The organism is Acinetobacter sp. YH12155 (genome assembly GCF_013418255.1).
In the GTDB taxonomy this organism is placed as follows: domain Bacteria; phylum Pseudomonadota; class Gammaproteobacteria; order Pseudomonadales; family Moraxellaceae; genus Acinetobacter; species Acinetobacter indicus.
In genome coordinates, this window is record NZ_VPCK01000002.1 from 1 (window position 1) to 115343 (window position 115343).

Annotated in this window: 103 protein-coding genes and 1 pseudogene (1 of these 104 running past the window's edge); 49 read left to right on the plus strand and 55 right to left on the minus strand. The window is 46.2% G+C overall.

The genetic code is table 11. The features are described 5' to 3' along the window. Positions 1 to 344 precede the first annotated feature (344 nt). Positions 345 to 668, plus strand: coding sequence for an ankyrin repeat domain-containing protein (locus tag FTU86_RS01445; RefSeq protein WP_075166981.1), 324 nt, complete (start codon positions 345 to 347; stop codon positions 666 to 668). Between the two features lie 68 nt (positions 669 to 736). On the opposite strand, the gene FTU86_RS01450 is transcribed toward FTU86_RS01445, so the two are convergent. Both FTU86_RS01450 and FTU86_RS01455 read right to left on the minus strand, forming a co-directional pair. Continuing rightward, on the minus strand, positions 737 to 1285 hold the full coding sequence (locus tag FTU86_RS01450; RefSeq protein ID WP_104471402.1) for a type 1 glutamine amidotransferase domain-containing protein: 549 nt from the start codon (positions 1283 to 1285) through the stop codon (positions 737 to 739). A 149-nt stretch (positions 1286 to 1434) separates the two neighbouring features. After that, on the minus strand, positions 1435 to 1977 hold the full coding sequence (locus FTU86_RS01455) for a lytic transglycosylase domain-containing protein (RefSeq protein ID WP_005178276.1): 543 nt from the start codon (positions 1975 to 1977) through the stop codon (positions 1435 to 1437). A gap of 312 nt (positions 1978 to 2289) precedes the next feature. On the opposite strand from FTU86_RS01455, the gene FTU86_RS01460 reads away from it, so the two are divergent. Further along, positions 2290 to 3915: a Na/Pi cotransporter family protein gene (locus FTU86_RS01460; RefSeq protein ID WP_180036925.1), complete on the plus strand. Its 1626-nt coding sequence runs from the start codon at positions 2290 to 2292 to the stop codon at positions 3913 to 3915. Positions 3916 to 3990: 75 nt separating this feature from the next. Continuing rightward, a complete protein-coding gene (gene ybaK / locus FTU86_RS01465) occupies positions 3991 to 4461 on the plus strand; it encodes a Cys-tRNA(Pro) deacylase (RefSeq protein ID WP_005178272.1) in 471 nt (156 codons plus the stop codon). 33 nt (positions 4462 to 4494) lie between these two features. Here the strand turns inward: ybaK and FTU86_RS01470 are convergent, their stop codons facing one another. Together FTU86_RS01470 and FTU86_RS01475 are read right to left on the minus strand one after the other, a co-directional pair. Continuing rightward, entirely contained in the window at positions 4495 to 5187 is a 693-nt protein-coding gene (locus FTU86_RS01470) for an LrgB family protein (RefSeq protein WP_104470148.1), read from the minus strand. A gap of 1 nt (position 5188) precedes the next feature. Next, positions 5189 to 5602 (minus strand): CidA/LrgA family protein, encoded by a 414-nt coding sequence (locus FTU86_RS01475; protein ID WP_005178267.1) that lies wholly within the window; start codon positions 5600 to 5602, stop codon positions 5189 to 5191. Positions 5603 to 5703: 101 nt separating this feature from the next. Between FTU86_RS01475 and FTU86_RS01480 the strand changes: the two genes are divergently transcribed. Continuing rightward, complete coding sequence (locus FTU86_RS01480) at positions 5704 to 6603, plus strand: LysR family transcriptional regulator (protein ID WP_034597704.1); 900 nt, start codon at positions 5704 to 5706, stop codon at positions 6601 to 6603. A gap of 79 nt (positions 6604 to 6682) precedes the next feature. Here the strand turns inward: FTU86_RS01480 and FTU86_RS01485 are convergent, their stop codons facing one another. From FTU86_RS01485 to tusD, 4 genes are read right to left on the minus strand one after another with little or no spacing between them, the layout of a single operon-like run. Further along, complete coding sequence (locus FTU86_RS01485) at positions 6683 to 6994, minus strand: TusE/DsrC/DsvC family sulfur relay protein (protein ID WP_005178263.1); 312 nt, start codon at positions 6992 to 6994, stop codon at positions 6683 to 6685. An 18-nt stretch (positions 6995 to 7012) separates the two neighbouring features. Beyond that, positions 7013 to 7297, minus strand: coding sequence for a DsrH/TusB family sulfur metabolism protein (locus tag FTU86_RS01490; protein ID WP_016658053.1), 285 nt, complete (start codon positions 7295 to 7297; stop codon positions 7013 to 7015). A gap of 17 nt (positions 7298 to 7314) precedes the next feature. After that, a complete protein-coding gene (locus FTU86_RS01495; RefSeq protein WP_005178260.1) occupies positions 7315 to 7665 on the minus strand; it encodes a hypothetical protein in 351 nt (116 codons plus the stop codon). A gap of 43 nt (positions 7666 to 7708) precedes the next feature. Then, on the minus strand, positions 7709 to 8077 hold the full coding sequence (gene tusD, locus FTU86_RS01500) for a sulfurtransferase complex subunit TusD (protein ID WP_005178259.1): 369 nt from the start codon (positions 8075 to 8077) through the stop codon (positions 7709 to 7711). Between the two features lie 71 nt (positions 8078 to 8148). Between tusD and FTU86_RS01505 the strand changes: the two genes are divergently transcribed. From FTU86_RS01505 to FTU86_RS01520, 4 genes are all read left to right on the plus strand, one after another. Continuing rightward, complete coding sequence (locus FTU86_RS01505) at positions 8149 to 9156, plus strand: SDR family NAD(P)-dependent oxidoreductase (protein WP_168390759.1); 1008 nt, start codon at positions 8149 to 8151, stop codon at positions 9154 to 9156. 135 nt (positions 9157 to 9291) lie between these two features. Continuing rightward, entirely contained in the window at positions 9292 to 10686 is a 1395-nt protein-coding gene (gene fumC, locus FTU86_RS01510) for a class II fumarate hydratase (protein WP_180036387.1), read from the plus strand. 419 nt (positions 10687 to 11105) lie between these two features. Continuing rightward, a complete protein-coding gene (locus tag FTU86_RS01515) occupies positions 11106 to 11558 on the plus strand; it encodes a DUF2147 domain-containing protein (RefSeq protein ID WP_180036386.1) in 453 nt (150 codons plus the stop codon). Between the two features lie 222 nt (positions 11559 to 11780). Continuing rightward, the gene (locus FTU86_RS01520) at positions 11781 to 14141 is read left to right on the plus strand and encodes a TonB-dependent receptor (protein WP_180036385.1); all 2361 of its coding nucleotides are present in this window, start codon (positions 11781 to 11783) and stop codon (positions 14139 to 14141) included. Between the two features lie 139 nt (positions 14142 to 14280). Here FTU86_RS01520 and FTU86_RS01525 read toward each other — a convergent pair whose 3' ends face one another. Continuing rightward, positions 14281 to 14964 (minus strand): hypothetical protein, encoded by a 684-nt coding sequence (locus FTU86_RS01525; protein WP_168381814.1) that lies wholly within the window; start codon positions 14962 to 14964, stop codon positions 14281 to 14283. Between the two features lie 2087 nt (positions 14965 to 17051). Between FTU86_RS01525 and FTU86_RS01530 the strand changes: the two genes are divergently transcribed. Then, a complete protein-coding gene (locus tag FTU86_RS01530; RefSeq protein WP_104471392.1) occupies positions 17052 to 17543 on the plus strand; it encodes a hypothetical protein in 492 nt (163 codons plus the stop codon). Positions 17544 to 17649: 106 nt separating this feature from the next. Here FTU86_RS01530 and FTU86_RS01535 read toward each other — a convergent pair whose 3' ends face one another. Beyond that, a complete protein-coding gene (locus FTU86_RS01535; protein WP_168384542.1) occupies positions 17650 to 19437 on the minus strand; it encodes an acyl-CoA dehydrogenase in 1788 nt (595 codons plus the stop codon). 114 nt (positions 19438 to 19551) lie between these two features. Here FTU86_RS01535 and FTU86_RS01540 point away from each other — a divergent pair, with 114 nt between their 5' ends. After that, positions 19552 to 20532, plus strand: a complete 981-nt coding sequence (locus FTU86_RS01540) for a GlxA family transcriptional regulator (RefSeq protein ID WP_180048399.1) — start codon at positions 19552 to 19554, stop codon at positions 20530 to 20532. Between the two features lie 14 nt (positions 20533 to 20546). Here the strand turns inward: FTU86_RS01540 and FTU86_RS01545 are convergent, their stop codons facing one another. Next, on the minus strand, positions 20547 to 21755 hold the full coding sequence (locus FTU86_RS01545; protein WP_180036383.1) for an MFS transporter: 1209 nt from the start codon (positions 21753 to 21755) through the stop codon (positions 20547 to 20549). Continuing rightward, on the minus strand, positions 21752 to 22195 hold the full coding sequence (locus FTU86_RS01550; RefSeq protein ID WP_016658066.1) for a MarR family winged helix-turn-helix transcriptional regulator: 444 nt from the start codon (positions 22193 to 22195) through the stop codon (positions 21752 to 21754). Before FTU86_RS01550 ends, FTU86_RS01545 begins: the two co-directional genes overlap by 4 nt. A gap of 417 nt (positions 22196 to 22612) precedes the next feature. Here FTU86_RS01550 and FTU86_RS01555 point away from each other — a divergent pair, with 417 nt between their 5' ends. The 3 genes from FTU86_RS01555 to FTU86_RS01565 all read left to right on the plus strand — a co-directional run bounded on the left by FTU86_RS01555 (position 22613) and on the right by FTU86_RS01565 (position 25227). Beyond that, entirely contained in the window at positions 22613 to 24055 is a 1443-nt protein-coding gene (locus FTU86_RS01555) for a cytochrome ubiquinol oxidase subunit I (protein ID WP_180036382.1), read from the plus strand. Then, positions 24052 to 25056: a cytochrome d ubiquinol oxidase subunit II gene (gene cydB, locus FTU86_RS01560; protein ID WP_180036381.1), complete on the plus strand. Its 1005-nt coding sequence runs from the start codon at positions 24052 to 24054 to the stop codon at positions 25054 to 25056. The genes FTU86_RS01555 and cydB overlap by 4 nt, the downstream gene beginning before the upstream one ends. 63 nt (positions 25057 to 25119) lie before the next feature. Then, complete coding sequence (locus tag FTU86_RS01565) at positions 25120 to 25227, plus strand: hypothetical protein (protein ID WP_005178219.1); 108 nt, start codon at positions 25120 to 25122, stop codon at positions 25225 to 25227. Positions 25228 to 25267: 40 nt separating this feature from the next. Here the strand turns inward: FTU86_RS01565 and FTU86_RS01570 are convergent, their stop codons facing one another. Beyond that, a complete protein-coding gene (locus FTU86_RS01570; protein WP_180048400.1) occupies positions 25268 to 25825 on the minus strand; it encodes a thermonuclease family protein in 558 nt (185 codons plus the stop codon). Positions 25826 to 26117: 292 nt separating this feature from the next. Continuing rightward, a complete protein-coding gene (locus FTU86_RS01575) occupies positions 26118 to 27035 on the minus strand; it encodes a LysR family transcriptional regulator (RefSeq protein ID WP_180036380.1) in 918 nt (305 codons plus the stop codon). Positions 27036 to 27129: 94 nt separating this feature from the next. Here FTU86_RS01575 and FTU86_RS01580 point away from each other — a divergent pair, with 94 nt between their 5' ends. From FTU86_RS01580 to FTU86_RS01605, 6 genes are all read left to right on the plus strand, one after another. Then, on the plus strand, positions 27130 to 28371 hold the full coding sequence (locus FTU86_RS01580; protein ID WP_104470156.1) for an acyl-CoA dehydrogenase family protein: 1242 nt from the start codon (positions 27130 to 27132) through the stop codon (positions 28369 to 28371). A 91-nt stretch (positions 28372 to 28462) separates the two neighbouring features. Continuing rightward, a complete protein-coding gene (locus tag FTU86_RS01585; RefSeq protein ID WP_168393950.1) occupies positions 28463 to 29581 on the plus strand; it encodes a phosphotransferase family protein in 1119 nt (372 codons plus the stop codon). Next, a complete protein-coding gene (locus FTU86_RS01590; protein ID WP_075167055.1) occupies positions 29578 to 30276 on the plus strand; it encodes a histidine phosphatase family protein in 699 nt (232 codons plus the stop codon). The genes FTU86_RS01585 and FTU86_RS01590 overlap by 4 nt, the downstream gene beginning before the upstream one ends. Before the next feature lie 15 nt (positions 30277 to 30291). After that, positions 30292 to 31035: an SDR family oxidoreductase gene (locus tag FTU86_RS01595; RefSeq protein WP_104473110.1), complete on the plus strand. Its 744-nt coding sequence runs from the start codon at positions 30292 to 30294 to the stop codon at positions 31033 to 31035. Positions 31036 to 31202: 167 nt separating this feature from the next. Next, positions 31203 to 31931, plus strand: coding sequence for an SGNH/GDSL hydrolase family protein (locus FTU86_RS01600; protein ID WP_180036379.1), 729 nt, complete (start codon positions 31203 to 31205; stop codon positions 31929 to 31931). 15 nt (positions 31932 to 31946) lie between these two features. Further along, positions 31947 to 32537: a uracil-DNA glycosylase family protein gene (locus tag FTU86_RS01605; RefSeq protein WP_171065083.1), complete on the plus strand. Its 591-nt coding sequence runs from the start codon at positions 31947 to 31949 to the stop codon at positions 32535 to 32537. Here the strand turns inward: FTU86_RS01605 and FTU86_RS01610 are convergent. The 3 genes from FTU86_RS01610 to FTU86_RS01620 form a co-directional block, all read right to left on the minus strand. Beyond that, positions 32534 to 33043 carry a pyridoxamine 5'-phosphate oxidase family protein gene (locus tag FTU86_RS01610; protein ID WP_180036378.1) on the minus strand — a complete coding sequence of 170 codons (510 nt, stop codon included), beginning with the start codon at positions 33041 to 33043 and terminating at the stop codon, positions 32534 to 32536. The two genes, FTU86_RS01605 and FTU86_RS01610, sit on opposite strands and share 4 nt — an antisense overlap. Before the next feature lie 196 nt (positions 33044 to 33239). Continuing rightward, a complete protein-coding gene (locus FTU86_RS01615; protein WP_005178205.1) occupies positions 33240 to 33677 on the minus strand; it encodes a hypothetical protein in 438 nt (145 codons plus the stop codon). A 195-nt stretch (positions 33678 to 33872) separates the two neighbouring features. Next, positions 33873 to 35441, minus strand: coding sequence for a phospholipase D family protein (locus tag FTU86_RS01620; RefSeq protein WP_168395741.1), 1569 nt, complete (start codon positions 35439 to 35441; stop codon positions 33873 to 33875). A gap of 123 nt (positions 35442 to 35564) precedes the next feature. Here FTU86_RS01620 and FTU86_RS01625 point away from each other — a divergent pair, with 123 nt between their 5' ends. Together FTU86_RS01625 and FTU86_RS01630 are read left to right on the plus strand one after the other, a co-directional pair. Then, positions 35565 to 36680 carry an S-(hydroxymethyl)glutathione dehydrogenase/class III alcohol dehydrogenase gene (locus FTU86_RS01625; RefSeq protein WP_180036377.1) on the plus strand — a complete coding sequence of 372 codons (1116 nt, stop codon included), beginning with the start codon at positions 35565 to 35567 and terminating at the stop codon, positions 36678 to 36680. A 313-nt stretch (positions 36681 to 36993) separates the two neighbouring features. Next, the gene (locus FTU86_RS01630) at positions 36994 to 39102 is read left to right on the plus strand and encodes an EAL domain-containing protein (RefSeq protein ID WP_180036376.1); all 2109 of its coding nucleotides are present in this window, start codon (positions 36994 to 36996) and stop codon (positions 39100 to 39102) included. A 74-nt stretch (positions 39103 to 39176) separates the two neighbouring features. On the opposite strand, the gene FTU86_RS01635 is transcribed toward FTU86_RS01630, so the two are convergent. The 3 genes from FTU86_RS01635 to hppD all read right to left on the minus strand — a co-directional run bounded on the left by FTU86_RS01635 (position 39177) and on the right by hppD (position 43004). Continuing rightward, positions 39177 to 40397, minus strand: a complete 1221-nt coding sequence (locus tag FTU86_RS01635; protein ID WP_180036375.1) for an amino acid aminotransferase — start codon at positions 40395 to 40397, stop codon at positions 39177 to 39179. 14 nt (positions 40398 to 40411) lie between these two features. Then, positions 40412 to 41794 (minus strand): amino acid permease, encoded by a 1383-nt coding sequence (locus tag FTU86_RS01640; RefSeq protein WP_168397687.1) that lies wholly within the window; start codon positions 41792 to 41794, stop codon positions 40412 to 40414. A 151-nt stretch (positions 41795 to 41945) separates the two neighbouring features. After that, positions 41946 to 43004 carry a 4-hydroxyphenylpyruvate dioxygenase gene (gene hppD, locus FTU86_RS01645; RefSeq protein ID WP_016658083.1) on the minus strand — a complete coding sequence of 353 codons (1059 nt, stop codon included), beginning with the start codon at positions 43002 to 43004 and terminating at the stop codon, positions 41946 to 41948. An 874-nt stretch (positions 43005 to 43878) separates the two neighbouring features. On the opposite strand from hppD, the gene FTU86_RS01650 reads away from it, so the two are divergent. Continuing rightward, positions 43879 to 44934 (plus strand): 3-deoxy-7-phosphoheptulonate synthase, encoded by a 1056-nt coding sequence (locus FTU86_RS01650; RefSeq protein WP_104470163.1) that lies wholly within the window; start codon positions 43879 to 43881, stop codon positions 44932 to 44934. Positions 44935 to 45187: 253 nt separating this feature from the next. Then, complete coding sequence (locus FTU86_RS01655; RefSeq protein ID WP_045794791.1) at positions 45188 to 46381, plus strand: PilT/PilU family type 4a pilus ATPase; 1194 nt, start codon at positions 45188 to 45190, stop codon at positions 46379 to 46381. A gap of 58 nt (positions 46382 to 46439) precedes the next feature. Here FTU86_RS01655 and FTU86_RS01660 read toward each other — a convergent pair whose 3' ends face one another. The 13 genes from FTU86_RS01660 to plsB form a co-directional block, all read right to left on the minus strand. After that, positions 46440 to 47621, minus strand: coding sequence for an MFS transporter (locus FTU86_RS01660; protein ID WP_104488898.1), 1182 nt, complete (start codon positions 47619 to 47621; stop codon positions 46440 to 46442). A 254-nt stretch (positions 47622 to 47875) separates the two neighbouring features. Next, entirely contained in the window at positions 47876 to 48250 is a 375-nt protein-coding gene (gene gcvH, locus FTU86_RS01665) for a glycine cleavage system protein GcvH (RefSeq protein WP_005178176.1), read from the minus strand. A 68-nt stretch (positions 48251 to 48318) separates the two neighbouring features. Next, positions 48319 to 49347 carry an AraC family transcriptional regulator gene (locus FTU86_RS01670; protein WP_005178175.1) on the minus strand — a complete coding sequence of 343 codons (1029 nt, stop codon included), beginning with the start codon at positions 49345 to 49347 and terminating at the stop codon, positions 48319 to 48321. 103 nt (positions 49348 to 49450) lie between these two features. Continuing rightward, positions 49451 to 49900: a MaoC family dehydratase gene (locus tag FTU86_RS01675; protein ID WP_180036374.1), complete on the minus strand. Its 450-nt coding sequence runs from the start codon at positions 49898 to 49900 to the stop codon at positions 49451 to 49453. Between the two features lies 1 nt (position 49901). Next, positions 49902 to 51755: an ABC transporter ATP-binding protein gene (locus FTU86_RS01680; RefSeq protein ID WP_005178171.1), complete on the minus strand. Its 1854-nt coding sequence runs from the start codon at positions 51753 to 51755 to the stop codon at positions 49902 to 49904. 279 nt (positions 51756 to 52034) lie between these two features. Then, the gene (locus FTU86_RS01685; protein ID WP_075166578.1) at positions 52035 to 52397 is read right to left on the minus strand and encodes a NirD/YgiW/YdeI family stress tolerance protein; all 363 of its coding nucleotides are present in this window, start codon (positions 52395 to 52397) and stop codon (positions 52035 to 52037) included. Positions 52398 to 52601: 204 nt separating this feature from the next. After that, on the minus strand, positions 52602 to 53840 hold the full coding sequence (locus FTU86_RS01690) for a mechanosensitive ion channel family protein (RefSeq protein ID WP_016658089.1): 1239 nt from the start codon (positions 53838 to 53840) through the stop codon (positions 52602 to 52604). Between the two features lie 178 nt (positions 53841 to 54018). Beyond that, positions 54019 to 54552: a DUF2058 domain-containing protein gene (locus FTU86_RS01695; RefSeq protein ID WP_016658090.1), complete on the minus strand. Its 534-nt coding sequence runs from the start codon at positions 54550 to 54552 to the stop codon at positions 54019 to 54021. Between the two features lie 15 nt (positions 54553 to 54567). Further along, positions 54568 to 55242, minus strand: coding sequence for a YoaK family protein (locus FTU86_RS01700; protein ID WP_005178167.1), 675 nt, complete (start codon positions 55240 to 55242; stop codon positions 54568 to 54570). A gap of 35 nt (positions 55243 to 55277) precedes the next feature. Next, entirely contained in the window at positions 55278 to 56471 is a 1194-nt protein-coding gene (gene sstT / locus FTU86_RS01705; RefSeq protein WP_180048401.1) for a serine/threonine transporter SstT, read from the minus strand. 230 nt (positions 56472 to 56701) lie between these two features. Then, complete coding sequence (locus tag FTU86_RS01710; RefSeq protein WP_180048402.1) at positions 56702 to 58426, minus strand: SulP family inorganic anion transporter; 1725 nt, start codon at positions 58424 to 58426, stop codon at positions 56702 to 56704. Between the two features lie 73 nt (positions 58427 to 58499). Beyond that, positions 58500 to 58817: a helix-turn-helix transcriptional regulator gene (locus FTU86_RS01715; RefSeq protein WP_005178157.1), complete on the minus strand. Its 318-nt coding sequence runs from the start codon at positions 58815 to 58817 to the stop codon at positions 58500 to 58502. 161 nt (positions 58818 to 58978) lie between these two features. Further along, positions 58979 to 61474: a glycerol-3-phosphate 1-O-acyltransferase PlsB gene (gene plsB, locus FTU86_RS01720; RefSeq protein ID WP_104471367.1), complete on the minus strand. Its 2496-nt coding sequence runs from the start codon at positions 61472 to 61474 to the stop codon at positions 58979 to 58981. A gap of 298 nt (positions 61475 to 61772) precedes the next feature. On the opposite strand from plsB, the gene cysK reads away from it, so the two are divergent. After that, a complete protein-coding gene (gene cysK / locus FTU86_RS01725; protein ID WP_180048403.1) occupies positions 61773 to 62771 on the plus strand; it encodes a cysteine synthase A in 999 nt (332 codons plus the stop codon). A gap of 54 nt (positions 62772 to 62825) precedes the next feature. Here the strand turns inward: cysK and FTU86_RS01730 are convergent, their stop codons facing one another. Both FTU86_RS01730 and FTU86_RS01735 read right to left on the minus strand, forming a co-directional pair. Further along, complete coding sequence (locus FTU86_RS01730) at positions 62826 to 63833, minus strand: ABC transporter substrate-binding protein (protein WP_180048404.1); 1008 nt, start codon at positions 63831 to 63833, stop codon at positions 62826 to 62828. A 2-nt stretch (positions 63834 to 63835) separates the two neighbouring features. Then, a complete protein-coding gene (locus FTU86_RS01735) occupies positions 63836 to 64423 on the minus strand; it encodes an ANTAR domain-containing response regulator (protein WP_180036371.1) in 588 nt (195 codons plus the stop codon). Between the two features lie 444 nt (positions 64424 to 64867). Here FTU86_RS01735 and FTU86_RS01740 point away from each other — a divergent pair, with 444 nt between their 5' ends. From FTU86_RS01740 to FTU86_RS01800, 13 genes are all read left to right on the plus strand, one after another. Continuing rightward, positions 64868 to 66208, plus strand: coding sequence for an MFS transporter (locus FTU86_RS01740; RefSeq protein WP_005178146.1), 1341 nt, complete (start codon positions 64868 to 64870; stop codon positions 66206 to 66208). 31 nt (positions 66209 to 66239) lie between these two features. Then, positions 66240 to 68786, plus strand: coding sequence for a nitrite reductase large subunit NirB (gene nirB / locus FTU86_RS01745; RefSeq protein ID WP_168397682.1), 2547 nt, complete (start codon positions 66240 to 66242; stop codon positions 68784 to 68786). A 93-nt stretch (positions 68787 to 68879) separates the two neighbouring features. Continuing rightward, a complete protein-coding gene (gene nirD / locus FTU86_RS01750; protein WP_180036370.1) occupies positions 68880 to 70490 on the plus strand; it encodes a nitrite reductase small subunit NirD in 1611 nt (536 codons plus the stop codon). Between the two features lie 274 nt (positions 70491 to 70764). Then, positions 70765 to 73542 carry a nitrate reductase gene (locus tag FTU86_RS01755; RefSeq protein ID WP_180036369.1) on the plus strand — a complete coding sequence of 926 codons (2778 nt, stop codon included), beginning with the start codon at positions 70765 to 70767 and terminating at the stop codon, positions 73540 to 73542. Beyond that, positions 73539 to 74168 (plus strand): molybdenum cofactor guanylyltransferase, encoded by a 630-nt coding sequence (locus FTU86_RS01760; protein ID WP_127799927.1) that lies wholly within the window; start codon positions 73539 to 73541, stop codon positions 74166 to 74168. The genes FTU86_RS01755 and FTU86_RS01760 overlap by 4 nt, the downstream gene beginning before the upstream one ends. Before the next feature lie 177 nt (positions 74169 to 74345). Further along, complete coding sequence (gene moaA, locus FTU86_RS01765; RefSeq protein WP_180036368.1) at positions 74346 to 75383, plus strand: GTP 3',8-cyclase MoaA; 1038 nt, start codon at positions 74346 to 74348, stop codon at positions 75381 to 75383. Between the two features lie 2 nt (positions 75384 to 75385). Beyond that, entirely contained in the window at positions 75386 to 75637 is a 252-nt protein-coding gene (locus FTU86_RS01770; RefSeq protein ID WP_180036367.1) for a MoaD/ThiS family protein, read from the plus strand. A gap of 3 nt (positions 75638 to 75640) precedes the next feature. Continuing rightward, positions 75641 to 76165: a molybdenum cofactor biosynthesis protein MoaE gene (locus tag FTU86_RS01775; RefSeq protein ID WP_016658103.1), complete on the plus strand. Its 525-nt coding sequence runs from the start codon at positions 75641 to 75643 to the stop codon at positions 76163 to 76165. A 49-nt stretch (positions 76166 to 76214) separates the two neighbouring features. Beyond that, positions 76215 to 77138 (plus strand): bifunctional molybdenum cofactor biosynthesis protein MoaC/MoaB, encoded by a 924-nt coding sequence (gene moaCB / locus FTU86_RS01780; protein WP_005178124.1) that lies wholly within the window; start codon positions 76215 to 76217, stop codon positions 77136 to 77138. Continuing rightward, positions 77138 to 78370, plus strand: a complete 1233-nt coding sequence (locus FTU86_RS01785) for a molybdopterin molybdotransferase MoeA (protein WP_168405626.1) — start codon at positions 77138 to 77140, stop codon at positions 78368 to 78370. The genes moaCB and FTU86_RS01785 overlap by 1 nt, the downstream gene beginning before the upstream one ends. An 11-nt stretch (positions 78371 to 78381) precedes the next feature. After that, positions 78382 to 79137 (plus strand): molybdate ABC transporter substrate-binding protein, encoded by a 756-nt coding sequence (gene modA, locus FTU86_RS01790; RefSeq protein ID WP_180036366.1) that lies wholly within the window; start codon positions 78382 to 78384, stop codon positions 79135 to 79137. A gap of 12 nt (positions 79138 to 79149) precedes the next feature. Continuing rightward, a complete protein-coding gene (gene modB / locus FTU86_RS01795; RefSeq protein WP_160243149.1) occupies positions 79150 to 79836 on the plus strand; it encodes a molybdate ABC transporter permease subunit in 687 nt (228 codons plus the stop codon). Further along, the gene (locus FTU86_RS01800; protein WP_180036365.1) at positions 79836 to 80519 is read left to right on the plus strand and encodes an ATP-binding cassette domain-containing protein; all 684 of its coding nucleotides are present in this window, start codon (positions 79836 to 79838) and stop codon (positions 80517 to 80519) included. Before modB ends, FTU86_RS01800 begins: the two co-directional genes overlap by 1 nt. On the opposite strand, the gene FTU86_RS01805 is transcribed toward FTU86_RS01800, so the two are convergent. After that, the gene (locus FTU86_RS01805; protein ID WP_180036364.1) at positions 80516 to 81439 is read right to left on the minus strand and encodes a LysR family transcriptional regulator; all 924 of its coding nucleotides are present in this window, start codon (positions 81437 to 81439) and stop codon (positions 80516 to 80518) included. The genes FTU86_RS01800 and FTU86_RS01805 overlap by 4 nt on opposite strands. A 237-nt stretch (positions 81440 to 81676) precedes the next feature. Between FTU86_RS01805 and FTU86_RS01810 the strand changes: the two genes are divergently transcribed. Further along, positions 81677 to 82732: an aromatic ring-hydroxylating dioxygenase subunit alpha gene (locus FTU86_RS01810; RefSeq protein WP_180048405.1), complete on the plus strand. Its 1056-nt coding sequence runs from the start codon at positions 81677 to 81679 to the stop codon at positions 82730 to 82732. 26 nt (positions 82733 to 82758) lie between these two features. Here FTU86_RS01810 and FTU86_RS01815 read toward each other — a convergent pair whose 3' ends face one another. Next, a complete protein-coding gene (locus FTU86_RS01815) occupies positions 82759 to 83850 on the minus strand; it encodes a putative zinc-binding metallopeptidase (RefSeq protein WP_104488887.1) in 1092 nt (363 codons plus the stop codon). Positions 83851 to 84188: 338 nt separating this feature from the next. Between FTU86_RS01815 and FTU86_RS01820 the strand changes: the two genes are divergently transcribed. Then, a complete protein-coding gene (locus tag FTU86_RS01820; RefSeq protein WP_005178106.1) occupies positions 84189 to 85076 on the plus strand; it encodes a DMT family transporter in 888 nt (295 codons plus the stop codon). Positions 85077 to 85196: 120 nt separating this feature from the next. Here FTU86_RS01820 and pcaD read toward each other — a convergent pair whose 3' ends face one another. The 12 genes from pcaD to FTU86_RS01880 all read right to left on the minus strand — a co-directional run bounded on the left by pcaD (position 85197) and on the right by FTU86_RS01880 (position 96424). Beyond that, positions 85197 to 85976 carry a 3-oxoadipate enol-lactonase gene (pcaD, locus tag FTU86_RS01825; protein ID WP_005178103.1) on the minus strand — a complete coding sequence of 260 codons (780 nt, stop codon included), beginning with the start codon at positions 85974 to 85976 and terminating at the stop codon, positions 85197 to 85199. 60 nt (positions 85977 to 86036) lie between these two features. Continuing rightward, complete coding sequence (gene pcaF / locus FTU86_RS01830) at positions 86037 to 87242, minus strand: 3-oxoadipyl-CoA thiolase (RefSeq protein WP_016658114.1); 1206 nt, start codon at positions 87240 to 87242, stop codon at positions 86037 to 86039. A 134-nt stretch (positions 87243 to 87376) separates the two neighbouring features. Continuing rightward, positions 87377 to 88030 (minus strand): 3-oxoacid CoA-transferase subunit B, encoded by a 654-nt coding sequence (locus tag FTU86_RS01835; protein ID WP_016658115.1) that lies wholly within the window; start codon positions 88028 to 88030, stop codon positions 87377 to 87379. Between the two features lie 19 nt (positions 88031 to 88049). After that, positions 88050 to 88736 carry a 3-oxoacid CoA-transferase subunit A gene (locus tag FTU86_RS01840; protein ID WP_016658116.1) on the minus strand — a complete coding sequence of 229 codons (687 nt, stop codon included), beginning with the start codon at positions 88734 to 88736 and terminating at the stop codon, positions 88050 to 88052. Positions 88737 to 88760: 24 nt separating this feature from the next. Further along, the gene (gene benE, locus FTU86_RS01845; RefSeq protein WP_005178085.1) at positions 88761 to 89987 is read right to left on the minus strand and encodes a benzoate/H(+) symporter BenE; all 1227 of its coding nucleotides are present in this window, start codon (positions 89985 to 89987) and stop codon (positions 88761 to 88763) included. Positions 89988 to 90040: 53 nt separating this feature from the next. Further along, the gene (gene benD / locus FTU86_RS01850) at positions 90041 to 90826 is read right to left on the minus strand and encodes a benzoate diol dehydrogenase BenD (protein WP_160241299.1); all 786 of its coding nucleotides are present in this window, start codon (positions 90824 to 90826) and stop codon (positions 90041 to 90043) included. Positions 90827 to 90864: 38 nt separating this feature from the next. After that, a complete protein-coding gene (gene benC, locus FTU86_RS01855; RefSeq protein ID WP_180036362.1) occupies positions 90865 to 91881 on the minus strand; it encodes a benzoate 1,2-dioxygenase electron transfer component BenC in 1017 nt (338 codons plus the stop codon). A gap of 95 nt (positions 91882 to 91976) precedes the next feature. Beyond that, a complete protein-coding gene (gene benB, locus FTU86_RS01860) occupies positions 91977 to 92468 on the minus strand; it encodes a benzoate 1,2-dioxygenase small subunit (protein WP_005178081.1) in 492 nt (163 codons plus the stop codon). Beyond that, a complete protein-coding gene (benA, locus tag FTU86_RS01865) occupies positions 92465 to 93850 on the minus strand; it encodes a benzoate 1,2-dioxygenase large subunit (RefSeq protein WP_180036361.1) in 1386 nt (461 codons plus the stop codon). Before benA ends, benB begins: the two co-directional genes overlap by 4 nt. Positions 93851 to 93925: 75 nt before the next feature. Further along, positions 93926 to 94846, minus strand: a complete 921-nt coding sequence (gene catA, locus FTU86_RS01870; RefSeq protein ID WP_005178079.1) for a catechol 1,2-dioxygenase — start codon at positions 94844 to 94846, stop codon at positions 93926 to 93928. A 166-nt stretch (positions 94847 to 95012) separates the two neighbouring features. Next, positions 95013 to 95303, minus strand: coding sequence for a muconolactone Delta-isomerase (gene catC, locus FTU86_RS01875; RefSeq protein WP_005178078.1), 291 nt, complete (start codon positions 95301 to 95303; stop codon positions 95013 to 95015). A gap of 11 nt (positions 95304 to 95314) precedes the next feature. Beyond that, a complete protein-coding gene (locus FTU86_RS01880; protein WP_168406264.1) occupies positions 95315 to 96424 on the minus strand; it encodes a muconate/chloromuconate family cycloisomerase in 1110 nt (369 codons plus the stop codon). Positions 96425 to 96542: 118 nt separating this feature from the next. Here FTU86_RS01880 and FTU86_RS01885 point away from each other — a divergent pair, with 118 nt between their 5' ends. From FTU86_RS01885 to FTU86_RS01910, 6 genes are all read left to right on the plus strand, one after another. After that, positions 96543 to 97457 (plus strand): LysR family transcriptional regulator, encoded by a 915-nt coding sequence (locus FTU86_RS01885; protein ID WP_104473128.1) that lies wholly within the window; start codon positions 96543 to 96545, stop codon positions 97455 to 97457. A gap of 291 nt (positions 97458 to 97748) precedes the next feature. Further along, positions 97749 to 99131: an aromatic acid/H+ symport family MFS transporter gene (locus tag FTU86_RS01890; protein ID WP_005178072.1), complete on the plus strand. Its 1383-nt coding sequence runs from the start codon at positions 97749 to 97751 to the stop codon at positions 99129 to 99131. Positions 99132 to 99237: 106 nt separating this feature from the next. Further along, positions 99238 to 100533, plus strand: coding sequence for a DcaP family trimeric outer membrane transporter (locus tag FTU86_RS01895; protein WP_180036360.1), 1296 nt, complete (start codon positions 99238 to 99240; stop codon positions 100531 to 100533). 371 nt (positions 100534 to 100904) lie between these two features. Continuing rightward, positions 100905 to 101927: a flavin reductase family protein gene (locus FTU86_RS01900; protein ID WP_180036359.1), complete on the plus strand. Its 1023-nt coding sequence runs from the start codon at positions 100905 to 100907 to the stop codon at positions 101925 to 101927. Positions 101928 to 101944: 17 nt separating this feature from the next. Then, positions 101945 to 103108, plus strand: coding sequence for an acyl-CoA desaturase (locus FTU86_RS01905; RefSeq protein WP_005178063.1), 1164 nt, complete (start codon positions 101945 to 101947; stop codon positions 103106 to 103108). Between the two features lie 316 nt (positions 103109 to 103424). Continuing rightward, positions 103425 to 104828, plus strand: coding sequence for an iron-containing redox enzyme family protein (locus tag FTU86_RS01910; RefSeq protein WP_257219677.1), 1404 nt, complete (start codon positions 103425 to 103427; stop codon positions 104826 to 104828). A 99-nt stretch (positions 104829 to 104927) separates the two neighbouring features. Here the strand turns inward: FTU86_RS01910 and FTU86_RS01915 are convergent, their stop codons facing one another. The 3 genes from FTU86_RS01915 to FTU86_RS01925 all read right to left on the minus strand — a co-directional run bounded on the left by FTU86_RS01915 (position 104928) and on the right by FTU86_RS01925 (position 106385). Next, entirely contained in the window at positions 104928 to 105092 is a 165-nt protein-coding gene (locus tag FTU86_RS01915; protein WP_016658124.1) for a hypothetical protein, read from the minus strand. Positions 105093 to 105173: 81 nt separating this feature from the next. Further along, complete coding sequence (locus FTU86_RS01920) at positions 105174 to 106055, minus strand: SDR family oxidoreductase (RefSeq protein WP_257219676.1); 882 nt, start codon at positions 106053 to 106055, stop codon at positions 105174 to 105176. 90 nt (positions 106056 to 106145) lie between these two features. Further along, positions 106146 to 106385: a DUF2171 domain-containing protein gene (locus tag FTU86_RS01925; RefSeq protein ID WP_104471337.1), complete on the minus strand. Its 240-nt coding sequence runs from the start codon at positions 106383 to 106385 to the stop codon at positions 106146 to 106148. Positions 106386 to 107043: 658 nt separating this feature from the next. Between FTU86_RS01925 and FTU86_RS01930 the strand changes: the two genes are divergently transcribed. Then, the gene (locus FTU86_RS01930) at positions 107044 to 108285 is read left to right on the plus strand and encodes an MFS transporter (protein WP_180036356.1); all 1242 of its coding nucleotides are present in this window, start codon (positions 107044 to 107046) and stop codon (positions 108283 to 108285) included. Positions 108286 to 108723: 438 nt separating this feature from the next. Further along, positions 108724 to 109017 (plus strand): annotated as a pseudogene (locus FTU86_RS01935) (KGG domain-containing protein); the annotation flags it as partial. A gap of 203 nt (positions 109018 to 109220) precedes the next feature. Here FTU86_RS01935 and cynS read toward each other — a convergent pair. Then, entirely contained in the window at positions 109221 to 109670 is a 450-nt protein-coding gene (gene cynS / locus FTU86_RS01940) for a cyanase (protein WP_005178047.1), read from the minus strand. A gap of 292 nt (positions 109671 to 109962) precedes the next feature. Here cynS and FTU86_RS01945 point away from each other — a divergent pair, with 292 nt between their 5' ends. Continuing rightward, positions 109963 to 110772 (plus strand): formate/nitrite transporter family protein, encoded by an 810-nt coding sequence (locus FTU86_RS01945; RefSeq protein ID WP_005178046.1) that lies wholly within the window; start codon positions 109963 to 109965, stop codon positions 110770 to 110772. Positions 110773 to 110834: 62 nt separating this feature from the next. Continuing rightward, the gene (locus FTU86_RS01950) at positions 110835 to 112589 is read left to right on the plus strand and encodes a bifunctional protein-serine/threonine kinase/phosphatase (RefSeq protein WP_180036354.1); all 1755 of its coding nucleotides are present in this window, start codon (positions 110835 to 110837) and stop codon (positions 112587 to 112589) included. A gap of 235 nt (positions 112590 to 112824) precedes the next feature. On the opposite strand, the gene FTU86_RS01955 is transcribed toward FTU86_RS01950, so the two are convergent. Together FTU86_RS01955 and FTU86_RS01960 are read right to left on the minus strand one after the other, a co-directional pair. After that, positions 112825 to 114537 (minus strand): electron transfer flavoprotein-ubiquinone oxidoreductase, encoded by a 1713-nt coding sequence (locus FTU86_RS01955; RefSeq protein ID WP_104488878.1) that lies wholly within the window; start codon positions 114535 to 114537, stop codon positions 112825 to 112827. A gap of 225 nt (positions 114538 to 114762) precedes the next feature. Next, a protein-coding gene (locus tag FTU86_RS01960) for an IclR family transcriptional regulator (RefSeq protein WP_034597686.1) crosses the window boundary here: on the minus strand, positions 114763 to 115343 show its 3' portion. The gene runs 256 nt beyond the window's last position; only the last 581 of its 837 coding nucleotides appear in the window; its start codon lies beyond the right edge, outside the window; it ends in the stop codon at positions 114763 to 114765.

Consider the following 115343-nt stretch of genomic DNA (forward strand, 5'->3'; position numbering starts at 1 on the left):
TCCCGAACTCAGAAGTGAAACCTCTTAGCGCTGATGGTAGTGTGGGGTTACCCATGTGAGAGTAAGTCATCGCCAGCTCATTAATTCAAAATCCCCCTAGCTTAAACAGCAGGGGGATTTTTTTATGGGTAAAATTTATCTGGGCTTCCTCATCTTGTTTAAGGTCGCTTTTGATTTTTTGCTGTTCCTTCCTGCTTCTATTTAAATAAATGCCTCATCAGCCAGCGCATAGAACCCAATTTTTATCTAAAAATTAAAGCTAACAATTTAAATCCATATATATCCCCAGATTCAGCTAAAATCTTAAGATCAATATGATCAAATTACGATTCTAAGAGCACTTTATGAAACTGAATTCATTCTCTCCGATCCCTGAAGATGATGATGAGCTACATCTTCCTGAAATTGTATATTGGGCGTCACTGGGTGAGTTGGAGCAGGTACAGCAAGCCTTACAGCAAGGTGCAGATGCCAATGGTAGTGATGAGGAAGGCTATAGTGCCTTGCAGGCGGCGGCAGAAAATGATCATCTGGACGTGGTGAAACTGCTGATGAGCAAAGGGGCGGATATGGAACATCGTAGTCCACATACAGCGCTGGAACTTGCTGAAATGGCAGGTAATGAGGAAGTGGTGGCCTATTTAAAACAGCTCAAAGGGCTTTCTTAATCTCCTGATTCTGATAAAAAAACCTCATCCGAAGATGAGGTTTCTTTTATAGATATGATTAAAAATCTTTAGGTTTCAGCTTCCAATTCTTGCACAATCGCCTGGTTAAATGCAGGAATATCATCCGGATTACGTGAGCTGATCAATACCCATCCACCGGTATTGCAGCGATGGACTTCTTCATCGACCCATTTCGCGCCGGCATTTTCCAGATCCAGCTTGATGGTTTTATAAGACGTCAGGTTTTTATCGCGAATCCGTTCGGCATTAATTAAAACCCACGGACCATGACAGATTGCGGCAATCAGTTTGCCCTGATCAGTAAAGTGCTGGATGATTTTATGCGCTTCGGGATTAATTCGAAGCGTATCGGCATTGACCGTTCCACCGGGAATGACCAGTGCATCGTAATCTTCCGGATTGACCTTATCGAGCGTTGTTTCCGGTTCGGTACTTAGACCAGGTTCTTTATCGGCCTTGACCGTTTGAACTTCTTTTTGTTCTTCTGCTGCATGTATGGCTTCAATGCCTTTAGATTTCAAATATTCAAAGGGTTTGATCAGCTCATCTTGCTCCACACCCTGATTGGACGTAATGAATAATACTTTCTTTGGCATTTTCCCATCCTCGTTTCGTGAATTCTTTTGCTACGTTAACAACTGAGGCTCAAGGCACTGTATTGGTTTTGACGGGAATATGTAATTGCTTGGCAATGATGTAAAAAAGCCCCATCAGGAGCTTTTAAAAAATCGCAGGATAAAAAGGTTTATAGCGCGCCTTTTAAATCATTTTGGTGCTGTTTAACCTGTTTGGCATAGCGTTTGCCTTGGCGTTTCATCTTCCAGCTGGAATGATAACCGGTAGGGCCAACATTATAATAAGCTAGGGCTTTAGGCCAGCTGCCGGCTTTCGTGTTATAGCGATTTAAAATGTAAGAACCGCATTGAATATTGGAAGATTCATCAAACAAATTACTGCCACAACTTTGCTGCCAATAACGCGGAATGACTTGGGTTAAGCCCACCGCACCGGCTGGAGATACCACATGACTGCGGTAGCTGGATTCCTGGCGAATCAGCGCGGCCAGTAACAGTGGATCAATTTCATAACGTTCTGCATGTTGCACAATCATCGGCGCAACACGGTTAGCGGTGTCAGGTGCAACCGAATAGGCTTTTTGGATACCGACTGAAAGTTTAGCGGAACGTTTGGCAACGGAGCCGCCTCCTAAAGGTGAGCAGGCAATCAGGCTAAGAGCACTGAGGCCAATAAAAGAGGTTTTCAATAATAATGGGATGGTCAGTTTCATTTTAAAATCAGAAAAAAGCGGTGATGCTGCACCAGATTAGCCAGTGCTCGCGAATATGTTTAAGGATGTTAGTGAGCTGGGCGATATCCGTCAAGCCAACGGCGGCCTAGATCTGCCGCTGTTTTGTTAAGTTTTGGCTCCGATACTCCTTGTTTGAAATATCTTTAGAGTGCATTGGAAGATCATCTTTCTACTTATTGTGCTGTTCACGTTTAGGTCACTATGCAACTTTTAGGGTATAAAGCGGCTTTCATCGCATAATCTCTTATATACTTAGATGGTTGAAAATAAAAATATTTATTGGGTAGTTACATGCTAGAAGTGATTGCACAGTTGTGTGGCGGGATCGGTTTATTCCTGATCGGAATGACCTTAATGACAGACAGTCTGAAAGAGATGGCCGGGGAGTCATTGCGTTTATGGCTGTCTAAATTTACCGGTTCACCGATTAAAGCTATTTTTTCTGGCATCGGTCTGACTTTGGCTGTGCAATCCTCAACGGCAACCACATTGGCCACCATTGGCTTTGTTAGTGCTGGTATTCTGACTTTTAGTCAGGCCATTGGTGTGATTATTGGCGCCAATATTGGCACCACCAGCACCGGTTGGATGGTGGCTTTTCTGGGGGTTAAATTTTCCATTGCCCATATTGCCTTGCCACTCATTGGCTTAGGAGCCATCTTTAAATTATTCAGCCGTGGGCGACTGTCTTTATTCGGTTTAACCATTGCCGGTTTCGGCCTGATTTTCTTTGGGATTGACTTGCTGCAGGTGGCAATGTCCGGTTTTGCCGAGCGGGTTGATTTATCGGTTTTCTCCAATAATTCTTTTACCACACAGCTGATTTTAGTGCTGGTCGGGCTGGTGATGACCGTGCTGTTGCAATCTTCCAGTGCAGCCATTACTGCAACCTTGGCGGCTTTGGCCAGTGGAGCGATTGATTTGTCCCAAGCCTTAGGCCTGGTGATTGGACAAAATATTGGTACGGTGGCGACCGCGATTCTGGCAGCCATGGGCTCGACTGCCAATGCCAAACGCACCGCAGCCGTGCATGTGGTTTTTAACGTGATTTCGGCCGTGTTGGCTTTTATCTTGCTGAAACCGGCTTTTTTGTGGCTGGCTGAACATTCACAGGTCGGTACTTGGGATGATGTGATTATTGTCGCTGCGTTTCATACCGCTTTTAGTGTGCTGGGAACCTTATTTTTATTGCCCTTTTTAAAACAGTTTGAACAGTTGATTGTCGGTTTAATTCCAGATCGTACCCCTTCAATTTTATGTTATCTGGATCAGGCCAGTTTTTCGGTGCCGGCTTTGGCAATTAATGCCGCTTCTAAAGTGATTTATTGGTCGATTGGGCATATCCTGATTTTGCTGAAACGCGCGATTCAGGAAGGTCGTTTGCCCTCCAATAGCGAATTACAGCAACTGGATGAAATCTTAAAACGGGTGCAGCAGTATCTGGAAGATTTATCGGTTAGTGAAAATGAGCTGGATCAGCAGCATTTAATGGCGATGCTGCGCCTGATGGTGTATTTACGTGTGCTGCGCAGCGATCTGGAAGCGGTGGAACATGCCGAGCATATCCGCACCCAGCCGACTATTTATCAGATGGGGCTGGATTATATTCATGTGCTGGACAATCACTTTCAGTATGTCGATGAGTTTAACCGTCTGACCGAAGTGGCATCTTTAAATCGTGAGCTGTTAAACCTGAAACAATGGGTGGAAGAGCAGCGTGCCGAAGCGCGTGAAAAAGTGATTGAATATGCCACGGTGCAACATCTGAGTGCCGCGCGCAGTCTGGAATTACTGGCCGCACAGCGCTGGCTGGACCGTTTGATTGCGCATACCCAGCGTTTGGCTAATGTTTTGCAGGAAACCGAGAGCATGCTGGATGATGTGGAAAAGCGGAAATATTATGCTGCCACTCAATAGCCTAAGCTATACAGTGATTAACTTCTGCAGCAGAAGCTTTTATACTGCGAGGATGTTTATCACTGGGCAACTAAAATGACACCGGCCTGTAAAATTTTAAAATCCAATAAAATTGACTATAGCATTCATGAATATGAGCATGATCCGAACGCCAAAAGTTTTGGGCTGGAAGCAGCGGAAAAGCTGGGTTTAGCCCTGGCTGAAGTATTTAAGACTTTATTGGTAACTGATGATAAACAGTATTATGTGGCGATTTTGCCGGTGCATGTGCAGCTAAATTTAAAGAAAGTTGCTACCGCGGTGGGCTGTAAAAAACTGCATATGGCAGAGCCTAAAGATGCCGAACGTTTAACCGGTTATCTGGTTGGCGGAATTAGCCCGATTGGGCAGAAGAAACGTTTAAAAACTGTGATTGACCAGAGCGCGCAAAGTCTGGCAAAAATCTATGTCAGCGGTGGCAAACGTGGACTGGACATTGGTTTAAAGCCGGATGATCTGGCCCGGGTGTTAAATGCCCAGTTTGCCGATGTGGTGGATGAGTCTTAATCTGCACTGATTTTATTTTAGCAGCGGATTCAGTTATAAAAACCGGACCACGCCATGAATCAGGGCAGGTCCAAAAATCACCATAAATATGCCAGCCAGTACCATACTTAAGCAGGCGGCCACACCTTCTTCACGATGGCGCATAAAGGCTTTAGAAGTACCAAAACCATGCGCGGCATTACCTAAGGCTGCACCTTGAGCAAAATGTGAATTCAGTTTGAGTGCGAGTAAGACGGCATCTGCTATAAAACCGCCGGCAAAGCCGGTCATCATGGTGAACAGGATTACCAGTTCAACCGAGCCGCCCACCTGTGCGCTTAATTCCATAGCAAAGGGTGTAGAGATAGAGCGCGCCATCAGGCTATACGTGGTTTCCTGATTTAGCTGAAACAGCTGCGCCAGATAAAAAGCACTGATAACACCGACACACATCCCGATCACAATACCCATGCTGATGGCCAGCAGATGGCGCTGAATCAGCGCGCGATATTCATAAATCGGAATAGCAAAAGCTACAGTTGCTGGCCCGAGCATCCAGACAATCCAGTGGCTGTACTGCATATAGCTGTCATAGGAAATCCCGAAATAGAGCAGCATGCAGATTAATCCAGCTGGAACCAGAATAGAGGGTAAAAACAGCAACACCGGATAACGACGATACAGCTGTTTGGCCACGATATAGCCCAGCAGGGTGAAGATGAAGCACAGGCTTGCGATCAGGTTCATCTTAATCTCCTGACACATATGCGGTGTTGTTGGTATTTTTCCTGAGCCGCTGTTCCAGTTTAAAACCCCAGCACACGCTATAGGCTGTGGCGACCATTACCGCACAGGTGCCGAGCGTAATCGAGAGCAGCAGTTGCCAGCCTTGGCTTAGCAGTAAGTCTAGATCATTGATAATGCCGACCACACAGGGAATAAACAGCAGCATCAGCTCGGCCAGCATAAAATCGGCGCCTTGCTTGATCCATTGCAGTTGAAATATGCCACTTAACAGCGCCAGCAGTAACAGGATCAGGCCAATCACACCCGCTGAAACCGGCAGCTGGAATATCTGTTGGATCAGCGCACCGAGCCACCAGATCAGGATTAGCAGCGCAATTTGTATGCTGAGGACGGCAACACGGGAAAGTGACCACATCGCTGAATTGCCCTAAAGGTTAAACACGACTGTATTTTAGATTTGACCTACCAAGATGATTATGAATAATGAAAAAATAATTATGCCTATTGGGAATGATGGTGGATTTAAAAAGCCTGAAAATACTGGTCAAGCTGGTGCAATTGCAAAGTTTTACCCGGACTGCAGATGCTTTGTGCCTGACCCAGCCCACAATTAGCAAGGCCATTCGGGGGCTGGAAGATGAGTTGGGCACTGCGCTGTTTCATAAAGGTGAAGCTGGGCGTAAACGTGAAGTGCAATTGACTTACCTGGGCGAGCAGATTTATCAGCATGCGCTACAAATGCTGCAACTGGAGCAGGCGATTTATGATTCGGTGGCGGAAGTTCATGCGCTAGAACGTGGTAAATTGACGCTGGGTTTGCCGCCCTTGGGTTCGGTGCTATTAAGCCGGTTAATTGCCAAGTTTCATCAGCAGTATCCGGCTATTGAACTGAGCTTTTTAGAGGTAGGCGCCAGCGGGATTGAAGCTGCTATTCTGGATAAACAGATTGATGTCGGGATTGTACTCGGCCATTTAAAACCGGTATTGGGCGGAATTCCAATTATGGATTCGCCACTGTGTTTGTTATCTGCCCGGAATTCTGCATGGCAGGGACGTGAAACGGTATCGTTGCTGGAACTGAAAGATGAGTCTTTTTTACTGTTTGCCGACAGCTTTACTTTAAACCAGATGATTTTGCAGGCCGCACAACAGCTGGGTTTTGAACCGAAGATTGTCTGTAAAAGCAGCCAGTGGGATTTTATTGCCAAAATGGTGGATTCCGGCGTGGGGATTGCGCTGTTGCCTCAGGTTTATTGTGAGCAGTTGCCTGCCGAGCGTTATCAGATCAGCCGTTTGTGCCAGCCTGAGCTGAATTGGACCTTGCGAATGGCCTGGAATACGACAGTCGCCATGAGTCCGGCCACCCGGGCCTGGTTAAGAATTATTGAAACGCATCCTGATGAGATTCATTTCTAAAGTAAGAATTAAAGGATTATCGTGTGAAATCAGATTCATCTATAGCGCTAAACCTCTGAACAGATGAATCTTCCTCCAATTACAGGCAATTCGCCGGTTTGGGAATACCGGCCAGACGGCTTAAATGCCGCGCCACCAGTCCGGTGTTAAAACGCTCTTGCAAGAGGGCATTATTAATCTCAGGGCTGACCGTTTTCATCAGAAACTTGATTAACGGGCGGGTCGCCGGAGAATGACCAAACTGCTGATAAAACTGGCGCACAGCCTGCAAAATTTCAAAATGCCAATCTTCCAGTTCCAGCTCTAGGCTTTTGGCCAGCTCTTGCGCTACAGTTTCATTCCAGATGGTGTAATCGACCAAATGACCATCTTGGTCCAGTTCAAGATTCATAACACACTCAAAGCTTGTTTATTTTAAAGAGATACAACGGCTATAAGCCAGACACAGCTCGGCAAAGGTAGCATAGTTTAAACTGTGCAGATGGGCAGGCAATGGCTGGACCAGCAGCTCTAGATCATGCTCCAGTGCAAACAGGGTGCCGCATTGCTGACAAAATGGGTGATCAATGGCCAATACTGCATCACCCATCAGCACCACTGCATCGCCTTCACTATACAGACGTGAAACTTTGTCCAGCATGGCCGGGGTGGTATGGAAGCCAGATTGCAGCAAATATAAAGTATTTTGTGACATAACAGATTCCTTCCGGCTTACCAGTACAGCACGTGGTCAAAACGCTGGATAAAGTCCGCATTCAGTTCAATAAACTCGATTTCCTGCTGCGACTGGCTGACATAAGCTGAATGTTGATGCTGGTGTTCTACCAGAATCGGGCTTAAATCATAAAACTCAAAACTTTCGACCATATTCGAGGCCAGCTTGAAGGCGTGTTTGAGCTGGTCAAAAGCCAAATCGCTTTTGAGCAGACTTAGGGCAGCATCCTGTAATAACACTTTGACTTCACAGCCAAAAGTGGCCAGTACCATAGTCGCAGACAGGCTTTCATGTACCTGCTGGCTGCTTAAATTGGCCTGGCTTAAAATGACGAGTACAGTTTTCACACAATTTACCTTTTAAATGCAACAAATTCTCAAATAGAACCACTTAGAATTGAAGAAGGCGATCTGCAGATTGCACTGCATCGGCAAGTTCGCCCAGACCAACCAATTCAAAGCCCGCGGCTAAATTGTGTTGATGAAGTTGATGACGTTTGGCATTGTCCTGATCGGTAATCCCGCGTAACAGTGCCGCACTGACACAAACCGGCAAACGAATCGACAGTTTTTGCCATTCCGATTTTAACTGTCGCTGATCATCGGGTAGCCATTGTAAATCGTTAGCGACCATAACAGCGTCCTGATAGAAGAACACCCGGAAATCTTCATTCTTGCTCTGCAAGGCTTGAGCCAGACCCAACGCATGCCAGGCATGAATTGAGGTTGGCGCGGAGGTAATTAGTAATAAGGTACTCATCAAAATTCACTAATGAAATGTTCCCGCAACACAGGGGGCATTCAGACTTCATAAGAAAAAGGTAGTATACAATGATTTTAGTGACTGGTGGTTTAGGCTTTATAGGCTCGCATATTGCATTAAGTCTGATGGCTCAAGGGCAAGAAGTCATTATTGTCGACAATTTATCCAATGCCAATTTACAAACCTTAGAACGACTTGAATATATTTCGGGCATGTATGTGCCTTTTGCCAAAATTGATATTCGTAACACCCCGGCCTTAAATAAAGTCTTTGAACAGTATTCGGTCGATGCAGTGGTGCATACGGCTAGCTTTAAATCGCTGGAAGAATCGGTCCTGAAACCGCTTGAATATTATAATGATAATGTCAGCTGTATCATGAGTTTGCTGCGTGCCATGCAGCGTACCGGGGTACGTGTGCTGGCGCATTTATCCAGCTTAACCGTGTATGGTCAATCCAGCCTGCAACTGAAAGAAGATCTGCCATTTCAGTATGCCTATCCGAATCCGTATATCAAATCTCAGCAGATGGCTGAGGAAATTATTCAGGATACCTTTAAAACTGACAATGAATGGAAAATTGCCTTATTGCGTTTGGGTAATATTGCCGGTGCCTTTGAACATGGGGTACTGGGTGAAATGGTACCGCCACTGCCAAAAAATATTGTACCCCTGGCGATGCAGGTCGGGGCGCGGCAACGCGAATTTATCGAGCTGCGTAAACAGGCCCAAACAGAAGACAAGACTGTTGAACGTAGTTTCCTGCATGTACTGGATTGTTGTGAAGCGGTGTCTTTAACCCTGCAATGGCTATTCCAGCAACAGCATGTTTGTGAAGCCTTTAATATTGCCGGCGAGGCGATTTCCATCCAGCAGCTGTTAAGTGAAATTTCGAGCGTCACCGGCACTGAAATTAAAACGGTCGATGCTGATGTATATCCCTATGCCGAACTGGATCAGGTCGCGGCCGATATTAGTAAAGCCAAAGAGGTACTAGGCTGGCAACCGAAACGCTCGATTCAGCAGATGCTGGAAGATGAATGGCGCTTTTATCAGCATACCTTACGCGGGCAATGATATATCTAAATATGATAATAATTATCATTTATAATTTTATCCGCCTGACCTAAGATGACTATATTCGCCATAGCCGCTGCCTCAGGGCAGCGTTATAACAGCATTGAGAACAGTAAGAATAGATAGAGGTTGAGTATGCAAACACGTATCGAACACGACACCATGGGCGAAGTTGAAGTCCCGAGTGAGGCCATGTGGGGTGCACAGACTCAGCGCAGCTTACAGAATTTTAAAATCGGGCAGGAACGTTTACCTCGTCCCATGATTCGCGCCATGGGCTTAGTGAAAAAAGCCGCGGCCATGACCAATGCAGAACTGAACCAGATTCCTCAAGAGCTGTCGCACTATATTGTTGATGCAGCTGAAGAAGTGATTGAAGGCAAATGGGATAGCCAGTTTCCGCTGGTGGTGTGGCAGACCGGTTCGGGCACGCAAAGTAATATGAACTGTAATGAAGTGATTGCCAATATTGCCAACCAGAAACTGGGCAATCCGCTGGGCGCGCAAAAACCGGTCCATCCGAATGACCATGTGAACCGCGCACAATCAACCAACGATTCTTTTCCAACCGCGATTCATGTCGCCGCCAGTTTACAGATTAGTGAACTGCTGATTCCGGCAGTGACCCGTTTAAGAGATACCTTGCAGGCCAAAAGCGACGCCTTTGCCGATATTGTGAAAATTGGCCGTACCCATTTACAGGATGCGACGCCTTTAACGTTAGGCCAGGAATTTAGCGGCTATGTCTCACAGCTCGATCATGGTTTGAAACGTTTGCATCAGGCCCTGGACGGTTTATATGAACTGCCGTTGGGTGGCACTGCCGTAGGAACCGGTTTAAATGCCCATCCGGACTATGCGGAAAAAGCCGCACAGCAACTGGCCAGCCTGACCGGTTTGGCTTTCGTTACTGCGCCGAACAAGTTTGAAGCTCTGGCTGGACGTGATGCTGCAGTATTTGCTTCCGGTGCCTTAAAAACTCTGGCCGTGAGCTTAAATAAAATTGCCAATGACATACGCTGGCTGGCCAGTGGGCCGCGCTGTGGTTTTGGTGAAATCCGTATTCCGGAAAATGAACCGGGTTCAAGCATTATGCCAGGTAAAGTCAATCCGACCCAGAGTGAAGCCATGACCATGGTGGTGGCGCAAGTGCTGGGCAATGATACGACGATTAATGTGGCTGGGGCTTCGGGTAATTTCGAGCTAAACGTATTTATGCCAGTGATTGCCTATAACCTGTTACAGTCGATTCAGTTATTGGGAGATGCCTGCAACAGCTTTAACGATCACTGCGCTGTCGGAATTGAGCCGAACCGTGACAAGATTGATCATTTCCTGCATAACTCGTTGATGTTGGTGACGGCACTGAATCCGGTAATTGGTTATGAAAATGCCGCCAAAGTCGCGAAAACGGCCTATAAAGAAGGGAAAACCTTAAAACAGGTGGCGGTGGAGCTGAATCTGGTCACTGCTGAACAGTTTGATGACGTGGTACGACCAGAAAATATGGTTTCACCGAATGCGAAATAAGTGTTGCATCTACCGGGATGGAATATGAGCAGCCATCCCGGTGGGTTAAAAAATCTTGCTTTATCACAACTATTTCTCCATCAGAACCTGTACATGAAAGTGCAAAGTACCTATAAAAGAAAACCCAACATATGGATTGCTATATGCTGGGTTAGTTTGCGCTACTTAGTTATTACAGGCCATCTTCTCGTTTTTAATGACCTTGACTGCATCATAAGCCCTGAATGTGACAATAAAAAGAAGTGGTAAAATTCTGGAAAAGAAATGTGAAGTATCTAGCAAAACTTGGCTCTAAATACCACATAGATATTTAAAATTTATGAAATTATTATGATTTAGTTTAGGAAAATGAATATAATGCAGGCCGCTGGGAAGCGTATCTCATTTCTTTATTGACTCTTTTGAAACTCTTTTTGCTTATGAATTTTAAATTATTGGGGGCTGCGGCTCTATTGGCGGGTTTAACCAAAACTGTAGTGGCAATGCCGTTTGATCCTTTAATCGGGACATGGAAAGTGATTGATGATCGAACCGGGTATTATGTGTCGGAAATTGTGATTCGTAAAAACTCCAAAACACAGCAGTATAGTGCAGTAGTGAGCAAGCATTATCCGGCGGCGGGAGCGGTGAATCCGGACGTTTGTGGCAAATGTGAAGGGGCTTTAAAGAACCAGCCGATTTTTGGTATGGAAGTGCTGAAAGGCATGACCGGCAACCATAAGCAGTTTAAGCAAGGTCAATGGCTGAATACCCAGGATGGCCGGACCTATACCATTGAAGCGCAATTGAATGCTGGCAAAGACCAGATGAAAGTATTTGGTAAAGCGCAACAGAGCAATACAACCAGTGCCATGACCTGGAAAAAGCTCTAATGAGCTTTGGCTGTTGAGCTGATTCTAAAAACCATTTAACTTCGTGTTAGATGGTTTTTTCTTTTTTTAAGAATCTAAGAATTCAAAATATTTCAATTCCCCCATTTTTCTTCCTCTCAATTGAGTTGCTGCATTTTCTCGATCTGCCAGAAAAACCAGAATAATTTTTTAAATAGACATAAAGTTATGTTATAACATAACACTTTTTAAAAGGGGGCTCGCATGAAATACAGCACACTCATGACTTTAATTTTATTGGCGATGCAACAGGCACAGGCTGAAGAGCCGATTACAATTCTGGAACCACTTATTTTTCAGGGGAATGATACTGACAAGAACCTGAACATTGCGCCTAAAGAACGCATTGAAACAGCCAATACCTTGGGCGATGCTGTTAAACATATGTCTGGCGTGCAAAGTAGCGCATTCGGTCCCAATTCGGGGGCACCAGTGATACGCAGTTTGAGCGGTCATCGGGTCGGGATTCTGGAGAATGGTCAGGCGATCAATGGAATGAATGCTATCAGCGGTGATATTAATATTCCATTTGATCCACTATTTACTAAAAGCGTGACCGTACATAAAGGGACCAATACTGTGCGTTATGGCGGACAGGCGATTGGTGGTTATGTGGATATCGATTCGGGCATCATCTCAAAAACGCTGGAAGAGAAAAGTGCCAATGTCGATGTGGTATATAAAAAGGGCTTTAACGATTTTAGTGGGCATGGTATTCGCATTAATGTCAATAATCAGGAAAATCTGAGCACCAATATCCAGTTTTCGACCCAACAGATTTCATCTTATAAAATTCCCGGAAAGAGCAAAGCAGCCGTCTGTGATACAGCGATTTTCTCGGAGCGAGGCGGGATTGATTCTGCTTTGGCAAGCGCCTGCCAGCGCGATGCCAGAATTGAACAGATCTTTAATAAGGCACATCATCAATATTTAAATAAGCATGTTTTAGAAGATATCGCGCAGAATCCTCAGCATTTTTATGATTATTATGATGGCTTGGAGTCGGCCAAATATACGGATCAAGCGGTTTTAACCCGCTATGTGAATGGTGCCTACCGGGAATTTGTCAATGATCCCAACCCGGATTATGTGCCCAATACACCAAAATATGTAGAAAGCCAAACCAATCAGGATGTTACGCCCAATTATCAGAAAAAACTGGGCAATAGCTATGCCAGAAATGAAAATATGGCAATCGGGAGTACCTACTTTTTAGACAATGGCTATATCGGAATTAGTGCCGATTATAAAACCAGTGATTATGGTGTGCCGGGTTTCTCAATGGAAAATAAATCTTTCCAGAGCGCTTATGATGATAGCTTGCCGGTCACGGTGCAGATTAAACAGAACCGTTTTGCGGTTGATGCGTTACTCAGGGACCCACTGCCTGTACTTGATCATCTCCAAATTCAGGCATCAAAATTATCCAATCGCTCGGGTGAATATATTGGTGCAAGCAAAGCCAATGAATATCAGTTTGATAGCCATGCTGCCGAACTGGTACTAAAGCAGATGCCTTATAAAAATTTGAGCGGTGAAATTGGCACTGCTTTGAATGTACGTGATGTTAAGGGTTCAGGAACACAGCGCTATCTCCCTAATGTCAAAACCACGACCCAGGCAGTATTTATCCAGGAAAAATTGGATTGGGAGCGGTTTTCAGTGGATGCCGGTTATCGTCATGAGAACGTTCAGCATGAGATTCAGGATCAGAGTTTTAAACTGGCGCGTAATGCGGCCAATAGCACCCTAAAAAATAAATCTTTTGCTCTAAATAGTTTTTATGTCGGTTCGAATTTTAAAGCGACTGATTATCTGGACTTTAGGCTGCAATATTCCAAGTCAGAACGGGCTCCTGAAATTAATGAACTGTATGCCAGCAATCCGCATTATTCGGTTATGACGCAGGAGGAAGGCAATCAGGCATTGAACAAAGAAAAAATGCAGGGGCTGGAATTAATCACGCATGTGAACTGGGATGCTGCGAATATCGCTGTAGCTTTATATCAAATGGATTTTGAAGATTATTTTTATTTGTCGCATTCCGGTTCATCCATGAGAAACCGTTTACCGCTGAAGTACTGGAAGCAAACCGATACTAAAGTGAATGGTTTTGAGGTGGATATGAACTACACTTTTGATTTAGACCATTTTGGTGAGGTACAGGTCGGTGGTTTTGCCGATCTGGTTAAAAATAAGGCCACTAATCCGGAAAGTTTGCGTTTAAGTAATGATGGCGTGTATTTGCCGAATATGCCGACCAATCGTTATGGTGCCCACATTGAATGGACACGCGCCGATTGGTCAGCGCGTCTGGCAAGTATTTATTATGATCAACCGCGATATTTGGGGAAAAATGTGTCAGAGGAAGTGCCACTGCCGGCATATAACCTGATGGATCTGGATATTCGTAAAAAAGTAACTTTAAAAAATGCCAGTTTTGACCTGTTTATGAATGGATCAAACCTGCTGGATGAAGAGGCACGTCCACATAATTCGCCCCTGAAATATATTGCGCCGTTACCGGGCCGCGCTTTTCAGCTGGGTGTGACCATGCATCTTTAAGGGTGGGATAATCTGAATATTTTCTTCGGATCCATCGGTAGGTGGGCTGCTTGATGTATTGAGATGGAGACATTAGATATTCAGGTTAGGCCTCTTGAAGATGCTTAATCTGAATATTGAGGAGAAGCGAGCTATTGAATTATATGCGAGAAGCAATTGAATATAATAATTCTTGACGCAGGTCGGCATTGGTCTCTAAATCAAATAAGGTTTTATAAAATTGTTGATCTGTTTCATTTTTTTGATGATCCACAATTTTTTTAAGCTGGTATCGGTATTCAATATGCCCTGCATGAAATATATTTACGTTAAATCCCCATAATATTTGTGTGTAGTTCGGGGCAGATGAATCTAATTTATTTAATTCATGTTGATAAAGAGATGCAGCAGCTGAGTAGCAATCTTTAATTAAAGAAGAAGGCTTATTTAGTGTTTCCATTAACATACATTGAAAGTTTTTTATGTTAGGTTGTTTGTTTTGAGCCAAAATTTCTTCTGTTAATGTATAGGCTTTCTCAATATCTCCAATTCTAAGGTACGAATTCATTAAAAGCCGATAACGTTCTTTTTCAAGATTGATTTGCTTCAACTTGGGAATAATAGATTTAAGTTTCTTTAAGGTTTCTGTTTCATCATCAATATTTTGAAATTCTAAAATTATAGAGTTGTATTCTTCGATAATGAGTTTACTTTCAGAACTGAGTTCTGGACTAGCTTTTGAACCAGAAGTGTTCTCAATATAATTATTAGAAGGACTGTTACAGGCAGTTGTTAAACTGAGTGTTGTAAAAGATATGAATAGTGGAAGGATAATATTTTTCATAAAGAGATTATCTTCGGTAAAAGTGAATTTATGTTTTTTATAAGAAGAGATTAGGTTCACAAAACCAGCTTTGTCATTAGGTTTGCAGTATAGCTCAACTCCGGTTTAACAACTATGCGTTGAATATTGGGTTTGGGTGGTTTTTCTTAAATTGCACTTTACAATGACAGCGAGGCAGTCGATTCGAGGTTGAGGATGCCTCCGAGTTTTGAATACTATTAAACTTATCTTAAAATTATAATAATTTTCTATTAATAATTCATTTAAAACGGCTTGGGTTGGCTAATTTTTGGCATAAAATATGTAATATTATGCAAATATATAAATTATAAATTTATATATAATTTTCAGCAGAATCTATCGCTGTAGTTTCTTTTTTTTTACTGCCTCCTCCTCTAGGGAGGCATTTTTTTGAGGAGAAAAATTATGCTCCATCTTCTATTCACTTTATTTGGCCTGCATGAGGTGACTGAAATCGACTACCTGCTCGATGAAGAAGAGAATGAAACGTGTAGCAATGGTTTAGATCAAGAGTATTAACAGCGCTCATCCCTATTGCTTCTTTCTCTTGGTCAAGACCTAAAAAGCTCAACCCACTGGTGGGCTTTTTTATGGCTTTATACATTGCTCCGGAAATTACAATCTGTACAAAAAATGATCAAAATTGAATGTGAAAGCTACAAATTTGAATGATAGTTTAAATCCAGATCTTCCAATAGGTAAGGTGAGCAATGAAACTATTAGCTTTGATTGGTGTAGGACTTGCAGCAAGTTATTGTTATATCAATATTAAGAACAAAAACTTAAATCTATCCAATACGGATTTCGATGAAAGCATCCACAAAGTCGTTATTCAGGACTTCTGGGTTTAGTGGGTAATTTTTTATTTAGATTATCGAAATGAGATAATTTAAATGAATGTTAATTTTTATGAATGTCATATTATGACAACTTGTAAAATTTCTATTTATATAAAATTTGTATCAGGGCTAACTTTTGATTTTCTCCCAACGCCGTCCTCCAGAACAGGAGGCAGATTATTAAGAGTAGAATATTATGATCCAGTTCCTTCTTTGTCTGTTTAGCTTTCATGGCGCAACTGAAGTCGAATACACGGGTGATGATGAAGAAATTCGGCGCTGTCAGGATTGTCTAAAAGAGCGTGAATAGGCGCTATACCCGCATCCATAGAGCATAGAAAAATTGCCGGCTTGGCTTAGAGCGGATCTTTTTTGACTTTTTTAATTTCAAGGGCAATCAAGATTGATGCAAAAATGAGCAGTCCGCCAATGATCAATAATAATGAATCATCTGCCTTGAATCCAACCCAGAAACTCAGGCCACTGCTGACTACACAGCTTAACAGTAGAACAATTAAAATTCCGTATTTCACGATACATCTCACATTAATTTTTTTAATCCCGTGATGATATACCTGTACTATGAACCGCTTGTGAAAGGAAAAAATATAGGTATAACTAGAGGGTCACGCTATACGCAGTGTTGTGATCGCTGGGAGGTGAGAAGGTTTTTTTGATGCTTACTCGATGCTTAAGTCAACACACGCCAGGCGTTCACGATGCAGAGGATGATTAATACAAACTCGCTGCTCGTCGCGCTGGCCTGATCAAGCCTGTAGTAATAGAGAATAAAAACTAAAAATAGGATCGCAATAAGAAAAAGCATCGTTATTTTTTAAGTCTGAGATATCTCAGCATAATAGATGAGAGTGCATTGAAGGCAAACAGTGTGTCATTTTAATATGGAGTGTTCGTGCTTATTGAACTACTAACTACTAACTAGATGTTGATTAATATAAGATTCAAACTCAAGAACCCAATAAAGAAAAGAACCATCTACTAGCCCCGAATCAAAGTTTTTAAAAAGTTAAAAGCCTTCGAACCGTTTAAAGTCATCTTTCCAGATTGAAGAATTTTAGAGCTAAAGCTGTCCTCATGTAGACACATGGCTTAAATAACATTGAATAAGATGTCATAATTGCTAAAATGCGATTCGTTTTTTATTACAGTTTTACAAGCTAAGAAATAAAGCTTTGTAAAACAGCAATCTATCTAGGAAAATTTTCAATGCTTGATATCTATTTAACGGATGTTCAGAAAAAGGTGCAATTTACCGATTATCCGGGTGAGCATCCTGTTAAATTTATTTTAAATTTTAAGAAAATTTTCCCAAGTGTGATGGAGCTGCTGCTGCCGGTGCTGCCTGAAAATGAAAACCTGGAAGACATGACCTGGGAATCAACCACGGCAGATCTGGAACTGTTTAAATTGCTGCTCAGTGGTTGGGGCCTGATTGAGCTGCGTTTAAATGCTATTGCGAAATATAAAGATCGCGCTTTTGCAGACCGTTTGGTGAAGCAAGCACAGCAAAAACGTCAGGACTATAAAAAATCACAAAGCCAATTGGCGACGGTAGAGCTGGACTATCTGTTTATGCATGAAGTTCATGCACAAATTGATGCCGAGCTGGTCGAGCTGGGTGAAAAATTCTATTTACCGACCCTACGTGAATTGTGGCAGGGTAAAGTGGCGGCCAATGTCTTGAATGCACAATTCTAAACGGCATCTGCATTCTAGAAGTATATAAAAAATCCCCATGTAATAAACTACATGGGGATTTTCTTTAGAAGGTAGATATTTAAAACCTGCTTTCCATCATCCGGTTTTAAAACCAGTCGCTGTGCATCGACAGGCAAGTATCATCAAATTCACTCAGTAATTTGGCCTGATGTTCAATTTCCGGTAATTCCCAGCGAATGAAATAGCGCGCCGCTTGCAACTTGCCTGCTAAAAATTGCTGATCTTCTGCCAACTCAGACTGGCCAAACTGCTGTTGCGCCTTGTTGGCCATATCCAGCCATAACCAGGAAATAATCACTTTAGCCATCATATCTAAATACAGGGCAGAATTGGCCAAAGCCTCATTGGTTTGACCTTGCATAAGCGCCTGTCCCAGTTTTTGTGTGGTGCTTTGTACCGTAGCCAAATGTTTGCAGAATTTGCTAGACAGATCCAGAATGGCCGGATGCTGAATCTGTTCCAGCGTGGTGTTGATGCGTTGCATTAGCAGATTTAAGCCTTTGCCATTGTGCTGCCATAATTTACGCCCGAGTAAATCCAGTGACTGAATACCAAAAGTGCCTTCATGAATCGGATTTAAGCGGTTATCCCGATAATACTGTTCTACCGGATAATCACGGGTATAGCCGGCACCACCGAGCACCTGAATTGCCAGATCATTGGCTTTCGGGCCATAGGCAGACGGGAAGGACTTGACCACAGGTGTAATCAGATCGAGCAGAATGGCGCTATCTTCCGAGCCACCCGCCTGATGTTCATCAATCAGTCGTGCGGCAAACAGGCACAATGCCAAAGCTCCTTCTACATAGGCCTTTTGCGCTAACAACATCCGTTTCACATCGCTATGTTCAATAATATTGACCGGTTTGCTGTCGCTATTTTTTTCACTGGCCAGTCGGCCTTGCGGACGGTTTCTGGCATATTCCAGCGACTCCAAATAACCGCGATAACCAATCATTGCGGCGCCCAGTCCGACACCGACACGCGCCTCGTTCATCATTTTGAACATATATTTCAGGCCCTGACTAGCTTCACCAATCAAATAGCCTAAGCATTGGTTATTTTCACCAAAATTCAGCACAGTCGATGTTGTCCCGCGATAGCCCATTTTATGTAACAGGCCAGCCAGTTTGACATCATTGCGTTCACCCAGCGTGCCATCTTCATTGGTCAGGAATTTCGGCACAATAAACAGGGAAATGCCTTTGACACCTTGTGGCGCATCCTGAATCCGCGCCAGCACCAGATGCACAATATTTTCAGTAATGTCCTGATCACCCCCAGAAATAAACATTTTCTGGCCTTTAATTTTGTAGCTGCCATCAGCTTGTGGAATGGCTTTGGTGGTCAGATCACCCAGAGAGGAACCGACATTCGGCTCGGTCATGGCCATGGTGCCGGAAAAGCGGCCATTGAACATCGACGGGACAAAGGTCTGTTTCTGCTGCTCGGTACCGAAGGCCTGAATCAGATTCGCTGCGGCGGCGGTTAAAAACGAATAAGCCACGGTGGCAGGATTGGCCGACATAAAATAGGCATTGGCAGCCATATTAATCAGTGTGGGAAGCTGCATACCGCCCTGATCATAATCATGCTGGGCACATAACAGACCGGCCTGGGCAAACTGTTGCCAGGCCTGTTTCACTTCGGCAATGGTATGTACCTGTGTACCATCAAAATGCGGTTCTTGCGCATCACCTTTGGCATTGTGCGGGGCAAAATAGTCTGCTGCAATGCCGCGCGCCGTATCTAAAATACTATCGAAGGTGGCTTTGTCATGTTCCTGATAACGTTCCAGCTGGGTCAGCTGTTCTGCTGAAAATACCTGATAGAGTAAAAAATCCAGATCTTTTTGATTGATGAGTGCGGTCATGGGATGCCGTTACCTGTTTTTATTGATTGTCACTAGCTTAACAAGACTTGTATTGGCAGATAAATTGTCAATAATGACACTCAAGGAGCTAAAAACGACATTTGGGAAGAAAGCATGAAGCAGGTTTTTATTCTGGCCTATGATGGTGCACTGGCCTCGGCCATAACCGGTGTGGCCGATTTATTCAGTCTGGCCGGCATTAGCTGGAACCGGATTCAGAAACAGGACATCCAGCGTTTGTTTCAGGTGCAGATTGCCTCGCCACAGGGAAAAACGGTGCAATGCAGTAATGGTTTACGCATTGAGGCGCATCTGGCCTATAGTGAAATCCAGCAGGCCGATTTGCTGGTGATTCCGACTTTGGCCGGTTCCATCGAGCAGATTCTGGAAAAAAATCAGTTGCTCATGAATGTTCTGCAACAGGCCGATCAAGCCCAATGCCTGATTGCCGGAAACTGTACCGGGAATTTTTTTCTGGCAGAAGCCGGAATTTTAAAGGGCCGCAGCGCCACCACGCATTGGGGTTTTAAAGATCTGTTCCAGCAGCGCTATCCAGAAGTCCATTTACAGGCGGATCGCCTGATTACCCAGTCCGATCATGTCTATTGTGCCGGTGGCGGGTTGGCCTGGTTCGATTTGGGCCTGCATTTAATTGAACGCTTTTATGGCTTTGAAATTGCCATTCAGACGGCCAAATCCTTTGTGCTGGATTTTCGCCGTGACAACCAGTTGTCCTATTCCTTGATGCGTATGAGCAAGCCACATCAGGATGGTTTGGTAAAAGAAATCCAGCATTGGCTGGAGCAGCATTTTAGTGAAAACTTGAATATGGAAGATGTGGCGGCGCGCTTTAATATCAGCCCGCGCACGCTCATTCGCCGTTTTAAAGCAGTGTTAGATGTGGCGCCGAATCAGTATATGCAGGCTATTCGTATTGAAGCTGTGCAAAAACGGCTGGAAGAAACCGAGCAGCCGATTGACCGGATTATGCAAATGGTGGGCTATGAAGATCCGAGCTCATTCCGGCGTTTATTTCGTAAGAAAACCGGCCTGACCCCAATGGAATACCGCCAGCGCTTTGGCCGGCGGTTTTAAGCGTGTTGCTTGCGTTAGCGTGATAACTGTGGCTGCATCTGATGAGCATGACGACCATGCAGCAGATAATACAGGCCTAAACACAGCAGCGCGGCGATGGCACTATAGAAATACATCTGCGCATAGCTGACCGATTTCAGCGCGATTCCGATCAAATACGGCCCGAAGCCCAGCCCGGCATCCAGACAGATAAAATAGGTCGAGGTCGCCAGTCCCATGCGTTCCAGTGAGGTACTTTTGACCGCAATGGTCTGACAGACTGATTGAATATTGCCATAGCCCAGACCGAGCAAACCGGCGCAAAGTAGTAATATACTGGAGTTATGCGCCTGACTCAGCAGAAACAGGGCAATCGCCATTACAATAAAGGCCGGATACATAATGATATTTTCACCTTTACGATCCATAAGCCGCCCGGTAAATGGACGCGAAAACAAAATGGCGATGGCATACATCAAAAAGAATAAGGACGCGGCTTCGACCAGATCAATTTCCTTGGCGTAAAAGTTAATAAATGACAGCACGCCGGAATAACAGATGGAAGCAAACAGCATAATCAGGGAAATGGGCAGCGCATTCTTTTCCAGATACTGGGTCCAGAAGCCAAAACCTTTGCCTGCTGTCGCGGTGGCTGCAGGTTTAGGCTGCGCCAGGTTCGGCATCCGGATAAAACAGGCCACTACCAGACAGCCCAGCGCCAAGACACTGGATAAGCTAAAAATCGTCTGATAACTGGTGTGCAGCATCATCCAGATCGCGACAAAAGGACCAATCGCCGTACCCAGGGTGCTGCTCATGCTGTAATAGCCAATACCTTCACCACGGCGGGTGGGCGGCAGAGTTTGTGCGATGACTGTGCCGAGTACGGTAGAGGCGACTCCCATCATAAAGCCATGAATAAAACGGATGCCGAGCAGGGCAGTCACCCCCATCTCTATAAAATAGCCTAAGGAAAGCAGCAAGAAACCGGCCAGCCCAAAAAGCAGGGTGCTACGATAACCGAAACGCTGTAGGCATTTGCCAATCAGCAGACGGCCAAATAAGGTGCCGACAATAAACAGTCCTGAAATTAAACCGGCTTCGGCAATGCTGGCATTTAATTCCGCCACGGCATAACCGACAATCACAATCACCAATAGATAAAAAATCAGTACCAGTTGAAAATTGATCAGGCCGACCAGGATAAAGTTTCTGGTCCATAGCGGTGCTTGTGCTGAACTCATTTGTCTTCACCTTGTAGGGTCGGTTGTAACTGTTCACTCAGCTGATTAAGGATCTCGCGGGTATGGGCGATGTCCGTAACTGTAAAAGACTGCAGCAGCTGTTGTTCAAACTGATCAATCTGGGTGGAACAATGCTTGAAAAGTTCCTGCCCGTGAGAGCTAAAAGTCAGGCATTTCTGCCGTTTATCACTACTTTCAAGTTGCTGAATTAAACCTAAGTCCAGCAACACCCGGATACGTTTGGTGATGCTCGGTTTGGACACCTTTAAATAGGCGGCAATATCTACCTGGGTGCATTGCTGTTTTAAATGAATGACATATAACACCTGCCACAAGGAATAATTAAGCTGATGCGGCAATAACAGAGTATTAACTTCATCGCTGAACAGACGTGCGCAGCGTAATAAGGCGGTACGAAATTTTAAGGGAGAGCTTGGCATAAAAAAAATAGTTAACCAGGGTAACTAAAACAAAGTCAATGTACGCCTGTTCGGAATTTTTTTCAAGTAGGGAAGCCAGCGAAGGATTCAAAAAACAGATGATAAAAGATGAGGGGGCAACGTGTATTGCTATAGATTTGTTAAGCAGCGTTAAGGTCAATCAACTGAACTACAAAAATTCCTCTCATCCAGTCCTGTCTATCCAGCTGATAAACCGCAAGAATAAAAAATCAGCGCTTCTATCTTCCAAAAAAACTCATCAGTTGCAGAAATTACTCGCTTAAAGATTCTTGATCAAAAGCCTACACAAGGCCTATACAACTTCGTCCTATGCTGAAGCGCGATGAGAAAAATTCAAAACGCTATATTTAAAACTCTACACCCTGAGCGCAGCTCGACCTTTTGAAAGGTGGCATGATGACCCTCGGTTTTACCGCGCTGGAACTGGCCCGGATTCAGTTTGCCTTTACAGTTTCGTTTCATATCATTTTTCCGGCCATTTCCATTGGTCTGGCCAGTTTTCTGGCGATTCTGGAATGGCGCTGGTTACGCAGTCGTAATCCGATTTATCAGGACCTATTTAAATTCTGGGTCAAGATTTTTGCGGTCGCCTTTGCCATGGGGGTGGTTTCTGGCATTGTCATGAGCTATCAGTTTGGCACCAACTGGAGTGAATTTTCCCGTATCGCCGGCAGTGTCACCGGACCATTATTGGCCTATGAAGTGCTCACCGCTTTCTTTTTGGAAGCGGGTTTTCTTGGCATTATGCTGTTTGGCTGGGGACGGGTAGGACCCAAAGCGCATTTTTTCTCGACTTTAATGGTCGCAATTGGCACCTGTATTTCCATGTTCTGGATTTTATCAGCCAATAGCTGGATGCAAACTCCGCAAGGTTTCAGCATCGAAAATGGCATTCTGGTGCCACAGGACTGGTGGGCCATTGTCTTTAATCCGTCATTCCTGTATCGGCTGGCGCATATGGCTATTGCCGCCTTTTTGGTCTCTGCTTTGCTGGTGGCTGCCACGGCTGCCTGGCATTTACTTAAAGGCCGTCGGGATGCACTGGTAAAAACCTCGTTTTCGATGGCCCTGTGGCTGATGCTGATCTTAACTCCCTTACAGGTGCTGGTGGGCGATTTACATGGCTTGAATACCCTGCAACATCAACCAGCCAAACTGGCAGCGATGGAAGGGCATTGGAATACCAATCATGAGAAAGGCATGCCGCTGTATCTGTTTGGTATTCCAGATATGCAGGCCGAAGAAACCAAATATGTGCTGGCGATTCCCAACTTGGGCAGCGTAATTCTGACCCATTCGCTGGATGGCACCGTGACCGGTTTAAAAGAATTTGCCCCGGAAGATCGGCCCAATTCGACCATTGTGTTCTGGAGTTTCCGGATTATGGTCGGCTTAGGCGTGCTGATGCTGATTCTGGCGCTATGGGGATTGTGGCTACGTAAACGACAGCGTTTATATGAACATCGTCGTTTTCAGCGTTTTGTGTGGATGGGGCCCTCTGGTTTTATTGCCTTATTGGCCGGCTGGTTTACCACAGAAGTCGGCCGCCAGCCGTGGGTGGTCTATGGGGTGTTACGTACCGAAGATGCCTTATCGCCGGTGTCTGCAGAGCAGGTTGGCCTGAGTTTGATGATTTTTGTACTGGTGTATTTTGTGGTGTTTGGGATGGGCATTTATTACATGCTCAGACTGATGCACAAAGGGCCGGAACTGATTCATTCAGCGCCATCATCAGCCTCTGATGCTGAGCTTACTCAAGCCTCCAGACGGCCGTTAAGCAGTGTCACCGAGCGGCTTAACCCGCCCGCCGAGCGCCCCAAACAGGAGCAGGAGCCATGATGGATTTATCTTTGCTGTGGATCGGGATTATTGCCTTCGCGGTGCTGATGTATGTGGTGTTAGATGGCTTTGATTTGGGCATCGGGATTTTATTTCCATTTTTTCCCGAGCAGGCAGAGCGGGATGTGATGATGAATACCGTCGCGCCAATTTGGGATGGCAATGAAACCTGGATGGTGCTGGGAGGCGCCAGCCTGTTTGCTGCTTTTCCCTTGGCCTATGCCACGGTGCTTTCAGCCCTGTATTTACCGGTCATTTTAATGGTGATTGCCTTAATTTTTCGCGGTGTTGCCTTTGAGTTCCGTTTTAAGGCCAACAGCAGCAAACATTGGTGGGATAAAGCCTTTATTGGTGGCTCTGTTTTTAGCAGCTTTTTACAAGGCGTAATTTTGGGCGCTTATATTCAGGGTATTCGTACCGAGCAGGGGGTATATGCGGGCCATGGCTTGGACTGGTTAACGCCGTTTAGCCTGTTTACTGGTGCTGGCGTGGTAATGTTGTACGCCACTTTAGGTTGTGGCTGGCTTATTTTTAAAACCGATCAGGCGCTACAGCAGCGTATGTACCGTTTAATGCCGAAGATGCTGACCGGCCTATTGATTGTTTTAGCAGCCGTCAGTATTTATACCCCGATAACCCAGCCGCACATTGCCGAGCGCTGGTTTAGTCTGCCGCAGCTGCTGTATTTCTCTCCGGTGCCGATACTGGTGCTGATCTTTACTTATCTGGCTTTAAAAGCCTGCCGGCAACAGCAACAGTTTCGCCCATTTTTGTATACGCTGGCCTTGGTATTTCTGGCCTATAGCGGTTTTTTAATCAGCTTATGGCCTTATATTATTCCGCCCTCGGTCAGCTTCTGGCAGGCTGCTGCACCGGAAAGCAGTCAGCGTTTTACTCTCATTGGAGCGCTGATTTTAATTCCGATTATTCTAGGGTATAGCGCGATGTCCTATTGGATTTTTCGCCATAAAGTCCGGGTCGGGGATGATGGCTATCATTAAAGAAAATCGACATGAAGCACATCATTATAGGTCAGTTATTCCCTTAGTCATCAAGGAGCCGCAATGAAACGTACACAGCTGCTGTGGTTTATTGGTCTCTGGCTGGCCGGCTTTGTGGCTTTGGCGCTGATTGCCGGGGCTTTTCGTTTGCTGGTGCAATGGGCTTATTAAGCTGAATCATCTTCGGACTTTAAAAATCCACCTGAGCATTTTATTTACGGTTCTGTTTGCGATAGACACTTGGCCGCACCGGGCGGCTACTTTTCCAGAGGCCTTTTTTCCGTGCTCTGGCCTGAGTCTGTAAGGCACGCATATGCGCCAGCTGCTTGCGATCACGAATATAATCTTCATAGACCCAGGCGGCGCCACGTTTGACCAGTTCTTCATTGACATTTTTACGGTAGCGATAAATCACCCCGACATGGCGGCCATAGCGATCAATATCGGTAATTTTGACTCGCACCACCTTCTGGTGCAGCATAGTTTTGACCAGACGCCGGGTTTCCGGACCATAACTTTGGCTCGATTCTGGCGCATCAATATAGGCAAAGCGGATACGGGTTTCTGAACGTCTTAAATTAAAACGGTATAGGGTGAGGGTATCGCCATCGCTGACTGCAGTGACCCGCGCCCAATAGGTTTTGCCTTTTTTAAAAGGTCGAAACAGTTGCTGCACAAAGCGGGAAATTTTACCCAACAGAATAAACGCAACAAGACAGCATCCAGCGGCCAATGCCAGCAGCCAGAAAGGGGAGAGTTCAGTCAACATAGACACTTTCAATTCAGCTGAACAGATCAGGCCAGTCAGCTGTAAACCGTGAAAAATAAAAGTGCTAGTGTAAAAGAAATGGCGCAATTCGCTGGTCGATTAAATCACCAATCAGCCGGTTTTTAACAAATCAGCTACGCTGCAATACCTGATTTGGCAAGGGATTGAGCGATATTGGGGATTTGATGACAATCAAGAACCTTAAATTTGAGTGATCTAAATAGCCTAAGTAAATTTTCTGACTTCATTTAAAATAGCCTAAGCATAATTAAGATTAATCTACTGAAATAGCCTAAGCAAAAATTTTAGAAATTTCCGCTCTTAAAAATGCATGACGTGCATTCTCTTGCATCTCCTTATACCAGAACATCCCCAAATCAATTTGCGGCAGGTCTACAGGCGATTCAAAAATATGTAGCTTCGGGTCAATATGTAAATGCCGCAAAATACTTTCCGGAATGGTCAGCATCGCCGTGTCATGCTGCGCCAGAATTTGCAGGGCAGTGGAATAATGCTGACAGCGTAATAACAGGGTTCGCGACAGCTGATTGCGCTTTAAATAAATATCTTCCAGCAACAAGCCACTACGGCGTGAAGAAACACCAATATGCGGCGCAGACAAATATAATTCTTTATCTATGGATGAACGCTGGCTACAAACCACGAAACGGTCTTGTACCAGCGCCTGAAACTGGATTTTATCGCCCAGGTTGTGTTCCAGATCAATCACAAAATCAATTTGCTGGGTCGCCAGATCATTGATCATGGTTTTACGGTCTAGCTTGCTGCTTAAAAACTGAATCTCCAGATTCAGCTGCTGAAAATGCTGCACCAGTTTGGGAAAAATAATCGGTTCAATTTCATCATGTATGGCAATTTTCAGGGTATGTACCATCGCCGGTTCAAACTGCTGTTTTTGCCGGGCAATATGCTGAATAGACAGCAGTGCAGTTTTAATGGTCGGATAAATCTGCTCGGCAAACGGCGTTGGTAACATCTGATGGCCGGTGCGAATAAACAGATCATCCTGTAACTGTAACCTAAGCCTTTGTAAAGCGTGACTGGTCGCCGACTGGCTGATACATAAGAGCTGCGCCGCTTTGGAAATATTTTTTTGTTCAAAAATCGCAATAAATAGCGGGTATAAATTAATATCAATACGATGAAAAGTACCCAGATCCATTGGGCTATTATTATGAATATTGTGCATAGTGCTTAATTCAATAAAATCATTTCATGCATAATAATTTTTAGGTTAAGGTGTTGTAAAGCCAATATAACAACAGATTGAGGAAGCTACAGTCATGTTTGAATTGTCAGCACGCGCACAGGATTATCTCGAAAGAACCCAACAGTTTATTCAAACAGAAATTGAACCAATTGAGGCCGACTTTTGGCAGCAGGTGCATGAACTGAATCAGGGCGGTGACTGGACGCAATGGCAGTGGCCGGCGCAATTAGAAAGTTTAAAAGCCAAGGCCAGAGCCGCCGGACTGTGGAATATGTTTTTACCTTGTCCTGAATTAGGACAGGGCCTGTCAGTGCAGGAATATGCACATATTGCCGAACTGTCTGGCCGTAGCCTGATTGCCCCGACCGTATTTAACTGTAACGCGCCAGATAGCGGCAACATGGAAGTGTTATGGCGTTATGGTTCAGAACAGCAAAAACAGCAATGGCTGATGCCGCTGCTTGAAGGCAAAATCCGCTCGGTGTTTTGTATGACTGAACCGGCAGTCGCCTCTTCTGATGCGACCAATATGCAGGCCACGGCGGTGGTAGATGGTGATGAGATTGTCCTGAACGGGCGTAAATGGTGGTCATCGGGTCTGGGCGATCCGAATGCCAAAATCATTATTTTTATGGCGCATACCCCGGACGAAAGCAAAGACCGTCATCATCAACATTCAATGGTGCTGGTCCCGGTTGATACCGCAGGGGTAAAAATTGAACGTATGTTACCGGTGTTTGGCGATTACGATGCGCCGCATGGGCATGGTGAAGTCAGCTTTGACAATGTCCGCGTGCCAGTGGCCAATTTTATTGGCGGTGCCGGCCAAGGTTTTGAAATTGCCCAGGGCCGTTTAGGACCCGGCCGGATTCATCACTGTATGCGTTGTATCGGTGCGGCAGAAAAATCACTGGAACTGATGATTGACCGCGGCATGAACCGGACTGCCTTTGGCAAGGAAATCCTGAAACTCGGTGGCAATTTGGAGCGTGTGGCCGAAGCGCGTGTGGCAATTGATCAGGCACGCCTGTTAACACTTTATGCTGCCTATAAAATGGATACTTTAGGCAATATGGCCGCCTTAACAGAAATTTCTGCCATTAAAGTGGTGGCGCCAAGCGTGCTGGAAAAAGTGGTGGATATGGCCATGCAAATCCACGGCGGTGCCGGGCTGTCCCGCGATACGCCATTGACCGGTTTCTTTGCCCAGGCGCGTGCCTTACGTTTGGCCGATGGTCCCGATGAAGTGCATAAAGGCATGATTGCCAAACTGGAACTGGCCAAACGTGGCTACAGTACCCGTCGTAAAAAATAAGTGGCAAAACACCAGAAACAGTGTGGGTCTTTACAGCTGAAAATGCTCTAATAGAGCAAGACCTAAAAAAGTGAAAAATCAGGAAAATAACATGTCAGTGATTGATGTTGGCGGTCAGGTTCGTGAAGGCGAGGAACTGGATATTCAGGCGGTAAGCCAGTGGTTAAAGGCGCAAGGGGTTGATGTTCAGGAACCCGTTGAAGTGACCCAATATTCAGGCGGTGCCTCTAACTGGACCTATCGTCTGAACTATCGCAATGCCGATTTAATTTTACGTCGCCCACCTAAAGGCACCAAAGCCAAATCTGCGCATGACATGGCGCGTGAATATCATGTACAAAAAAATCTGGCACCGTATTATCCGGTATTACCGCAGATGGTGGCGCTGTGTCAGGATGAATCGGTGATTGGCTGTGATTTTTATATCATGCAGCGCGTGGAAGGTATTATCCCGCGGGCCAAACTGCCGCCAGAACTGAACTTTGATGAAACCCAGGTTCAGGAACTGTGCATTAATGTGATTGATAAATTAATCGAGCTGCATCAGGTGCCGTATCAGGGCACTGAACTGGAAAAACTCGGTAAAGGTGAGGGTTATTGCCGTCGTCAGGTAGAAGGCTGGGACAGTCGCTATGAAAAAGCCAAAACCCTGAATGTGCCATCATTTAAATATGTGCGTAAATGGCTGCACGAGAATATTCCGGCAGATTCCACCACCTGTATTATTCACAATGACTGGCGTTTTGATAATGTGATTTTAAATCCGCAGCGTCCAACCGAAGTGATTGGCGTGCTGGACTGGGAAATGGCAACTCTGGGCGATCCGCTGATGGATCTTGGTTCGGCTTTGGCCTACTGGGTAGAAGACACCGATAACCAGATTTTTAAAGCCACCCGCCGTCAGCCGACCCATTTAAAAGGCATGTTCACCCGTAAACAGGTGGTCGATTACTATCTGGAAAAAACCGGCCTGCAACCGGAAAACTGGACTTTCTATGAAGTGTTCGGGATTTTCCGTCTGGCAGTGATCGCGCAGCAGATTTACTACCGTTATTATCATAAACAGACCAATAATCCGGCCTTTAAAGATTTCTGGATTGTGATTCATGCCTTGCATATCCGCGCCTTAAAACTGATTGGGCTGCAAAAAATTGAAGCCAATGAGCTGGCACAAAAATATATGGCCAAATTTAAGGAGCTGCCGAAATGACGACTATTTATTTAATCCGTCATGGTCAGGCTTCGTTTGGTGCAGAAAGCTATGACCAGCTTTCGCCGAATGGGGAATTGCAGGCCAAACTGTTGGGTCAGTATTTTGATAACATCTTAAAAGAAGAGCCCTATGTGGTGGCTGGCTCCATGCAGCGCCATCAGCAGACCGCACAGATCGCTCTGGCCGAATGTTTCCCTGAAGCTCATCTGGTCACTAATCCGGACTGGAACGAGTTTAACCATCAGCAGGTGTTTGCCCAATACGAACCGCGTTTTAATGAACCGCATTTATTAAAGGCCGATGTAGCCAAAGAGCTTAATCCGCGGGCGTATCTGGCAAAAATTTTTGAAGGTGCCATTGAGCGTTGGACCGGTGGTGAATATCACCATGAATATGAAGAATCCTGGCCGCATTTCAAGGCTCGGGTCGAAACGGCCTTGCAAAACCTGTGTGATGAACTGGCCAAAACCAAACCGCGTTACGCGATTGTGTTTACTTCGGGCGGGGTCATTTCGGTTGCGGCTGGAAAAATTCTGGAACTGAATCCTAACCGGACTTTTGCACTGAACTGGGCCATCGCCAATACCAGCATGACCACCTTGCGTCTGGTTGGTAATGAGCCGCAATTGTTAAGTCTGAATGAACATCATTTTATAAAAGCACAACATCCAGAATTATTAACCTGGATTTAATCAAGGAATAGACAGATGACCAAAACAATTTTAATTACCGGCGCAAGTTCCGGCATTGGTGCCGGTATGGCCCGCGAATTTGCACAAAAAGGCTATAACCTGGCCATTTGTGCGCGTCGTATGGAACGTCTGGAAAGCTTAAAACACGAACTGGAAAGCAAGTACGGCGTGAGCGTGGCCGCAAAAACCTTAGATGTGACCAATTATGATCAGGTATTTGAGGTGTTTCGTGCTTTTAAGGAAGAACTGGGCACGATTGACCGGATTATTGTCAATGCCGGGGTTGGTGAAGGCCGCCGGATCGGTAAAGGCAACTTTGCGATTAACCGCGCCACGGTTGAAACCAACTTTATTTCAGCGCTGGCACAATGTGAAGCTGCGGTAGAAATTTTCCGTGCCCAAAACTCTGGCCATCTGGTGATGATTTCATCCATGAGTGCAATGCGTGGTATGCCAAAACATCTGACTGCGTATGGCGCCAGTAAAGCTGGTGTTGCGCATCTGGCCGAAGGCATCCGTGCCGAGCTGATTGATACGCCAATTAAAGTCACCACCATTTTCCCGGGCTATATCCGTACCGAAATTAACGAAGGCGCGAAAAAACTACCATTTGAAGTGGATGAGCAAACCGGTTCACGCTTACTGGCCGCAGAAATTGAAAAAGCACCGGTAAAAGCCTATGTACCGAAATGGCCATGGTTGCCGCTGGGCTTGGCCATGAAAGTCTTACCGTTAAAACTGGTCAATAAGCTCGGTTAATTCATATTAATATCAAGTGAAAAGTTCCATTTGGCGCTTTTCACTTTTTATTTTAAATGTTTGTTTTAAATATTTGAAAATTTAAAAATATTTCATAGAAAGATAAAAATAGAGGGCTTATTTTGGTTAAAATAGGCCCGATTTTTTTGAAGATGATCGACAACGCGATGTTTCTGAAGCTTGCAACCTTGGGTTTAATTCCCGCCCTGATTATCCAGGGCCGCCGGGTCAAGAAAAATACCTTAAGACTGGCAGAGCCAGAAGGCGAACGTGAAGGCACGAGCGGTCAGGGACAGGCCTTATCCATTTTGATTCTGGGGGATTCAGCCGCTGCCGGCGTTGGCGTCAGCCATCAGGAAGATGCCTTGCTCGGCGCGATTCTGGCCGGACTTACTTCCGAATTTCAGGTCAGCTGGGAACTGCATGCCAAAACAGGCAATACCACGGGGCAGGTCATTCAAAGCGTTCAGCAGCTAGACAGCGAAAAATTTGATGTAGTGGTCACCTTGGTCGGGGTGAATGATGTCACCAAATTGATGCCAGCCGATATCTGGATTCAAAAGCAGGCGCAGTTGTATCAGCTGATTGCAGCTAAATTCCAGCCACAGCTCATCCTTGCAGCAGGTGTACCACCGATGCAACTTTTCCCGGCTTTACCGAATCCGCTGGCGTGGCTGTTTGGCCAATATGCCAAGCAGATGAACCGTGAACTGCATAAATTTATTCAAAAGCAGCCAAACATGGACTGGATTGAATATGACATTGCGCAATATCAGCAGATGCAACTGGAAATGGCCAAAGATGGCTTTCATCCGAGTAAAGAAATTTATCAAATATGGGGCAAAGAAGTAACACTCAAAATTAAACAACGGCTTAAGATGAATAAAGTGAATTGAGTTTGCTGCCTTATGATTGATGATCTTGAAATTGAAACCCATCCCTTTGAGCCTTTTTTACCATCCAATGCCAAATTACTGATGATGGGCAGTTTTCCACCGCCCAAAAACCGCTGGAAAATGGAATTTTATTATCCGAATTATCAGAATGATATGTGGCGGATTTTTGGTATCTGCTTTTTTCAGGATAAAAACTATTTTTTAGACCTGCCGAATAAAAACTTTCAGCTCGAACTGATTCAAAATTTTTTAAAAGATACCGGTATTGCGCTGTTTGATACCGCCTACCGGATCAGCCGTTTAAAGGGCAATGCTTCAGATAAATTTCTGCATATTCACACCCCGACCGATTTAAATCGGCTGCTCCAGCAAATGCCGCTGTGCCAGTACATTATGACCACGGGTGATAAAGCCACTGATACCTTGATGGAATCAATGCCGGAAGGCACGCCGAAACCGGTAATTGGCCAATCTTCACAGGCGATCTTTGCTGGTCGAGAGCTGCATTTATACCGTATGCCATCTTCATCTCGCGCCTATCCCTTAGCGGTGGAGAAAAAGGCTGAACTTTATTGCGGTCTGTTTAAGGATGTCGGCCTGCTTTAAAAAAGAGAGGATGTCTTTGGCATCATTGATGGATATTCTACCCATCTAAATGCATGAATATGCACCTCCCGGACCTGGGTGAAATCCGACCAGATCAGCTTGCTGCCGCGTGTCCATTTTAACGGCGCAATTCTACGGCGCACCTGATGCATTTCCTCGGCAGTGGCCGGGCGTAACTCACCAATTTCAGCATATAAACGCACACCCGGATAAGTGCGAAATTGACCTGACATCATTGATTTTAGCCAGAACCCGCGGCTACTGTTTACGGCCTGAATACAGGCCTGCGCATTATGTTTGAGATGCGGTTGCAGCGTGGCAGAGTAGGTGTCAAAAAAGAAACCGGTGGGAGAGCTGTCATTTAAAAATAAGGTGCCAATCGGGGTGATATTCGGGATACCTTCCGGACTCACACTGGCGATGGAGCAGTGCATACTGGCGCGCTGCGCCTGCGCAACCACTTGTCGTATTTGCCCCCAGGTTTGAGCATCCATATTCTTGTTCATTTTTATACTCATTTTATAGTTAAAACCAGCATAATAAAGACCAGAACTATTGTTATGCGTGAAAGCGCAACTGCATATTCATCATAAATTGGATTTAAAAATAGAACGAGAGGAAATCTGACGAGCACAGCTCAGAAAAGAGCGAAAAACTTCGCTCTTTTTTCATGTTTCAGCAGTAAAAGCAGAATAAAAGGACTTAAGCTCCGTATTCCACATAATCCCATAAATTCAGGCGGGCTTTAATTTCCTTGCGGATTTGCGGCAACATCGGTAATAAAGTGCCATCAATCCATAAGCTGAGGGCTTGGGCTGAGAGCGGTTGCTGTGCATCATCCACCAGTTGTGCACCTTTGACCATCACCAAGGTTTCCTGTTCAGCCGCAGTTTCTACACCCTTAAACAACACCTGCAATTCAAAACCGGTGTCCTGAATCAGCCATTCCAGTTCCAGCTGAATATTCTCATTCGATTGCAACACTACCTGACCTTCAAGCTGCTCCGAGTCGGACAGGCAATCATGTTCGACCCGCACTTTGGCCAGAAACCACTCTTGCTGGCCCAATTCATTCAGGGTTTTAGTCGGGCTGAGAATATCACTTAATTTAAATTGACGGCTTAAATCAAAAAATTGCATGGGGAGAGATCTAAAAAAGAAGAAAAATAAAGCGTGAATTTTAAAGTAATGTAGCAGGAGAGTAAAACCTTCTGGCGATAAATACGAAGTGAGAGATCACACAATCTCTCCGGGTATCGGGTTTGCTGCAAACCCATAGAGCAACTCGTATTTAATTATCTTGGTCAATGTATATTTACTGTAATGTGGATGTCATTACATCATCCACTCGATTGGGATATGGGTCATTAAATTCATCACAAAACGCTGGAAACTGGTGGTTTCCGGATCAACCTTGTGCTGAATCACTGAACCATCTTTTTGATAATCCAGCCAGATAATCTGTCCTTTCTCATCTAACCTTAGTTCATAGGCAATTTGCGGCAGGTACTGATTCAATGAATCTGAAATTTCATCCTGGAGTTCATCAGATTCCAGCACCAGCCCGACTTCGGTATTTAAAAAAGCCGAGCGCGGATCAAAATTAAAAGAGCCAATAAATACCTTGCCATCAATATCAAAGAATTTGGCATGCAGGCTGGAAGCACTGCGGCCTTTGGCTGGAATCACGTTACCGGTAATAATTTCATACCAGGTACGTTCTTCGCGCTGAATATAACGCTTGAACTCATACAGTCGAATGCCACTGGCCAATAGCTGCGGCCGGTATTGCTGATAGAAGGCATGCACAATCGGTACATCATTGGCCATATACGAGTTGGTCAAAACCCGGATATCAATGCCGTTTTCTGCCAGACGGCTCATATAATCCGTACCACGTTGAGTCGGAATAAAATAGGCAGACACCAGTTCCAGATGCTGATCGGGCGTGCCCATAATTTGGATCATCTGATGGTAAATCATCTCTTCATCTTTGGCTTTGCCCTGGATTTTTTCTGGCGGGTCAGCCACAAAATGCGCTTTGGCCCAATGATAGGAACGCTGTTTTAAATACTGCGCCACCTGTTGCTCGGCAAAACTGATCCGACGTTGCACCTCCTGTTCATCCAGTTGCTGGCTGGCATATTTTTCCCGCAGCAAGGTCAAGCTATTACGATGGTATTTATTGCTGTTCTGGTCCATCAGCTGGACCAGATTAAAACTCAGTTCATGGTTCCAGAAAGCACGGAAATTATCGTTGGCTTTTTTGACCGCATTACCGGCAAAGAGAATATCTACATCGGTAAACTGAAAGTCATCACTGGCATCAAAATATTCCCGGCTGATATTGCGGCCACCGGTCACGGCAATCGCGCCATCGGCAATAATCAGTTTGTTGTGCATGCGGTGATTCACTGCCTGCATCCGGAAGGCATAATCCAGTGCCCGAAAATGACGGAATTTATAAGGATTAAACAGGCGAATTTTAAAGTTCGGATGATGGCTGAGTGCCAGCAAGGTATCGTCCAGTTGGGTGCCATTCTGGTCATCAATCAGTAACCGGACCTGTACCCCGCGGTCGGCGGCTTTGAGTAATTCGGCCAGCACTAAATGACCAATTTCGTCATCGGTCCAGATGTAATATTGCAGGTCTAAATGATGTTTGGCGTTATGAATTAAATGTAAACGTGAAGCAATACTGATAAATCCGTCATACAGCGGTAAATAGGCGGTTTGTCCGCGTTGTAGTTGTGCCTGTGCCTCTGGTCGCGGCATCCAGTGTTCAAAATCTGGTTCAATTGGCGCATCCTGCGCAGCATAGTTCTGTTCAAGCGAATTACAACCGGTACATGCCAGAATCAGACAGCACAACCAGATCATGTTGTAATATTTTAATGGCATCATTTTTATGAAGTAAATTTTTACTGATTCATATAGATTATCATGATGTTATAGGTTGAATCTGTTGATAAAAAGCGGTTACTGTAAGACATCTGTTAAAGACGTATCAAAAGGATGATCAATTTCATGAAATCAAGAGCTGCGGTCGCATTTGGTCCGGGTCAACCCCTTGAAATTGTAGAAATAGACGTGGCTCCGCCAAAAGCTGGAGAAGTCTTGGTTAAAATTAGTCATACCGGTGTATGTCATACGGATGCCTTTACCTTGTCAGGTGATGATCCTGAAGGGGTGTTTCCAGCCGTGTTGGGTCATGAAGGCGCGGGTGTGGTGGTGGAAGTCGGTGAAGGTGTGACCAGCCTTAAACCGGGTGATCATGTGATTCCACTGTATACCGCGGAATGTGGTGAATGTCTGTTCTGTCAATCGGGCAAAACCAACCTGTGCGTGGCGGTGCGTGCTACCCAGGGTAAAGGTTTGATGCCAGATGGTACCACCCGTTTTTCATATAATAGTCAGCCCATTTATCATTACATGGGCTGCTCAACTTTCAGTGAATATACTGTGGTGGCCGAAGTGTCACTGGCCAAAATTAACCCGGAAGCCAACCATGAACAGGTGTGCTTGTTGGGCTGTGGTGTAACCACCGGTATTGGCGCGGTGCATAACACTGCCAAAGTGCAGGAAGGTGACAGCGTTGCCGTGTTTGGTTTAGGCGGGATTGGTCTGGCCGTGGTGCAAGGTGCGCGTCAGGCCAAAGCCGGCCGTATTATTGCAATTGATACCAACCCGGAAAAATTTGAACTGGCCAAACAGTTTGGTGCGACTGACTGCATTAACCCGAATGATTATGAGCGCCCAATTCAGGAAGTGATTGTTGAAATGACCGGTTGGGGTGTTGATCATTCCTTTGAATGTATCGGCAATGTCAACGTCATGCGTTCCGCGCTGGAATGTGCCCATCGTGGCTGGGGCCAATCGGTGATTATTGGTGTGGCTGGTGCCGGTAAAGAAATCTCGACCCGCCCATTCCAATTGGTGACGGGCCGTAAATGGATGGGCACTGCATTTGGTGGCGTTAAAGGCCGTTCACAATTACCAGGCATGGTCGAGCAGGCCATGAAAGGTGATATTCAGCTGGAGCCTTTTGTTACCCATACCATGCCGTTAGAACAGATTAATGAAGCATTTGACTTAATGCATGAAGGTAAATCAATTCGTAGTGTAATTCATTTCGAGTCGTAATGACCTTATCTAAAAAACACCGGGCTTAGACCCGGTGTTTTTTTGTATCTGCACTCACAGAAACCATCACAACTGATATCTTTTTTCTATCAAAATTGCCCAGTCTCGCTACAAAGTAGAACTAGGCTGCATGCTTAAAGTCAGGAATATGCATAGAAAATTGTATATTTTTAAGCCATTTTAATTACAAAAAGAATATACAAAAACTGGGTATTTTTATTTACCGTGGGTTAAAAATAATTTTTATAGCTCTTATAATACATATTTGTATAGAAGTGTGATCTTATTGGCACTATAACTTGGAAAATGCGATATGAGTCATATTAATCTGCTTGAGGTATTAAAAGACAAGTCCAAACAGGTCACGCCTAAACTTGAGAAATCTCCTTTTCAGAAAGACTTTATTCGCGCCATTGAAATGATGCCACAACTGATTTGGGTTAGTTCAGCCGGACATCATCTATATAATTCTAATTTTAAACAGTATCTTGCTTCAGATGAGCAAAGCCTGACTGCTCAAAGCTGGCTGAATGCCATTCACCCGGAAGATGCCGAGCATCTGTGTTTTTTATGGGAAAGTGCGCAAAAAAGTGGTCAGAGTTTTGAAAAAGAATGCCGGATTCGGGATCGCCAGCAGCGCTATCACTGGTTTTTGTTAATTGCCCGAAATTCGCAGCAGCTCGAGGGTTGTGACCAGTGGATGATCAGCTGTACCAATATTCATGACAGTGCAGTGAAATATAGGGAAACCAAAGATACCTTACGTGCCCACACCCATATGCTGGATGTCAGTGTTGACTGTATCAAGATTGTCAAACCGGATGGCTCGCTGTCGCATATGAACCGTTCAGGTTGCCAGGCGTTGCTGGGCAAAGAGCGGGAAAAGAATTTCGGCATGAAATGGCTTGACCTGTTACCACCCGAAGCTCGTGAAAAAGGTCAGCAGGCCATTCGTGAGGCGATTAAAGGCAAAAATTCCCGTTTCCCGGGTATGAGCATTAATCAGGATGAAGTGAAATACTGGGACAATATGCTGATCCCAATGCTGAACGAACACGGCGAAACCACCAGTATTTTATGTGTGTCGCGTGATGTGACCTTGCAAAAAATTGCCGAAGATAAATTAAGACTCAGCAGTGAAGTCGATGATCTGACCAAGCTGATTAACCGCCGAACTTTCCGGAAAAAAACCAAACAGGCAATTCAGGTCGCCAAAGAAACCCGCACATTGGTTGGGGTCATGCTGATTGACCTGGATCATTTTAAAAATATTAACGATACCCTGGGCCATCAGGCCGGCGATCATTTATTAAAAGTATTGTCCAAACGCTTTCAAAAATATATTTCAGAACAGGTCAGTATTGCGCGCCTGGGTGGTGATGAGTTTGCCGTGGTGGTGCATTCGGTTGAAAATGAACAGCAGCTGATTGAACTGGCCAAGAAGTTTGCCAAACTGCTGGATGCACCCATTACTTATAGCGGCCGGGTCATTAACTGCGGCATGAGCATTGGCTGTTCGATGTATCCCAAAGATGCCAGAGAAATTCCCGAACTGATGAAATGTGCCGATACCGCGCTGAATGACCTGAAAGCCGGTGGCCGCGGTGGCATCCGCATGTTTGATCATTCTATGCTGGCGGCGGTCCAGAGCAAGGCAGAGCAGTTGCAGACTGCACGCATGATTATTCGTGAACAGCGGATTGTACCGTTTTATCAGCCGAAAGTGTGTATTGAAACCGGTGAGCTGATTGGCTTTGAGGCTTTATTACGCTGGCAGGATGCACAGCAGCGTTACCGTTATCCGAAAGAGCTGCTAGAAGCCTTTAGCGATTATGAGCTGACTACAAAAATCAGTGAATTGATGCAGCAGGCCATTTTTAGTGATTTGCAAAGCTGGATCAAACAGGGCTTACAGACGGTGCCGGTGTCAATTAATGCCTCGCCGGTGGAATTGATGCGCGATAACTACGCAGAAGTGCTGTTAAAACGGATGCAGCATTATCAGATTCCGGCACAATTAATTGAAATTGAAATTACCGAGCAATCACTGGCCGAGCGTGGCTCTGAATGTGTGATTCGTACCATCCATAAACTGAAACAGGCCGGTATTCGCATTTCGCTGGATGATTTTGGCACCGGACATTCCTCCTTAACCCATTTACGTGATTATCCGGTAGATAGCCTGAAAATTGACTGTGATTTCGTCAACCGCATCAATAGTGATAAATCAATTCAGGCCATTGTCGAAGCGATTATCAAGTTAGGGCCGGTTTTGTCCTTGGATATTATTGCCGAAGGCATTGAAACCAAGGAGCAGTTTGAAACCCTGAAACAGTTTGGCTGCCATTTTGGTCAGGGCTATTTATTTAGCAATGCTGTCAATCAGCATGAAGCCAAGCAGATGTTAAAAGCCGCTTTATAATCTTCAAATTTCTACGATATAAAAATATAAAAACGGGCACATGGCCCGTTTTTTATTTGCGAGGGAACAGAGGTTTAAGCAGTGAGTGCAGTATCGCTATGTTGTAATACCTGTGCCATGGCATGTGCCACTGCATCAACATTGTTCTGGTTGAGTCCTGCCACACACATCCGGCCACTACGCACCAGATAAATACCAAACTCCTGCTTGAGCTGATCGACTTGGGCTGCACTCAAGCCAGTATAGCTGAACATGCCGCGCTGCCGGGTCAGATAGTCAAAATATTGCCCCGGTAAGGCAAGTTTGAGCTGCTGTTTTAAACGCTCACGCATCTGTTGAATGCGCTCACGCATTTCGGTCAGTTCGTCCTGCCAGCTTTGGTACAGCGTCGGCGTGTGTAACACATGCTGAATCAGCATCGCGCCGGTAGTCGGCGGGCTGGAATAAATCCGGCGTACGGTGGCTTTCAGCTGGCCTAACACGCTTTGGGCGGTGGTGGCATCATCACAGACCGCACTTAAGCTGCCAACCCGTTCGCCATATAAAGAGAAAATTTTGGAAAATGAATGGCTGACCAGAAAATTCAGGCCGGCCCTGTCCATCGCCCGGATGGCATAAGCATCTGCGTGAAAATCTTCGGCGAAGCCCTGATAGGCCATATCCAAGAGCGGAATTAGCTGCTTCTGCGCCAGTAGCTCAATCAGCTGATCCCACTGCGCTGGCAATAAGTCGGCACCGGTCGGGTTATGACAGCAGGGATGCAGCAGAACAATACTTTGCGCCGGCAGCTGTTGCAGGCAATCCAGCATGGCAGCAAAGTTCACCTGACCGCTATGCGGATCAAAATACGGATATTCATGACAGCGAATGCCGGCACCCTGGAAAATCGCAATATGGTTATCCCAGGTCGGGCGGCTGACCCATAATTCAGAGGCCGGGAAATAGCGTTTTAAGAAATCTGCCGCCACTTTTAGCGCGCCCGAACCACCCAGCGTTTGTAAGGTCACTACACGACCGGCCTGACAAGCCGGACTATCTTCGCCAAAAATTAGTGCTTGGACGGCGCTGTTATAAGCCGGCATACCTTGCATTGGCAGGTACAGTTTGACCTTCTGCTGCTCGGCATTTAGGTCCTGATAAGCCTGCTGGATGGCACGCAACTGCGGAACCTGCTGGGCCTCGTTATAATACAGCCCGATACTGAGATTAACTTTATGCGGACGCGGATCATGCTGGAATTCTTCCATCAGGGACAGAATCGGATCGCCGGCATAGGTATCGACATGTTGAAACATACAATCTTCCTGAATTAATAGCTTTTGGCTTTGATGAGCGCAGGATCGCGCGCCAGTTTTTTCTGTTTAAGGTAATAGGCCAGCGATAACAGGCCAATCCATACCGGCAGCAGGCCGACCGCAATACGCATTGATGGGGTCTGGCTCATAATCACCAAGATACCGAGCATAAAGGCAATACACAGGTAATTGGTAAACGGATAGGCAATACTTGGGAACAGGGTTTGCTGTTGCTGCGCCAGCATCTGACGTTTAAATTTCAGATGGGTATAGGAAATCACCACCCAGTTAATCACAATGGCTGCCACCACCAGCATCATCAACAGGCTGAATGCCGTTTCGGGGAACAGGTAATTCAGCAGCACACAGAGCAGGGTGAAAAAGGCCGAAACCATCACCGCATTTACCGGAATACCGCGTGTATTGATTTTGCTTAAAAACTTCGGCGCATTGCCTTGTTCCGCAAGACCTAAAAGCATACGGCTGGTACAGTAGTTGGTGCTGTTATAGACCGACACCGCAGCAGTCAAGATCACGAAATTCAATACTGTGGCAACGCCTTGACTGCCTAAGGAGTCAAACATCATCACGAACGGGCTGCCGCCTTGTGCCATCTGGTTCCATGGATATAAGGCCAGAATAATCAGCAGGGTTAAAATGTAGAATAATAAAACCCGGTATACGATCTGATTGACCGCTTTCGGTAAGGTCTTTTTCGGGTTGTCAGTTTCTGCTGCGGCAATACCGACCAGCTCAATACCGCCAAAGGCAAACATGATCATGGCCATTGCCATCACCAGGCCCATCACACCATTGGGGAAAAAGCCGCCAAGTTCCCATAAATTGCTTAAATGCGCCTGCGGACCGCCGTTACCGGACGCCAGCAGATAGCTACCAAACGCAATCATGGCCACAATCGCCAGCACTTTAATAATCGCCAGCCAGAATTCCATTTCGCCAAACAGTTTGACATGCAGCAGGTTAATCACATTAATAAAAATAAAGAAGCCCAGTGCTGAGACCCAGGTCGGAATCTCCGGCCACCAGTAATGGATATACAGGCCAATGGCACTCAGTTCGGCCATACATACCAGCACATTCAGTACCCAGTAATTCCAGCCCGACATAAAGCCGGCAAACTTGCCCCAGTATTTATAGGCAAAATGACTAAAAGAACCGCTGACCGGTTCTTCGACAATCATTTCACCCAGTTGACGCATCATTAAAAATGCAATCAGGCCGGCAATGGCATAACCCAGAATGACCGACGGGCCAGCCAGTTTAATGGTTTGGGAGATGCCGAGGAATAATCCGGTGCCAATTGAGCCACCGAGGGCAATGAGCTGAATATGCCGGTTGCTCAAACCCTTATGTAGTTTGCCATCATGTTGTTGCATCTTTTATCATCCATGTAAAATCGACATCACTGTGTTGTTATTGTTTTGGCGCAGGTGATGTGATTGCTGAAATTTAAACATGCGTCACCCCTGACACATGCCAAATCGCATGTGCAAGAGCGGCGTTGTGGGGATTTAGAACACCTGAAAATCAGGCAGAGACGTCAAGCACGCCACGTTTAATCTGGTCGCGCTCAATCGATTCGAACAGGGCTTTGAAGTTTCCTTCGCCAAAGCCATCATCTGCTTTACGTTGAATAAATTCGAAGAACACCGGGCCAATCATATTTTCCGAGAAAATCTGTAGCAGCAGGCGTTTTTCACCATCTTTGGTATTGCCATCCAGCAAAATGCCACGCTGTTGCAGCTCTGCAGTCGGTTCGCCATGTTCCGGTAAACGTTCTGCCAGCATTTCATAATAGGTTGCCGGCGGTGGAGTCATAAACTTGGCGCCCAAGGCCTTGAGCTTGTCCCAGGTCGCTAGCAGGTCATCGGTTGAGAAGGCAATATGCTGAATGCCTTCGCCGTTAAATTCCGACAGGAACTCGGCAATTTGTCCGTTACCTTTGTCCGAGTCTTCATTCAGTGGAATACGGATTTTGCCATCTGGTGCAGTCAGCGCTTTTGAGGTCAGGCCGGTGTATTCACCTTTAATATCAAAGTAGCGGATTTCCTGGAAATTAAAGATTTTTTCATAGAAATTGGCCCAGTACTGCATCCGGCCTTTGTAGACATTATGGGTTAAATGGTCAATTTCTTTTAAACCAGTACCCACCGGGCGCGGATCAACACCTTCAAAGAACTCGAAATCCTGCTGATAAATATCGCAGTCGACCAGAAAGATTGGTGAGCCACCAATGCCTTTAATCGCTGGAATATTCAGTTCCATAGGACCAATCACGTTTTTGATTGGTTCGGCACCGAGTTCGAGCGCTTTCTGATAGGCACGGGTTGCATTTTTGGTCTTAAAGCCCATGGCACAGGCCGATGGACCATGTTCATTAAAGAAATACGATGCATAGGATTCTGGCTGATAGTTCAGAATGATATTGATGTCGCCCTGACGCCATAAGTAGACATTTTTGGATTTGTGCTTAGCCACTTGGGTAAAACCGAGCGTTTGAAAAACTGAATCCAGAGCGCCATTTTCCGAGACAAACTCAATAAATTCAAATCCGCATAGCTCTAAAGGGTTAGCTAAGTTGTGCATGTTCCATCCTCATGTATGGTGAGCAATCCAATTGCTTCACTTGTTGTTTTTGCAGGAATTTCCTGAAATCAGGGAGTTCCAGATGAAAATATCTTAGCAAGAGTTAATCTTTGTTCAATACGTAATATGATTACGCATTTCGTAACTTATAACTCAAATCAGGCTTAATGATAAATTAAAGTAATGATATTTATAAAATATTGTTTTGTGTTTTATTGGTGAATAGGAAGAAATATAATTGTAACTTTTTGTAAATGATGGTGGGTGGGCTATGATTTTTAATGAATTAGTTAATGATTTTAAAAGGTTTTTAATGGTGGTGTTTTGACTGTAAATATCCAATAGAAGGTAATTTTAATGCGGATAATTTTTTATCCAAAAGTAATTTGAGTCTTTCGACGTGATTTAACCCGGAAGATAGGAGATCAATTGGAGGAAAGCTGTGTTTTGCTAAATGTGAAAGGAAATCCGGAAGAATGCTAAAAAACATCCAGAAAACTATTGTCAAAGCTGGAAATAGCGCGTATTTTATTTTTCAGACACATACTTTTTTGAAGAAATAAAGATGTTAAAGCAACCTGTAATCTCAAACGCATACTATTACTTCTGGCAGTTTAGATAATTGCCTGAACGCGTTCGGGCAAAATAAGGTTGCCCACCAGTTGATACCTGATCGGCAACCCTGATCAGGTTTTTTTATATCTTGAATTTAATCAATCTTTTGGAGATTCTCATGCGTACATTTAACTATTCATACTTTAGCAACTTTTATTGGTTTTACTTTAGTCAAGCTATGACCAACCTGACCTGTATTAGACCCATATCGCTCAAATAAAAGTTCGGACTGTCAAACCACAGTCCAAAGGAAGAATCAATGAACGCTTTAAATACTGCATTACAACAATCTTCAGCCAAAGAAACAATTTTAAGCTTACCTTATCAGCTCAAGGCACAATTGCCGCTTTCTGGCGCGCTGGCACAGCAAATTGCCGAGCAGCGTCAAACCATTCAGAATATTCTTAACGGTATCGATTCACGTTTGCTGGTGATTACCGGCCCATGCTCCATCCATGATCCTGCGGCAGCACTGGAATACGCACAAAAATTACAACAACTGCAAAGCCAGGTGGCAGACCAGATTTTCCTGGTAATGCGCGCCTATATCGAAAAACCGCGCACCACGGTTGGCTGGAAAGGCTTCTTATACGATCCAGAATTAAACGGTTCATCCAATATGCAATTGGGACTGGAAAAGTCACGTGAACTGTACTTGCAAATTATTGAAATGGGGCTGCCTATTGCCTCGGAAATTCTAAGCCCGATGGCAACGGCCTACTTTGACGATTTACTGGCCTGGGGTGCGATTGGCGCGCGTACCAGTGAATCTCAGATTCACCGTGAAATTTCTAGCCACATGCCGTACAGCATTGGCTTCAAAAATGGTACCGATGGTTCGGTACAAATTGCTTTAGACGCAATTCAATCGGCTTCACATCCGCATCAGTTCTTAGGCATGAGCCAGCAAGGTTTACCGTGTATTTTAGAATCACAGGGCAACCCGAAAGCACATCTGATTTTACGTGGCGCCAATATTGGCCCGAACTACCAGCTGGCTGAAATTGAAAAAATCAAAGCCAAAGTCAAAGGCGAGATGCCAGCGCTGGTGATTGATTGCAGTCATGGCAACAGCAGTAAAAATCCGTTATTACAACCAGAGGTGTTAAAAACCATTGTGGCAGAGCGTGCACAGACTCAGGTTCGCGGTGTCATGCTGGAAAGTCATCTGGTCGATGGACAACAGAAAATCTCGGATCAGATGACCTATGGCCAGTCCGTGACCGATGGCTGTTTAGGCTGGAACAAGACTGAACAGTTACTGTTTCAGGTCGCACAAGAACTGGTCTTACGACCGTTAAAACGTAGTGCTTAAACTGCAATTGTATTGAATGAATAGCCCCTGAACCTCAGGGGCTTATTTTTTATCAGCACCTTAAAATTAAAATAGAAAAGTTTGATGAAATTGGCAGATTATCTTGAATTTTTTGAATAAGTTGAAATTTTTATTGATTGTGAAATCAGGATGATTGATGCAATATCGACAACATGCTCAGCGCTGCCAATCGGTTGAATACCGGCGCGTTGGGGTCAAAAATGATGACAGAACAGATAGTGAATAATTGATGATGTACAGTGCAGAATTACTCGAAGATGCGCGTAAATTTATGTTTCATATGCTCAGCAAAGTGGTTGAGTTTGGGGGATCAGATTTATTTATTACCGCAGATTTTCCACCGAGCATTAAACATCAGGGCATGATGAAAGCGCTGGGACAACAGGCGCTGACTGCAGAAAAAACCAAGCTGTTTGCCTACAGCCTCATGAATGAAAAACAGCGTAGCGAGTTTGAAACTGATCTGGAATGCAACTTTGCCATTAGTGTGCCGGAGGTATCGCGTTTTCGGGTCAATGTGTTTCAACAGCAGCTGCATGTCGGGATGGTGATTCGAACCATTAGCGCGGAAATTCCAAACTTTAGCCAGCTGAAACTGCCGGAATCGCTGAAGCATATTATTATGGAAAAGCGTGGTCTGGTGCTGGTGGTGGGGGGAACCGGTTCAGGTAAATCGACCTCTTTGGCGGCGATGATTGATCATCGTAATGAAAATTCAGCCGGGCATATTATTACCGTGGAAGACCCGGTGGAATATGTGCACAAGCATAAGAAGTCAATGATTACCCATCGCGAAGTCGGGGTCGACAGCCATTCCTGGCACAATGCGCTGAAAAATACCTTGCGTCAGGCACCGGATGTAATTTTAATTGGCGAGATTCGTGATACCGAAACCATGGAACACGCGATTGCCTTTGCCGAAACCGGGCATTTATGTTTGGGCACCTTGCATGCCAATAACGCCAACCAGACGCTGGACAGGATTATCAACTTTTTCCCGGAAGAACGCCGTAACCAGCTGCTGATGGATCTGTCATCCAATATGAAGGCCATTATTTCCCAGCGTCTGGTGCGTACCGAAGATGGTAAAGGGCGCCGTGCGGCAGTCGAGATTATGCTGAATACGCCGCTGATTTCTGAACTGATTTTAAAAGGCCAGTTCCATGAGTTAAAGTCGATTATGGGCAAATCGCGTGAACTGGGCATGCAGACGTTTGATCAGGCTTTATTTGATCTGTATAACGAAGGTGCAATTTCCTATGAAGAAGCAATTCGTAATGCCGACTCGATGAATGAATTGCGCTTACAGATCAAGCTGAAAAGTAACCGGCCAAGCGAAGCTTCGGCAGCTATGAGCTTTAGCATGCTGGAAGAACCAAAACCGGAAGATGAAGATACGGAATCTGCTCCTCAACAGAGTGCTTAAGCTGCAATTTATCTAGTATCGCTTTAAAAAAACGCCCAAATTGGGCGTTTTTTTTAATTTAAGCGGTGGCTGGGCGATTAACCACAAATTTATAAAAGACCAGACTCGACAACACCACCCCGGCACAGACCAGATAGGTGATGCTATAGCCTTGCCAGCTAATCAGTAAGCCGACCAGCAGCGAACCGAGGGCAATGCCAATATCGTAGCAGGTGAAGAAAGTTGAGGTGGCATGGCCAATCCGCGATTTAGGCGCGCGCTGAATCGCCAAGGTTTGTAAACATGGTTGCAAGGTGCCGAATCCCATCCCAATAAAGATCGCAGAGACCATAAAACTGACCACACCCTGCATCTGGCTGAGCAATGCCAGACCTGCGGCAAACATTAAGATTGAAGGATAAATCACATAGCGCGGACCATAACGGTCATAAATTTTCCCGGTAATCGGGCGCAGGCTCATCATGGAAATAGCAAACACAATAAAGAACATGCTAGCATAACTGAGCAGGTCTTTTTCTTCGGCATAGGTGGAAATAAAAGACATGATGCTGGCATAGGAAAAGGCCACCAGCATCGCCATCACTGAAACTGTTAAAGCCTTTTTCTCCATAAAGTCATGCAGCGATAGCTTACGGCGAACAGTTGCAGCAGTATCGGTTTTTTCTGGCTCACGTAGCGGAATCATAAAACAGAAGGCAAAGCCCAGGCTGATAATCACCGCCAGCACAGTCGCGATAATGCTATAGGACCAGGTCTGGATTAAGGAAATACCCAGCAAAGGTCCGAGGACAATCCCTAAATTCACCGACATGACAAAATAGCCCATGCCTTCGCCTTTACGTTGCTCCGGAATAAAGTCATTGGCAATTGGCACAGTAACGGTGGTTAAAATACTGAACCAGATACCATGAATAAAACGGATGATCAGCAGCAGGGTCAGGTTGTCAGCAAAAATATAGGCAAAAGACAGCAGGCAGAACATGCTTTCGGACAGGAACAAGGTCTTTTTACGGCCCAGCTTTTCAATAATCAACCCGCTAAATGGCCGAACCAGAATAGAAGATACCATAAACAGGGTCATGGCCAGACCGGCCTGTGCCAGTGAACCGTTCAGCTCATTCAGGATATAAATTGGCAAAATGGTGGTCTGGGCAAAATAGAAAATAAACAGAAACAGGTTATTGGAAAAACACAGAAGAAAAGGTTTGTTCCATAAAGGCTGTGACGCGGTATTTGACATATTAAACCTTTGTGCTGGGATCAATAGGGCATTTGTTGTTGTGCTGATCTGCCGCTATTGGTACATGGGAGAGACAAGGCTATCTTAAATTATTTTGTGGTAAAAATATAGTATTGCTATAATTTATGTAAATTTTAATGTTATTTAATAAATTTAATTAATAAAATTATCTTATTGTGATAATTATATTCATTTAATAGGGTTTTGAGCTAAAAAAATCAGCCCGTAGGCTGATCTTCTTGTAAGATTATTTTTTATAAGCCGGCTTCATATTCGCTGCTTGAAAGCAGTTTTTCGACATCGGCCAGGTTGTCTGGCTTGATTTTATAAATCCAGCCTTTGCCATACGGCTCATCATTCACAAAATCCGGGTCATCTTCCAGCGCCGGGTTAATTTCAACCACTGTGCCGGATACTGGCGCGTGAATGTCAGACGCAGTTTTTACGGATTCCACCACGCCGGCCTGTTCACCTGCGGTTACTTGCTGGCCCACTTCAGGTGCTTCGACATAGACCAGATCGCCCAGTGCATCTTGAGCATGATCAGAAATACCTGTAACAACAAGATCACCTTCAATGCGTACCCATTCGTGTGTACGTGCATATTTCAGTTCTGAAGGGTGATTCATGATGACTCCTTAACTATTTAAATCATTTTTGGCATGTTTATACATGCTTTTGCAGAAAAACAAAAGTTTTATAAATACGGATCTTTACGCCAGTTGCTTGGACTGCGGCCACTCCAGCGCTTAAAGGCGCGGCTAAAATTGGCGACATCGCTATAGCCCAGTTCATCGGCAATCTGTTCCAGGGTGTAATCGGTACGTGACAGCAGCGAGGTGGCATGCCGGTAACGGACTTCATCAACCAGGGTAGAAAAAGAGGTACCTTCGGCTGCCAGCTGGCGTTTCAGGGTGCGATCTGACATATGCAGCTGGTCGGCGACATGCTCGATACTTAAATAATGCTGTTCGGAATTGGTCAGAATATCGCGCACGCGCATCGACAGGCGGCGCCGTTCACCCAAGGCAGAAAGTTCGGCTTCGCACTGGTTAATGGCAATCTGGCTGGCAATAGGATCGGCATGAATCATTTTCAGCCCCAAATACTGCTTGTCAAAACTCAAGATCAGATAGGGCTGGTCAAAACGGAAACTGTGATTCGGGAATTTGGCTGCATATTTTTCAAAGCCCAGCGGTTCCGGGAAATCAAAATCGACTTCACCAGAAAGATGCTCCATGCCGGTAATGGCTTTGGCCATGGTGATCATGCCAATAATCAGTGCAATCGCAATTTCGGTTCTGAGCGGTTCCAGATCAATTTCACCTTGCAGCTGCAGGGTGGCTTTTTCACCAAAGGTAGAGAAAAACAGCTGTAAAAAGGGCATCCGCAGCTGAATAAAGCGGTTGGCCAGCATTAAAGCATCACTAATATCATTGGCAGTCATAATCGCATAGCCGATAAAGCCATGAATCGAGATGCGCATTTGCGTGCCTAAATGATAGCCCAGCGTCGATTCACCGGTGAGATACAGCGCATGTTTGACCATGTCATTGGCCATGCTGGTCGGAATCCGAAAGTCAGGATCGGCCAGTTGTTCAGTGGTCAGATGGAAGGGAGCAAAAAAGGTTTCAGCGTTATATCCCCAACGGGAAACAACATCCAGAATAAGTAAGCCATAAACACCAGGAACACCCTGATCCTGACGCGGTAAAAGTGTTTTCATGCACGGTCCATTGCACTAATGAGTATTATTTTTTAAATTTGCTTGCCTATATTGGCATGAAAAAAACCGGAAAACTAGAAAAATTGTTTGACAAAATGACTGCTTAGGCCACCTGTGCATCCCGCCGGAACACCACAATTTTGGTGGTCGAAATCAGTAAAACTTCACCATGCTGGTTTAAGGCCTGTGTCACATAACTGACCAGACCACGGTCCAGCTTGGTTTTTGATGGACTGATGGCGGTAATTTCAACATCAACATGAATCAGGTCACCCGGACGGGTCGGACGCGGCCAGCGCAGACTGGATTCTGAACCAATCAGGCCATGTGCCACCGGAAAACATTCGGTCCATAAACGCATGGTTACCGCGGCAGTATGCCAGCCACTGGCGGCAATGCCTTGAAATACCGGATGCTGCGCGGCTTGCTGCACATCGGTATGGAAAATTTGTGGGTCATACAGGTGGGCAAACTGCTGAATTTCGTCTAAAGTCATTTCGTAGTCACGACTGACAAAGTGATCACCCACCTTCAAATCTTCCAGATACAACATATCAGGTTCCTTGTTTTTGCTTTAATTGTTGTTGCTCAATCAGAAAGCCACCAGTTTGGCGTTGCCACAGCTGAGCGTAAATTCCGTTCAGTGCCACCAGTTCATCATGCGTGCCTTGTTCGGCAATCTGACCCTGATCCAGCACAATCAGGCGATCCATCTGCGCAATGGTCGATAAACGGTGAGCAATCGCAATAACGGTTTTACCTTGCATCAGTTCATCCAGACTGGACTGAATTGCGGCTTCAACTTCAGAATCCAGCGCACTGGTGGCTTCATCCAGAATTAAAATGGGCGCATCTTTTAAGAATACCCGGGCAATCGCAATCCGCTGACGTTGTCCGCCCGACAGTTTCACGCCGCGTTCACCCACATAGGCTTCATAACCGCGTTTGCCACGTAAATCGGTCAGCTGCGGAATAAATTCTTCAGCCTTGGCTTTGGCCACTGCAGCATACATCTCTTCATCGCTGGCATCAGGGCGGCCATATTTAATATTTTCAGCCACGGTACGATGCAGCAGCGACGTGTCCTGTGTTACCAGCGCGATATTCTTACGCAGGCTGTCCTGGGTGACATCGACAATATCCTGACCATCAATCAGAATCCGGCCCTGATTAATCTGATAAAAATGCAGTAACAGCTGGATGAGGGTCGATTTCCCGGCACCGGAACGTCCGACAATCCCGATTTTTTCACCCGGACGGATGGTCAGGTTAAACTGCTCAATTACGTTTTTGTCATTATAGGCAAAGCTGACATTTTCAAATTTGATTTCACCTTGCGCGACATTCAAGGTTTTGGCATCCGGTTTATCTTCAATTGTGATCGGGCGGCCGAGGGTTTTCATCCCGTCTTGAATGGTACCGACATTTTCAAACAGCGCCGAGGTTTGCCACATCATAAATTCAGCAATGCTGTTCAGCTTGAGAATCATGGCGGTGGTGGCGGCAATAATGCCGAGTTCTGCCTGGCCATTCATCCATAACCACAGCGCCGTACCCAGCACACCGACATACAGCACAACCGTCAGCAGGTTAATGCTGATTTCATACTGTGCGCCCAAACGCATCTGCTTATAGACCGTGACCATAAATTCCTGCATGGATTCTTTGGCATACTGGCTTTCGCGGCCGGCATGGGCAAACAGTTTCACGGTCTGGATGTTGGTATAGGCATCGGTCACGCGGCCGGTCATGACGGCGCGGGCATCAGCCTGGCTATTGGAGATTCTGCTTAAACGTGGAATAAAATAACTGGCTGCGGCAATAAACAGGCCCAGCCATACCAGCAACGGGATAATCAGCATAGGTGAAATGGCGCCTAACACCACGCTGATGGTAATAAAGTAAATCACCACATAGGCCAGCATATCGCCCAGAATAATCCAGAATTCTCGTACCGCCAGCGCTGTTTGCATGACTTTGGCCGATAGCCGCCCGGCAAAATCATTATGGAAAAAATCCAGACTTTGACGCAGCAGTAAGTTGTGAAAACGCCAGCGCAGGCGCATCGGGAAATTACTATATAAAATCTGATGTTTGATAATGGATTGCAAACTAGCAAAGAAAATATTGGCCAGCAGGATAAAAGTCAGAATAGTCAGATTGGTTTGATGTTCGGCCAGAAAGGTATCTGGCTGACTTTGACTGAGCCAGTTCACCAGCTCGCCAATTTTGGCATAGAGCAGGGCTTCAAAACTTGCCGCACCTGCGGTACACAGCACCAATAGCAATAAGTACGGACGAACACCGCGCGCGGCCTGCCAGACAAAAGGAAAAAAACGGGTAGGTAGTGGTTTATTTAAACCTTTGGTGGGGTATGGATTAACCAGGCTCTCGAACCACTTAAACATACACAATGTCCTTTTGAGCAAGCAGATTGATGATCATCATTGGTATCGGCCATGCGGCTTGTACAGACGAAGAGCATGTTCTATTCAATGCGCTACTGATCACGATTACCGCTTGCGAGATAAACAACAGATTTATTGCCAAGAATACCCAGTTTAAAAGAAAAGTAAAACTTTTCAGGGCGGTGCTGCTTTAAAATCAGGCAGATAAATAAGGCTTTGCAGTTGAAAGAAACCTCATATTTTTTTGCGAGCTTCGATCAGAAAATATCTGCCTGAAACTTACAGAATTTCAATCTCGACTACATCAATATCGGTTGGTTTATAACGGTGTGTATCCACTTCACCGACCACCCGGACTTTTTTACCCGGATTCAGCAATTGCGCCGGTGTCGCCAGATCATGATCAATTTCGACATGGATGATGCCGGTCTGATCCTGAAGCTGGTACATTTCATCTTTAATATGTTTATGAATAGTGCCATACACCGTAACTGGTGTTTCATCTGCGGCTTTCAGTGCCTGCGCAGTGGTCATAATATTTTTTGCTGCTTGCGCAATAATTTTCTGGTCATCATCCGCAAAGGCAGGAGCTGAAAGTGCAAGCAGAACACTGGCGAAGATTAACGGCATTTTAATTTTCATGCAGGATGTACCTCTTTCTTTTATAAGCTTAATTTCAGTATACGTAAAAACAGCGTGCTGCAATGCTGTGTCATTGTAAACATCAGCGGGCAGTGTTTAGGTAAGAAAGAACAGGGAAATGAGTCTGATACATTCGAAAGGGAAGATGAAAAAGAAAACCCACCAAGCGGTGGGTTCTCATGTGTTTAGTTTCAGTCTAAAAACTTAAGATGCTTTAAACGACTCTTTAAAATCGGTTCCAGATGGCGCCTGATACACCTGTAAACCAAACTCCGGAATAATTGCCAGTAAATGATCCATAATATCTGACTGGATATTTTCATACTCTTTCCAGACCGTGGTATTGGTAAAAGCATAAATCTCCAGTGGTAAGCCTTCGCTGGTCGGTTGTAGCTGACGTACCATCAGGGACTGGTTTTTGCTAATGCCCGGATGCTGCTGAAGATAAAACTCAACATAGGCACGGAATGTCCCCAGATTGGTCAGACGACGATGATTGTACTGAGCATGGTTGTTTAGCTGCTGGTTAAACTTCTCCAGTTCTTCCGCTTTGGTATTTAAATACTGATCCAGCAAAATAAACTCTTTCAGCTTGGCCTGTTCCTCAGCGCTCATGAAATGCACGCTGCTCTGATCAATATGAATCGAACGTTTAATCCGGCGTGCACCGGCTTCCTGCATACCGCGCCAGTTTTTAAAGGTGTCAGTAATTAATTTGTTGGTCGGAATGGTGGTAATGGTCTTGTCAAAGTTCTGTACTGTGACGGTATGTAATGACATATCAATGACATCACCATCGGCATTTAAAGATGGCATTTCAATCCAGTCCCCTAAACGCACCATGTCATAAGAGGCAATCTGTACCGAAGCCACCAGCGATAAAATCGTATTCTGGAACACCAGCATCAGCACCGCAGCCATGGCACCAAAACCGGCCAGCAAGGTGAATACATCTTTTTTCAGGAAAGTGCCCAGAATCATCAGACCGCAGACAATAAAGATAATCAGCTTGACCAGCTGCAAATAGCCCTTGATTGGTTTATTGCGTGACTTGGGATTGCGCTGGTAAATCAGGTTAAAGATATTCAGCAATTCGCCAATGGCCAGGGCAATGGTCAGGAAGATAAAGGCCTGCGCACCCATCTGTACAAAGGTGATGGCTTTATCGGACAAATGTGGAACGGTGGTAATCCCGTTCATGATTACGATCGCCGGTACAATATTGGCAATACGGCGGATGACGCTGTGTTCGGCAATAATTTCGTTGTGGGCAAAAGGAAGTTTGGAGATAAGCTTGCGAATGCCACGTACCACCACCTGCTTGGCAATAAAATTGGCAATAATTGCCAATAAAATCACAATACTGAGAGATGACAGCATTTCTAGCCATGGGTATTGATCTATCCAGTCTTGCAGATTCTGGATGACGTCAAACTGTTCCAAGTGATCCTCGCTTAATTCATTTTAAAAATGTGATAGAGTTTAAAGGTTTATGTTTAAATTTATAACCTCTAATAAAATTTTTATACATATCCTGTGCATCTGCTTACGTTTAATCGGCTCTGAATCACATGAAACGGCCCATAAAAAAACCGGCCCAAGCCGGTTTTCTTTGTAGTGCTTACCACATCAGGTCATCAGGAATGACATAAGCAGCATACGGATCTTCTTCATCGGTGGTATCCGCGTTGCTTTGTGAATTATTCACCAGAATAAAGCCTTCCATTTTCTGGTTAATACGCTCCGCCAACGCTTTTGGCAAGAAGGCATAAGCTTCATTTTCCTTGGCAATCACCAGACTTCCGGCCACCAGTGCATTATAAATCTGCTGGTTGATGTAGACTTTTTTAATGGTGCCATCAATAAACTGATACACGCTGTCGCCATCGGTGTCGCGGATTTTATGCTGGTTGATCATTTGCATGATGGCGGCTTTTAGCTCTTTTTCCTGCAAGGCGGCTTTTTTCTCTTGTTCCAGCGCCTGATCACGGGCCATTTTCTGCTGTTTGTCCTGCTCGATTTTGGCTTTTACTTCAGCATCTTTACTCACACCTGTGCGCTGCTCATGTACTGCCTGTTTAGACAGTTTTTTAGCCTTTTTATTATCGACTAACCCTGCTTTGAGTAACTGTGCCTGTAATGCATTTTTGACCATGAGAAAATGTCCGAACTATTTCTGAAAATGTCGATAACGAAAATAAATCACCCAGTACACCAGACTTAAGCTAAAGCTTAAAGCCACCGGCACCAGGAAAGAGTTTAATTGTAATAAAGGATAAACCGCTGTCGCAACCAGACCGCCAATAAAGAAGCCAATTAAAATCAGCAGGTGCAAAATCACCCGGCGTTTGCCAACATGCAGGCCACGCACGCGATAGCCCAAGGCCAGACCCAAATCGGTCAATACCCCGGATAAATGCGTGGTCCGGATGATGGTGCCTTTGTAATAGCTGATCATGGCGTTTTGAACGCCCATCGCTACACAGGCCCAGAGCAATGCATAACGCGGGAAATACGGCAGTAAAATCCAGCACAGCAGAATAAAAATAGCCACTAAACTCAGCGGCAGCCCATAACGGCGTCCGAGGAGAAAGTGGCTATTTCCCAAGATAAGTCCACTATAAAATGAACCAATCACATAACAGACAACGACCAGAAACAGATAAATTACCTGTGACCATTGCCAGTCCAAAAGTGCCATTGCCAGCATGCTGACATTACCGGTCATGTGGGAAACGGACTGGTGCAACACAGTCACCAGTCCTAGAACATTAATGATTCCTGCATTCACAGAAAGAAAAAATGCACCCAGCTGAACCCAGAGCGGTAATTTTTGAAATGGCATAATTCATTGATTAATCAACAGACGTAGTGCATATATTAACGCAAACTACGATCAACTGCGGCAGTAAATAATACATCGGTAGATGAGTTTAGTGCAGTTTCAGTTGAATCTTGCAACACGCTAATCACCATACCAATGGCCACCACTTGCATGGCGATGTCCGATGAAATTCCGAACAGGCCACATGCCACCGGAATCAGCAGCAATGAACCACCGGCCACACCTGATGCACCACAAGCCGAAACTGTTGCGACCACGGATAAAATCAGCATGGTGCTAAAGTCAACCTGAATGCCTAAAGTATTCACCGCCGCCAGTGACAGCACAGTAATGGTTACAGAAGCACCAGCCATGTTAATCGCAGCACCCAATGGAATGGCGACACTGGCAGTTGATTCCTGTACGCCTAAACGTTTGGCCAAATCAAGGTTCACCGGAATGTTAGCGGCAGAGCTGCGGGTAAAGAAGGCGGTAATACCACTTTCACGTAAACATTTGAATACCAGTGGATACGGATTGGAACGGGTGACAAAGCCCACCATCATCGGGTTAATCACCAGCGCCACAAAAATCATGGTACCAATCAGCACAGTTAATAATTGTGCATAGCTAACCAGCGTACTCATACCCGATTCGGCAAAAGTCACCGCCACCAGACCGAAAATACCAAACGGCGCAAAGTTAATGACCAGACGGATCACTTTATTCACAGCATCTGCAGCATCGGTCAGGAAGGCTTTGGTATTGTCTGTTGCATGACGGAAGGCCACACCTAGAGCCACAGCCCAGGCCAGAATACCAATAAAGTTGGCTTCACTAATTGCTGTTACCGGGTTAGCCACAAAACTTAATAGCAGATTCTTTAAAATCTCAGCCAGACTGCCCGGTGGTTGCATGTCGGTATTGGCCGGAATATCCAGGAACAGCGTGCTTGGGAACAGGCTGCTGGCAATTACTGCAGCCAGGGCAGCCAGGAACATACCTGCGGCATACATCAGCATAATCGGGCGGATATGCGCACTATGGCCAACTTTGAAATTGGCAATAGAGGATAACACCAGGACAAACACCAGAATCGGTGCCACGGATTTAAGCGCTTTAATGAATAAATCGCCGAGCAGGCTTAAGTAGGGCGCAAATTGTGGAAAAGCCACCGCAACTATCACACCTAAAATGATAGCGATCAGAATTCGAGTGACTAAGCTCAAGCGCAGATATGCTGAGAACATAGGAAGGCCTTGTCTGAATTACGGACAATATAGGGAAAAATTAGCGATGTATTTTATACCGAAAATTTAAATAGCTTACAAAAAAAATTCATATAAAAATCAAATGGCTGTTTTTAAATAGAATATTCGAAAAATTAAGCTATGCAAAAGTCATGATTTTTTCATATTTTTATGCTTATGCCTGCTTTTTAGGGCGAATAATTGCCTGAAAAGCAGGCAGTGCCGGCATTTTAGGTGATGTCCGGACTCAGCTCGCGAATGGCCTGATAATGGGTCAGGAAAATTTTACCGCTTAAATGATTCAGTAATTTAGAGCGTTGCAGTTTGTCCATGACCGGGCCTTTAACTTCGGAAAAATGCAGCTGGATGTTCAGTTTTCTCAGTTCATTGTCCAGATCTTCCAGCATTTCCAGCGCACTTAAATCAATGGCACTAATACTGGAACCGTTAATTACCACATGCTCCAGTTCCGGTTTCTGGCTGACTGCATTAATCAGGAAACCTTTTAAGGTATTGGAGTTTAAAAAGGTCAGGTCTTCATCAATCCGGATCGACAGCACTTTGGCCGAGGTGATGACCTGATGACGCTGGATATTACGGAAATGCTGGGTGCCTTCGACCAGTCCAATTTCGGCAATATGCGGCCGGCTAATACGCCACAGCAGCAGAATAAAGGTTGAAACAATCCCGATAATCAGCCCGGTAGAAATATCAATAAATAACACGCCGAAGAAGGTAATCCACATCGCCAGACCATCAGCCTTGGAATAACGCCAAGTGTCGATAAACGGTTTTAGCTCGACCAGTTTCCAGATTGACACAATAATGGTTGCCGCCAGTACAGTCAGTGGCAGATCACGGAAAAAACCGGTGAAATACAGACTGACCAGCACAATAAACAAAGATGACAGCACGCCAGCCATAGAGGTTTTGGCGCCAGCATCGGCATTGACCACGGTACGTGATAGGCTGCCGGTCACCGGAAAGGCTGAACTGAGGCCGGCCCCAATATTGGCTGCACCCAAGGCAATGAGTTCCTGATTGCTATTCAGCTGGCTACGTTGCTGCAAGGCGGTGGCTTGGGCAATGGATAATGACTCCACAAAGCTGATCATGGCAATCATCGCGGCGCCGGGTAACAGTTGCAGTACCAGCTCCATATTCCAGAACGGCATCGACAGCGCCGGGAAACCGGAAGGAATTTCACCGACAGTTTTAATGCCGACCTGTTGCAGATTGAAGAAATAGACCAGGGCAATGGAGACCACCACCAGCACCAGCGGTAAAGATTTAATAATAAATCCGCTGGCCCCGAGGCGCTGTTTGACTGCTTCCAGATTAAAAAACTTCGGCATGAAGACCAAAAACAGAATGGATGCGATACCAAAGATCAGGCTTTCCCAATGCATCAGGCCGATATATTCAAAGACACTCAGCACAAATTCTGGAATATTGTTGGCTTGTAACGGCACATTAAACAGAAACTTTAACTGGCCCAGTGCAATCAGCAGTGCCGAAGCAATAATAAAGCTTTTAATAACCGGATGGCTGATCAGCTGGATCAGGAAGCCAAAGCGCAGCATACCGAGCAATAGGGAAATGACCCCAACCATCAGCGCCAGCAGACAGGCGGCTTGAATATACACCGGAGAGCCGACTTCAAATAAGGGATTTAAAGTGGCAAAGGTCATCATGGAGATGATGGCCACCGGGCCAATCGAAAGCGTAGGACTGCTGCCGAAAAAGGCATAGATGATCATCGGCAGTACACTGGCATACAGTCCCATCACCGGTGGAAGACCAGCCAGCATGGCATAAGCCATACCTTGCGGCACCAGCATCGCAATGACAATTAGCGAGGCCAGCAGGTCAGATTTCAGGGTCACGGTATTATAATGTTTTAACCATTGCCAGGCGGGTAAACGATCGAGCAGGCGTGACTTAAAATCTGACATATAAAAATCTAAATCATAAATTTAGATATATTATGCATAAAAAATGCTAAGAAATCTGCCTATGCAAAATTTATTAAAGTGGGGTAGCCGGGCAATACAGTCGATAGAGTGTGCTGAGAACTTCAACCAGTTTCGGATCTTTAATGGTGTAATAAATCTGTTTACCGTCTCGGCGGGTGTTCACCACATCACTTTTACGCAGCATCATCAGCTGTTGCGATAAGGTTGGCTGGCGAATTTGAGTAATTTCCTCAATTTGCGATACATTCAACTCTTGTTGGGAAAGATGGCAAAGAATCAATAGACGGTCGGTATTGGCAAGCGATTTTAAAATCGTTACGACAGTTTCAGCAGAATCACGCATTACGTCTATTTCAAGACCATCACTCATAGTTAATTTCTCTAAAACACGTTGCTGCTAGTATAGAGCGAGTCGGGGCAAAGCGCTGAATAAAAGCGCCAAAACCCCATTGTTTTTTGTGAATAAATATATCAAATTAACTGATAAGATCGTGTGATTAGTATCACAATAATATCTGAGAATCTGATACTTTATTTTTTACTATACTCTTTAAACTGTTTGATTTCTTTCTCAGAGAACAGCAGCTTATCTGCAATCTGCTGTTGCAGCTCAGGGGCATACCAGCCCAGATAATCTGATATTTCTGTATCAAATTGTGGTTTCAGTTGTAACTGCTGACCTTGCATCTCCAGCAGTCCAAGCTGTTGTAAACTGCCCATAAAGCTCTTTAACGTGGCACTGTCGAAGTAATAACCGCTGTTTAAATTGCCTGACTCTGCCAGCCGTTTAAATACGGTTTTGGCCATTTTTTCCAGCGCTTTTAAATCTAACTGATACGGCTCGGCATATTCCTGCAATAATTGGCTAATCAGCACAAAGTTGTTCAGGCTGCTGCGTGCCAGCGTTGCCAGACTATGCATTGGATGTGTTGCTTGGAGTTCAAGCAGCTGAATGTTCTCCGATACCTCAATCCAGCCCAGTTGCTGCATGCTGTCGAGAATACGGTCAATCTGTGCAGGAAGTTCTGTGGCCGACCATTTTAAAAACAGCTCCGATTTCAAGAATGGATATAAGCGGCTGACGTGCTGCTTAAGCTGCGCTGTGGTGATCGCCGGCATATCCTGCACGAGCAGGGCAATCAGTGCCGGTAAGCTTAAGCAGTGCAGAATATTATTGCTAAAGTAGCTGAGTAAAATACGCTGACTCTCGGCCACACGAATCCAGGTCTGGTTATCCTGCTGATAATGCTCAACCTGTTTCAGTTTCAGCGCATATTCAATAATTTCCGGTGCCGACAGCTGGGTGATAATCATGCGATCATCATAATGCGTCGCTTTAAGCAGCTCACGATACTGTTCAATCTGGCGCAGTAAATTATCCTGGCTTAAGGCGTGTTGCGGTGCATTCAGCAAGATGGTGGAAATCAGCGAAATCGGGTTAATGACCACCGCTTTATTGATATTTTCCAGAATCTCCCGTGCTGCCTGATCAACCGTGTTGATGACCGGGCGCGGCAATTCATCATGAATTGAAAGCTGAATCTGATCGGCCTGATTCTGTTGCAGAATATTGTCTAGGAACACCGGTTCGCCGAAGTTGACATAGACCTGGCCAAATACTTTTTCAATTTTCCGCGCCGAGTTCAAAATGCCCCATAACGATTCAGCTTCTTTGGGCTTGCCATTCAGCTCATTTAAATAAGAGGTACCTTCCATCAGCTTTTCATAGCCAAAATAGGTCGGAATAAAGGCAATCGGTTTGGTGGCACCGCGTAAATGGCTTTGCACCGTCATCGACAGCATGCCTTTTTTCGGTGGCAGCAATAAGCCGGTACGGGAACGGCCACCTTCAATAAAATATTCCAGCGGGGTATTGCGCGACAGCAGGCTGTGCAGATATTCCTTAAATACCGATGTATATAGTGCATTACCACTAAAGGTACGGCGAATAAAATAGGCACCGCCACCACGTAAAATTTGCCCAACCACCGGTAAATTCAGGTTAATGCCGGCAGCAATATGCGGCACCATCAGGCCACGGTTAAAAATCACATAGGACAGCAGCAGATAGTCAATATGACTGCGATGACACGGCGTATAGACAATTTCATAGTCTTTGGCCAGTTCACGCACGGTATCGAAATGATGCACTTCAATCCCGTCATAGAGCTGGGTCCAGAGTTTGGTCAGTGCCAGCTCGGCAAAGCGTAAAGTCGAATAGGAAAAGTCCGATACAATTTCGGTCAGATAGCTTTTGGCGCGGTTTTCTGCCTCAAACATGCTGACTTTTTTATCAATACTTTCTTTACGAATCGCCTGTTGCACCGCCTCGGTTTTCATCAGTTTATTGATCAGGTTGCGGCGGTCGGACAGGTCAGGGCCTAAAATGGCTTCTTTATACTGGTTAAAGTTCTGGTCCAGGGTTTGCACCACAAAATGCGCCGGAGAAAAGTTCGGGCGTTCGGTCTGCGCAGTTTCCAGCAAAGCTCTTAACGATACCGGCTTGTGAAACTCAATATAGTTTTCACGGCCATATAAGGAAATATTCAGGGTTTGTTTCAGCTTGTTCGGTTTGGCCCAGGCATCGGCAAACAGCGCTTTAAACCAGGAATCTTCATATTCCGGCGCACGACCCCAGAGCACAGTTACCGGCACTAGCTGCACATCCTGATCCGGATGCTGCTGCAAGGCCTCAATTAGACGAATCAGTCGGGCTGAATAATGATAGCTGTCATGTGGCTGATCCTGCTCATTCAGTGCCAGCATCGAGTTATCTTCATTGTACTGGCCTAAAATCAGCGGTGAAAATACCGAAGGCAGACCACGTGCTTGCGCTTCTTTATCAATCAGTACGGTATTACTTAAAGAAGCGTCTTGCAGTACATAGCAGATACGGGTATGTAGCTGATTCTGCGCCAGATTCTGTTCCAGTTCGCTGGTGCTGCCCAGGACTTGCGGGGTCACAATCTTATCTAGAATTTTTTGCGTCAGGTTACGATAAATTCGGCTGTAACTCTTGTTAGACATTGCATTCCCTAAATATTTTCATGGGCCGGATGGGCTGTTTTTACAGTAGAACCTGAGGCCGGTGGGCTGACACGGTTGTCAGTCAAGATCAAAATTGAACTAAGTTTACAGCGATTTATAGGCTGGACTGAATAGATTTCATGGAGTGATCACCTAATTTAACGAAAAACTGGCCGTATTTGTGTGAAACTTATTCAGTTTTTATTGTAACCAATCTTAGAGAAATCGAATTTTAAAATTTAAAGAAGCCTGTATGATAGAAGGCGAGGTAAATGAAAAAAGACTTAAGGAAAACATGATGACAACAGATGCAGCTTTTACCGCCCCGGACAATTTGGGGATTGCGGTTTATGCCAACAATGCCGAAGCCATTGGCAATACGCCACTGGTGCGCATTAATCGTGTCATTGGCGGGGGAGCCAATGTATTTGCCAAAGTGGAAAGCCGTAATCCGGCATTTTCCGTCAAGTGCCGGATTGGTGCGGCAATGGTGGTCGATGCAGAACAGCGTGGCGCGCTTAAAGCTGGCATGCATATTGTTGAGCCAACCAGCGGCAACACCGGTATTGCGCTGGCTTTTGTAGCAGCAGCCAAAGGTTATCCGATTACTTTAACCATGCCGGCCAGCATGAGTATTGAACGCCGTAAAGTATTAAAAGCGCTGGGCGCCAATCTGGTATTGACCGAACCAGCCAAAGGCATGAAAGGCGCGATTGAAGAAGCCGAGCGTTTGGTGGCGGAGCAACCGGATGTCTACTTCATGCCGCAGCAGTTTGAAAACCCGGCCAACCCGGACATTCATGAAAAAACCACCGGGGTAGAAATCTGGCAAGCCACAGGCGGTCAGGTCGATATTCTGGTTGCCGGCGTGGGCACGGGCGGTACGCTTACCGGTATTTCGCGTTATTTCGAAAAAGTGCAGAACCAGCCGTTGTATTCGGTGGCGGTTGAGCCGGCAGAATCGGCCATTATTGGTCAGGCCAAACGTGGTGAAGCGATTAGCCCGGCACCACACAAAATTCAGGGTATTGGCGCCAACTTTATTCCTAAAAACCTCGATTTAGACCTGGTTGATGAAGTCATTGCCATTCCAAGCCAGGAAGCAATTGATTTTGCGCGTAAGACAGCAACGCAGGAAGGCATTCTGGTTGGAATTTCCAGTGGTGCCGCAATGGCGGCTGCGGCACAGCTGGCTGCACGTCCGGAAAATGCCGGTAAAAATATTGTGGTGATTTTGCCAGATGGTGGCGAGCGCTATTTATCTTCAGTGCTGTTTGAAGATATTTCTGCCGACTAAGTCTGTCGACTGCAAAAATAGCCATAAAAAAGCTCGCCATCGTTGCGGGCTTTTTTATTCGGCGTGACCTGAGGGTAGCGGATAAATACAGCGTTGACTGACCGCAGCACTCTCCACCTCGGGCACATCCAGCGCATCCCATTTCAACATTTGTTCGGTGAGCCAGACAAAATCCTGCGCTTGCGGCTGGGCTGACGATTCATCCACCAAACTGCGAATAATATTCTGAATAAAATAATAGCGTTCGACATGGACCTGTGCGGAACAAGGAAACTGGATGATGCCGGCCTCATTTAGCATTTGCCAGACTGCTTGTACATCTTCCAGCTGGTGCAATTCGGCTTGCGCGCGCTGAATGGCAGAGGTCATGGCATTTAAGGTATTCGGATGCTGGGCGGCCCATTCTGCGGTTACCGCCAGCACTTTATCGGCCACTTGCGGAATAACCTGCTGACCCGAGAGCAATATTTTAGAATAGCCCTGTAATTCGGCCTGGGTATTCCAGGGTTCGCCAACACAAAAGCCATCAATCTGCTGCTGGGAAATCGCTTCGACCATATACGGTGGTGGCAGCGTAATGAGCTGAATATTTTTCGCCAGGATCGGGTCGGCCAAGGCCAGCCATTCTCTTAAACAATAATGATGAATCGAAGTATGAAACACATGCGCCAGCTGTATCGGGCGTTGCTGATGGGCGTTTATCAGTTTTGTGGCGATGTGTGCGGCATCATCTTCCGGCTGGATGCCCAGTTCAAAACACAATGATTGACTCAGGCTAATATAGGCCTGATTGGTACTTAGCACCAGCGGCGTTTGCAGCGGAATCCCCAGCTGGTCGGTGCCGAGTGCTGCCGCCGGTAACATGGCCGACAGGCAATGCGCGGCATCCATAAAACCAAAGGCCAGCCGGTCTCTTAAACTGGCCCAGGACGGTTCTTTTAATAGTTCGACGTTTAGGCCAGCATCGGCAAAAAAGCCACGCTGTTTGGCCCATAAAATGGCGACGCAGTCGAGCAAAGGAATATAGCCAATCTGAAGTTTGGTTTTTTCTAAGTTATGCATGGCTAATCCTTAAATTGTTTTTGCAGGAGTTGCTGGGCATCGAGCAGGCGCCGTGCCATTTCACCAATGGTCATCCGGTGGCTCATGGCATTTTTGCGTAGCAGGCCAAAGGCATCTTCTTCGCTTAAGGCATGCATCTGCATCAGCAAGACCTTGGCTTTTTCGACATCTTTACGGTCGGCCAGTTTGCCTTTGGTTTCTTCCAAGTCGTGCAGCAGTTTTTTGTGCTTTTTAAACTGCTCGATGGAAATTTCCAGAATGCTGTCCAGCTTGGCCGGATCAATCCCATCGACAATATAAGCCGTAACACCGGCATCAATGGCATTTTTGATGGTGTCTTTGTGGCTGTTTTTGGTGAACAGCACGGTTGGTAAATCAAACTGGCTGACGCAGCTTTCAATAATGTCCCGATGCGGATGGTCCATATCCAGCAGAATTACATCGGCATGCAATTGCTGTAAATGGAACATATTGGAATGATTGATAATTAAACAGGCAACCACCTCAAATTCATGCTGAATCAAGGAGGCTTTGATGAACTCTGCGCGCTCGAGATCATCATCAATTAACGCGATTTTCAGTTTTGGCATGCAACTCTCAATAGAGTCTGTACAACGAGTGCTTTTAATAATGCAAAGATGGTGCCAAACCCAAATTTATTGAAATAAAACCTTTAAAATCAAAAATTAAATCTGAGCTTGACGGGAAGATGCACTTGCATGAAACAAAACGCACCAAGATAAGGCAGGGGACTTCAAAAAATAAAACAGGAGGCTGCCAGAACCGTGAAATCGGGAGGTAGACAGCATCTGAATACATTCACCCAGAATAAATAACTTTCAAAACCCAATAAAAAACAGCAAGCTAATGGGCTTTTCTAAAAAGTTGGCACGCTATCTGCATTATTCCAGCTGAGTCAAAGAAGACTCCCAAAATTTGAAAGACGGCCAACGACGTCCGCTCTGTTCGAATCTGTTATGCAGCTATCCGTATAGCAGGTTAACCCACACGTTCAGTTCAGGTAGGAGATGGTTATGTCTTCAAATTTGCAAGCGAATAAAGCGACAAAAATAAGTCTATTTAACTTTAAAACTTCAGCGATGAGAGCCTTCCATATGAGTTGGCTCGCATTTTTTGTCTGTTTCTTTGCCTGGTTTGCCTGCGCACCGTTAATGCCAGTCATTGCCGGCGAGTTCAACCTAACCAAAGATCAGATCGCCAATATCAATATTGCCGCGGTGGCCATCACCATTTTGGTCCGCTTAATTGTCGGGCCGCTGTGTGATAAATACGGCCCGCGCAAAACCTATACCGCCTTGTTAATTATCGGCAGTATTCCGGTGTTTGGGGTGGCGGCTTCCAACAGTTATGAATCTTTCCTGTTTTTCCGTTTGCTGATTGGCGCCATTGGTGCCAGCTTCGTGATTACCCAATATCACACCAGCATCATGTTTGCACCGAATGTGGTGGGAACCGCCAATGCCACTACGGCAGGCTGGGGCAATGCCGGCGGTGGTGCGACCCAGGCACTGATGCCTTTGCTGTTATCTGCCTTGGTGATGTTTGGGGTCGAGCAGGCCATGGGTTGGCGTATTGCTTTGCTGGTACCGGGCATCATGATGATTATTGTCGGCATCCTGTACTGGAAACTGACTCAGGACTGTACCCAAGGCAACTTTAAAGAGTTACGCGAACAGGGCATTCAGGTCGGCAGCGACAAAAAAGGCGGTATGGCGATTCTGCTGCATGCTGCACGTAACTACCGCGTCTGGATTTTATTTGGTGCCTATGCTGCCTGTTTCGGGATTGAAATCTTTATTCACAACATTGTGGCGATGTATTACGTCGAACACTTTAGCTTTGGCCTGAAAGAAGCCGGTATGGCGGCGGGCATCTTCGGTTTGCTGGCCCTGTTTGCCCGTGCATTGGGCGGCATTGTCTCTGACAAGGTGGCACTAAAAAGCGGTCTGGATGGGCGTACCAAAGTGCTGTTTGCCATGATTTTAATGGAAGGCTTGTTCCTGATTCTGTTCTCGCAAATGAACAGTGCCATGCTGGCCATTTTAGTCATGACCATTTTTGCCCTGTTTACCCACATGGCCTGCGGCGCGACCTATGCACTGGTGCCATTTATTGACCGCGATGCACTGGGCGGCGTGGCCGGCATTATTGGGGCTGGTGGGAACGTCGGCGCAGTCGCCGCAGGCTTCCTGTTAAAAGGCGTACTGGATATTCAGACCTGCCTGATGGTTCTGGGCGGACTGGTGGTAATTGCCGCAAGTTTTGTCCTGATGATTCGCTTCTCGGTGGAGCACAAAGAAAAAGAACAACGCCTGTTCGAACAGGCCATTGTTGAACGCAATAACGCAGCCTAAGCCAACACAGAATATTATTGAGGAGAACTGTATGAAACTTGTCATGATTGGCCACGGTATGGTCGGCCACAAATTTATTGAATCGGTTTTGGAAACTGCGGGCGATGAGGTTGAAATCACCATTTTGGCAGAAGAACCGCGTTTGGCTTATGACCGCGTACATTTAACCGAATACTTCACCGGCAAGTCTGCCAAAGACTTAAGCTTATGCCGCAGTGACTTCGCCGATGCCTATGGCATTGATCTGCGCCTCAATACCAAAGCCACGGCTATTGACCCGGTACATAAACTGGTCACCACCAATCAGGGTGATGTGATTGCCTATGACAAACTGGTACTGGCGACGGGCTCTTATGCCTTTGTGCCACCTATTCCGGGCAATGACCGTGAAAACTGCTTTGTTTACCGCACTATTGAAGATCTGGATGCAATTAAAGCCGCTAGTCTGAATGCCAAATCTGGTGTCGTGATTGGTGGCGGTTTACTTGGTCTGGAAGCAGCCAAAGCCTTAAAAGACCTAAATCTGGAAACCCATGTAGTCGAGTTTGCGCCGCGTCTGATGGCGGTGCAGGTTGATGACCTGGGCGGTAAGGTGCTGCGCAGCAAAATTGAAGATCTGGGCGTGAAAGTCCATACCCAGAAAGCCACCTCCTCAATTGAAGATGGCGCGTCGGCCAAGCATGTGATGAAGTTTGGTGATGGCGCTGAACTGGAAACCGATATCATCCTGTTTTCTGCCGGGATTCGTCCACGTGATGAACTGGCGCGCCAAAGCGGACTCAGCATTGGCGAGCGCGGCGGGATTGTGATTAATGATTACTGTCAGACTTCCAATCCGGATATTTATGCGATTGGGGAATGTGCGCTGTGGCAAAACAAGATTTACGGTCTGGTCGCACCGGGCTATGACATGGCTCGAATTGCCGCCAAGCATGTGATGCAGCAAAACCCGAACTGCTTTGCTGGCGCCGACATGAGCACTAAATTAAAGCTGATGGGTGTGGATGTGGCATCTATTGGTGATGCACATGCCATGACTCCAAATTCACTCAGCTATTTTTATGCCGATGAAGATGCGCTGATCTACAAGAAAATTGTGGTTAATGCGGAAAAAACCCGATTACTGGGTGCGGTGCTGGTTGGCTGTGCCAAAGAATATAACGATCTGCTGCAAATGATGCTGAATGGTCTGGCAGTTCCAGAACAGCCAGAAAGCCTGATCATGCCGGGCTTTGCCGAGTCAGGTGCCAAAGCCGGCGGTAGCGGTGTCGATTTGCTGCCAGACAGCGCCACCATCTGTTCCTGTAATAACGTGTCTAAAGCCGATATCTGCCAGGCGATTGAAGCCGGTTCAACTTCACTCGGTGCACTGAAGAAATGTACCCAGGCCGCAACTGCTTGTGGGGGCTGTGCACCTTTAGTGACTCAGGTATTAAAAGCCGAATTGCAGCGTCAAGGGGTGACGGTCAATAACCATCTTTGTGAACACTTTGCCTATTCGCGTCAGGAACTGTATCACCTGGTGCGTGTGAACGAGATCAAGACTTTTGAAGATTTAATCCAGCAACATGGTCACGGCCTGGGCTGTGATATCTGTAAACCAACTGTGGCCAATATTCTGGCCTCCTGCTGGAATGACTTTGTGCTAAAACCAAGTCATGCCGGCCTGCAAGACAGCAATGACTACTATCTGGGCAATATCCAGAAAGATGGTTCTTATTCGGTGGTCCCACGAATGGCCGGTGGTGAAGTGACTCCAGATGGCCTGATTGCCATTGGCCAGATTGCCAAGGAATACGGCCTGTACACCAAACTGACCGGTGGTCAGCGCGTGGATATGTTTGGGGCGCAGGTACATCAGTTACCGGAAATCTGGCAAAAACTGATTGATGCCGGTTTTGAATCGGGTCATGCCTACGGCAAGTCACTGCGTACCGTGAAATCTTGCGTGGGTAGCACCTGGTGCCGTTATGGCGTGGATGATTCAGTTGGCTTGGCGATTTTCCTGGAAAACCGTTACAAAGGCCTGCGCTCTCCACACAAACTGAAAATGGCCGTATCGGGCTGTACCCGTGAATGTGCCGAAGCACAAAGTAAAGATGTGGGCGTGATTGCCACTGAAAAAGGCTGGAACCTGTATGTTTGCGGTAACGGTGGCATGAAACCGCGTCATGCTGAACTGCTGGCTTCCGATCTGGATACCAGCACCTTAATCAAATACATCGACCGTTTCTTTATGTTCTACATTCAAACCGCAGACCGTTTACAACGTACTTCAGTCTGGCGTGACAACCTCGAAGGCGGGCTGGATTATCTGAAAGATGTGATTGTGCACGATTCCTTAGGTCTGGCCGCAGAACTGGAACGTCGCATGCAGCATGTGGTGGGTACTTATCAGGATGAATGGCGTACTGCGATTGAAGATCCGGAAGTACGCAAACGCTTTAAAACCTTTATCAATGCCAAAGCCGAGCAGCAGCACGATCCGCACATCCAGTTTGCCACCGAGCGTGGGCAGATTCGCCCGAAAACGGCAGCCGAGCGTGATGAAAGCCGGATTCCGGTGATGCAGGCATAACCTTCAAGATCAAGACGCATCTTCTAAAGCAAATCCGCCAGAAAAACCAAATGGGATATGCAGCAGAAGATGCCAAAGCACAGGATAACGATGATGACAATTTTAAAAGATATGAATGAATTGGATTGGGTAGAGGTCTGTCATCTGGAGGAGATTACACCACATACCGGCGTGGCAGCCTTGGTGGAAGGCCAGCAGATTGCAATTTTCCGTGTGGGGCAGGAACAGCGTGTTTATGCCCTGAGTAATCAGGACCCGTTTAGCGGCGCCAATGTGATGTCGCGCGGTATTCTGGGTGATTTGCAAGGTGAGCGTGTGGTGGCATCACCAATCTATAAACAGCATTTCAGTCTGGCCACCGGCCGCTGTCTGGAAGATAAAGACCAGAAATTACTGGTGTTTCCAAGCAAAATTGAACAGGGCCGGGTTTTTGTCAGTCCGACCGCACAAAAAACCTATATCACCAATAATGGCGTGCAACAGGAAAAAATGAAGCTGGTGCTGGTGGGTAATGGTCTGGCGGGCATGCGCTGTCTGGAAGATTTGCTGGATATGGCACCTGATCGTTACGAGATTACCGTGATTGGCGAAGAACCGTGGGGCAACTACAACCGGATTATGCTGTCCCCGGTCTTGGCCGGTGATAAAACGGTGGACGATATCATGCTGCATCCGCATGCCTGGTATGCCGAAAAAGGTATTCAGCTGATTGCCGGTGATGCTGCGGTGAAAATTGATCGTCCACGCAAGCAGGTCTTTACCCAGTCGGGGCAAGTGGTGAATTATGACCGGCTGATTTTAGCCACTGGCTCGCAGCCCTTTATTCCACCAATTCCGGGCACAGAGCTGGACGGTGTGCTCAGCTTCCGCGATATCTATGATGTGAACCGGATGCTGGAATATTGCGAACAGAAACAAAACGCTGTGGTTATTGGTGGTGGTTTGCTTGGGCTTGAAGCGGCCTATGGTTTGAAACAGCGTGGCATGAACGTTACCGTGCTGCATCTAATGGACCGGATTATGGATCGTCAGCTGGATAGCAAAGCCAGCCTGATGCTGAAAACTTCAATGGAGCAGAAGGGTATTCGTATCCTGACCGAAGCCAATACCGAAACGCTGCTTGGTGAAAATGGCCATGTCACACAAGTCCGGCTAAAAGATGGCACGCTGCTCGATGCCGATCTGGTGGTGTTTGCGGTGGGAATCCGTCCGAATATTGCCCTGGCGCAAAGTGCCGGCCTGCGCTGTCAGTGTGGGGTGCTGGTCAATGACACCATGCAAAGTTATGACCCGAGTATTTACGCAGTCGGTGAGTGTATCGAACATCGTGGTCAAACTTTTGGTCTGGTGGAACCGCTGTGGGGACAGGCCTTCATCTGCGCCTCGCATTTGGCAGAACACGGCAGCCTGACTTTTAAAGCACCTACTGTTCCGACCCAGCTCAAAGTCAGTGGTTGTGATGTGTTCTCGGCCGGTAATTTTGAACCGGAAGATGATTTTGAAGACATTGTCCTGAAGGATGAAAAACGTCAGATTTATAAACGCATCATCATCCAGAAAGACAAAGTCATTGGTGCAGTACTGTTTGGTGATACCGAGGATGGTGCATGGTATGCCGAGCTGATTGTAGATCAGACACCAATCACTTCGATTCGGAATAAACTGCTATTTGGTCGGGATTTTGCATTAAAGAAAGCAGGGTAATTAGATCGCTGTAATTAGTACTTCATAAGAAGGATGTCATAGCCTCAAATGGAGTGCTAAAACAACTGTTTACGTGTAGGCACTCCCTTACTTTTGAAAGATCAAAAGTAACAAAAATCTTAGATTCCCATACATTACGTCCTGTAATGATGGGAATCGGTGGCATCCATGCCACCTCACGATAGTGAATGCTTACACAAATTTCGTATTTCAAATAAAGCCAAGATAAAAATCGGAATTACGTGAATTTAGATGATTAAGGAGCACAGCAGCAATGAATAGTATCCCAGTGGTGGAACTGCATAGCTCCACAGAATTAAAAACGATGACTACACAAACCACCTGTCCTTATTGTGGTGTGGGTTGTGGGGTTAAGGCCCATGTCAGCCATTCACCACAGGGCGTGCAGGTGAAAGTCGAAGGCGATGTACAGCATCCGGCCAACTTTGGCAAACTGTGTATTAAAGGCAGCAATCTGGCCGATACCTTGGGGCTAGAGACACGGGTATTAACCCCAATGCTGGGCCGTAAGGACAACCGTCAGCCAACAGACTGGCAGACTGCCACCACCGAAATTGCGCAAAAATTCCAGCATTGTATTGAGCAATATGGCCCGGAAAGTATTGCTTTTTATGTTTCGGGGCAATTGCTGACCGAAGACTATTATGTGGTCAATAAATTTGTCAAAGGTTATTTGGGCACGGCTAATATTGATACCAACTCGCGGCTGTGTATGTCCTCTGCGGTGGCGGCGCATAAACGGGCTTTTGGCGAAGATCTGGTGCCTGCCAGCTATACAGATTTTGAACAGACCGAGATGGTGGTGCTGGTCGGTTCCAATACCGCCTGGTGCCATCCGGTTCTGTATCAGCGCATGATGCAGGCCAAAGAACAGCGCAATCTGTTTGTGGTGGTGGTCGACCCACGCTTTACCGCGACCTGTGAAGCGGCCGATTTACATTTGCCGATTATGCTCGGGCAAGATGTTGCATTATTTAACGGCTTGCTGCAGTACTTACAGCAAAATGGTCATCAGGACCACAGTTTTACCGCTGCCTATACCGAAGGCTTGCAGCAGGCGCTAGAAGCCAGTGCGGCAGAGCAGCAGCTAGAAAATGTGGCAGCGCGTACCGGGATTTCTGCCGAGAAATTACAGCTATTTTTTGAAAAATTTGCCCAGACTGACAAAGTCATGACCCTGTTTTCGATGGGGGTGAACCAGTCTTCACAAGGGGTCAATAAAGCCAGCAGTATTATCAATTGTCATCTGTTGACCGGCAAAATTGGCAAGCCGGGCGCAGCACCGTTTTCCATGACCGGACAACCGAATGCCATGGGCGGGCGTGAAGTGGGTGGACTGGCCAATATGCTGGCGGCGCATCTGGATCTGGATCAGCGGGCCCATCAGCAGCTGGTACAACAGTTCTGGAACAGTCCAAAAATTGCCATCCAAGCGGGGTTAAAAGCGGTCGATCTGTTTGAAGCGGTAGAAGCCGGGAAAATCAAGGCACTGTGGATTATGGCCACCAATCCGGTGGTGAGTTTACCCAATGCTGATCAGGTCAAACGTGCCTTGGCGCAATGTGATTTTGTGGTGGTGTCGGATATCTGTCAGGATACCGATAGCACTGCCTATGCCGATGTTTTATTACCGGCTTTGGGCTGGGGCGAAAAAGAAGGCAGTGTTACCAATTCCGAACGCCGTATTTCCAGACAGCGTGCCTTTTTGCCCGCACCGGGTCAGGCCAAGCCCGACTGGTGGGCGATTAGTCAGGTGGCCAAGGCTATGGGCTTTCGCGGTTTCGATTATCAGCATGTGCATGAGATTTTTCTGGAACATGCGGCTTTATCGGCCTGTGAAAATGGTCCGGTGACACAGCGTCAGGACTATCCGCTATTTCGCTACTTTAATTTAAGCGGTCTGAGCCAGCTAAGCCTGCAACAGTATGAACAGCTGCAGCCGTTGCAATGGCCAGTATTAACGCCTCAGCAGAATCCACCGGTGGAACAGCTGTTTACCCAGGGACAGTTTAGCTTTCCAAATGGCAAAGCCCGTTTTATTGCCACTCAGGCCATCGACCCGGTACATGGCGCTTGTGAAGATTATCCTCTCATTCTGAATACTGGCCGGATTCGTGACCAGTGGCACACCATGAGCCGTACCGGTTTATCGGCCAATTTAAGCACTCACAAAGCCGAGCCCTATTGTGAAATTCACCCCAATGATGCACTGAAATATGGCCTGAAAGATGGGGAACTGGTGGAGCTGAAATCCCGCTGGGGCAGTTGTGTATTGCGGGTTGAAGTTTCGACTGGTATTCGCCGTGGTCAGCTGTTTGTGCCCATTCACTGGAATGATCAGGTCGCTTCCGATGCGCGAATTGGAAAAGTGGTCAATCCGGTGGTGGATGCCATTTCCGGCGAACCCGAATTTAAACATACCCCGGTTAGCATCCAGCCATTTTATACCGACTGGCAGGGCGTGCTGTATATTCGCCACGGTCATGAAGCGGCAGTTCAGGCCACTTTGGCGCAGGTAGCGTGGTGGAGCAAGATTCAGACCGCCAAAGCGGTGCGTTATGAACTGGCCGACCGGAAAAAATTTAAACATACCGCCGCACAGATTAAACAGCTGCTACAACTGGAAGATAGCTGCTTTGAATGGCTGCAGCTGGAAGATCCATCGGCATTCATCAGCCATAGTGTGGTGTTACAGGACGGGATTTTAATCGCCAGTCTGTATATTGCGCCCAACGCTTTATTGCCCGATCGGGACTGGGTCGCCAGCCTGTTTAAACGTGAGCGTTTAAGTGCCACGCATCGTAAAGCCTTGCTGGCCGGACAGGCGATGTCGGTACAGAACAATGAAGGACCGCTGGTATGTAGCTGCTTTAAAGTTGGCAAAAACCGCATCATCCAGACCATTCGGGAGCAGCAGTTAAGCCATGAAAAACAGGTCACGGCCTGTTTAAAAGCTGGCGGCAATTGCGGTTCATGTTTACCGGAAATTCGTGGCCTGATTAAAGCCTGTCAGATGGAGGAAATGCCATGAATCGCAACTATGCCACCATTCAGATGGATTATCCTGCCACGGATCTGGTCATTCTGGCGGGCGGACAAGCCCGCCGCATGAATGGCATGAACAAGCTGCTACAAAAGTTTGATGATGATATCCAGCTGCTCAAAATCCAGCGGCGCTTTAAAACGGAAATTCAGCAATTGTGGATCAATAGCCATCGTGATCGTTCTATTTACGCCAGATTGCTGCCGCATCTGCATTGTTATCATGATGATGAAGGCGGTTTTTTAGGCCCGTTGATGGGCATGAAAAGCGCCTGGGGCCATGTACAGGCCGATTATGTGCTGTTTATTCCCTGTGATGTGACCTATATTCCGCCCGATGTGCTGCCACGGTTGCATCAGCGTCTGGCCAGACAGCCGCAGGCCGACGTGGCCTATGTGATGATGAACGGACAGGCGCTGTATCCATTTTGTCTGATGAAACGCAGCAGTTTGCCCACACTTCGCGCGCATCTTGCACAACATCAGCGCAGTTTAAAGCACTGTTTCGCAGAAATGCATGCTCAGGTGGCAAAATTTAAAAATCGTGCGCTATTTTTTCACAGTATTAACTCGCTGGATGAACTGCAACAGTATCGTCAGCTGAAATTTCTTTAAAAATCATCTCATTTCTTCGCTTCTAGCGTGTGCTGGGCAGAATTTAAACACTCTCTTTATCAAAAGCCCAAAGTTGGAACATTAATTGCAAATTCAAGCCTAAAGCGCGGCATGTGATCCGTGCAAACCTATTGCCTATTGCACAGCCATGAAGCAATTGCCCAGAGGATAACAGGCGTGATCAATCCCCAGATTCCCGTGAGACCCGCATATTTTCAGGATCAGTTTGGCCGGAGCAAACGCAAGCTGCGGATTTCTGTGACCGATCGTTGCAATTTTAAATGTGTCTACTGCATGCCTGAACATCCTGAATGGATGAAGAAACATCAGCTGCTGAGTTTTGAAGCCTTGCTGCAGTTTTGCCAGTTGATGGTTGAGCAGGGGATTCAATATATCCGGATTACCGGCGGTGAACCGTTGATGCGTCAGGGTGTGGTGCATTTTATCCGGGATTTACAGCCACTACGCCAATTGGGTTTGGCGAGAATTTCCATGACCACAAATGGCCATTATCTGAGCCGCTATGCGCAGGAATTAAAACAGGCCGGTCTGGATGATTTAAATATCAGCCTCGACAGTTTAGATCCGCAGCAGTTTTTTACGCTAACCCAAAAACAGTTACAGCCGGTACTCGACGGGATTCAGGCCGCGCAGCAGGCGCATTTGCCCATCAAACTGAATAGCGTGCTCATTAAAGGCATTAATGACGACCAGATGGTGCCACTTTTGCAGTGGAGCAAAGCACGGCAGATTGCGCTACGTTTTATTGAATTTATGCCGCTGGATGGTGATGGTCGCTGGAGCGCCGCGCATGTAGTCACCGAGCAGGAAATTTTGCAGCGTTTAAGCCAGCATTTTCCGGTCGAAGCCATCCACAGCCAAGGCGCGAATCCGGCACGGGAATATCGGGTCGATGGCCACCCGGTAGGGATTATTTCCACCATCAGTCATGCCTTTTGTGGCCAGTGTGACCGGTTGCGTTTAAGCGCCCAGGGTGAACTGTATAACTGTCTGTTTGCCGAACAGCCTGTACCCTTAAAAGCATTGATTGAACAGCTGCAGACTCACATGGCGCCCGCGGCACGTGAGCAGTTACTGCAGCAATTACAAAGCTATATCTGGCAGAAAAAAGCCGGCTTTCATGCCATTCATTCTCAAGCCACAACCACTGCCGGGAGCGCCCGGAAAATCAGCATGTATATGATTGGAGGTTAAGTATGCACGATATCCTGATTCAGATTGAAGCCTTTGGCGCTGTAAAACAGGCGTTGCCAGAAACCGTGCAGATGCAGTGTCTGCCCGGTACGGCCATTGCGGACTTTTTGCTGCAGTTAAACCACAGTTATCCGGCGGCGGCAGCTCTGGTCGAGCGGTGTGCCTGCGCGATTGGTGAAGATATTGTGCCGCGCCAGCAGACCTTGCAGCACAGTACCACGCTGGTGTTGCTGTCACCAGTGGCAGGAGGTTAAACGATGCAACATCTAAAACAGTTTGCCCGGATTCAGGATATGCCACTCAGCCAGTCCAGCTTCGATGAGATTCAGCACTTTCCCGAATGTGGTGGCATTGGCATTTTTGTGGGCACAGTCCGCAACCATCATGAAGGTAAAGCGGTGCAGTCGCTGAAATATACCGCCTATGCACCGGTGGCAGAAAAAATGATCCGGCAGATTGAGCAGGAAATTCAGCAGCAATATGGCGTGTCGTATGTGCGGGTCATCCACCGGATTGGGGATTTAGCCATTGGTGAAACCGCAATTATTGCCATGGCGTATGCACCGCATCGCCGTGAAGCCTTTCAGGCCTGTGAGGTGGCGGTGGAGCGGGTCAAACATGAAGTCCCGGTCTGGAAAGAAGAATTTTATTGCGATGGCAGCAGCCAGTATGTCGAAGGCTGTTGTATTCGTAAAGATCATCCGCCAGTGGAAGCGAATACGCATACCGATTGCTGCAATCACTCCCATGCAGGCGAAAACGCCTATCAATGGCCGCTTTAAATTTGATGTTAAGCCTAATTTTTTAAATCAATAATTCCGGAATAAAGTCATGAAAAATGTAGGCATGAAAGCCGAAACCTATCGTACTGCGGTGGCCAGTGCCATTTTATATGCGCCGCCGCACTGTATCGAGCTGCTGCGTCAGGGCAATACCGAAAAAGGCGATGCGCTGAAAACTGCGCGTATTGCCGGTATTCTGGCAGCCAAACGTACCGATGAGCTGATTCCGCTATGCCATCCTTTACCCATTTACCGGGCCGATGTGGACTATGAACTGCATGAACAGCATGTCGAAATTATTGCCACGGTAGAAACTATTGGCCCGACCGGTGTCGAGATGGAAGCCTTAACCGCAGCCAGTCTGGCCGGACTGACCTTATACGACATGCTGAAACCGCACTGTGAACCGGAAGATTTGTGTCTGGATCAATGCAAATTACAGCAGAAAAAAGGCGGTAAATCCCATTTTAGCCGGGTCTTGGCGCAGCCGATGCCGGCTTCGGTGATTGTGCTGTCCGATACCGTCGCCGCGGGTAAAAAACCGGATACCGCCGGCCAGAATATTCTGGAAATATTGGCAGAGGCCAATTTCCAGCAGGTTCAGTATCAGGTGATTCCGGATAGCCCGGAACAGTTGCTGGCCTTAATTGAACAGCAGAAAAATCAGTATCCGCTGATTTTAACCGTTGGCGGCACTGGTCTTGGCCCGAAAGATTTAACCGTAGAAACCCTGGCTCCGCTATTAGAACGGGAAATTCCAGGGCTGATGGAAGCCTCGCGCAGTTTTGGCCAGAAACGCACGCCGTATGCGGCTTTAAGCCGTGGAGTCGCCGGCTATATCGAAAATAGTCTGGTGATGACTTTACCGGGCAGTCGTCAGGGGGCGAAGGAATCCTTGCTGGCGGTATTACCGGCCTTGGTGCATGTCTTTGATGTGCAGAAAAATATTCCACATGCAGGAGGCTATCAATAATGTCAGGTTGTGGTGTAGAAAGCGGGTTGATCAGTCTGGATCAAGCACTAGATAAGATGATTGCGGCAACACCCTGTCTGGAGGTGGAAACCCTGCAACTACAACAGGGCCTGCATCGCTATTTAGCTGAAGATATTTATGCGGGGATTGATCTGCCTTTATTTTCCCAAAGTGCAGTCGATGGTTATGCCCTGTGTAGCGATGGAGAGATAGCGCCAGGCGCGCAGTTCCAGCTGGTCGGTGAAATCCGGGCCGGTCAATCAGCCGATGTGACGCTGCAGCGTGGACAGGCGATGCGTATTTTTACCGGCGCGCCCATTCCTGCCGGTACCACCACGGTGGCACGTCAGGAAATTGTGCAGCGGATGTCGAGCCATCTGGTTCAGCTAGAGACTGCGCTCAAACTGCATGCCGATATCCGGGATGTGGGCGAAGAAATTAGCCAAGGTCAGTTACTGGCATCAGCCGGACAATATTTAAATATCGGCGCAATTGCGGCCTTAAGCATGGCCGGTATTGATCAGGTACAGGTCTATCAGCAGCCTAAAGTTGCCGTGCTGATTACCGGCGATGAAGTCGCGCAGTCGGCTGCAGATCTGCAAGCAGGAAAAATTTTTGATGCCAATGCGCCTTTAATTGCATCCTGGTGTCAGGCACGGCATCAACCTGTGCATATTGTGCATGTGGAAGATAATGAAATTGCCTTAATCCGATACTTTCAGCAACTTCAGGAGGAGTATGATGTCATCATCAGCACTGGCGGAATTTCGGTTGGTGATTATGATTTTATCCGTCCGGTGGCTTTAAATGTAGGCTTTGAGCAGGTGTTCTGGAAAGTGAAACAGAAGCCGGGGAAACCGGTTTTTTTCGCCAGATACCGAAAATCGGCTAACAAATTTTGTCACTTATTGGCATTGCCGGGCAATCCTGCGGCGGTATATGTTGGAATCTCGATCTATACGCAAACTTTATTAGAAGTATTACAAGGGCAAAGTCAGCCGCCCGCGTGGTGGACAGGGCAAATACAACATGACTTAAAGCCCGATGCGAGAGAAAGGATTTTAAGAATGGCCGCCTGTTTTGAAGATGGGGTATTGAAACTGCACAGTTTAGCCAAGCAGCAGTCGCATATGCTCAGTAATCTGATGTATGCCAACTGTCTGGTGCGTGTGCCGGCCCATCAGCCGATTCAAAAAGGCCAATGCTTAAAGGGAATATTCATACAGCATTGAGGGAGTGCGTTTTGAAGACCATCCAACTGGGTTTAATCTGTGTCGCCTTGTGCTTAAGCACATTCAGTCGAGCCAATTCCGTTCAGGTGTATGCAGCTGCAAGTCTGGGCCCGGCATTGACGGATGTGATTCGGCATTATCAGCTGCAACATCCAGAAACCAAGATTGTACCGGTTTTTGGCACTTCATCGACCCTGGCCAAACATATTGTCCGCGGTGCAAAAGTCGATCTTTATTTTCCGGCCGATCAGGACTGGATGACCTATCTGGTGAAACGCAACAAGGTCAGAGCCAGTCAGGTCAAACCAATTATTTATAACCAGCTGGTGGCAATTGCCCTGAAAGATGCGCGGATTCCGTTTCGGGCGCATCCTACCTTTAATTTTCCTCAGGCCTTTACGGGCCGGCTGTGTACCGGACAGGTCGATTCGGTGGCGGTTGGAAAATATGCCAAACATAGTCTGACCAAGCTGGGCTGGTATAAACGGCTGGAAAAACGCATTATTGGCGCGTCGGATGCCCGGGCTGCTTTGGCCTTTGTCGAGCGCGGTGCCTGTCAGGTCGGCATTGTTTATCGCAGTGATGCCGTCAGTAGCGATAAAGTAAAAGTGCTGGGTGCGTTTCCGGTGCAGACCCATCCGGACATTGTCTATACCGCGGCTTTAACCAAACAGGGTGAAAAGAATCGTCAGGCGGTCAAGTTCCGGCGCTATCTGGGTAGCGTCGCGGCTCACAAGATTTTTGTTCAACATGGTTTTCGTCCCTAGGTTGCTGCTTTGATGCTCAGTCCCGAAGAACTAAGTGGTTTATATCTGTCTGCTAAAGTGGCCAGTGTCGCGACCTTGTTTTGCCTGCCATTTGCAATTTGTCTGGGCTGGATGCTGGCACGCTATGAATTTCGCAGCAAGTTTTTGCTTGAAGCCATGTTACAACTGCCGATGGTTTTACCACCGGTAGTGCTGGGCTATGTATTGCTGGTGCTGTTTAGCCCGCAAGGCTGGATTGGACAGGTTTTGGCCCACTGGGGCATTGAGCTGGCGTTTAACTGGAAAGGCGCAGTACTGGCTGCCATGCTGGTGGCGTTTCCCTTGCTGGTTCAACCGATTCGTTTGTCTTTTCAAATGTTAAATCCACAGCTGGAACAGGTGGCAGCCTCACTTGGGGCTGCGCCGCTGAAAGTCTTTTTCAGTATTAGCTTACCGCTGGTGCTGCCCGGGATTCTTATGGGCAGTATTCTGGGCTTTAGCCGCAGTCTGGGTGAATTTGGCGCCACCATTACCTTTGTTGGCAATATCCCGGATGAAACCCGCACCATTCCCATCGCTATTTATACGCTCATTCAACAGCCTGATGGCGAAGCTGCTGCCATGCGTCTGGTGCTGTTATCCACCGGCTTGGCCTTTGCCGCCTTGTTGGCCAATTATTTTATTTTGCACAGATATCAACGTAAATTGGGGCAAAGCTGATGCTGGATTGTCAGATTGATTATCAGAATGCGCAGTTCAAATTACAGCTGCAGCTGACCTGTGCAGAGCAGATTGTCGGGATTCTGGGGCCCTCCGGTTCTGGTAAAACCAGCTTTTTGCATCTGCTGGCCGGACTGTTACGGCCGCAACAGGGCCGGATTGTGCTGAATCACCGTTTATTGCTCGATACCCAGCAGCAGGTATTTGTGCCTGTGCATCAACGTAAAATTGCCCTGATTTTTCAGAAAGCCCTGTTATTTCCGCATTTGAATGTTGAGCAGAATTTAAGATATGCAGAAGGTTTACAGCCGCTGGCACAGCGTAAATTTGAGTTTGAGCAGATTGTTGAGCTGTTAGAACTGTCCAGGCTGATTCGACGCAAAGCGCATCAATTATCTGGCGGGGAAGCACAGCGCGTTTCGATTGGCCGGGCTTTATTATCTGCACCGCAGTTATTGCTGCTGGATGAACCCTTAAGCGGACTGGATCAGCAGTTAAAACAGCAGATACTGCCATTTTTAAAACGCATTCAGCGCGAATTGCAGCTGGGCATGATCTATGTGACCCATCATCCGGAAGAATTACTGGAACTTCAGGCCACGGTGTATCAAATGCAAAAAGTGCAGGGCATCAGCCGTTTACAACGGGACAAGGTAGTACCTTTGATTCAGCCGGTTTTTTAAAGCTGGGCAATCTGCTGTTGCAGCTGCTCCATCTGCTCGGTTAACTGTTTCATCATGATTTGCGCAATCCGGGAAAGTTGCCGTTTCGGTGCCACACACAGGGCCAGCGTCAGTGGATATAAACCTTTGTCCTGAACCGGTTTAAAGATGGCTGTTTGATGTTCCAGGAGCGGCAGAGCATCTAAATAACTCATTAGCCCCAGGCCCAAATTCTGCTTTAACAATGACATTAACATACGAATGTCATTACATTCGATGCGGCTGCGCGGACTAAACTGATGGTGCTTATACAGCGCGCTGACATATTCATGAATAATCAGCGGTGGTGCTGGCATTAAATGGGCATAAGGCAAGGTATCGGAAAAATACAGCGGTGTTTGTTCTGCCAGAGGATGCTCAACCGGAATCACAAAACCCAGCGGAATTTCCACAAAAGCCACCACCTCTAAATGCGGATGTGCTTGCGGATTCAGCAGCAGACCAAAATCCAGCTCCGCGGCCTGAATCATCTGCGCGACTTTTTCACTGTCCAGCACATGCACGTGAAAATCAATCCAGGGATAATGCTGCCTCATGTGTTGCATGGAATGCAGCACAAAACTTTCGCTGAGCGCTGAAATTAAGCCAAATTCAATGCTGCCACGATGCAGGCCCTGAATTTCATCAAAACGGATGCGGGTCTGCTGAAATTCTTTGTGCCATTTTAATAGATCGGCATACAGCAACTCTCCGGCCAAAGTCAGCCGTAGCCCATGATTCAGACGTTCGAACAGCGCAATCCCGAGTTCCTGTTCAGCCAGTACAATTTGTCGATGCACGGCAGATACCGAAATAAACAGCTGTTCGGCTGCCTTACGCAAGCTGCCGGTTTGCGCCACCGCAATAAAATATTCTGAAAAACGCGAAAATGGGGTATTCACCATTTAAGACCTGGCCAGCGTGATATCGACAGGTTTTAAAAGAGCAAGATCTGCGCCAGTTCAGGCCAATTTTGACTAAAGTGTTCGAATATTTAGAACAGATCATCAAAAACATTCTAATAGACAGAAAAAGCAGAAGCTCTTAATTTAAAACAGGAAATTAACAATAAACGACATGAGAAAACCGCGGATTTCCGTTTGTTCTTGACCCTGTATAGCTTAAAAGTGAGCCAGCCTATGAATGCAATTCCTGTAATCCACCTGTTTGCCCAACCCCATAACAGCCGCTTTGATGCCAGTGACTGGCATATTCTGGCGCAGCATTGGTATCCGGTGGCGCGAATTCAGGATGTCAGCAGCCAGCCGCAACAGGTGACCTTGCTAGATGTGAAAATGGCGCTGTACCGGACAGAAAGTGGTGACATCCAGCTGGTGCGGGATATTTGCCCACATCGCGGTGTGCCTTTAAGCAAAGGCTGGGTAGAGGGCGAGGAAATTGTCTGTCCTTACCATGGGCTGCACTATAACCGTGCCGGTAAATGCACCAAAATTCCGGCCCAGCCCGACCTGACCCAGATTTCGGAGCGTTTTAGCCTGACCACGTTTCCGGTGGTGCTGAAATATGGTCTGGTCTGGACCAGCCTGTTCGGGCGCGATGAACAGGCAGCCAATTTTCCGGTGCTGGATACTTGGGAAGATGCTGAGAATCAATCCATTTTACCACCCAGTGTGGATATTGCCGGTTCCAGCGGCCGTCAGTTAGAAGGTTTTATTGATGTTGCACATTTTGCCTGGGTACATCATCAGGCCTTTGCCGATCGGGACAATCCGGTGGTGCCGAAATATCATACCGAACGCACTGACTATGGCCTGAAAAGTATCTATATTTCCAATGTCAGTAATTATCCGCATGGCATGCAGCATTTAGCACCCGAAGGCTTTTTATGGACGCGTGAATTTGATGTTTATCCACCTTTTGCAGCGACCTTGACCATTTATTTTCCGAATGATGGCATCTTAAAAATCTTAAATGCCTGTTGTCCGGTATCGGCCCATCAGACCCGGTTATTTGTGCCTTTAACCCGGAATTTTGATACCACCGGCGACCTGCAAGCAGTTTACGATTTTAATGCGCAGATTTTTGCCGAAGATCAGGACATGGTGGAAAGCCAGAAACCGGAAGAGCTGCCGCTGGATTTAAGCATGGAAGCCCATTTTGAGGCAGATCGCTCCTCGGCCTTATACCGCCGGATTCTGGCCGAATGGGGCCTAAGTAAACGCTATATCGTGTAGCAAATCTCATTGAATTGAAGGCGAGTTTAGGCAGGATGACTGGCCTGATTGGATTTAAAGGCTTTATCCAGTACATGCCGGTGAATAAAACGCAGTTTGTCTTTTACCGGCTCGGTCAGTTTAAACGGATAGGCATCATCCAGCCCGATACTGCGATTCAGCGCATTCAGATTAAAGGTCAGGGCAATCCAGTTTTCTAAAATGTGTTCAATATCCTTGCCGCCAATCGGGCATTCGGTAAAGTACAGATTGGCCAGGGTACGGCCGTTACCTTGCACCCGGATTCCGGCAAAATAGGCGGTTTCCAAAGTATCCATCATGTGCAGATAATGCGCCCAGGTTTCAGCCCAGTCTTCCCAGGGATGGGTGGTGGCATAGGTGCTGATATAGCTGTCTTGCCAGTCGGAGGGCGGGCCTTGTTCATAATGGCGTTTGAGCGCCATACCATAATCCTGACGTTCATCACCAAAATAGTAGCGGAATTCATCGACCAGTTCCGGATGGCGGTTTTGCATCACATCAAAATAATAATGGCCGCTTTCATGGCGAAAATGGCCGAGCAGGGTGCGGTAGTTTTCTCCCATGGTTACGCGCGTGGTTTCCCGATAGACCACATCGGCTTCAATGGCATTGAGGGTAATCAGACCATTGGCGTGGCCGGTCAGCACCGGTTGGCCTTCCATGGGCATTAGAAATTCATAGCGCAGGCCATAGCGGTCATCTTCAGAACGTTTTGGCCGCGGCATAATATTCATGCGCTGCGCCAGATATAAAAACCGCCGTTTGGCCTGTTCCAGATAACGCCAGTACTGGATATTTTCCGGTTCATCTAAATTGGGGATGGTGTGGGTAAGCTGGCAGGACTCGCAATAGATATTTTCATCATCGACGGGAATCATCCAGTTGCAGACCTGATAGTGGCTATAATTAAAACAGGGCTTAAATTTCTGATTACGATAGCTCTCATTCAGGCTGACCCATTCATTTTCGCTATCCTTACGAAAGGTGCCCATATCTTTTTCGGAGGCAACAAAGCCAATGGGTGTCTTGCAATATTCACAAAATGAGGCACCAAAAAAAATCTGCTGATGGCATACCGCACATTCAAAATACTTCATTCTTGATCCTCAGCCTGCAGGATACGTCCATTTATCTAAACATAGATTGAGTCAGGAGGGTATTTGAAACCCGCTATAAAATTGTAGCAGATTTACAAAGTTGCCTGATGCGATCAGTCGCTTAGCCTCATTTTGAGTCGAAAAACCAGGTGGATGCAAACCACAAGCATGTGCCTTACAGTCATCGCATTCCGGATTAAAGGGAACATAAAAGCTGCAAATAGACAGAATTGGAGATTTATTCAGCAAAGCCACGGTAAATGGATGAAAAATGGTCGAATATGCGCCATGAAAGGAGTAGATTAAACCTTATTCCCGATCATATTTTTCATACTCGCATGGCCAGTACCTGGATTCTTTTTACCCTGATGGCTGCATTTATGCAGGCCTGGCGCAATGCCTTTCAAAAACAGCTCAGCATGACGGTCGACGTTTATGGCGTCACGCTGGCACGCTTTATTTTTGCCTTGCCGTTTGCGGTCGGTTATTTGAGTTTTTTATATCTGCAGCAGCCTGCCGCAACGCCGGTTAGCTTTAGCGGGAAATTCTGGCTGTATATTGCTGTGGCGGCTTTTTGCCAGATTCTGGCCACCATTCTCATGGTGCAGCTGTTCAAGCAGAAAAACTATGCCATTGGGGTCGGACTGGCCAAAAGCGAGGCGATTCTGGCGGCTTTAATTGGCGTGGCACTACTGGGCGAATATTTAAGTCTGCTGGGCTGGGTTGGCGTCGTATTAGGCGGCGTGGCAGTCTTTTTACTCAGTAAAGGGCCGGCCAATACCAAGCTTTCTGTCAGCACGTTGGCGATTGGGGTGGGCAGTGGTCTCAGTTTTGCCATTACCTCACTGCTGGTGCGTGAAGCGAGTCTGGAACTGGAGAATTTACCCTTTTTACATCGTGCCGGCTGGGTATTATGTTTTGTGATCGGGCTGCAATGTATCAGCATGTTGTTGTATTTGGGGCTGTTTAGCCGGCATACCTTACAGGCCATGTGGCAGCGACTGGGACTGACCTTTAAGGTGAGTATTTGCAGTTTTCTGGCCTCCCTTGGCTGGTTTAGTGCCATGAGTATGCAGACTGTGGCCTTGGTCAAAACTTTGGGACAGATTGAAATTCTATTTAGCTTGCTGATTTCTGCCTTTTTCTTTAAGGAAAAACTGGCCCGAACCGATCATCTGGGCTTGGTACTGGTGGTGATTGCCGCGATGCTGGTGATCTGGGCTTAAAGTTGAAGTAGATGGGCAGGGCATCTCAGTAGAATCATCAATCTTTTTAAAAATTGCTTAAAAACAAAAAAAGATAATCCGGAGATTATCTTTTTTTAAATGCTTTCAACCGAGCTGGGTTTAGCGTTGAATAAACGCCTGCACCGCCTGATTAAAGGCTTCTGGCTGTTCAATATTGGAAATATGCGAAGCATTAATTTCAAACAGTTCAGCGTTGGCAATGCGTTGTTGCATAAATTCACCATCGGCTACAGTTGTTACCGGGTCTTGCTGACCAGCAACAATGAATACCGGTACCTGAATGTCTTTTAACTGTTCACGTACATCCGCTTTAGCCAAAGCTTCGCAGCAGCTTGCATAACCCTCAGGGCTGCCAGCTCCCAGGTCGTTTGAAAGAGTCGCTACAGTTGCTGCGTTACTTTGGATAAAGGGTTCGGTAAACCAACGACCGGCCGCCGTTGATGCAATAGGGGCCAAACCTTGTTCACGGACCAGTGCGGCACGCTCATTCCAAGCCTGTTCCTGACCAATTTTAGCGGCTGTATTACAGACCACAACATGGCTAAAACGTTCAGGCTTGTTAATTGCCAGCCACTGACCGGTCAAACCACCCATCGAAATCCCACAGAAGGCTGCTTTTTCAATATTTAAATGATCGAGCAGATTCACCACGTCTTGGCCGAGCTGGTCAAGCGTATATGGACCTTGTGGAGCAGAAGATGCGCCGTGACCACGGGTGTCATAGCAAATGACAAAAAAGTCCTGCTGGAAGTGGTCAATTTGCGGTTGCCACATTTTAAAGTTGGTACCTAGCGAGTTAGAAAATACCAGCGCAGGTTTTGTCGCATCACCAAAGGTTTGGTAATTAATTTCAGCATCTTGAGATGTAAATGTTGGCATTGAATCCCTCCCGACCTCCCTTTAAAAAAGGGAGGGGAAATTTAATTTGTTATCGTATCTTTAAACGCGTTCAATAATCAAAGCGATGCCTTGACCGACACCAATACACATTGAGCACAGGCCATATTTGCCGCCAGTGGCTTCCAGCTGGTTCAGGGCCGTGGTGACCAGACGCGCACCTGATGCACCGAGTGGATGACCCAGTGAAATGGCGCCACCATTCGGGTTCACTTTCGCGGCACCATCTTCCAGACCAAGGTCACGGGTACACGCCAGTGCTTGAGCAGCAAAAGCTTCGTTTAGCTCAATCACATCCATCTGCTCTAACGTCAGACCGGTTTGGGCCAACAGTTTTTTAATGGCTGGCGCTGGACCAAAGCCCATAATGCGTGGTTCCACACCCACCACAGTTGCACCAATAATTTTGGCACGTGGTTTTAAACCGTATTCCGCTACCGCTTCATCAGAGGCAATTAATAATGCTGCTGCACCATCGTTAATACCTGAGGCATTACCGGCAGTCACAGTACCATCGGCTTTGACCACAGGTTTGAGTTTCGCCAGACCTTCTAACGTGGTTGATGCACGTGGATGCTCATCGGTATCGACCACAACTGGTTCGCCTTTACGCTGTGGAATGACCACAGGTACGATTTCATTTTTAAAGAAACCTTTGGCTTGTGCGGCAGCGGTACGTTGCTGGCTTTCAAACGCAAACTTGTCCTGATCTTCACGGTTAATGTTGAACTGTTCTGCCACGTTTTCTGCAGTTTGTGGCATGGTTTCAACACCATACATTTCTTTCAGTTTCGGGTTAATGAAGCGCCAGCCCATGGTGGTGTCTTCAATTTTCTGGCTACGGCCATAGGCAGATTCAGATTTACCCATCACAAATGGTGCACGTGACATGCTTTCTACACCACCCGCCACAATCAGATGTGCTTCACCGGCTTTAATGGTACGCGCCGCCATGGCAACCGCATCCAGTGATGAACCACATAAACGGTTTAAAGTTGTTGCAGGCACCTGATGCGGTACACCCGCCAATAGCGCAGACATACGACCCACGTTACGGTTGTCTTCGCCGGCCTGGTTGGCACAGCCGTAAATCACGTCATCTACTTTTTCCCAGTTAACACTTGGGTTACGCTCCATCAGCGCCTGAATTGGAATGGCACCCAGGTCATCTGCACGTACAGGAGCAAGTCCACCTGCGTAGCGACCGAATGGGGTGCGAATAGCATCGATGATATATGCGTTTTTCATTTTTTCTGTTTCCTAAATTCTTTTTTAATCCCCCTAAATCCCCCTTTAGAAAAGAGGGACTTTTCCTCCCTTGCTTGCGCTGAGTTTTTAAAGCCGTGCTTTAAAACTCGCTCAGGGAGGTTGGGAGGGATTACTTAACCCTGTGTCGCATCAATCAGCTTCGCACCGGTCAGGGATTGCAGCTCTTCAAATGACAGACCGTCAACTTTCTCAATCACTTTCATGCCTTCAGCAGTCACATCAATCACGCACAGGTCGGTATAAATACGATCTACACATTTCAGGCCAGTTGCTGGATAGCTCAGCTCCGCTACAATTTTCGGCTCGCCTTTTTTAGTCACGTGATCGGTAGTGATAAAGACTTTCTTGGCACCAACTGCAAGGTCCATTGCACCACCTACTGCAGGAATTGCATCTGGGGCACCAGTATGCCAGTTGGCCAGGTCACCATTTTCTGCAATCTGGAAGGCACCCAATACGGCGATGTCCAAGTGACCGCCACGCATCATCGCGAAAGAATCTCCATGATGGAAGAAACAGCCACCGGTTAGCATGGTTACATATTCTTTACCGGCATTGATCAGTTCCGGATCTTCTTCACCTGGCGCAGGTTTTGGACCAAAGGCCAATAAACCGTTTTCAGAATGCAGGAATACATCTTTATCTGCAGGCAGGTAGTTTGAAATTTTGGTTGGCAGGCCAATCCCGAGGTTGACATAGGCACCATCTGGAATGTCTTGGGCAACGCGTTCAGCAATCTGGTCACGTGTTAATTTGGTATAGCTCATCGTGTTCTCCTTCACGTATTTATGCTGATTGTTCAGGCTGTTTGGCAGCAACTGACACCACATGCTGTACAAAAATACCCGGAGTGATGATGTGCTCAGGATCAAGCTCACCCAGTTCAACCACTTCTGCGACCTGTGCAATGGTGACATCTGCCGCCATGGCCATAATCGGGCCAAAGTTACGAGCAGATTTACGGTACACCAGGTTGCCCCAACGGTCGCCTTTGTAGGCTTTAATTAAAGCAAAATCGGCTTTAATCGGGTTTTCCAGAACGAATTCTTTGCCTTCGTAATTTAAGGTCGGTTTACCTTCAGCCAGTAAAGTACCAAAGCCAGTTGGGGTGTAGATTGGGCCTAAACCCATACCTGCAGCCTGAATACGGCAAGCCAGGTTACCTTGCGGCACCAGTTCCAGCTCGATTTTGCCAGCACGATACAGTTCATCAAAAATATAAGAGTCAGACTGACGAGGGAACGAGCAGATGATTTTACGTACAGCGCCTGCTTTGAGTAATTTGGCCAAACCGTAGTCGCCATTACCGGCATTGTTATTGACGATGACCAAATCCTTGATGCCCAGTTCAATCAGGCCATCAATCAGTTCAGCAGGCTGACCTGCTGTACCGAAACCACCAATCATGATGGTTGAACCATCTTTAATTTGAGAGAGCACATCTTTTAAAGATGCTGAGCTTTTATCAATCATAGTTGTTTCCTAGTCAAACAAACTTCATTGACCCGTGCTTTTGCTTGGGCTTGAAGGTGAGGTCAGTGCTGATAAACCGGTTCTGCTTAAAATGACATGAGCCAGAATACCCAGACAAATTCCCCAAAAAACTGAGCTGAGACCTAAAAACTGCATACCCGATGCAGTTGCCAGGAAGGTAATAAGTGCTGCGTCACGCTGGTTTTCCTGATGCATGGCGGCATTTAAATTGATGCCAATGGCTCCTAGAAGTGCCAGACCGGCCAATGCTGCCACCAATTCTTTCGGGAGCAGGCTAAACAGCATCACAATGCTGCCGGCAAATAAACCGCCTAAAATGTAGAACAGGCCGTTGGCAATCCCGGCGATATAGCGCTTTTCTTTCAGTTCATGCGCGTCTTTGCCCATGCACAGCGCGGCGGTAATTGAGGCCAGGACAATAGTGATCCCGCCAACGCACGCCACCGCCAGCGAAGCGATACTGGTGGTGGTAATAATGGGTTTAGCCGGCGTGTCGTAGCCACTGAGCTTTAAAATGGCCATCCCCGGTAGAAACTGACCAGACAGGCTGACTAAAATCAGCGGTAAGGCCAGGTTAAGGGTCGAGTTCCAGGTCCATTCCGGCGCAATAAACTGCGGCACTGCCAGGCTAAAACTCATTTCGACCGGATTCATGGTGCCGAGCAACAGGCTCAGGCCAATTCCGGTCAATAGTACATACAGCATGGCATAGCGCGGACTAAAACGTTTGGCCAGTAAGAACACCAGCAACATGCCAAATACAATAAACGGCATGTTGTTACTGGCGGTAAACAGACCAAAGCCAAACTGGCACAAAATGCCGGCCATCATGCCTGCTGCAACTGCTTGCGGAATTAAGGCCAGCAATTTGTCGAAATAACCGGTAATCCCAATAATGAAAATCACCACGGCTGAGGTGATGTAGGCTGCAACGGCTTCGTTCAGGGAAATATCAGGAAAGAGGGTGACCAGCAAGGCCGTTCCGGGTGCCGACCAGGCGGTGACCACCGGAACTTTGAATTTAATTGAAAGGAAGATACCGGCAACGGCTGCACCAATAGAAATGCCCCAAATCCATGAAATCATCATGGCATTGGACACTTGAGCCTGTTGGGCTGCCTGGAAGAAGATGATTAAAGGACCGGCATAGGAAATCAGTACAGCTAAAAATCCTGCAACTGTGGCTGATAAGGACCAGTCTTTTCTTAAGGTATCTAACAGGTGACTCATTGTTTGCCTCCGTGCAAGTCTGGCAATGATCCTGTACAAAAAAGATGATCAGGTTAACCCTGATCACCACCACCTACAGGTACAACCGTACCTGTCATGTACGATGATTCATCAGAAGCAAGGAATAAAATCGCATTCACTTGTTCCTGAATGGTGCCGTAGCGCCCCAAGAAAGTACGATCAATTGTTTGATCTACCACTTCTTGCATCCACGCTTGTTCTGATTCAGAAAGCGGGTTGGCATTACGTGGTACTTTGCGTGGTGGTGCTTCAGTGCCGCCTGTGGCAATTGCATTGACGCGAATACCGTCTTTGGCGTGTTCAAAGGCAAGGGAAGCGGTTAAGCCATTCACACCACCTTTTGAAGCCGAATACGGCACACGGTTAATACCACGTGTTGCAATAGAAGATACGTTTACAATCGTACCTTTTTGATTCTTAATCATTTCTGGCAACACGGCACGGCAGCACCATAGGGTTGGGAACAATGAACGATTCACTTCCTTGATAATTTCTTCTTCAGAAAATTCTTGGAAAGGTTTCATCCAGATTGCACCACCGACGTTGTTGATGAGTACATCTACACGGCCATAGGTATCGAGTGCTTTTGCAACGACAGATTCTGCACCTGCAAAAGTTTCAAGATTGGCTTTTACAGTAACAGCATCGCCACCAAGCTCTTCAATTTCAGCCAACACTTCTTCTACATAAGGAGAAAGGTCAGCCATGACTACTTGTGCGCCTTCGCTAGCCACTTGTAAAGCCACACCGCGACCAATGCCTTGAGCGGCACCAGTCACGATTACAACTTTGTTTTCAAATCTTTTTGAGCGATTCATTGTATTCTCCGACTATGTTTCTAGACTGTCTAACAAACTTAGTTGGCAGAGAATTTTTCAAATAGGAAGCTTGCAGGTTTAACACCTTCTGCATCTAACCAGCCACGTACCGCTTCAACCATTGGTACTGGACCACACAGATACACATCAACATCGCCGCCATTGAGCCATTCGTTGTCAATATGACCAGTCACATAGCCTTTACGCTCATGTGCAGATTCCGGGTTTGCCACAACAGTGCGGTACTCGAACCAAGAGAATTTTTCTTGTAGTTCGTTTAATTTTTCAATTGCAACCAAGTCAAAGTCATTGGTCACACCAAAGACTAAACGTACAGGGTGCTCAGAACCTTTTTCTTCAAGCACTTGCAGCATAGACATAAATGGTGCAATACCCGTACCACCCGCTAACATCACCACAGGGCGTGCTACATTACGTAAGTAGAAGCTACCAAATGGACCCGTAAAGGTCATTTTGTCGCCAGCTTTAGCGTTTTGGCTTAAGAATTCGCTCATTTTGCCGTTTGGTACGTTACGTACCACAAAGCCAGTTAAGCGGTTGCCAGGCTTAGAGCTGAAAGAATACGAACGAGTTTCTGTTGTGCCTGGAATACCCACATTCACATATTGACCTGCAAGGAAGTGAATATCTGGTTGACCTTCATCTAACTGAATATCAAAGGTAATAGTCGAGTCAGATAAGTTTTCAACACGTGCCAATGTACCTTCAAATGCATGAATTTCAGTTTTACATACATCAGAAGTGGCTTGAATTTGGAATACTGCGTCTGAAGTTGGTTTACATTGGCATGCAAGAATATAGCCTTGTTCAGCTTCTTCTGGTGTCAATGCATCTTCAATATAAGTTTCTTCAGGCATGTCATACGAACCTGATTCACAAAACGCACGGCACGTTCCACATGCACCATCACGGCAGTCCAAAGGAATATTGATCTTTTGACGGTAAGCTGCGTCTGACAGTGTTTCACCATCTGTAACAGAAATAAAACGTGTAACGCCATCTTCAAATTGAAGTGCAACATTGTGGTTTGACATGGCTGAATATCCTATAGAAATCTTTAAAACTTGACCTTTCAGCCAAAATTCCATCTGGCTGAAAGGTTTTTACCTAGCTGTAAATCAATACAGTCTTAGAGGTGATAAATGTCGATTACTTGGTTGATGTAGTCGTTCTTCAGAACCACATACTTGTTCACGATTTTTGGTTCTTCGCCAGAGAAATCGATCACATAACGTGACATGCCGAAGTAGCTGTAGTTGGTTTTGTAACGGAAACTTAAAGTGTTCCAGTTAAAACGCACTGTGACTAAATCACCGTTTTGCTCAACCACTTCAATATTGCTGATGTTGTGGCTGGTACGGGTATCCGGCATGGTGGCAGAAGAACGTTCAGTTTTAATACGGAACACACGGTCTTCAAGGCCTTGACGGTCCGGGTAGTAGATCAGTGAAATTTCAGACTGTGGATCTTCAGTCAGTTTGTCATCGTCATCCCAGGCTGGCATCCAGAATTCTGCATTTGGCGCATAGCACTGTAACCAGTCATCCCATTGCTCATCGTCTAAAAAACGTGCTTCACGGTAGAGGAATTGAGCAATATTTTCTAAAGTAATCGCGCTCATGCGTTTTCTCCTTCAGTTGCAGCAAGCTCTTTCTCGTCAGCAATCGCTTTTTTCATAAGTTTGAGCCAGAATTCGTGTTGAGCAAGGTATAAACCTTCATCTTCAGTTTTAATGCCTGAAAGTTTTGGTTTTAAACCAATTTCGTTAGCCGCATCATCCGGACCTTGGATCCAGTGTTTGGCACCACGACTCATGTCGTTCCATTCCAGGGCAATACCGGCATAACCCGCTTGACATGCACGGAACTCTTCCAAGTCATCTGGAGTTGCCATACCTGAAGCGTTGAAGAAATCTTCATACTGACGGATACGACGTGCACGTGCATCAGCGTCTTCACCGACAGGAGCGATACAGTAAATGGTCACTTCAGTTTTGGTTGGAGACAGTGGACGAAGTACACGAATCTGTGAACCGAACTGGTCCATGAAGTAGACGTTTGGATAGATACACAGGTTACGGGAACGCTCGATCATCCATTTCGCCATCGCTTCACCGTATTGCTCGGTGTATTCATCTTTCTTGGCAAAGTTAGGACGGTCTTCAGGGTTTGCCCATTGTGTCCAAAGTAGCATGTGACCATTTTCAAAGCCGTAAGAACCACCGCCTTGTTTGCCCCATGAACCTGCACTCATAGCACGAATATTGTCGCCAGCTTCTTTTTCTTTACGTTGTTGAGTGGTTGCAGCATAGTTCCAGTGTACTGCAGACACGTGGTAACCATCGGCACCGTTTTCAGCAGTCAGCTTCCAGTTACCTTCATAGGTATAGGTTGATGAGCCGCGTAATACTTCCAGACCCTGGTCAGACTGACCCACGATCATGTCAATAATTTTGGTGGCTTCGCCAAGATATTCTTCTAGTGGTGGAACATCCGGGTTTAAGCTACCGAACAAGAAACCTTTGTAGTTTTCAAAACGGGCAACTTTTTTCAGGTCGTGTGAACCGTCTTGGTTGAAGCAGTCTGAATAACCTGCATCTGCCGGATCTTTTACTTTTAAAAGTTTGCCTGAGTTGTTAAATGTCCAGCCGTGGAAAGGGCAGGTATAAGTCGCTTTGTTACCGCGTTTGTAACGGCAAAGCTGCGCACCACGGTGTGAACAGGCATTGATCATGGCATTCAGTTCACCGTTACGGTTACGTGCAATGATGATCGGCTGGCGGCCCATGTGAGTGGTGTAATAATCGTTGTTATTTGGAATTTGGCTTTCATGTGCCAAGTACACCCAGTTTCCCTCGAAAATATATTTCATTTCAAGGTCAAAAATGGCCTGGTCTGTAAATACTGAACGATGTAGCTTGAATTCACCTGTTTCATAGTTTTCAACAAGTAATTCGTCAATACGATCTAAATGGCTGGTGTTAATTACTGGAATACGAGGCATGTCCGTTCTCCGACTTTCCAAATTTGGGTAAGTCACCGAAATGTCTGGGAGTAGACATTTCGGTTCCCTGTATGATTAAGCGCTTGCGCGGCGGCGTTCAACTTCAGTAGAAGGAGCACCTTCTTTATCTTTCTGAAGAACTACATCAAAACGGATGTATTTGAACGGACCTTTCAAGCCACGACGCGCGATTTCAGCTTCATCAGTCACATCTTCAGCAACGGCTACCAGACCTTCACGTGTACCGAATGCGAAGTCGTCCCATAAGTATTTGTCACCCTCAATGTTGAATTGAGTTGTCAATTTACGGTGACCCGGTGCAGAGATGAAGTAGTGCACGTGTGCAGGACGTTGACCGTGACGCGCGATCTGGTTCAATACGCCTTGTAAAGGACCTTCTGGGTTCAGGCCATAACCTACAGGCATGGTAGTTTGTGCAACGTAGTTACCTTGGTCGTCTGCTAAAATGCTGCGACGCAGGTTGAAGTGTGATTGCGACTTGTCAAAGAAAGAGTAGTTACCATGGCTGTTGGCGTGCCACATTTCTACCTTCGCGCCTGGCAGGATGTTGCCATCAGTGTCAGTCACTTGACCTTCAATGATTAATGTTGCGATTTGACCTTCTTCAGAACCGTCGTCCATACGTGCAAAACCTACTGATTCAGGTGCGCCTGCAACATATAAAGGACCTTCAATTGTACGTGGCGTACCGCCAGTCAGGCCTGCTTTGGCATCTGCTTCGTCAGCACGAAGATCAAGGAAGTGTTCCAGACCAACTGCAGAACCCATTAATGCAAATTCATCTGCTTTGGCGATGTCAATAATGGTTTCAATACCTTTCCATACTTCAGACTGGCTTAAATCCAGGTCTTCAATCGCTTGGAAAAGATCAGTTACAAGACGTACCACAACCTGTTGAACGCGTGGATTTACCGGACCCTCTGCAGTGTCGACGTTACAAGCCTTAACTACGTTTTCAATTGTTTGACGATCCATACAATTACTCCTTGAATGTATGTATATAGTTGTCGTGGCTGCCTGAATGCTTATTTGGCTGGCTGATCTGGCTGGCCACAATCCTTGTTTATTTACCCTTTGGACTTCTAAAGTCGCTACCCCGATAGCGGCTTTAAATTCTTAAAATACCGATATGAACTGTGAATCAGGTGTCATCATCACGGACAGAAGATGGGTGGCGGTTAAGCGCCATCACTTCAATATTCATGTATGGATACAACGGCAGACCTTGCAGCAGGTTATGCAGTTCTTCGTTGCTTTCAACATCAAAAATACTGATGTTTGAATACTGGCCTGTAATGCGCCAGATATGACGCCATTTACCTTGGCGCTGTAATTCCTGCGAATATGCCTTTTCAACGGCTTTAATTTCATTAGCGCGTTCAGCTGGCATATCGAGTGGAATATTGACATCCATGCGTACGTGAAAAAGCATGTCTAGCTCCTTTATTGACGACGTAAGCGGTCAAGCTTGTCTTCATCCAGTTCAATACCTAAACCGGCAGTGGTTGGTAACACCAATTCAAAGTTTTGATATTGCAATGGTGTTTTTAAAATTTCTTCCGTCAGTAGCAATGGACCAAACAGTTCGGTGCCGTAAGCCAGGCTTTCAAAAGTCGAGAACACATGCGCTGAAGCAATGGTTCCCACCGGGCCTTCCAGCATGGTGCCGCCGTACAGGTCGATATTGGCCAGCTTGGCAATTTTGCCAACCTCACATCCTTCGATTAGACCACCAGATTGTGCAACTTTCACTGCGAAAACTGATGCGCCATTGTTACGGGCAATCTGGTAAGCGCTGTTTGGACCCATTAACGATTCGTCTGCCATAATGGCAATATCGAAACGGCGGGTGAGGCGACGCATCGCATCGAGGTTTTCAATTCCGCATGGCTGTTCAATCAGGTCAACACCGCCATCTTGCAGCAGCTGAATACCTTTAATGGCTTCAAGCTCTGACCAGGCACGGTTGACGTCAACACGAATAGAAACGTCTTTGCCTAATGCTTTTTTGATTGCCAGCACGTGTTCAACATCTTCTTCAACCGGACGAGAACCGATTTTCAGCTTGAACACATTGTGACGTTTGATTTCAATCATCTTCTGCGCTTCAGCGATGTCTTTTTCAGTATTGCCTGAAGCCAATACCCAAAGCACAGGAACGCTGTCACGTAAACGGCCACCAAGAATTTCACTCAGTGGTAAACCGAGGCGCTGTGCCTGAATGTCCAGTAAAGCAGTCTGGATGGCACATTTGGCAAAACGGTTGCCATTAATATTCTTTTTCAGGGCGCGTATGGTTTGTGCAAAGTTCAAACCTGCCAATGTTTTTAGTAAAGGTGCGAAGTAAGTATCAATATTGGTTTTTACGCTTTCTGGGCTTTCTTCACCGTAGCCTAATCCACCAATTGTGGTTGCTTCGCCCCAGCCCACAAAACCATCGTCTGTGGAGATCTTTACCAATACCAGGGTTTGCGTCTGCATTGTCGCCACCGCCATTTTGTGTGGACGAATGGTAGGAATCTCGACAAGCATGGTTTCAATGGATTTATACATCACTTTACTCTTCGCAATCTTGCGTTGTGTATCTGATGTGATATACCTTAAAAGAATAGAAACGCACTGTCGAAGATCATTTTGGCATTTTATTATATTCTAAAGGTATGGAAAGGGTATGGAACTTAGACATCTCAGATACTTTGTTGCTGTGGTAGAAGAACAGAGTTTTACCAAAGCAGCTGAAAAACTGTTTATTGCGCAACCACCTTTAAGCCGTCAGATCCAAAATCTGGAAAGTGAGCTTGGAATTCAGCTATTTGAGCGCGGTAGCCGCCCATTACAGACCACTCCGGCAGGCCAATTTTTCTATCAGCATGCCGTAAAACTTTTGTCTAATGCGGAAGAGATCAAAACCATGACCAAGCGGGTGGGAATGGTCGAGAAAACCGTGACCATTGGTTTTGTGGGCTCTTTACTTTATGGTTTACTCCCCAGAATAGTCTATTTATTCCGCCAACAACATCCTAATTTAAAGATAGAACTGGTTGAAATGACCACCACCAACCAGATTCAGGCATTAAAAGAAGGTCGTATAGATGTCGGATTTGGCCGTTTACGCATTTCCGATCCGGCCATTCGACGTATTTTATTACGTGAAGAACCCCTTATGGTCGCTGTGCATGACAGTCATATATTTGCAACAAAGCGGCAGGGTATATACCTTTCAGATATTGTCGAAGAAAATATTTTTCTCTATCCAAACCATCCCAAACCGAATTTTTCGACCCAAGTGCGCGGCCTGTTTTCCGAATACAGTCTGGAGCCACGCAGTTTAAAAGAAGTGCGTGAAATTCAGCTGGCTTTGGGGCTGGTGGCTGCTGGTGAAGGCATGTGCATAGTCCCGGAAAGCGCGCGTACCATACAGTTGCCGCATTTGAACTATATTCCTTTACTCGATGATGCTGCTAAAAGCCCGATTTTCCTGGCGATTCGCAGTATGGATGAAAGCGAAGATATCCGCTCGCTGTTTGACAGTATTTATCAGGTCTATGATCTGGAAGCGATTAAATATGATCGTACTGTAATTTAAGGGCGTTGAAGTTTAGCTCTTTCCATCCTTTATAAAGATAAAGTTGCAACAGGTCTGAACGGCGCGCTTTTGTTCAGACCTTTTTTTATGTTTCACAGTTTAAAAATAAACTTTAATTTATATTTCCTACATAAAGATAGATTGTTTAAAACATAAACAATTGTTTATCAAACTAATTTTTTCGCCTAACTTTTTAGGTATGAATATATATGCAATCGGTTTTGGACAAAAATAACGCATTGGGTCATTGTTTACAAAAATTTGGACGGTTTCACAAGCAGGAGGCTTATCGTGAATACAACAGATTCAGTAAACATCAATACGGTGGTTGATAACGCGAAATTTACGCCATTTCACTGGGGCGTACTTTTATGGTGTTTATTAATTATTATCTTCGACGGCTATGACCTGGTTATTTACGGGGTGGCTTTACCACTATTGATGCAGGAATGGTCACTTGGTGCGGTAGAGGCAGGGCTATTGGCCAGTACCGCGCTGTTCGGGATGATGTTCGGTGCCATGAGTTTCGGAACGCTCTCCGATAAACTGGGCCGGAAAAAGACCATTATGATCTGTGTGGCCATTTTCAGTGGCTTTACCTTCCTCGGTGCTTTTGCCAGTAACCCGATTGAGTTTGGTATTTTACGTTTCCTTGCCGGTTTAGGCATTGGCGGTGTGATGCCAAACGTGGTGGCACTGATGACCGAATACGCACCAAAACGGATTCGGAGTACTCTGGTTGCCGTGATGTTCAGTGGCTATGCCATTGGCGGGATGACCTCTGCCTTGTTAGGTGCATGGCTGGTGGCAGATTATGGCTGGAAAATCATGTTCTACCTAGCCGGTACACCATTATTGCTGTTACCGCTGCTGTGGAAATTCTTGCCAGAATCCCTGATGTTCCTCACCAAAAAAGGTGAAACAGAACAGGTCCGCACCTTTGTACAGAAAATTGCTCCAGAACAGAATATTGCGCCAAATACCCAGTTTGTGTTGAATGAAGTGATGGCCGGTGATGAAGCCCCATTACGTGCACTGTTCCAGCAAGGTCGTACCTTCAGTACCTTAATGTTCTGGGTTGCGTTCTTCATGTGTCTGTTAATGGTCTATGCATTGGGCAGCTGGTTACCAAAACTGATGATTCAGGCCGGTTATTCACTCGGTGCAAGTATGCTGTTCCTGTTCGCGCTGAATATTGGCGGTATGGTCGGTGCAATTGGTGGCGGTGCCTTGTCAGATCGTTTCCATCTGAAACCGGTATTGACCATTATGTTCACCGTGGGGGCAATTGCGCTAATCCTGCTTGGCTTTAACAGTCCACAGCCAGTGCTGTATACCTTAATTGCCATTGCCGGTGCAGCCACCATTGGATCACAAATTTTACTATATACTTTCGTCGCACAGTTTTACCCGACTACAGTACGTTCAACCGGTATGGGTTGGGCCTCTGGAATTGGCCGGATCGGCGCGATTGTCGGGCCTGTGCTGACCGGTGCACTGCTGACTTTAAACCTGCCACACCAGATGAATTTCATGATGATTGCCATCCCTGGTCTAATTGCAGCCGTAGCGATCTTTATGGTAAATCTGAAAGTCTCGGTAGATGGTGCCAAAGCCAAGCAGGAAAGCTTCGCCAACAGCAATGTCAAAGCAGTCAAAAGCTCTGCACATTAATCTCTGAGCAAACCGCTAGCTTGAGTTCTTCAGGCTAGCCAAACTTTAAAACAATGAAACTTTGTCAGGAACGACAAAAACGGATAGTCACAGGATAAGTGTGCCCATGAAAACAATGATGATCAAACCTTTAGTAATTGCTGTCGGTTTAACAATGAGTGTAATGGCCAATGCGCAAAGCAGCCAGGAAGTTGAGCAGCTTCGTCAGGAAGTGCAACAACTGAAAGCACTTGTTCATCAATATGCTCAACAAAATCAAACGGTTCAAGCGAATTTAAACCAACTTGCCAATACTGCGGTACAACCACCTGTTGCACAAAAAGCCAGCACTGAAAAGCGCGGCTTGGGTATGACGCTGGGTAATGCTGAATTTAACCTGTATGGAAACGTCCGTATGGATGGTTCTTATCAGGTTGAGGGCAGTAGCCGAGATTTGCCATATAACCATATTAATGCCGTAGCGTTAGAAGGCAATAATGAAAGTAGTGATCGTTTAAGATCAACACTTTCTGCTACCCGTTTAGGCATGGACTTTAAAGCACCGGTTGGTGCTGGTGACAAAGCCCTGAGCGGTAAAATTGAGGTAGATTTCCTTGGTGGTGATAAATTTGATAATTTACGTATCCGTCATGCTTATATGAGCTATGCCAACTGGTTAATTGGTCAAACCTGGTCAAACTTTGCAGTGCCGGATTATATGCCAGAAACAGTCGATGCTTTGGCCTATGCCGGTGGCGCAGTTAAACGTTTCCCGCAAGTGCGTTATACCGCGAAATTCAGCCCGCAAACCAATCTGGTGGTGGCTGCTGAAGACCCAAAAGATAACAGCATCACCCAGCGTTTACCGGCTTTAACTGCGCGCTTAAATCATCAGTTCGCCGATAACATGAGCGTGAGCGCACGTGCCATGGGCCATGAAAAACGCATCAATTCTGATGAAGAAATGGCGTGGGGTGTGGGCTTGGGCGCTAAATATGATGTGACCCCAAGCACGACTTTAAAAGCAGACTACTACCATGTGAAGGGTGATAGCAGCTTTGTGTCTTTTGCCAATACCGGCACCATCCAGGGTGCAAACGGTCTGGAGCAAAGCGAGTTTGATTCGATTACGGTCGGTCTGACCCAGAAGTTTAATGAAAAACTGCGCGGCACAGTGGGTTATGGCTATATGAGCTTTGATCAGGATGCTGATTATCTGGCAGCGACTCCAGCAGATAAACGAACTGGCGTTAACAAAGACTTATGGCAGGCATGGGCCAATGTCTTCTATAGCCCGATCAAGCCGGTTAGCTTAGGTCTGGAATATGTCTATGGTGAACGTACAGCTTTAGAAGCAGCAACGAATGGCAGTAATAAAGGTGAAGATAACCGTATTAATATGGTGGCCATCTATAACTTCTAATTACACGCTATAGATTAAAAAAGCCAGAAGGACACTTCTGGCTTTTTTGGTTTTAGACTTTTTTGGACTTAAGTCTAATGTGGGGGCAATTACAGCAAAAATATCAGGCATTTTCACCGAGTCTGACAAAAGCATACGACATTTTCATGAAAAATCCTGCGCCTGCACAAAAGCAAATCAGAACAATAAAACTTCTCCCATCGAAGTTGGGACCGAAAAAGTGCAGAATCTTGTCAGACAAAACCAGCTAAAACATAAGGAAAAGACAAGTTTTGTCCTGCATTCACATGGAATCGAGATCATGAATCTATATAGTGGGCATGAACATTAAAAAAAGAACATCCGTTCACTGAAAAAATCATGAGGCCGCTATGAGCACTTCTGTAGAGTATAAACCCGAGTGGATTCGAGAAGATTTTATTGATTTTATTGCAGAAAAAATAAATCCAGTCTGGGCATTGAAAAAGGTCAAAGCCTGCGTTGTTGAAATTCAGGCATTAAGTCCAGACTTTTATAAAATTCATTTACGTCCCAACCAGAATTTTCAGGCACAGCGTTTTCAGGCCGGACAAAGTATTCTGGTCACGCTGGCGATGAATGGGGTACGCCAGCAGCGCAGCTATTCCATTGTCACTTTGCTCGATAACGGCGATGTGATTCTGGCCATCAAACGACAAGGTAAAATGTCCAATGCCTTGACCCGGTTACCGGCAGGGGCTGTGGTGGAGCTGTCCCAGCCGCAGGGCAATTTTGTGCTGCCGGCACAAGTTCCATCCTTATGTTTTATTGCATCGGGCAGTGGGATTACCGCCATATATTCCTTATTACAAAAAGCCGTGGTCAGCTCGACCCAGCCGATAGACCTGCTGTATTTCACCCGGGATGATGCCTTCCATGCCGAAATTAAAACCCTGGCGCTGATGTATCCGCATTTTAAATATCATCATTTTAATACCGTAGAACAGCGTCAGCATTTGTCTTTGGCCTTACTGCAAAACACGGTCGAGCAACTGGGTGAGCGACATATTTATGCTTGTGGTTCAGCCTCGATGATGCAGGCCGCCCAGCAGATTTGTCAGCAGCAGGATTTAAGCGAGCAGTTTCATTCCGAGTATTTTCAAATGACCGCAGATGAAACTCTGGAGGCGCAGCCGGTGCAATTCTTGCGCTCGCAGCAGGATTTTCAGGCCAACAGCAATTTGCTGGACAGTGCCGAAGCCGCTGGGCTAAGACCGGCCCATGGCTGTCGTATGGGAATCTGCAATACCTGCTCCTGTACCAAAGTCAGTGGCAGCGTGCGTAATCTGCTGACCGGTGAAATTGACCATAACCATAATACCCAAATCAAACTTTGTGTGACGCAGGCAATCAGTCCTGTCGTGATTAACTTATAATCTGGAGGGAACATCACATGAATATGCCTGCCGCGTTACATCCGAACAGCAAGTCAAAATATTTAACCGAGGCTCAGATTCAGGAATTTGGTGCCAAAGTGGAAGCCATCCGCCGTGAAGTCATGGATGATCTGGGGGAAAAAGATGCCCAGTATATTTATAAAATCCGTAATTTTGTCCGCTATAGTGAAATTGCCTCACGTGGGATGCTGATGTTTGGCGGCTGGATTCCGCCAGTATGGTTATTGGGGACTGGTTTACTCGGATTATCCAAAATTGTTGAAAATATGGAGCTGGGTCATAACGTCATGCATGGCCAGTTTGACTGGATGAATGATCCGACCCTGAACGGTGCCAGTTATGACTGGGACACCATTGCCACCGGAGACGACTGGAAATATACCCATAACTATATTCATCACACCTATACCAATATTGTCGACAAAGACCACGATGTCGGCTATGGCTTGCTACGGGTTAGCGAAGCACAAAAATGGGAACCGCGTTTTTTGATGAATATTCCGCTGGCCATTCAGCTGATGGTATTTTTTGAATGGTATGTGGGGCTGCAACGTCTGCATTTAGAAGATGTACTGGTTTATAAAACCAAAACCTGGAAACAGGTCTGGGATGAAGCGGCCGGTTTAAGAAAGAAAATGCGCCGTCAGGTGGTCAAAGATTATGTCTTTTTCCCGCTGCTTGCCGGGCCAAATGCCATTCCGGTTTTTGCCGGCAATGCTGTCGCCAATGTGATTCGCAGCCTGTGGGCATCCGCGGTGATCTTTAACGGCCATTTCACTGAAGATGCGGAAAATTTTGAAGCCGACAACACCGAAAATGAAAGCCGGGCTGAATGGTATATCCGCCAGATTCGCGGTTCGAGTAATTTTAGTGGCACCCAGTGGCTGCATATTTTAAGTGGAAATTTAAGCCATCAGATTGAGCACCATTTATTTCCGGATATGCCGGCCAACCGTTATGCCGAAGTAGCGCCAAAAATTAAAGCGCTGTGTGCAGAATATGGTATTCATTATAATGAAGCCAATTTTATCCAGCAGTTTTCCAGTGTCTGGGTGCGTCTGGCCAAGTGTTCGGTGCCAAATCACTGGCAGGACAAAATCGGGCAGGGCGGTCACCTGATTCGTACCTGTCTGGCCCAGCTGAAAGCCAAATTCCAGTAACAGCAGATTTTAGCCAGCTTTTATAAGACCAGAAGATAAGATGTCTTTTGGTCTTTTTTATTTTGCATAACTGCTGCATTTTTTACTCAAGACTCAAACTTGAGTGCAACAGCGCTACAGGAGCATGAGCTATTTTTACAGAAAAAACGCCCGGTCTTGCCGATTATGTAACTGAATTATCTTTATAAATTTCTGATATCTCTGCGCTTTATTGTTGAGCAGCTGGCAAGTTAACGTGGTTTAACAAAACTGAACTATGGTGATTTTGGCGAATCTCCTAAGCTGGTTTGAGTGAAAAATAATGGAAAATAACAAGATGTCAGTTGTCTCTCAGAACAGTTATCGCCCCTTAAAACTCGAACGACAAAAAAGCTATCGGGAGCTGTTTCATTTCTTTCTGGATGAAAGCACGCCAGCACCAGAAAAAGAAAAGCTTTCGGCCCAGCTTTTACAGCGCGAGCTTCACCAGATAGATCCCCCATCTATTCCTTTACCCGATGAGCCAGTCCAGATCAAAGACTGGCTTTTTCAGCAGAATATGCAGAATTGTGAACGCTATCAGCAGTATTTAAGCCGGCGTCAGGCTGGTGGTCAGCGTGAATACTTTCAGCATGTAGCAGCAGCCTATGACTTTCTGGTGAAAGTCGCGCCAGTCAAATATGTTGATGGTTCCTGGCTGTATAGCACCTTAAAACATTGGCCTGATCCAAATTTTCAGCATCTGATCATGATTTATCTGGAAGAGCTGGGCCTCGGTTCAGCCAAAGCCAATCACGTGTCGATGTATCAGCAATTGCTGAGCAGTCTGAATCTGCAAGATCTGGTCGAAGGACTGGAAGATGAATACTATTATCAACCTGTGGTGCAATTGGCATTGGCCTATGCGCCGCAGCAATATCTGCCGGAAGTGATTGGTTTTAATTTAGGCTATGAACAGTTGCCGTTGCATTTGCTGATCAGTAATTATGAACTGGCTGAACTGGGGCTGGATCATCAGTATTTTAATGTGCACATTACCATTGATAACCTGGACAATGGTCACGCGCATCGTTCAGTCGCCGCACTGGAATATGGCTATAGTCAGGCCGCCAATAAAACAGAGTTTATTGACAAACTGAAACGCGGCTATGCTCTGAATGATGTTGGCCTAGGCTCGACTGAAATTATTAAAAACAGTGATTTAACCCCGCTGATTGAAAAGATTTTCAAGAAAAAAGCCGTGGTCGGCAAGCTGATTCATAATAACCGCTGCCGCTTTGCTCAAGCATCGGTGAATGAATGGCTCAGCAATGACCAGAAAGTGGTCGAGTTCCTTCAGGTATTACAGGATAAACAGTGGATTAAACGCGGCCAGCATCCGAGTGAAAGCCGCTTCTGGCAGCTGATTCACAATGAAGAAGGCAAAATGTTCGGTGTATTTTCAGTCGCTGAACAGCAGATTATTTATGACTGGATTGCTCAAGCCTATACCGAACGCCGTGCGCCGTTCAAAGCCATAACGCCAGTGCAGCAGGCCGATGATTATATTGTCGATTATTTCAATTCCAGCGAACAGCAGGCCTTGCAGCAGCAATTAAAACTGGCGCGTAGCGCGGAAGAAAAAATCAATCTGCTATTGCCTTACTTGGCGCCGCATCAGCATCATAATCCCACTGGTTTATGGGCCACGCGTCAACTGACCCAGTTTTTATTCCCGCAGGCGCTGCAGCAGATTCAATAAAATCTGATGATCTACTTGTCATCACCTAACAAAATGCCAATCCTAAGGATTGGCATTTTTATAGAAGTTTAAAAGGGTTCCAGCAGAACAGAAGGGCATTTAGTGAGATTTCTTTTTACCGCCGCCATCCTGTTTGTTGACGGTAGACCAGCCAATGCGTTCTGCTTCTTCTTCGGAATGGCCTCGCTCTTTTTCCGATTCAATAATATGGCGGGCCTGACGTTTCTGCTTGTCGGTATAGGCCGACTTATCACCTCTAGACATCAGTTTCACTCCTGTATAGATCTGCATGTTTCAATAAAACTCAAAATGTTATCTACATTGCTTGTGTGCCTTTAAATGCCGTTAACCATTGACAATAGTACCGCCATTAACATGAATCACCTGACCGGAAATATAGCTGGCTTCATCGGAGGCTAAAAACAGATAAGCCGGCGCAACTTCACTTGGTTGACCCATGCGGCCCATGGGGGTATCTTCACCAAAACCTTTTAGCTGTTCTTCATCAAAACTGCTTGGAATTAACGGCGTCCAGATTGGGCCGGGTGCGACACCATTCACCCGAATCCCGGTTTTATTTTTTAGCAGGTTGGTCGACAGGCTACGGGTAAAGGCAGTAATAGCCCCTTTGGTACTGGCATAATCAATGAGCTCATTATGGCCCTGATAGCTGGTGATACTGGTGGTATTGATAATACTGTCACCGGGCTGCATTTGAGGAATCAGCAGCTGGGTCACATAAAACAGCGGGTAGAGGTTGGTTTCAAAGGTTTTATGCAGCTGTTCGGGATTAATATCCTCAATGGTTTTTTGTGGATATTGTACGGCGGCATTATTGACCAGAATATTAATATGCGGAAATTGCTGCAAAGCCAAATCCACCATCTGCTGTACTGCCGCATGCTGGCGCAGGTCACATTGAATCAGCAGACATTGACAGCCTTCCTGCTCGACCAGACGCTTGGTGTCTTGCGCATCCTGATCTTCTTCTAAATAGGGAATAATAATATTGGCACCTTCGCGGGCAAACAGCACCGCCACAGATCGGCCGATGCCGCTATCACCGCCGGTAATTAAAGCTACCTTGTCTTTGAGTTTTTGACTGCCCTGATAATGGTTTTTAATAATTTCAGGTTCGGGCGTCATTTTATATTGCACACCGGGCTGATGCTCCTGTTTCTCTTGCGGAGATGGGCTGTTAGGATAATGATTCATGGGGTTCTCCAAATTTTTGGGTCGATTTATTGTTTTGCTCAATCAGATGAAATCGTTAGCGATAAAAAAGCACGAGTCTGGGCAGATCGTGCTTTTTAGAAGTTATACCGCTTCCCACTGACGGGTGACTTCTTCAGAATTCTTGTTCAGGATAATCTGGTTGCCACGAATTTCTTCCACCCAAGAGATCGGAATGTAATGGTGCATCCCATCGCCAGAATCCTGCTTGGTCAGTTTGATTTTATCGCTGCCTTCCAGATGATCGACCGTACCGACATGGGTGCCGCAGGAGGCAATAACTTCGCTATGTTTCTGAATGTTATTTAAATTAATATCAGCCATTTTTATTACTCCAATTCAGATGAAATAAATATCTCTATTTAATTTAAACGCCTCAAAGAGATAAAAATAGCTTTATTTAAAATCGAAACAACTCCGCCATAGAGTATAACAATTCACTACATGCAGATATATATTACACATTATGAAATATCTAAATGATTGAGGCTAAATTTAAATAATTAAAGCTATTGTTATATTGAAATAGATGAGTTGAGATAATCAAAAATCATATATTTATAAATCTCATTTTATTATTTTTAAATAAAAATTATAAACTACAGAATATCTCTAGCTACTTATTGGTTTAAACGCTTAATCCTGAAACAGCTAGCTGGTTGAGCGGTCGGAATAATCAAAACTGAAAGGGCAGGGCTGTGTATCTGTATGTAAGCCAATTTTCAGGCAATCACTAAAACTCATTAAACTGATTGAATAAAACAATCAACCTATTAGGCATTTGTTTTTAAATGATTATATAAAAATATTGCAGCTGGAATTTTTCAAAAAAACGAGAAAAATGAAGTACTTTTTGTCATTACAAAATTGTTTGTAAAATAGACAAAAAAGGGCTGTACAGTGCTGTGAATTGTGTATAATTCCGCCAACAAAAGCCCCTGCAAGTTTATAGATTTTCCTATAAGTGTGCAGGGGTTTTTCTATGGACAATTTTTTGGAATGGGATGCCCTGTTTTTAGAAGGTGGCACATACATGTTGTTTTCCAAAACCACAGTCGTCGATGCATCTGCCCAGCTCAATGCACAAGGTCTGGCAACCAAACTCAGCTTTTTTGGTCTGGGTTTAAGTACGGCATCTTGGGCACCGCTCATTCCATTTGCACAACAACGTCTTTCTTTAAACCATGCAGACTTTGGCTTGTTGCTACTCTGTATGGGGATTGGATCGATGCTGGCCATGCCTGCGGCCGGTCTGTTAATCCAGCGTATTGGCTGCCGTATTTTAATCGGGATTGCGCTGGTTGCAGCGATGATCATTTTGCCGTTACTGACGGTATTTGGTACTGCCTTAAGCATGGCAATTGTGCTGTTTATCTTTGGGACCGCGGTGGGTGCATTTGGTGTGGCCATTAATTTACAGGCGGTGATTGTTGAAAAGAACAGCCTGAAAAATATGATGTCCAGCTTCCATGGTATGTGCAGTCTGGGCGGTTTACTTGGTGTGCTGACTGTGACTGTGCTGCTGTCATTGGGTGTTTCACCGCTAATGAGTGCTTTAATCATGAGCGCGGTGCTGGCCTTTATTGCCATTCTGGCCGTTCCCAACAGCCTGTCTGAAATTGAGAAAAAATCAGACACAGCCCCAGAAGACACCGCACCACCAGCGAAGCAGAAATTTCGTCCAAGTCCGATGATCCTGTTAATTGGTCTGGTCTGTTTTATTGCCTTTTTATCGGAAGGCTCGGCAATGGACTGGAGCGGGATTTATCTGGTCAGCAACTTTGGGATGGACGCTTCTTTTGCCGGTCTGGCCTATACCTTCTTTGCCATTACCATGACCATCGGCCGTTTTTCTGGACGTCGCTTATTAAGAATGTGGGGCGAGAAAAACATCATCACCTATAGCGCGCTATGTGCAGCCTTGGGTCTAGGCATTATTGTGATAGCGCCGCACTGGGCGGTGGTCCTGCTGGGCTATGCTTTACTCGGTTTTGGCTGTTCCAATATTGTACCAGTGATGTTCTCTCGTGTCGGACGTCAGAATATTATGCCTAAAGCGGCTGCTTTATCGCTGGTATCGACCATTGCCTATAGCGGTTCATTAAGTGGCCCGGCGCTGGTCGGTTTCCTAAGTGAAGCCATTGGCCTGAGCACCGTCTTTGCGCTGGTGGCCTTATTGCTGCTGTCGATTGCTGTCTTAAATCGCTTTACCCAGGTCGACTAAATCGGACATTCACTTACTTATCTGTGTCTTCCTTTTTTGCCAGTCAGCGCTCACTGACTGGCTTTTTTTATATTTAAGCCGCAATTCATAAGACAATGAAAGTGAAATCAAGGGACTAAAGAATATATTTAAAAATTATGGACTCTATTTAAATATTTTTTATTATTAAGAAAATAAACCACTTCATCTTAACGCGTCTATTATTTCATTTTTTAAATAAAAACAGCTGAAATATAAAGATGGTAAAAAATTAAAAAAGATATTTAAAAGAATAAAATTTTACTATTTTAAATACAGCCTGTTAATTTTTTAAAATAAAAAAGACCTGCTACATTCCAATGATCTGAAACAAAGCGCGGCTGTTTATCTTAATTTTCACTCTTATCTTAAAAGAGTCGCAACATAGACAATCAAAATAAATAACAGGAAGGGTGAATCATGGCCAATACACGTAATGAGGGTACTTCAAATCGTGGATTTGCGAGTATGGATCCAGATGAACAAAGAGAAATTGCCAGTCGTGGTGGGCGCGCAGCCCATGCCAGCGGCAATGCGCATGAGTTTACGTCAGAAGAAGCACGCCGTGCCGGCGCCAGAAGTCATATAAACGATGACAATCGCCGTGGTCGCAACCGCGATGACGATGATGATGACGACGATTACCGTGGCCGTGGCAGAGGTCGTGGTCGTAGCTCATCTTCGGGCACACGTAAACGCGACCGTTATGGACGCTTTACCTCGGACTAGTACAGCTTGCTAAAAAACATAGGCTTAATCTGACCGGATAAAACAGCAATCGTTTTTGTCCGGGAAGATTAAGCCTATTTTTATGGGGGAATGAATGTGGTTTTGATCTTTACTTGATCATCTTTATGAATAAGGTAAGCGCAGATTTTTGTGATTGCTTAGAGTTTTAAGCTCAACACAAACTCATCTTAATAGGATTTATAGGGCAAAAATTTCCCGGATAGCACCACATTTACCCGGTCGCCATTTTCATGGCTTTCCCGTTGAATATCCATACTAAAATCAATTGCGCTCATAATCCCGTCGCCAAATTCTTCATGAATCAGCTCTTTAATGGTAGAACCATAGACATTCACCACTTCATACCAGCGGTAAATTAAAGGATCGGTCGGAACGCTGGTTGGCAGAGAGCCTTTATACGGCACAATCTGTAACCAGGCCACGGCTTCATCACTCAGGTTAAATATCTGACCAATTTTTTCGGCCTGTTCCTTATTCAATGCCATTTGCCCCAAACAGGCTGCCGTTACCCATTCTTTGGATAAACCAATTTCCTGCGCCACGCTGGACCACTGAATATTGTTCAGCACCTTGGCAGATAAAATCATGTCTGTCACTTGTTGGCGATGGCTAATCATATCTATTTCCTCAACTGCTTATGGCTAAAACACTGAGAAGGGAAAAGCACAATGTATGCCAGCTTGAAATCAGCTCAGATCTTGAATCTGCCTGTGGCGTAAATTCATCTTTCACCAAAAGTTGGTACGTTCCTTGCTGTATCTCCACTGAACTGATGGCAATGACGCCATAAATTTTTAAAACATGTTAGATGATTCAGGCAATGGCGCCTAAGACGTGAAAGTCGTCTTGGGCGCTTTTTATTTGCAAATCATCTCACCGCTAAATTTCAATCGTTGAGGGGTACTCGCAATGGCTTATCTTGCACCTTCCGAATTTGCAACCAAAGTTGTGGATGCCGGTGAATCGAAACTACATATGGCAAACCGTGATGTGCTGATCCGCGCCACCATGGCCGGGGCTATTCTGGCGCTGGCAGCGGTTTTTGCAGTCACCATTGCAGTGCAAACCGGCGTGCCTTTAATTGGTGCATTATTATTCCCAGTGGGCTTTTGTATGCTGTATCTGCTGGGCTATGACCTGCTGACCGGGGTATTTGTCCTGACGCCATTGGCCTGGCTGGATAAACGTCCGGGCGTGACCTGGGCCAGAATCCTGAAAAACTGGGGCGTGGTCTTTGTCGGTAACTTCACTGGTGCGCTGATTGTGGCGGTGATGATGGCAGCGGTCTATACCTACGGCTTTTCGACCGAACCAAACAAGGTCGGTCTGGCGATTGCACATATTGGTGAAGACCGGACGCTAGGCTACAAAGAATATGGTGTAGCTGGCTGGATCACGATTTTTATTCGCGGCATGTTGTGTAACTGGATGGTGTCGCTTGGCGTGATTGGCGCGATGATGTCGACCACCGTTAGTGGCAAGTTTATTGCGATGTGGATGCCGATCATGCTGTTCTTTGCCATGGGCTTTGAACACTCGGTGGTGAATATGTTCCTGTTCCCGTTCGCGATGATGATGGGCGGCGATTTCTCGGTGATGGACTACTTTATCTGGAATGAGTTACCGGTAGCGCTGGGTAATTTGGTGGGTGGTTTGGCTTTAACTGGTCTTGCACTCTACACCACGCATGTCCGCACTGCACCAAAACGTGAGTTCTAAGTTTTAAGCCCACAGGATGAGTTCAGGAATTAGGGAAGATTCCAGCCAGTTGAGATCAGCGCATGTCCACTTTGCCATCTTCACACCAGACTTCACTTCAAATTCGGCTTGGGCAATATAGTGCTGCCGGCCGCAAAGAGAGCAATCAGGATTTTCACGGCGCGGCCGTTCCGGAGGGCTATCTGGCACAGCAAAAGGGCATTGCCTGTGCCATTGCCGATGGTATCAGCAGCAGCAATGTCAGTCATATCGCCAGTGAAACCACAGTGTCCAGTTTTCTGGCCGATTACTTTTCGACGCCCGATTCCTGGTGTGTCAAAACTTCGGTCGATCGGGTGATTCGTGCCACCAATTCCTGGCTCTATGCCCAGACCCAGCAAAGTCAGGGCCGTGTCGATAAAGACCGCGGCTATGTCTGCACTTTTAGCGCGCTGGTATTCAAACATGAGACCGCACATCTGTTTCATATTGGTGATGCCCGTATTTACCGCTTGCGTGAGCAGCAGCTGGAACAGCTCAGTGTTGACCATCGGGTCTGGTTATCTTCCCGGGAAAGCTATTTAAGCCGGGCTTTGGGCGTGGCGCAGAAAGTAGAGGTGGATTATTTAAGTCTGCCGTTGGCACAGGATGATATTTTCCTGTTGATGACCGATGGTGTATATGAATATCTGTCGGACAGCCAAATTATCGAGGCACTTCACAGCCCCGAAACTTTAGATCTTGACCAGGTAGCAGAAATGCTGGTCCATCTGGCCGATGCGCAGGGCAGTCCTGACAATTTAACCCTGCAAATTGTGCAGGTACAGCAGCTGCCACAACAGGCCCAGTCACAATTTCAGCCAAGTCACAACCAGCTAAGTCTGGCCCCGGATTTAAGCATAGGTCAGCAGTTTGAAGGCTACCGGATTCAAAATGTACTGCACCAGAACCATCGTAGCCGTTTATATCTGGCTTGGGATGAGACGTGGCAGCAGCAACTGGTCATTAAAATTCCGTCACTGGATTTAACCCAGGATGCGCAGGCACTGGAGCGTTTTTTGCTGGAAGAGTGGGTGGCGAAACGGATTCAGCATCCACAAGTTTTAGCGGCCTATCCGCATCAGCGCAGTAAATCTTATTATTTTCAAACCTATGAATATTTATCTGGCCAGACCTTAAATACCTGGCTGCATCAGCAGCGCCAGCCGATTGCGCTTGAAACCGCCATCCAGATTACGGAACAGATCATTAAAGGTTTGCAGGCTTTTCACCGGCTGGACATGCTGCATCAGGATATTCGCCCTGAAAATATCATGCTGAATGCACAGTTAGAGCTAAAACTGATTGATTTTGGTGCAACCCTGGTCAAGGGGATTTCCGAATCACAGCCGCAACATGCCGCAGCTTTGGGCACCTTGGCCTTTATGGCGCCGGAATATTTTTGTTCGCGGCCGGTCTCCACCCGTTCAGACCAGTTTTCACTGGCCGTGGTACTGTATTATGTACTCAGCAAACAGTTACCCTATGGCACCGAACTGGCGCGTTGTCAGACGTTAAAACAGCTAAAAACGGTGCGTTATCATTCAATTTTAGAATATCGGCCAGATATTCCGGTGTGGATTGATGGAGCCTTGCATAAGGCCTTGGCCCTGATGCCAAATGAACGCTATGAGGTATTGTCGGAATTTCTGTATGATCTTAAGCATCCTAACCGGTATTTTTTAAAGCCGGTTCAGTCTTCCTTGCTGGATAAAAATCCTGTTAGATTCTGGCAGGCGGTTTCAGCTATGTTATTTTTATGCTTGCTGTTGTCTTTGGCGTTGATGTTTAGTGTTTAAATTAAATCAGTGATTTTTAAATGCTGGACTGATTATAAAATCAGAGCCACTTGGCTCAGCGATTGTCGTTTCAATACAGCCCCATTTTGATGATGAAATCCGCGCTTAAAATGTATTAATCCCAGCTCCCGAAGGAACTGGGATTACCTACAAAATTAAAGTGAAGAGTTATTCATAACGTCTTCAGGATTGGGTAAATGAGCCAGAAGCTTCGTTCTGACTCATCGGAATTACCTTACATATTCGGGTAATTCGGACCACCACCACCTTCCGGTGTTACCCAGGTGATGTTCTGCGATGGATCTTTAATGTCGCAAGTCTTGCAGTGTACGCAGTTGGCTGCGTTAATCTGGAAGCGTTTGGAACCATCATCATTTTCCATAATTTCATATACACCCGCAGGGCAGTAACGCTGTGCCGGCTCATCCCATTTAGGCAAGTTCACATCGACTGGAATCGACGCATTGGTTAGTTTCAGGTGCGCTGGCTGGTTTTCTTCATGTACGGTATTGGATACAAACACCGAAGACAAACGGTCAAAGGTCAGCTTGCCATCCGGTTTTGGATAGTTCGGCTTAAAGCTTACCGCATCTACGGTTTTCAGTGCGCTGAAGTCAGGCACTAAATCATGCAGGGTAAATGGCACTTTAAAGATGTTCTGGTCGATAAAGTTAAACGCACCACCAAACCATTGACCAAACTTGTGCATTGCCGGGCCAAAGTTACGCGCGTTGTAAAGCTCTTCTTTTAGCCAGCTGTTGTTGAACTTCTCAGTGTAAGAGGTTAATTCTTTTACAAAGAAATCTTCACCCTCAGTCACGCGGGCAATCGCCAAGTCACCACCTTTTTCGACACCAGCAGCAATCGCTTCAAAGACTGCCTCACCACAGAGCATGCCGGATTTCATTGCAGTATGAGAGCCTTTGATTTTGGCAAAGTTCAGGAAGCCTGCATCATCACCAATTAAAGAACCACCCGGGAAAGTGAATTTTGGTAGCGAGTTAAAACCACCTTTGGTTACGGCACGCGCACCATAAGAAATACGCTTACCACCTTCCAGATACTGTTTAATCAGAGGATGAGTTTTCCAGCGCTGCATTTCCATAAATGGATACATGTGCGGGTTTTCATAAGACAGATCGACGATCATCCCCAGCGTGACCTGGTTGTTTTCCGCGTGGTAGAGCCACCAGCCGCCGGAAGAACCGGTTTCAGACAATGGCCAGCCGGCACCGTGCATCACCAGACCTGGTTTATGTTTGGCCGGATCAATTTCCCACAGCTCTTTAATGCCGATACCGTAGTGTTGTGGATCGGCATCTTTATCCAGATTAAATTTCTGGATCAGGCGTTTGCCTAAGTGACCACGACAGCCTTCAGCAAACAGGGTATATTTGGCATGCAGTTCATAACCTGGGGCAAAGTTATGGGTCGGTTCACCATCTTTACCAATGCCCATATCACCGGTTTGAATGCCTTTTACGGTGCCATCTTCATGGTACAGAATCTCAGACGCCGCAAAGCCCGGGAAAATCGACACTTCCAGCTCTTCGGCTTTCTGGCCTAACCAGCGCACCACGTTGCCCAGTGAAATGACATAGTTGCCATCGTTGTGCATGGTTTTTGGCACCATCCAGTGTGGTGCTTCTTTCGAAGTGGTTTCAGACAGCAGGAAGAAAGTTTTGTCTTCTGTCACCGGTACATTTAAAGGTGCACCTTCTTCTTTCCAGTTCGGGAACAGCTCATTGATGGCACGTGGTTCCAGCACCGCACCTGACAAGATGTGCGCACCGACTTCGGAGCCTTTTTCTACGACACAAACGGACAGATCATTCAGGTTATTTTCAATTGCAAGTTGACGGATTTTAATCGCCGCAGACAGACCCGCAGGGCCAGCACCTACGATAACGACATCAAACTCCATGGCTTCTCGGTTAATATCTTCCATAATAAGAAATCCTGTTTCGCTATACGATATTTATATCATTATATAAATCGGTTTTGAAGTTTATTTTTTAACTTTTTATTTGAAATAGGACTGTATTCAACGTTTAGATTTGAGAGCTTTGTTGCGCAGGAGAAAAGCTGCTTTGCATGGGAAGGGCGGTGTTGGAATTAGGTTATATCGAACGAAATAAAAAGAGCGACCTGTGTCGCCCTGATTATGATGTGCTTAGATATTATTGAGATTCATCGCAATATTGTTGACCATATGAATCAGACGCGGGCCAATCTCGTTTTCCAGTTTTTCCTGATTTAACAGATAACTAGGCGCGCCGCAGTTAAAGGTCAAAATACCATGTTTAGGATGAATCAATGGCACCGCCACAGAGTTGACATCTTTGGCCCAGTCACCTAAAGACAGACAGTAGCCATAATCCTGATAGTCGCGGATCGCACGTTCCAGATTACGTTTAATGGTCGTCCATTGCTCTTCGTGTCTTTTCTTGATCGCGTCAAACAGATATTCACGTTCTTTCACGTCCATAGCCGCCAGGCAGGCACGTCCCATGGCACTGGAATGAATCGGTAATGTTGAACCGACCGAACGGCGCATGGTCAGGGTCGTGTCAGTATGGACTACTTCCAGATAAATCATATTCAGACGGTCACGGGTGGCCATGGCGACCGGCGCCTGGGCATAGCGTGACATTTCTTCCATGAACGGATGAGCCTGCGTTCGCGCAGAAATATTGCTTAATGCCGAATAACCCAATGCCAGTACGCCTACATCAAGTAGATATTTGGTCGTAT

Coding starts and splice junctions, on each gene's coding strand:
- FTU86_RS01445 (WP_075166981.1), top strand. CDS start 345: ATGAAACTGAATTCATTCTCTCCGATCCCTGAAGATGATGATGAGCTA.
- FTU86_RS01450 (WP_104471402.1), bottom strand. CDS start 1,285: ATGCCAAAGAAAGTATTATTCATTACGTCCAATCAGGGTGTGGAGCAA.
- FTU86_RS01455 (WP_005178276.1), bottom strand. CDS start 1,977: ATGAAACTGACCATCCCATTATTATTGAAAACCTCTTTTATTGGCCTC.
- FTU86_RS01460 (WP_180036925.1), top strand. CDS start 2,290: ATGCTAGAAGTGATTGCACAGTTGTGTGGCGGGATCGGTTTATTCCTG.
- ybaK (WP_005178272.1), top strand. CDS start 3,991: ATGACACCGGCCTGTAAAATTTTAAAATCCAATAAAATTGACTATAGC.
- FTU86_RS01470 (WP_104470148.1), bottom strand. CDS start 5,187: ATGAACCTGATCGCAAGCCTGTGCTTCATCTTCACCCTGCTGGGCTAT.
- FTU86_RS01475 (WP_005178267.1), bottom strand. CDS start 5,602: ATGTGGTCACTTTCCCGTGTTGCCGTCCTCAGCATACAAATTGCGCTG.
- FTU86_RS01485 (WP_005178263.1), bottom strand. CDS start 6,994: ATGAATCTTGAACTGGACCAAGATGGTCATTTGGTCGATTACACCATC.
- FTU86_RS01490 (WP_016658053.1), bottom strand. CDS start 7,297: ATGTCACAAAATACTTTATATTTGCTGCAATCTGGCTTCCATACCACC.
- tusD (WP_005178259.1), bottom strand. CDS start 8,077: ATGAGTACCTTATTACTAATTACCTCCGCGCCAACCTCAATTCATGCC.
- FTU86_RS01505 (WP_168390759.1), top strand. CDS start 8,149: ATGATTTTAGTGACTGGTGGTTTAGGCTTTATAGGCTCGCATATTGCA.
- fumC (WP_180036387.1), top strand. CDS start 9,292: ATGCAAACACGTATCGAACACGACACCATGGGCGAAGTTGAAGTCCCG.
- FTU86_RS01515 (WP_180036386.1), top strand. CDS start 11,106: ATGAATTTTAAATTATTGGGGGCTGCGGCTCTATTGGCGGGTTTAACC.
- FTU86_RS01520 (WP_180036385.1), top strand. CDS start 11,781: ATGAAATACAGCACACTCATGACTTTAATTTTATTGGCGATGCAACAG.
- FTU86_RS01525 (WP_168381814.1), bottom strand. CDS start 14,964: ATGAAAAATATTATCCTTCCACTATTCATATCTTTTACAACACTCAGT.
- FTU86_RS01530 (WP_104471392.1), top strand. CDS start 17,052: ATGCTTGATATCTATTTAACGGATGTTCAGAAAAAGGTGCAATTTACC.
- FTU86_RS01535 (WP_168384542.1), bottom strand. CDS start 19,437: ATGACCGCACTCATCAATCAAAAAGATCTGGATTTTTTACTCTATCAG.
- FTU86_RS01540 (WP_180048399.1), top strand. CDS start 19,552: ATGAAGCAGGTTTTTATTCTGGCCTATGATGGTGCACTGGCCTCGGCC.
- FTU86_RS01545 (WP_180036383.1), bottom strand. CDS start 21,755: ATGAGTTCAGCACAAGCACCGCTATGGACCAGAAACTTTATCCTGGTC.
- FTU86_RS01550 (WP_016658066.1), bottom strand. CDS start 22,195: ATGCCAAGCTCTCCCTTAAAATTTCGTACCGCCTTATTACGCTGCGCA.
- FTU86_RS01555 (WP_180036382.1), top strand. CDS start 22,613: ATGACCCTCGGTTTTACCGCGCTGGAACTGGCCCGGATTCAGTTTGCC.
- cydB (WP_180036381.1), top strand. CDS start 24,052: ATGATGGATTTATCTTTGCTGTGGATCGGGATTATTGCCTTCGCGGTG.
- FTU86_RS01565 (WP_005178219.1), top strand. CDS start 25,120: ATGAAACGTACACAGCTGCTGTGGTTTATTGGTCTCTGGCTGGCCGGC.
- FTU86_RS01570 (WP_180048400.1), bottom strand. CDS start 25,825: ATGTTGACTGAACTCTCCCCTTTCTGGCTGCTGGCATTGGCCGCTGGA.
- FTU86_RS01575 (WP_180036380.1), bottom strand. CDS start 27,035: ATGCACAATATTCATAATAATAGCCCAATGGATCTGGGTACTTTTCAT.
- FTU86_RS01580 (WP_104470156.1), top strand. CDS start 27,130: ATGTTTGAATTGTCAGCACGCGCACAGGATTATCTCGAAAGAACCCAA.
- FTU86_RS01585 (WP_168393950.1), top strand. CDS start 28,463: ATGTCAGTGATTGATGTTGGCGGTCAGGTTCGTGAAGGCGAGGAACTG.
- FTU86_RS01590 (WP_075167055.1), top strand. CDS start 29,578: ATGACGACTATTTATTTAATCCGTCATGGTCAGGCTTCGTTTGGTGCA.
- FTU86_RS01595 (WP_104473110.1), top strand. CDS start 30,292: ATGACCAAAACAATTTTAATTACCGGCGCAAGTTCCGGCATTGGTGCC.
- FTU86_RS01600 (WP_180036379.1), top strand. CDS start 31,203: ATGTTTCTGAAGCTTGCAACCTTGGGTTTAATTCCCGCCCTGATTATC.
- FTU86_RS01610 (WP_180036378.1), bottom strand. CDS start 33,043: ATGAACAAGAATATGGATGCTCAAACCTGGGGGCAAATACGACAAGTG.
- FTU86_RS01615 (WP_005178205.1), bottom strand. CDS start 33,677: ATGCAATTTTTTGATTTAAGCCGTCAATTTAAATTAAGTGATATTCTC.
- FTU86_RS01620 (WP_168395741.1), bottom strand. CDS start 35,441: ATGATGCCATTAAAATATTACAACATGATCTGGTTGTGCTGTCTGATT.
- FTU86_RS01625 (WP_180036377.1), top strand. CDS start 35,565: ATGAAATCAAGAGCTGCGGTCGCATTTGGTCCGGGTCAACCCCTTGAA.
- FTU86_RS01630 (WP_180036376.1), top strand. CDS start 36,994: ATGAGTCATATTAATCTGCTTGAGGTATTAAAAGACAAGTCCAAACAG.
- FTU86_RS01635 (WP_180036375.1), bottom strand. CDS start 40,397: ATGTTTCAACATGTCGATACCTATGCCGGCGATCCGATTCTGTCCCTG.
- FTU86_RS01640 (WP_168397687.1), bottom strand. CDS start 41,794: ATGCAACAACATGATGGCAAACTACATAAGGGTTTGAGCAACCGGCAT.
- hppD (WP_016658083.1), bottom strand. CDS start 43,004: ATGCACAACTTAGCTAACCCTTTAGAGCTATGCGGATTTGAATTTATT.
- FTU86_RS01650 (WP_104470163.1), top strand. CDS start 43,879: ATGAACGCTTTAAATACTGCATTACAACAATCTTCAGCCAAAGAAACA.
- FTU86_RS01655 (WP_045794791.1), top strand. CDS start 45,188: ATGTACAGTGCAGAATTACTCGAAGATGCGCGTAAATTTATGTTTCAT.
- FTU86_RS01660 (WP_104488898.1), bottom strand. CDS start 47,621: ATGTCAAATACCGCGTCACAGCCTTTATGGAACAAACCTTTTCTTCTG.
- gcvH (WP_005178176.1), bottom strand. CDS start 48,250: ATGAATCACCCTTCAGAACTGAAATATGCACGTACACACGAATGGGTA.
- FTU86_RS01670 (WP_005178175.1), bottom strand. CDS start 49,347: ATGAAAACACTTTTACCGCGTCAGGATCAGGGTGTTCCTGGTGTTTAT.
- FTU86_RS01675 (WP_180036374.1), bottom strand. CDS start 49,900: ATGTTGTATCTGGAAGATTTGAAGGTGGGTGATCACTTTGTCAGTCGT.
- FTU86_RS01680 (WP_005178171.1), bottom strand. CDS start 51,755: ATGTTTAAGTGGTTCGAGAGCCTGGTTAATCCATACCCCACCAAAGGT.
- FTU86_RS01685 (WP_075166578.1), bottom strand. CDS start 52,397: ATGAAAATTAAAATGCCGTTAATCTTCGCCAGTGTTCTGCTTGCACTT.
- FTU86_RS01695 (WP_016658090.1), bottom strand. CDS start 54,552: ATGGTCAAAAATGCATTACAGGCACAGTTACTCAAAGCAGGGTTAGTC.
- FTU86_RS01700 (WP_005178167.1), bottom strand. CDS start 55,242: ATGCCATTTCAAAAATTACCGCTCTGGGTTCAGCTGGGTGCATTTTTT.
- sstT (WP_180048401.1), bottom strand. CDS start 56,471: ATGTTCTCAGCATATCTGCGCTTGAGCTTAGTCACTCGAATTCTGATC.
- FTU86_RS01710 (WP_180048402.1), bottom strand. CDS start 58,426: ATGTCAGATTTTAAGTCACGCCTGCTCGATCGTTTACCCGCCTGGCAA.
- FTU86_RS01715 (WP_005178157.1), bottom strand. CDS start 58,817: ATGAGTGATGGTCTTGAAATAGACGTAATGCGTGATTCTGCTGAAACT.
- plsB (WP_104471367.1), bottom strand. CDS start 61,474: ATGTCTAACAAGAGTTACAGCCGAATTTATCGTAACCTGACGCAAAAA.
- cysK (WP_180048403.1), top strand. CDS start 61,773: ATGACAACAGATGCAGCTTTTACCGCCCCGGACAATTTGGGGATTGCG.
- FTU86_RS01730 (WP_180048404.1), bottom strand. CDS start 63,833: ATGCATAACTTAGAAAAAACCAAACTTCAGATTGGCTATATTCCTTTG.
- FTU86_RS01735 (WP_180036371.1), bottom strand. CDS start 64,423: ATGCCAAAACTGAAAATCGCGTTAATTGATGATGATCTCGAGCGCGCA.
- FTU86_RS01740 (WP_005178146.1), top strand. CDS start 64,868: ATGTCTTCAAATTTGCAAGCGAATAAAGCGACAAAAATAAGTCTATTT.
- nirB (WP_168397682.1), top strand. CDS start 66,240: ATGAAACTTGTCATGATTGGCCACGGTATGGTCGGCCACAAATTTATT.
- nirD (WP_180036370.1), top strand. CDS start 68,880: ATGACAATTTTAAAAGATATGAATGAATTGGATTGGGTAGAGGTCTGT.
- FTU86_RS01755 (WP_180036369.1), top strand. CDS start 70,765: ATGAATAGTATCCCAGTGGTGGAACTGCATAGCTCCACAGAATTAAAA.
- FTU86_RS01760 (WP_127799927.1), top strand. CDS start 73,539: ATGAATCGCAACTATGCCACCATTCAGATGGATTATCCTGCCACGGAT.
- FTU86_RS01770 (WP_180036367.1), top strand. CDS start 75,386: ATGCACGATATCCTGATTCAGATTGAAGCCTTTGGCGCTGTAAAACAG.
- FTU86_RS01775 (WP_016658103.1), top strand. CDS start 75,641: ATGCAACATCTAAAACAGTTTGCCCGGATTCAGGATATGCCACTCAGC.
- moaCB (WP_005178124.1), top strand. CDS start 76,215: ATGAAAAATGTAGGCATGAAAGCCGAAACCTATCGTACTGCGGTGGCC.
- FTU86_RS01785 (WP_168405626.1), top strand. CDS start 77,138: ATGTCAGGTTGTGGTGTAGAAAGCGGGTTGATCAGTCTGGATCAAGCA.
- modB (WP_160243149.1), top strand. CDS start 79,150: ATGCTCAGTCCCGAAGAACTAAGTGGTTTATATCTGTCTGCTAAAGTG.
- FTU86_RS01800 (WP_180036365.1), top strand. CDS start 79,836: ATGCTGGATTGTCAGATTGATTATCAGAATGCGCAGTTCAAATTACAG.
- FTU86_RS01810 (WP_180048405.1), top strand. CDS start 81,677: ATGAATGCAATTCCTGTAATCCACCTGTTTGCCCAACCCCATAACAGC.
- FTU86_RS01815 (WP_104488887.1), bottom strand. CDS start 83,850: ATGAAGTATTTTGAATGTGCGGTATGCCATCAGCAGATTTTTTTTGGT.
- FTU86_RS01820 (WP_005178106.1), top strand. CDS start 84,189: ATGGCCAGTACCTGGATTCTTTTTACCCTGATGGCTGCATTTATGCAG.
- pcaD (WP_005178103.1), bottom strand. CDS start 85,976: ATGCCAACATTTACATCTCAAGATGCTGAAATTAATTACCAAACCTTT.
- pcaF (WP_016658114.1), bottom strand. CDS start 87,242: ATGAAAAACGCATATATCATCGATGCTATTCGCACCCCATTCGGTCGC.
- FTU86_RS01835 (WP_016658115.1), bottom strand. CDS start 88,030: ATGAGCTATACCAAATTAACACGTGACCAGATTGCTGAACGCGTTGCC.
- FTU86_RS01840 (WP_016658116.1), bottom strand. CDS start 88,736: ATGATTGATAAAAGCTCAGCATCTTTAAAAGATGTGCTCTCTCAAATT.
- benE (WP_005178085.1), bottom strand. CDS start 89,987: ATGAGTCACCTGTTAGATACCTTAAGAAAAGACTGGTCCTTATCAGCC.
- benD (WP_160241299.1), bottom strand. CDS start 90,826: ATGAATCGCTCAAAAAGATTTGAAAACAAAGTTGTAATCGTGACTGGT.
- benC (WP_180036362.1), bottom strand. CDS start 91,881: ATGTCAAACCACAATGTTGCACTTCAATTTGAAGATGGCGTTACACGT.
- benB (WP_005178081.1), bottom strand. CDS start 92,468: ATGAGCGCGATTACTTTAGAAAATATTGCTCAATTCCTCTACCGTGAA.
- benA (WP_180036361.1), bottom strand. CDS start 93,850: ATGCCTCGTATTCCAGTAATTAACACCAGCCATTTAGATCGTATTGAC.
- catA (WP_005178079.1), bottom strand. CDS start 94,846: ATGGATCGTCAAACAATTGAAAACGTAGTTAAGGCTTGTAACGTCGAC.
- catC (WP_005178078.1), bottom strand. CDS start 95,303: ATGCTTTTTCACGTACGCATGGATGTCAATATTCCACTCGATATGCCA.
- FTU86_RS01880 (WP_168406264.1), bottom strand. CDS start 96,424: ATGTATAAATCCATTGAAACCATGCTTGTCGAGATTCCTACCATTCGT.
- FTU86_RS01885 (WP_104473128.1), top strand. CDS start 96,543: ATGGAACTTAGACATCTCAGATACTTTGTTGCTGTGGTAGAAGAACAG.
- FTU86_RS01895 (WP_180036360.1), top strand. CDS start 99,238: ATGAAAACAATGATGATCAAACCTTTAGTAATTGCTGTCGGTTTAACA.
- FTU86_RS01900 (WP_180036359.1), top strand. CDS start 100,905: ATGAGCACTTCTGTAGAGTATAAACCCGAGTGGATTCGAGAAGATTTT.
- FTU86_RS01905 (WP_005178063.1), top strand. CDS start 101,945: ATGAATATGCCTGCCGCGTTACATCCGAACAGCAAGTCAAAATATTTA.
- FTU86_RS01910 (WP_257219677.1), top strand. CDS start 103,425: ATGTCAGTTGTCTCTCAGAACAGTTATCGCCCCTTAAAACTCGAACGA.
- FTU86_RS01915 (WP_016658124.1), bottom strand. CDS start 105,092: ATGTCTAGAGGTGATAAGTCGGCCTATACCGACAAGCAGAAACGTCAG.
- FTU86_RS01925 (WP_104471337.1), bottom strand. CDS start 106,385: ATGGCTGATATTAATTTAAATAACATTCAGAAACATAGCGAAGTTATT.
- FTU86_RS01930 (WP_180036356.1), top strand. CDS start 107,044: ATGGACAATTTTTTGGAATGGGATGCCCTGTTTTTAGAAGGTGGCACA.
- cynS (WP_005178047.1), bottom strand. CDS start 109,670: ATGATTAGCCATCGCCAACAAGTGACAGACATGATTTTATCTGCCAAG.
- FTU86_RS01945 (WP_005178046.1), top strand. CDS start 109,963: ATGGCTTATCTTGCACCTTCCGAATTTGCAACCAAAGTTGTGGATGCC.
- FTU86_RS01950 (WP_180036354.1), top strand. CDS start 110,835: ATGTCCACTTTGCCATCTTCACACCAGACTTCACTTCAAATTCGGCTT.
- FTU86_RS01955 (WP_104488878.1), bottom strand. CDS start 114,537: ATGGAAGATATTAACCGAGAAGCCATGGAGTTTGATGTCGTTATCGTA.